The organism is Leucobacter sp. cx-328 (genome assembly GCF_014530035.1).
Taxonomy (GTDB): Bacteria; Actinomycetota; Actinomycetes; order Actinomycetales; family Microbacteriaceae; genus Leucobacter.
The window spans coordinates 1-101,970 of record NZ_JACVMX010000007.1 but is presented as its reverse complement, the minus strand read 5'-3'; the positions used below and the strand labels follow the sequence as shown (position 1 = coordinate 101,970).

Sequence of the window (101,970 nt, the reverse complement as noted above, 5' to 3'; positions counted from 1 at the left end):
CGGCCCCGCGCCTGTCGGGGCTGGCCCGGGGGGGGCGCCTGGCCTTGGGGGCCCCCCCCCCCCGCCCCTGTGCGTCTGCGCTGGTCGTTAGATGCGAGCGCCCGCGATGCGTGCGCCCTCGCCCAGAGCCTCGAGCTTTGCCCAAGCGATCTGCGGGTGGACGCGGCCGCCAAGGCCACAGTCGGTTGCCGCGATGACGCGCTCGGGGCCGACGACCTTCGCGAAACGCTCGATGCGCTGTGCGACGAGCTCAGGGTGCTCGATGAGGTTGGTCGAGTGGCCGATCACGCCGGGAACCAGGATGAGGTCCTCGGGGATGATGTTCTTGTTCTCTTCCCAGACCGCCCACTCATGTTCGTGACGTGCGTTGGCGGCCTCGAACGAGATCTGGCCGACGTTCGCGCCCAGGATGGTCTTGAGGATGTGCTTGAGCTCGATATCGGTCGAGTGCGGGCCGTGCCACGAACCCCAGCAGAGGTGCAGACGGACGAGCTCCTTGGGGAGACCCTTGATTGCTTCGTTGATCGCATCGATGCGGATCTGAGTGAACGCAAGGTAGTCCTCGATAGAGGGCTCGGGGTTGATCTGGTCCCAGTTCTCAGCGAGCGAGGGATCATCAATCTGAACGATCAGACCCGCATCGGTGATTGCCTTGAACTCTTCGCGCTGGACCTCGACCCATGCGTCGATGTGCTCCTGCTCGGTCTTGTAGTACTCGTTCTCGATACGAGCACCACAGCCGGGAGCGAGCGAGGTGATGAAGCCCTGCTCACCGGGCTGCAGAGCAGCCTTGAGGTTGCGCACATCACTGGCCACAGCATCCTGGCCGATGAAGGTCAGCGGGCCGGTGGTCGCGGGGAACTCAGTCGCGTTCTTGCCGGTGCCGATGCCTGACTCGGGGTCCTGGTACGCATCAGCGAAGATGGTCCAGTCGCGGCGGTCAGGGAACGAGGTCAGCTTGACGTCGCCGGGAGCCGAACGCTGCACGGGAGCGGTGAAGATATTGCCACCGGTGAGCGAGAGGCCAGAGGTGCGCTGGAACGAGTATGCCCACCATGCACCGTAATCCACCGAGTTCGACATCGCCTTGCCGAATTCGCCATCGCCCGGCTGGGTGATGCCGAGGTCACGCTGACGCTCAACAACGTCGCGCACTGCCTCAGTCACGAGCTCTTCGAACTCGGGAGTGGACTTGAGCGTGAAGCCGTCGTCCTCGAAGGTGCGGGCCTTGTTGGCGTCAATGAGCGCCTGCGTGCGGGGCAGGCTACCAGCGGTGGTGGTCTCGATCTTCGTCATGTCTCGAACCTATCGACGCGCAGTGCGCTGCCCAACTCTGGTGTCGTTGCGTGACGACTTGTTGCAGTTGGTTACGGATGGCTTGCACGGTGTTGGTCTGACTCAACCTCGCGAAAAGGGCAGTTTCTCCCGAGAATGGGCCCTTCATACGCAAGAAACCCCTCGTTTCGACAGAAAGTGTCGATCTCGAGGGGTTTGCTGCTGCCAGGCGCTGGCTGACGCAGGGTTCTGGCTGCTACCAGATTCTGGCTGACGCCAGGACCGGGTCAAAAACTAGTCGAGCATGTCGCTGTGGTCGATCGTTGCCTCGACGGCATCTGCGATGACCTGCTGCTGCTCAGAGTTCACGACGTCCGGTGAACGGAGACCAAGCTCTTCAGCCGCACGAATGGTGTCGGGGCCGACGCACGCAAGGATCGTTGTTGCTGGGCGCTCAGGGAACTGCTTCTCCACCTCAAGCGCAATCTTGGGCGAGGCCACCAGAATCGCGTTGATGTGACCCGAGGCAATGTCCTCACGAATCTGGATACCCGCGGGCACCCCGACGGTGCGGAATGCGAGCACCTGTGAGACATCATGGCCGCGGCCGATGAGGCCTTCGGTCAGTACGGGACGAGCAACGTCCGAACGGAGGGTGAGTACCTTGAGGACTTTGTCCTCGTCGATCTCTTTCCACTCCTTGAGCAGCTGGTGAGTCGTGTTATTGAACTCATCAGGCGTGAAATCTACGGGGTAACCTGCGTCGCGGAACGCAACTGCGGTCGCCTCCCCCACGAGTGCCACCTTGGTGTGCTCGTGGATCACAGCACCGTGGTGCTTAAGTACGTCTGCAACAGTCGCGCTCGTTGCGGTCATCCAGTCAAAGTCGCCAGCTTCAAGTCGCTGGAGATTCTGGACGAGTGTCTCTTCCTCACTGGTGTGCGCAAAGTCCACAAGTGGTGAAATCACCGTCTGTGCTCCACGCTCGCGAAGTGCCTGCGAGACGAGTTCGCCCCACGTACCTCCACGGGGAACGAGCACACGAAGGCCGCTCAGCGGCTTCGTCTCATTCGACATAATCCCCACTTCAACACATCAACGGACTGAACCACTGTATATGAACCAGTCGCCCACAAACGACGGATCAACAATACTTCCCCGACCACGCTACCCGCGAATTCGTCTAAAAACGAATCGAGCACTTTGTGGCGGATCGACTAGCGCATCAGCGCTTACGTGTCAGCCCTGCTGCAACTGCCCAAACAACGGCACCAACTGCGACTGCTGCGCCGGCCACGATCGCCATTGCTTCGACGGGCTTTTCTTCGCGCAATCGGGAGAAACGCACCTTGGTGCGATCCACCGCATCATCGATGCGCTGCGCGTAGTTCAAACGATCCGTGAGGAGCGAGAGCGTGTCGTACAGCTCTGCTCGTGCGGTCTGCGCCTCAGCGACTCCCGCTACGCGTTCCTGCTGGTTCATCGCCAATTCCCCTGTTCGCCAACCTGCGGCACACGGTGCGCCGCGGCCTGCGGCTTTGCACTTGCGTTGATCTGTACTTCGCTGAGCGCCTCAAGATCGCCGTTCAAGCGACCGAGGGTTTCGTCTGGCACCGGGTTTCCTCGGCGGATCAGTGCCACACCACCGGCAATCGCACCGGCTGCAAGCAGCAGAAGCGCGCCGGCAACGGTGAGCGCTGCGAGCCACCACGGCCACACAAGCGCGAGCGCAGCGATGGCGGCAATCACGAGCGCTTCCAGCATGAAGAACAAGAAGAACAATGCGATAACAATCGCACCAGCGCCAATGCCAGCCTTCTTCGCCTTGGCGATGACCTCAACCTTGGCGTTATTAATTTCCGCCTTCGCGAGCCGAACGATCTGGTACGGCAGGCGAGCAATCAGTTCAACGGTGCCGGGGCTACCGTCTTTGCGGGGGCTCATTACATTGCCTCCTGCTCAGCGGCAGGCTTGTCAGTGGTCGCCGAGGCGGCGTCTGCGTCAGCAGCCTGGGACTGCGCCTTTGCAGGCGCCTTCGCGTCGGCGGGTGCCGCGGTCTTCGCATCCGTGCCGTTCACCACGGCGGTAAACGCGCGCTTGCCGGCATCGATGAGTGTGACCTTTACGCGGTCGATCTGCGCGCCGACGGCGCCGTTGACTGCGTCAACACCGCTCTGCACAGGCGCGGATTCCCACACCTGCGTCGCTCCGCGCTTGATCTGCGCATACCGTTCACGCCCAGCTCGCGTACCCAGTACGTAGCCGACGGCCGCTCCCAATACGAAAGCAACTTTGCCCTTCATGTATGCGCCTCCCGATCGCGGGTGAATGTGTGCATCCGCAAGCCTACATCGGACTCACTGGTTCACCACTGGTGTCTTTTGTGAAGTTGAGCGATTACTTACTTGCTGATGCCGGCGAGACGGCGACGCATGACCTGCGCCTGTGCCCTGGCGTCGCCCACAGCGGCAGCTAGATCGCCGCCGTGCAGCGCGGGGCCACAAGCGAGAACCGTGAGTTCCGTCTCTGCCAGTTCAGCGCGTGCGGCTTCAGCAGCGTCACGCAGCGTGTGGCTGGTGAAGGGTGCCGCTTCGATCCGCGCAAAAATCTCTGCTGAGGCCTCGAGCGCAACGCTCTGCAACGCCTCACTCATACGGGTCGCCGCTGCCTCACGTGTGAGCGCCTCGGGGCCGGCCGCGAAGGCCGCACCCGCGATTTCTGCGAGCCACGTGCCATCGCCGAGCTTTCGGGTGCGGATCGACCAAGTCGCTCCTGCGCCATCCTGTGCGAGTTCGAGCGAGTCGATGTCGCGACCGGGGGCAACGATTGCGACCTCGGCAAATGCGCGCTGCTGAGTGTCGTCGGCCACGACTGCACTCAGAGCCTCTGCGAGTTCACCCGCAGCAGCGAGCGCGTGCTCGGCGTCAACGATGACCGCATCAGCACGATACTCGTGACCTGATGCGTCGCGTCCGACCCATGCGTCGCCGACTCGACGCAGTGAGACAAGGGCTTCGGGAAGCAGCTCGGCACCGTACGGTTCGAGGCGCTCGAGGAGCGCAGCGCGTAGTTCGTCCCAGCCGGCGACGGCGCTCACAAGTGTGTCGCGCTGCTCAGCTTCGGGCGCGGTCGCAAGAACGGCACCGGTGAGTGAGCCGACGCGGGTGAGTGCCTCGTTGAGTCCGGGAGCTACGGTTGCCACTTCGACATCGGTTGAGGGGCGCCCAAAACGCTCCTGGATAAAGGGTTCGACGAGCAGCTCACGGGTCACGACTCCAACTCGCGTATCAACGAGGTGGCTCAGCTGCGACTCCTTACCGATGGTGAGGACGGGCTTCACCCGGTCAAGGTAGGCGCGAGCTGAGGCGCGGCCGCCGATGAGCGCGGTGGTCTTCGTCGCGAGCGGCACCGCCGGGATGCCGACGACCGATGGCCAAGGCTGTTCGCCCCATGCACCCGTGCGGCCGCGGAGTGCGATTGCCGCGGGCGCCGTGCGGATCGGGCGCGTGCGCGCCTCAGCCGGGCCACCCTCGCCAATGGGTGCTGAAACATGCTCGAGGAATTCAGTGAATTCACCCTGTGCATCGCGGATGCCCGCCTGGCGGGCACCGTGCGCGTTGGGCTGCTCGCCTTCTGCTTCGGGCGCGATCCGCATGCGAATACCGACCTGCGCGCATTCAAGCGCTGCTGCGAGCACCGTGGTACTCGTGCCGGTCACGATAACTTCACGCATTGGGGGTGTCCTTCAGAGTTTCAGGGTTGGTGTCTTGGGGCGCTGCATTCGTAGGCGCAGGGGCAGCTCCGGGTGAGAGCGGTGCATCGGCAGGCGCAGGCTCGTATGCCGACGCGGCGACCGGCACCTCGCGTACGACGAGGTCAATGCGCTCGCGACCGTAGCCGTGCTTGTTGAAGCTCCGGACGACCAACCACGCAAAGAGACCGAGACCGGCGATCTCGCCGATGACAGCGCCAAGGCTGCCACCCTCGGCGACCTGTGCGGTCTCGCCTGTGGTTCCGCTGGTCATAAAGCCGAAGGCGACGAGGTTGTTTACAACATGGATCGCGATGGCTGCTTCGAGGCCGCCGGTTCGCCAGGCAAGCCATGCCGCAACCAGGCCCATGAGGCCAACCGCGAGCATGCCCCAGATGTCGTAGATGTGTGCCATTGCGAACAGCACCGAGGGCACAAGCACCGCAAGCCACGGGGACTTTACCCAGGAGCCAAACACCTGCATGCCAACACCGCGGAACACCACTTCTTCAGCTGTCGCCTGAATGGGCACCAGGAGCAGGATGAAGATGCCCGAAAGCAGCGCAGCGTTGAGGCTGAAGTTAGGGAGCAGGTCTTCGCCGGTTGCAACGAAGGAGCCTGGGTCAAGCGCATACGATGCCGCGATGCCGACGATGTTCATCGTCGCAACGCCAGCAATCGCGAAGAGCGTGGTGCGGCCGAGCAGGCCCCAGCGGATCCGCCCAGCAACCGACCAAACGCGGCCAGTCGGGCGAATGCCCATGCACAGCATTGCAAGGATGACAGCGGGCAGCATCGAAGAGATCGCAAGCAGGCTGTACAACACGCTCAGCGGGCGTTGGGTGTCGAGTACGACCTCACCACTCGCGGACTGCATGAGGAAGTCGGGGTCGAACGACATAAGCAGCGGCATGAGCGCGAAGCTGATGGCCACGCTGAAGGCAAGGTAGAAGACGCCGGCGAGCAGCACGAGCACGAGTGGCTTCCACCACTGGAACTTTGCGGCACCGCGATACAGGCGGTGGTACTCAAGTGGCTCAGTCTCGACGAGACGTGGCACCGCCACCTGTGCGGGCTTCGCCCAGGCCCAGGCCTGCGGCACGGTCGAACCGGGCACTCCGGGTGCCGGCTGACCGGGCGCGGGCTGTGCGGCCGGGTCAGGGTCGTTCTGAGGGGCTGAGGAGGTCATACTGGCCTTTCAATGCGCTCAGTGACCGCGGCAGGGATCTGAGCTGCGAGTGGTGCGGAGCCCCGGGCCGAAGCCCGAAACGGGCGGGGCGGAGAACAACCTGAGTTGTGCCCCGCCCCGTTTCAACGTTATGCGCCGCGGAGACGCTCTGCGAGGAAGCCGTAGAGTTCAGCGCGCGGCACGCGCGTCTGCTCCATGGTGTCGCGTTCGCGGATCGTCACTGCGTCGTCATCGAGCGAGTCGAAGTCGACAGTGACACAGAACGGGGTACCGATCTCGTCCTGGCGGCGGTAGCGGCGGCCGATTGCGCCTGCATCGTCGAAGTCGATGTTCCAGTCCTGGCGCAGGTCTGCAGCGATCTCGCGCGCGAGCGGCGAGAGCTTTTCGTTGCGGCTGAGGGGAAGAACAGCAACCTTGATGGGCGCGAGGCGCGGGTCAAGGCCAAGCACGGTGCGCTTGTCGGTGCCGCCCTTCGCGTTCGGCACCTCCTCTTCGCGGTATGCGTCAACGAGGAACGCCATGAGCGAGCGGGTGAGGCCAGCCGCGGGCTCGATCACGTACGGGGTGTAGCGCTCGTCCTTGTTCTGGTCGAAGAAGCTGAGCTCCTTGCCCGAGTGCTTCGAGTGGGTCGAGAGGTCAAAGTCGGTGCGGTTCGCGATGCCTTCGAGCTCGCCCCACTCGCTGCCCTGGAAGCCGAAGCGGTACTCGATGTCAGCGGTGCGCTTCGAGTAGTGCGACAGCTTTTCCTTGGGGTGATCGTAGAAGCGCAGGTTGTCTGCGTCGATGCCGAGATCGACGTACCAGTTCCAACGCTCGTTCATCCAGTATTCCTGCCACTCTTCGTCAGTGCCGGGCTCGACGAAGAATTCCATCTCCATCTGCTCGAACTCACGGGTGCGGAAGATGAAGTTACCTGGTGTGATCTCGTTGCGGAAGCTCTTACCGATCTGGCCGATGCCGAAGGGCGGCTTCATGCGTGCTGCCTGCAGCACGTTTGCGAAGTTCACGAAGATGCCCTGAGCGGTCTCGGGGCGGAGGTAATGCATTCCAGCCTCGTCATCGACGGGGCCGAGGTAGGTCTTGAGCAGACCCGAGAATGCGCGGGGCTCGGTCCACTGACCGCGGGTGCCACAGTTTGCACAGACGATGTCTGCCATGCCGTTTTCGGGTGCGCGACCCTTCTTCTCTTCGAATGCCTCGAGGAGGTGGTCTTCGCGCTGACGCTTGTGGCAGCTCAGGCACTCAACGAGGGGGTCACTGAAGACCTCAACGTGGCCCGATGCTTCCCAGACCTGCTTGGGAAGAATGATGCTCGAATCAATGCCGACGACGTCGTCGCGCTTCTGCACCATCGACTTCCACCACTGGCGCTTGATGTTTTCCTTCAGCGCGGTGCCGAGGGGGCCGTAGTCCCATGCAGAGCGCGAACCACCGTAGATTTCACCTGCCTGGAAGACAAAACCGCGGTGGCGGGCAAGTGCGATGACTTTGTCGAGACGGGACTGTTCAGCCATGTGAATATCACTCCAAGGGGCAAGCGGGGATCTTGGTCCAGCGTGCTTATGCACGCACATCCTCAAGCCTACTCTCTTGCCTCTGCGAGCGGGCCGGGCTATGGAATTTGGGGCGGTTGTGTCTCGTTATGGCACGAGAATGACCTTGCCCGTCGTGCCGCGACCTGCGAGTGCGCGGTGCGCTTCAGCCGCATCGGCCAGGGCAAACCGTTCCCCGATGCGTACGCGTAGCGTTCCAGCCGAGACGGCGTCGAAGAGTTCGCGGTAGCGCCAGGCGCGCTCTTCAGGGGTCAGCATGAAGTGCCCAAGTGTGGGCCGGCTGACGCGAAGCGAACCGCCAGCGTTCAACCGTTGTAAGTCGAACGGCGGCACCTGACCGCTCGCGCCACCGAACAACACAAGGTCGCCGCGCACACGTAGCGATGCGAGGGAACCGTCGAACGTGTCTCGGCCAACGCCGTCGTACGCAACGGCGACGCCAGCACCGTTGGTGATCTCGCGCACGCGCTCAGCAAAGCCTTCGTAAGGCAGCGCATGCTCTGCGCCAGCTTCACGGCACAGGGCCCGCTTCTCATCTGTCGACGCGGTCGCGATGACCCGCACACCGTGGGCAACGAGGAGCTGGGTGAGTAACTGACCGACTCCGCCGGCTCCAGCATGCAGGAGCACCCACTCCCCCGGCTGGGGGGTCGCGACTGAGAATGCGAGATAGTGCGCGGTGCAGCCTTGCAACGGCAGCGCGCCAGCAACATCGAGCTCGACGCCCGCTGGCACAATAACTGCCTGAGCCCCTGCGACAACAAACTGCTCAGCATAGGTGCCACGTGCGGCAGCCGTCGCAATGCGATCGCCTGGCGCAAAGTCAGTGACGCCATCACCTACGGCGAGCACCGTGCCAGCAGCCTCTGCGCCGGGAATGTACGGCAGCTCCATCGCGTAGACACCACCGCGCTGGTAGATCTCGATGAAGTTGACGCCAACCGCTGCCGTCTCCACAAGCAGCTCGCCTGGACCCGGGACGGGAGCTGGCGCTGCCTGCGCAACGAGCACCTCGGGACCACCGGTCTGTTCAACAACAATTGCCTGCATCATCGCACCCCTTGATTCGTCGAATATTTACACCGTGACGAGATTCTCGTACGGCTCATCCGCGCGCAGGTGCTCGACCTGGCGCAGCACAAGCGCGCGCATGCGCGGCAGCATGGAGCTCGCTCCGCCGCCAACGTGCGGCACCACAATGGTGCCGGGCGTACGCCACAGCGGATGACCGGCAGGCAACGGCTCAGGGTCGGTCACATCGAGCGCCGCACGAATGCGACCGGTCGATAGCTCGGCAACGAGCGCGTCGGTGTCGATGACCGCCCCACGTGCGACGTTCACCACAAGAGCGCCATCGGGCAATGCGGCGAGCGCACCAGCGTCGAGGAGGTGCCTGGTCTGTTCGGTGAGCGGCGTGATGAGCACGACTACGTCGGCCAGCGCGAGCTGCGCGTGGAGCTCATCGAAGCCGTGGACGTGTACATCACCCCCAGCGAGGTTTTGCTCGGTGCGAGCGGTGCGCGCAAGACGCGCAATCTCGACTTCAAAGCCGGCGAGACGAGATTCGATCGCCTTGCCGATGCCGCCGTACCCCACGATGAGCACGCGACGGTCAGCGAGGCTCGGCATGGGCGCGTATTCCCAGCGCTCTTCGTCGGCGGCACTAATGAAGTCGGGCAGACCACGTTGAGAAGCGAGCATGAGCGCAACCGCGAGCTCAGCAGTCGAGGTGTCATGCACCCCTGACGCATTCGCAACGAGCTGGCCCGGCGTCAGGTACTGGCCGACGCCTTCGTACCCATTCATTTGGAGTTGCACAAGCCCAACCTCGCACCCAGCGAGGCGCTCGAGTCGACGGTTCGAGCCGCGGTACGGCGGCACGACGATGTCGATCTGGTCGCGCGGCGCGGGGCCGTCGCAGTCCCATGCGATCAGGTCGATGCCGGGCGTGCCCGCAAGGGCCTCGTGCAGCTCCCCGCTCGGCACGGAGACTGCGATGTTGCGCTCGTTCGTGTTCATGAAGTTATTCTCCTTGCACCCACCGACATTCGAAGTTTGACCGCGGAAATCCGCGGAAGATCCGCCTAGGCGCCAGGCCCAAGCACGAGGTTTACCGGCGTCTCGCCAGCTTGCAATGCAGTGATCTGACGGCGGATCAGCGCCGCCATCCGCGGCAGCAGCGCGTCTGAATCGGCGCCAGCGTGCGGGGTGATGAGCACGTTCGGGGCGCTCCACAGCGGGTGATCCGCGGGCAACGGCTCGGGGTCGGTGACGTCGAGGGCTGCCCGGATCCGCGCCCCTGACAGCTCGGCCACAAGCGCGTCAGTGTCGACCACGCCCCCACGCGCGATGTTCACGAGGAGGGCCCCGTCTGGCAGTGCGGCGAGCGCGGTTGCGTCGATCAGGTGCTGGGTTTGTGCGGTGAGGGGGACGGCAAGGACCACGACGTCGCTCACGGCGAGCTGCGCGTGCAGGTCGGCGAAGCCGAGCACCTCGACCTCTTCTCCTGCGAGGTTGCGCTCGGTGCGCGCGGATCGTGCCATGCGCGAGATCTCTGCCTCGAAGCCGGCCAGTCGCGCCTCGATGGCCTTGCCGACGCCGCCGTAGCCGACGATCAGCACGCGCTTGTCGCACAGGCTCGGGAAGAATTCGGTTTCCCATGCGTGGCGATCCGCGGCCCGAATGTACCGGGGAAGTCCGCGCTGCGCTGCGAGCGTGAGGGCGACCGCGAGTTCTGCAGTGGGTCCGTCGTGAACGCCAGATGCGTTCGCTAGCGGGATGCCCTCGGGAAGATACTGCGGGACATCGTCGTAGCCAATCCACTGCCACTGCACGAGCCGAGGATTCACCTCAGCCAACCGCGCGAGCCCCTCGTGATAGCCAAAGTTGCTCGCCACGACGAGATCGATGTGGGCTTCGGGCGCGGGCCCGGTGAGATCCCAATCTACGAACCGAACGTTGCGCGGATCACCGATGGCCTCACGCAGCCCCGGGTCCTGCGGCAGTGCAACAACAAGAGGTTCTGTCATGCCACCGAGTGTAGCGACGGGTGCACAATGTCTGCGGTCCCGTCTACCATCGAATTACCCGGCGCACCGACCGCCAGCCAGCGAAAGACAATGAGGCCGCAATGACCGCAAGCACGAACCACGTGAGTTTCCAGTCCGTGAACTACGTCGACGAGCTCGGTATCGAGATCGCGGCATACTCCTGGCTACCAGACAGCACCGTCAACGACGGCGAGCTGGTTGGTGCCGTGCAAATCGCGCACGGCATTGGCGAGCACGCGCTTCGCTACGACCACTTCGCGCGCCGCCTCGCCCTCGCAGGGTTCGCGGTCTACGCCGACGACCACCGCGGTCACGGAGAAACCGGTCGCAAGCAGCACGATGGCGATCTCTCGCTCCTCGGCAAGCTCGGCCCCGGTGGCCTGCGCGCGACCGAGGCGGCGATCGTGCAGTTCACCGGCATGATTCGCGAACGGCACACAGGCCTGCCCGTCGTGATGTTCGGTCACTCGTGGGGCTCACTGATGACGCAGCGCATCTTGAACGAGCATCCGCGACTGTGGGACGCGGTCGTGCTGAGCGGTTCTGCGCTACGCAGTCTCCGATACATGGAGTCGGGCGACCTCAACGCACGCTGGGCTGGCGAGGGGGCGAACGGCTTCGAGTGGCTCAGCCGCAACCCCGAGACCGCAGCGAAGTTCATCGCTGACGAGCTCTGCTTCTCAGCCGACATCATCAAACTGTTTGGCGTTGCTGACGGCCTACGCCTCTTCGGTAAGCCCGGCCACGGCCTCGCTCCCGACGTTCCACTGCTCCTCGTTGCCGGCGATGACGACCCGCTCAGCCGCGGTGACGGGCTCCGCCGCCTTGCAGACCTGTACCGCCAGCGCGGGGTACGCGACGTGACGCTGCGAGAGTACCCGGGTGCCCGACACGAGATCCTCAATGAAACCAACGCTGACGAGGTCGAGACCGAGGTCATTACCTGGATTCTCGAGCGCGTCGCCGAGTAGAAGGCGTACCCTGAAGTCATGAATGTACACGGCGAATACAAGGTCCCTGGCGGCAAGCTAGTCGTCGTCGATTTCACGATCGTCGACGAGAAGATCGCAGACTTCAGCCTGTCTGGCGACTTCTTCCTGGAGCCCGATGACGCGCTCCTCGATATCAACGCAGCAGTCAACGGGCTCAGCCCGAACAGCACGATCGAGGCGTTCGGTGACGCGATTCGCGCAGCGCTCCCCTCTGAGGTGCACCTGCTCGGTTTCACCCCCGACTCGGTCGGTGTCGCGATCCGCCGCGCCATCACCGGCGCAGCGCACTGGCGCGACTACGACTGGCAGATCATTCACGAGCGCGCGGTCGCGCCCGTGCTCAACGCAGCCCTCGACGAGGTACTCACCACCGCTGTCGGCGAGGGGCTCCGCGGCCCCACGCTCCGCATTTGGGAGTGGGACCGCCCCGCAGTCTTCATTGGCAGCTTCCAGTCGGTGCAGAACGAGGTCGACGAAGAACAGTTGAACGCCCGCGGCGCGCAGCTCGTTCGCCGCATCTCCGGCGGCGGCGCGATGTACATGGAGCCAGAGGCGTGCATCACGTATGCCCTGTACGTTCCCGGCGAGCTCGTGCGCGGCATGAGCTTCGCAGACTCGTACGCGTTCCTCGACGAGTGGGTACTCGAAGCGCTCCACTCGCTCGGCATCGACGCAGTGTACAAGCCGCTCAACGACATCACGAGCCCGCAGGGCAAGATCGGCGGCGCAGCGCAGAAGCGCATCGCTTCCGGCGCGGTCCTGCACCACGTGACGATGGCCTACGACATGGACCCGGTCGCGATGACCGAGGTGCTGCGCATCGGCCGCGAGAAGCTCTCCGACAAGGGCACCGCGAGCGCGCAGAAGCGAGTCGATCCGCTGCGCAGCCAGACCGGTCTCTCACGCGAAGAGATTGTCGAGCGGCTGGTGGAGGTCTTCATTCGTCGTCACGGTGGCACGCAGAGCGAGGTCACCGAGGGCGAGTGGGACGCGGCAGAACAGCTCGTCGAGAAGAAGTTCTTGACCGAAGACTGGATCCGCCGGGTGCCCTAAGCCCGGCGACGTCGCCCGTCATCACCGCGTCCGCCCAGCCACTCGACCGTAACCTGGAACTGTGCCTCAGAACACTTCTCGAACACGCAAGCTGCTCACCCGCGGGATCCCCGTCATCGTCGTACTCGCCGCCGGCGCCTACGTCGCCACGTGCGCCCTCGCGCCGCTCGACACCCCCACGCTCAAGGTCTCAATGGACCTTGAGCAGGAGACCACCGTCGATTCGCAAACGGCGCAAGACCTCGTAAACAGCTACAGCGCACCGACCGCGGTGAGCTGGTCTGATGGCACCACCTGGGTCAACGATGACACCGTTCGCCCACTCGCGAGCGTGTCCAAGCTCGTCACCGTGCTCGTGAGCCTCGAAAAGCAGCCGCTCGCGAGCGGCGAAGACGGCCCCATCCACGTGTGGTCTGAGGCAGACGTAGCGCAGCAAGACTTCTACCGTCTCGACGACGGCATCCTCTACGAAACCCCGATCGGCACCGAGGTCACCACCCGCCAGATGCTCGAGCTCTCGCTCATCATGTCGGCCAACGACTACGCCTACGCCTACGCAATGTCAGTGTTTGGCAGCCAGGATGCATTCCTCGCGGCAGTGAATGAGTGGAAGACAAAGCACGGCCTCGATTCACTCACCTTCGTCGAGCCGACCGGCATGGACGCGCGCAATGCGGCCGCGCCAACCGACATCATGAAGATCGGCTGGCTGGCAGCGCAGAACCCGACCATCACCGAGATCACGAGCATGCCGACCGCGACCATGCCGTGGAGCGACAAGACCGTCGAATCGACGAACTGGCTGCTCGGCGACGTCGCAGGCACGTTCGGCCTGAAGACCGGCTTCATCGAGGAGGTCGGCTACAACTTCGTCGTCGGCCAGCACGTCAACGTGAACGGCCGACCGCTCACGCAGCTCACCGTTATGCTCGCCCGGGACAGCGAAGAAGAGCGCGCCGACCAGGCAACCGACCTCGCCGCAACGCTGCAGGCGCTCCCCCAGCATGTCGATCTCCTCACCGAGGGCACGAGTGTGGCCACGATGACCGGCGTCACCGGCGAATCGGCCTCCGTGAAGGTCGGCGGATCAGCGCAAGCAACCCTCGTGCCAGGCGAAGCCGCGACCGTCAGCGTCGACTGGCAGCAGCCGAAGGACGGCACCAAGGGAACCGTCGGCACCGCGACCGTCACGAGCCCCGAGGGCACCGTTGAAGTACCGCTCGAACTCACGAAGACGATTCCCGGCCCCGACCTGCTGTGGCGTCTCAGCCACCCCGGCGAGGTGATTGGCGCGTTCTTCGGAGGCCGTTGACGCGACCGTTGTACCGGGAGGAAGATGGGAGACACAGGGTCAACTGTGCAGTCCATCTCGGTGAAGAGGTCATCATGAAGAAACTCCTGAACGCAGCCTTTATCTACATGCTGCTCGGCGTGCTGTCTGGCGTGTTTTACCGCGAATTCACGAAGCTCAACGACTTCCCCGAGGGGCAGTTCACACAGCTCGGCGTCGTGCACACGCACCTGCTCACGCTCGGCTTCATTGTGTTGCTCATCGTGCTCGTCATCGAGAAGGTGTTCACCATTTCGAAGAGCCCGAAGCTGTTCGCCTGGTTCTTCTGGCTGTACAACATCGGCCTCATCATCACTGCTGGCGTACTGGTCTGGCACGGATCCCTCACGGTGCTCGGCAAGGAGGGCAACGCGATGATCTCGGGCATTGCCGGCCTGGGCCACACGATCCTCGCCGCTGGCATGATCGTGTTCTTCATCGCCCTCCGCCGCGCGGTGCTGGCACAGCCCGCAACGGCGTCCAAGCACGTCGAAGCGTAGCCTGCCGTGTCTGCTGCAGCTGAGTCAGCGCAGGGATCCGCGCCCACTGCCGAAGCGGTGACGGCCCCTACGCGACGCGACTGGCTCGCCCTCGCCGTCCTGTCGATTGGGCTCGGGCTCATCGTGCTCGACGGCACGATCGTTGGTGTCGCGCTGCCCGCGATCATCGGCGACCTGGGCCTCAACATCACCGATGCGCAGTGGGTGAACAGCCTCTACGCCGTGTTGCTCGCTGCGCTGCTGCTGTCGACCGGCAATCTCGCGGATCGCTGGGGCCGCAAGCGGCTCTTCCTCGTCGGCCTGGTCGTGTTCGTCGGTGGCAGCCTCCTCGCCGCGCTCGCGTCATCAGCGGGCTTGCTCATCGGCGCCCGTGCCGTGCAAGCCGTCGGTGCCGCGTGCATCATGCCCTCGACGCTCTCGACGGTGAACGCGACGTTCCGCGGGAGGTATCGCGCGGCAGCATTCGGCGTCTGGGGTGCGGTCATCTCCGGCGCAGCAGCGGTTGGCCCGCTCGCGGGCGGTGCGCTCACACAGTGGACCTCGTGGCACTGGATCTTCCTGGTCAATCTTCCCCTCGGCGCACTCGTCTTCATCGCCGCGCTCTTCACGGTGCCAGAAACCCGTGGCGTGCAACATCGCCCCGGCATCGACGTCGATGGCGCCCTCCTCAGCGCAATTGGGTTTGGCGCGCTCGTCTTTGCCGTGATCGAGGGACCGAACCTCGGCTGGTGGGCCCCGAAGGCAGACCTCGCACTCTTCGGCTGGACCTGGTCGAAGAACGCCGCGATCTCGGCCGTCCCCGTGGCCTTCGCAATCGCGGCGGTCGCACTCGTGCTGTTCGTGATCTGGGAACGGCACCGCGAGAAGGTGCAGCGCGCTGCGCTCCTTGACCTCGGACTCTTCTCCTACTCAACGTTCTCGTGGGGCAACCTTACGGCGGCCATGGTTGCCGTCGGTGAATTCGCGATCATCTTTGTGTTGCCGCTGTACCTCATCAATGCCCTCGGCCTCGATGTCATGGGTGCCGGCCTTATTCTCGCCGCGATGGCAGTTGGCGCATTCCTGTCGGGCGCATCAGCACGCCATCTTGCTGCGAAGTTTGGCTCCCCCGGGACCGTGCTCATCGGCCTCGGGCTCGAAGTGCTCGGCGCGGTCGCGCTCGCGCTCATCATCGGGCCCGCGACCTCGGGCTGGCTCATTGCGATTCCGCTCACGGTCTACGGCCTGGGCCTCGGACTCGCCTCCGCCCAGCTCGCGGGCACCGTGCTGAAGGACATTCCGGTGGATGTTTCGGGGCAAGGATCCGCGACCCAAAGCACCGTCCGCCAGGTCGGTTCTGCCCTCGGTACCGCGTTCGCCGGAGCGGCCCTGTCGGTCTCGCTCGCCCTCACGCTGCCAGCCGCTCTCAGCACGGTAGGCCTCACTGGCACGGGCGCGGATCAGATCGCCGAAGCCACCAGGCAGTCGGCCGGCACGACCATTGCGCAGCTCCGCGGGCAGGGCGTGCACAGCCCGCTCGGGGACCAGACGGCGACCGCCGTCGACGCCCTCACGACCGGCTTCGCGGATGCGACCCGGTGGGCCATTCTCATCGCAGCCGTGTTCCTCGCGCTCGGATTCGTCGGGGCGGCCAAGCTGCGGCGGGCGTCGGAGTAGAGCGGGCCGGCGGGCGGCTCTGGCCTTGGCTGGCCCCTGGCTCTGGCTGGCCCCTCGCCCTGGCGGCCCCGGCCCCCAGCCCGGCGAGATGAGGTGTTTCTCTCGAGATGGGGACTTTCTTACGCATGAAGCGGGCCATCTCGAGAGAACGGGGTCATCTCGACGGCTTGACAGCAGCGCGAGCATCCGTGCTAACCTCATCGAACGTTCAAGAGTCGTGACCGTAGGTACCTGGCCGGTTACGCGACAACCCGAATCCATCGATTCCCGGGTGTCCCAGGGGAAGAACGGGCTTCGCGAAACATCGCGTTGCAAGTTTCGATGGGGCATCGCCCCGGAGAGGGGCATTTTTCATGTCCATTTCACGTCAGTCACTTGATTCCACGGGCACCACCTGGTGGGAGGCACTCGGCCTGCGCTTCGCCGGATCGGCCCTCACCACCGAACACGCGTTCGTCGCGACTCACGCCGCAGAGCGGGTACTGCGCGACCATCCCCCGGTCGAGTTTTCTGGGGGCGGATCAGCCAGCCCCATCACCGCTGCACAGCTCGCAGAGCTGATTACCCTGGCTGTCACACAGGCCGCGCATGAGCGGGAGGCGGCCCGCGCGGCCGACGCGGATGCCCGGCGAGTGCGGGGTCAGGCAGCGGTTGAGGAGGCTCTTGCGGCGCCGGGATCCGCCGCCCTGATTGAAACTGGCGACTGGGCCGGCTTCACGCAGGGTGAGGCAATCGCGTGGTCGTGGAGTCTGCTGCAGTACGAGCCGCGCGGCATTACGCACCCGGGTTCGCAGCTGCGCGCCGAGGAGATTCAGCGGTTGCACACTGGCATTCCCGTGCAGGCGTTCGGCTACGCGAAACGTGCCCGCGAGCTCGCTGACCGGGGGCTCACCGTGCGCGAATACCGCGCACATCGCGACGCCCTCGGCGCGAAAATTTATCCGCGCGACGCTCGGCTGTAGCCGCAGAGCGAGAGAGGATAGAGGCATGCATCCCACTCGCCGTCACGCACTCGTCGCCACGTCACTCGGCAACGTGACGATCGTCGCGACCGGCGATGCCCTCAGCGGCCTCTACTTCGACGAGCACACCCGGCGCCCGGACGCAGCAACGTTCGGGCCCCGGGTCGACCTCGCGGACGATCCGACCATCGCGACCGCGACTACGCAGCTGCGAGAGTACCTTGCGGGTGATCGCAAAGAGTTTGTGTTGTCGTTCACGCCAGAGGGCGACGACTTTCAGCGCTCGGTGTGGGAGCTGGTTGCTGGCATTCCGTTCGGCGAGACGCTCACCTACGGCGCGATCGCTGCGACGCTTGGCAACCCCGGCCTCGCGCAGCGGGTCGGGCAGGCGGTTGGGGCGAACCCGCTGTGCGTGTTCATTCCGTGTCACCGGGTGGTCGGGTCGACCGGCAAACTGACGGGCTATGCGGGCGGCATCGAGCGCAAGCACGCGCTGCTCACGCTCGAGGAGCCCGCGCCGGAGGTCGACGGGCGGCTGTTTTAGCGGGCCCGGGCCCGGGGCCCGTCTCTCGCAGACTGCCCTGTGGAGGAGTTTTGCCCGCGCCTTCAGGCGCGCCTGAAATTTATCGGGGCGCCCATGGCTTCGGCCATGGGCGGGCGTCATTCCTCGTCAATGAGCCCCCGAATGAGGGGTGCTGGCCGGTCGGCGAGGCACATTGGGAGTGTCAGCCGGGCGCATCCCGCCTCGGCCCCGCGAAACGGACACTTTCTGCCGAGACGCTGCCTTTCATACGCAAGAAGCGGCCAATCTCGACAGAAACACCCTGTTTCGCGGGGTTGGCGCGGAACCAAGCCCGAAACCAGGACCAGGACCAGGGCCCGGCCAGCCCGGCCGGCCCGCCCGCCCGCGCTACCCCGCGACCAGCGCTTCGCGCAGCGCGCGATCGACCTCGCCCAGATCCGCGGCGATCAGCAGCTCAAGTGCGCGAGCGGTCGACGCCGAACGCGCTCGGGCGTAGTCTCCACGATCACTCGCGGAGCGGGCAGTCCAGATGCTGAGGTTCACGGCAAGGCGGCCAATCGATGAGGCAAACAGCACGTCAACCTCGGTCTCCGTGAAGGGATCGGCAGCACCGGCTCCCGAGCCGGCCGCCGCGCCAGCACCCTCAGAGGCACCAGCACCCCCACCCTCAGCGCCCTCGCCCAACGCCCAGACGCTCCCCCAACCGGAAGCAACATCGATAAACGCGACAACCGGGTCTGCCGCGCGGCGGCACGCATAGCCAGCGGTGATTGCGAGGTCTGCGATCCGCGGACCAAACACCATGTCGCCGAAGTCGAGCACGCCACTGACGACGCCGCGATCCGCGTCAATCAACAGGTTGGAGTCATGCATGTCGTGGTGCACGACCGCGCGCGGAAGCTCGTCGATCACGGGGGCCACGCGAATCGCATAGAGCTCCCGTGCACGTGTGAGCAACGCTGAAATGTGTGGGTCAGTCACCGAAGCCATTGAGGTATCGAGCGAATCAAGCGTGCGCACAAGCTCCCACGGATGCGAGACGGCAGCGGGCGGCTGGGGCCACTCCGCAAGCGCGAGCGCCGCACGGGCACCGGTCGCGCCAACGACCCGCAACAGCTCAGGAGTCAGCGGAATCGCCTCAAGCGGTACACCGCTCAGCCACTCACCAACGTGGGCGATGACCGGTCCGGCCGGGCTGTCGGCAACCGCGGTGCTCTCCCCTGCGAGCGACGGGATCGTGCGGCCGGCGGGGATGCCGAGATCCTGGAGGTGGTCCATCGCAGAGATCCGCCACTGCGCGAGCGCGTGGTCATCTTCCGTGAAGTGGATCGCTTTGAAGGCGACGTCGCGGCCGTCCGCGAGTGCGACCCGATACACGGCCGAGAGCTCGCTTGGGAGCGGTTGCATGCCGAGCGATCCGACGCCGTAGTGGCTCACCAAGATAGCGTCGACCTCAGCGGGGGTCAGCGCGAGCGAGTTGGGGGCGATTGTGTCGACGGCCATGCGGAGTCCTTACTTCGTTGTGGAGACGAAAGGATCGTACCGCGAAATTGGTCATCAATCCAAGAGGCGCGTACTCTCGAGTAATCCGAGCAGGTATCGCTCGTTGAAATCAATGTGTTCGAGAATCGCACGCTGCGCCTCGATCACGTCACGCGCCATGAGCGCGGCGTGAATCGTGCGGTGATCGGCAATGATTTGCTCGGGAGTGAGCCCATCGATGCGTTCTCCGCGGCGGATCACCGCAAGCACCATCTCCATCTCCGGGCTCATCTGCGCGTAAAACCCGTCGAGCCGCGCGCTTCCCACGAGGCCAACCACGGCGCCGTGGAACGAGAGGTCAGCGTTCACGATCTCGCGCGAATCCTCGCCATGCACCGCATCATGCAAACGCTCGTAGGCGGCCTGCAGCCGGGCACGATCCTCGTCAGATGCAAGCGGCGCATTGCGCGCACCCTGCAACTCAAAGGTGCGACGCACGCGATACATGTCGATCACATCGTCGGCACCAAGTGCGCGCACGGTCGCCCCGCGGTTCCGCTCATGCACCACGAGCCCCTGGGATGCGAGGAGCAGGAGCGCTTCGCGCACGGTTCGACGCGAGACGCCTTTGGCGTCCGCAAGCGAGACCTCGCGCAGCGGACTCCCCGGCACGAGACTCCCCTCGTAGATCGCCTCACGAATCTCCCATGCGAGCCGCTCGGCAGCCGACTGGCCGGCGCCGCTGTGGTCATCTTGCATTGATCCACTCCCTGGTTCGCGCGCCGATATTCACCGGCATTGCTCACCACCCTAACCTTGCGAAGCCGAATTTCGTATGACAAACTCGAAATATTGGTCATCAATCTACGAGGGAGTACGGCCAAATGAATGAGTCTCCAGTGCACGCAGGCGTCCACATGGCTAACGGTTTCGATCCTGCGAGTGGAGTTGCACTCGACCCGGCAGCCGCCGCGCTGCTCGAGCGCCGCGATCGCGTGCTTGGCCCGTCATATCGGCTCTTCTACCGCGAACCCGTCGCGATCGACAGCGCCAAGGGCGTCTGGCTGCGCGGAACCGACGGCCGTACCTACCTCGACGCCTACAACAACGTCCCCGCGATCGGACACAGTCACCCGGCCGTCACCGCGGCCGTCACCGCCCAGCTATCGAAGCTCAATACCCACACCCGCTACCTCACCGAGCCAATCATTGCGTACTCCGAGCGTCTGCTCGCGAAGTTCCCAGCAGAGCTCGACCGGGTCACCTTCGCGTGCACCGGCAGTGAGGCGATCGACCTCGCCGTCCGCACCGCGCGCGCGGCCACGGGCAAGCAGGGCATCATCATCACCGAGCACGCGTACCACGGCACGACCGTTGCCGCGGCCGGCCTCTCCCCCTCGCTCGGCCCGAACAATCCACTCGGCGAACACGTGGTCACGATCCCGTCGATCGACACGGCGCGCACCCCGGCCGCGGAGGTCGGGCCGCGGTTGCTGGCGTCGGTGGAGTCGGCGATCCGCGCACTGGATGAGGGCGGATCGGGCGTTGCCGCGATCATCCTCGATTCGATCTTCTCGAGCGACGGGGTGCAGACGGATCCCTCTGGCTTCCTCGCGCCGGTTGTCGAGGCTGTGCACAACGCTGGCGGACTCTACATCGCCGACGAAGTGCAGCCGGGCTTCGGCCGCACGGGCGAGTGGTGGGGCTTCCAGCGGCACGGCATCACCCCCGACCTCGTCGTGCTCGGCAAGCCGATGGGCAACGGCATCCCGATTTCGGCGGTCGTTGGCACCTCGTCCGCGCAGGAAAAGTTCGGCTCACTCGTGCGGTACTTCAACACGTTCGGCGGCAACCCTGTGAGCATCGCTGCCGCGACAGCCGTGCTCGACGTCATCGAACAGGACGATCTCGTGACCCACGCGGCGACCGTCGGTGCACAGTTGCTCACAGGGCTGCGCGAGATTGGCGCATCGTACGAGCAGGTGATCGACGTGCGCGGGGCTGGCCTCTTCCTCGCGTTGGAGTTCGGCTCCGCTGATTCCGCGCGCACCCCAGACGCGGATCTCGCAGCTCGCGTCGTCAACGGCATGCGAGAGGAAGGCATCCTCATTAGCGCTTCCGGACCCGCAGCGAACGCGCTCAAGATCCGCCCGCCGCTCCCGTTCACTGCCGCGAACGCGGATCAGCTGCTCGAGACGCTCGAGCGCGTGATTGGGCGGGCGGTGTAGCTCACAAGTTTGGGAGCGCGGTTACTGCGTTTGCGCGCAATACCTGGTGCAATTGAAACATGAAGCTTCAGCAGAATCGCACCCGCCCCGTCCTCGCTGCAGGCAGCCTGCTCGCTGCTGCCCTGCTCATGACGGGCTGCGCAAGCAACAGTGGATCCGGAGCAGCCGGCCCCGGAACCAGCGCTGAGGTCTCGTCGGAGTCCCAGACCCTCGAGTTCACCGGCCAGAACCTCACCATCGACGCCGGAACCTCCGACATCATCCTCACCTCCGGCGGTGCAGCCGGTGCCATCGCGGTCGAAACCAAGGTTGCGGGCGAAAGCAACGGATCCGCACCCAAGGTCAGCACGTCACTCGACGGCGACGTGCTGAGCCTCGCGGTCGATTGCACCGGATTCTCGCTCGGCTGCAAGGGCAGCTTCACTGTGACCGTCCCCGAAGACGTCGCGGTCGTCGCACAGAACAAGAACAGCGACATCACGGTGATCAATTTCGCGGCCGACCTGACGGTGAGCGCAGTCAACGGCGAAGCGACCCTCTCACAAGTGCGCGGATCGACCCTCACCCTGACCGGCAAAGACATGGAAGTTGAGGCCACCGGCCTCGCCACTCAGACCGTGACCGCCGACACCCGCAACGGTGACATCGACCTCACCTTCACCGAGGCGCCCGCGAACGTGACCGTGACCGGCCACGACGGCGACGTGCGCATCGCGCTTCCGGGCGGCGACTACCGCGTGAACACCACCACGAAGAAGGGCGACGCCGAGGTCACCGTCCCGCAGGCCGATTCGAGCCCGCACGTCATCTCGGTGACTACTCGTAACGGTGATGTTGAGGTTGTGCCTGCGCCTTAGGCCTTCAGCGCATATGCGAAAGCGGCGAGTGCCTGCGTGTGCAGGTGCTCGCCGCTTTGTGCATTCGCTGGTCTACTTCGTCAGCGCCGCCGCTTCAGCCGCGTCGAGTTCGAGCCGCGAAGCAGTCTGCCCGCCTTCCAACGGCCCGGCGGAAAGCGCTGCCGCAAGAAGGTCAATTTGCTCCTCATTCGCGTCCGCCGGGAACATCCACGAGAGGTCTTTCTCCTCGGTCGTGATGCTGAGCGTCGGACGAGAGGTTTTCTCACCCAGTCCACGCGGACGAACATATCGAACGTCATTCAGAGAGAAGCTCCCCTCAAGTTCTCCTTCGCGAAGGAACGTCCGAGGAGATGCTTTGAGCACACGGTCACTCGTTACAGCAACAAGGGTGCTCGATGCCACCTTGTCGAGCACTGCCGCAGCCTTGCCCGGCAACAGCGCATCCCAGGAAGCGTCGACTCGCTTCTCAAGCACTCCCGGGATGAGAGACTTTCCAGTCGATTCGTACGGGAACGCGATGCACTGCAGCGTCTCGTCATCTTCAATGAACCAGCGCAGCACCTTGAGGTACGGCTCAAGCGCCAGTTCCTCGGGGCCACAAACTGTTTCAGGGGCCTCAAGGTTTTGAGGGGCTGGAAGTAACATGTTTGCGAGCGGCTCGATAGCTTCAAGCAGCTGAGCACATGTCAACTGCGTAGCTTTGGAGTCCTTGCGCTTCTTGAACAGTGGCATTCTAAGCCGGCCCGGGAGCTCCGCAATTACCCGCAGCTCGCGAACGAGTGACTTTACCAGCAGGGTCACTTCATCCCGCGAAGCCTGGATCTCGACAGGCACGTCTCTCGTAAGAAGCTCAAACAGCTGCGTTTCGTTCTTGTCTTCTGCACCTTTAATCCGCGCGCGCATTGCCTTCACAGACTGATACTCGGCATAGGCCTTCAAAGAGGTAAGTAACGCGTAAGCGTCAAAGACCATAGCTTCAGCGTTGGTCTCAAGGTACTGTCGGCGCTCACGCACCGCGAGCGCTCCGAGCTCTTCGACGTGCCCTTTCACGTTGCGCTGGTAAAGGTTCATCTGCTTTCGCAGATCCTTATCGCTCGATTCGATCGATCCCCAGAGAGTATCCGGAACCGCTTCAAGCTCACGCACGCTGGCGGTATTTTTTGCAATCATCCCGGTTACAGCTTCAAGCTCGGCCCATTGCTCATTCCGGATCGCTTTCATGGCCTGCCTAGTGACGGCAATGTTGGTTTTAACGAGACCGGAAATCTCACCAAGCTGCATTTGCATCGCGAGCATCGCGACTGCCGGGCCGATTGCTGCGACAGCTGCAGCGGTAGACAAACCCGCCGGCACGAATCGTGCCTGAGCAATAATCTGACCGTCTTTGAAGATTGCGCCGATCTTTGCGCCGTCCTTCACCGCCATTTGAGCGCCATTATTCAGGAGCGCCATTGTCTCGCTGCTTGCCCGGAACAGCCCTTGTGCCGCTACCGAGGATTCTGCAACATTTCCAACAACAGTTCCAATGTTTCCAATAGAACCCAGTGCGGTGTTCAACTCAGTTCTGTCAAACGAAGGAATCAGGGCCATGTCGAGAAGCTCCATACCGTCTGGCACTTCGCCGAACACAACGGCAATTCCAGGGCTGACCTCAACTAGCGTCGTCGAAACCGTCTCCAGGAGAGAAGCATCGTCGCTCACGACAATCTCGCTGTTGCTCTGCGTTGCGGATTCGTCCTCATTAACGCCATGCGGATCCACAGGAATCTCCTCCATGCTTGGTTAGCCCCTTCCCGGTGGCTGACTCGCTATAGCCCCGTTCTCAGCACAAGTATGACAGGCACGTGCGACTTTCTTAGGCCAACCGAAACCCCCCTCGTCCCTTCGCCTCGCGCGACTCAGCGTCTCAAGGTGAGACCCAACGAAGTTGCGCCGGATCCCACTCGCCCTTCGCACCACCGCGAGCTATCGGATCGATGAAGCTAGCGACACCAGACAGCACTTCCGCAAACTGTTCAGGCAAGTCAGCCTCGCGTCCGATGCGGCGACGCCAGGCCTTCCATTTCGGTTGAGCGCGACGGGGCATGCCTTCCAACGTTGGCAGCAAAGCACTCACCTTCGTTCCGCGATGCTCTGCCACCACGATGACAGCTGCCCGAATCTGCTCAGCAGAAAATGCGTGGCTTCGCATGAGCAAATACACATCCGCGAAGTCTCGCCACCTCGTATTACCCGCGCCTCGGTGCATTGCGGTGACAACCTTTTCCGCGATAACCATTACCAGCGGATAACCCTTAAGTCTCACCGCAGGCAAGCCCAGATCGATGAGCCGAGGGAGGTCGATGTCCCGCGGCGCGGGCCAAATCGGATCCCCAAAGCTCACATCAATGCCGATTGTCAGGCGCGATTTCCCCACAAAGCCAACCATTTTCACGCGCACGCCAGAGTAGTCTTCTGCGTCCCCGTCACGAATCGTGACCGCGGCGAGAGAAGCCGAGTCGAAACGTACACCGTCCTCCACCGTCAGATCTGCAATAGCTCTCACCCGCTCAAGGACTGCGCGCTCATCATTCGACACCCCGCTCGCCCTGACGTCTATGTCTTTAGTAGGACGACGGGCAGCGAAGGCGGCCAACAAAACTCCGCCCTTCAGCACGAAGTCATCCCGATACTCAGACAAAGCAAGACGTGCCAGAAACGCTTCAAGCACATAGAGCGTCTGCAGTTCCTGCACGTCGGCGTTCTGAGCACGCGCCAGTGCTCGAATAGCTAATGTGGCCCGGTCAGAATCGTTTTCTGTCTGTGGATCAGAAGTCACAACAGGATCTCCAAAGCGGCTAGGAGCGCCGGCTTCGCGAGTGGAAAATCACCTGCCATCGTGAGCAGCTCCCAGGGGCTGCTTTCTGATCGAGCGAGCCATCTCTTGAGTGCCTGAATCGCCAGGTCATCGCCCCACACGTGACGGAGCCGGAACAGGTCAATGAGGGTTCGTTCCGGCGAGTATATTCCGATGCTTCGAGCGCCCGGCAGTTCATGCTGAGACTGACCGATACTGAAGGTTTTGCCGTCGAAAACATGCCATTCGATCGGTGCAGTTTCCGTCGCTACCGGCTTTGCCCCGCGTGGAATCGCAAGGTGAGTACGGCCAGGAATTTCATCAGTGAGGTCATAAATCGAAGCAGCGCTGAGTAGGCACAGCGTCGCTTCGGGCCGCCTCGCTGCGGCCGCGATCCAGGCCGCAGTCGTGTCATCCGCGAACCCCGCCTGCATGAACTGGCCGGGAGCAATGCGCTCGTACTCACCCGTTGCAAGCCGGCGCTCGAGCTGGCGTCGTGAAAGACCTAACCGTTCAAGGTCCCTCGAAGCAATGAGTTCCGGCAGCAAGACGGTTCCTAACTGAGTGAAAAAATTTAGCTACAGCTCAACGGTACCTGTAGCTATTTTTTTACACAACGGGCCTGCCAGCCAAATGGAAAGCCAGGCACTACCCCCGCGCCCACTCCGCATCATCGCCAAGTGAGATCTCGCTCGCCATGTCATCGAGGAACCGCGTCACAACCTGACGCTCCTCCGAAGTCAGCCGCGCCGCAGCGAAAAAGCGTCGCGCGTGCTGGCGTCCGACCGACTGCATCGCGGCCTCACGCGTCTCTGGCGTAATAGAAATCGTCAGAGCCCGGCGGTCTGACGGGTGCGGAGCCCGCGTAATATGCCCCGCCCGCTCGAGCCGATCGAGCAGCTTCGTCGTCGACGCGGTCGAAATGTTCAGGTGCGCCGCAATACTGCTGGGCGTCGCAAGCTCACCCTGGTTGCCAGCAACAATGAGGTAGTGCAGCGCCTGCATGTCGGTGCGGCCGAGCTGCATGTACTTCATCGAGGCCTCAGAGACCTGCTGTTCAGCGTCGCGCAGACGCCCGAGCGCCCCCATGAGCTCACTGATTTCAGCGATTTCAGCGGGCTGGAGCGCCGAGCGATCAATGAGTTCAGAGCGCGGATCACTCTTGTCCAAGTGATACAGGCTCGCCGGAGCCGCTTCACGGGGCTTCTCGGCTGCGGTCATACTCCTCATTCTACTTCGGACAGGTCGCTAACTTTGCATATTGCTAGCTTGGCTAATAATATGCTTAGGTTAATACAGGTTGGTGTTTCACACTAGAGACACTGCAGGCACACCAGATGCGGGCAACCCACCAGCGGCCAACGCACGAGCGGCGCCAGACCATCCACCCGATCTCTGAATGGAAGCTCTCATGACTCGCACACCAAAATGGCTACGCGTGTTCTTGCCGGCGGTGTTGATCATCGTCTGGTTCGCCGCGGCTGGCGTCGGCGGACCCTACTTCGGCAAAGTCAGTGAAGTCTCGTCCAATGACCAGACCACCTTCCTGCCAGAGTCGGCTGACGCGACCCAGGTGCAGAAGCTGCTCGGTGAGTTCACCGACTCCGACGCGATTCCCGCAATCGCCGTCGTCGTGGGCGATCAGCAACTGACCACTGCCCAGGTCGAGCAGATCAGTGCTGCCGTGGCGGATCTCACCTCACTCCCCGGAATCGGTGACGAAGTATCACCCGCGCTGCCGTCCGAAGACGGCCTGGCCATCCAGGCGTTCGTCCCGATCCAGTCAGACGCCGAGCTCAGTGACACGGTCGCTGCGGCGAGCGCAGAGCTGCAGGCGAACGTCCCGGACGGCACCACCGTCTACATCACCGGCCCCGCTGGCCTGAGCGCGGATCTCTCCGCCGCCTTCGCCGGCATCGACGGCCTCCTCCTCGGCGTCGCACTCGGTGCGGTGTTCATCATCCTCATCCTGGTCTACCGCTCATTCCTCCTCCCGATCGCCGTCCTCTCTACGAGCCTCTTCGCACTCTGCGCAGCGTTGCTCACCGTCTGGTGGCTCGCGAAGTGGGAAATTCTCATGCTCAGCGGCCAGACCCAGGGCATCCTGTTCATCCTCGTGATCGGCGCTGCCACTGACTACTCGCTGTTGCTCGTCGCCCGCTATCGCGAGGAGCTGCGCATCAATGAAGACAAGTGGACCGCGACGCTCAAGGCCGTCAAGGGATCGGTCGAGCCGATCCTCGCATCCGGCGGAACCGTCATCGCAGGCCTCCTCACCCTGCTCCTCAGCGACCTGAAGTCGAACAGCGGCCTCGGCCCCGTCGCCGCGATCGGCATCGCCTTCGCGATGCTCTCGGCGCTCACGCTGCTCCCCGCGCTGCTCTTCTCGTTCGGCCGCGCGGTGTTCTGGCCGCGTCGCCCGCGCTTCGAACCCGAGGTGGTTGCCGCCGAGAACGGCATGCCCGCGAAAAGCGTCTGGACTAAGGTCGCCCGCTTCGTGCAGAAGCGCCCGCGCACGATCTGGATCGCCACGACCGTCGTCCTCCTCATCGGCTGCCTCGGAATCACGCAGCTCAAGGCAGATGGCGTCCCCGCTTCTGACCTCGTGATTGGCACCTCGGAGGCTCGCGACGGCCAGGTCGCACTCGGCAAGCATTTCCCCGGCGGTTCAGGCAGCCCCGTCCAGGTCCTCACCGACGAGTCCGAACTCGACACCGTGGCTGACGTGCTGCTCAGCAACGACGGGATCGCGGGCGTGAGCGTGACCTCGGCTGATTCGCCGACCGGATCCGCCCCCATTACTGCCGATGGCATCTCCGCGTACGGACCTCCCGGTACGCCCGCGCCCGCCCCGACCGTGGTCGACGGCCAGGTGCTCGTGCAGGGCACGCTCACCGCGGCGGCCGACTCTGACGAGGCAGCCGACACCGTGCGCGAGCTGCGCGCCGAGTTCGCCGACGTCTCCCCCGACACCCTCGTCGGCGGCGTCACCGCAACCGCTATCGACACGAACGACGCATCGATTCACGACCGCACGCTGATCATCCCGATCATCTTGCTCGTGATCCTGCTGATCCTCATGCTGTTGCTGCGTTCGATCCTCGCGCCCGTGCTCCTCATCATCACGACCGTCATCTCGTTCGGTACCGCGATGGGTGTTTCGGCGCTTGTGTTCAATGGCATCTTCGATTTCCCTGGCGCGGATCCGGCCGTACCGCTCTTCGGCTTCGTCTTCCTCGTTGCCCTCGGAATCGACTACAACATCTTCCTCATGACCCGCGTGCGCGAGGAATCGATCAAGCACGGCACCCGTGAAGGCGTGCTGCGCGGACTCACGATCACCGGCGGAGTCATCACCTCAGCCGGCATCGTGCTCGCGGCAACGTTCGCGGCGCTCTCGGTGATCCCGATTCTCTTCCTGCTGCAGCTCGCATTCATCGTCGCCTTCGGCGTCCTGCTCGACACCTTCGTGGTGCGCACCCTGCTCGTGCCCGCGCTCACGTACGACATCGGGAACAAGGTCTGGTGGCCTTCGAAACTGGGGCGCGGATCGGAGAAGCCCGGCGGGGCTGAGGTCGAGGGTCCTGCTCCTGTGTCCGTGGAGCGGTAGGCCGCTCGTCGTCTAAACCTAGAGGGGGTCTTGCTCGCAATTTACGTTGCGGGTGAGGCCCCCTTTCTGCTTCCACTGCAGAGAAATGACTGCGATACTTCACAGACGGTTGAGAGGAGCACTCGCATGAAGCAGAACCCAATTGATCCACGCAATGCCTCCGCAGAGGATCAGAACCCGAACTATCGCGTTCACTTCACAGAGCCTGACGCTGGCGTCGATGAATGGCGCCTTACCGAGGTCGAAAACGTCTTGGAAGTGATTGCTTGGGCTGATGCCCGGAAACTGCCCTATCAACTCTTCGTTGAGTGGCCGCATGTACGCGGAGAGGTCCACATTTCTTTACTTCTCGAAAGGTAGGCGCAGCAACCGAATAGGCCGGGGCATCGTTGACCACATATTGACTCGTGGTCTTTACGTGACTGGGCCTTGCCACAGCCGGGAATCCAGGCCCGGGGCGTCAAGAAGGCGTTGCGCAAGTTCTTGCTGGCAGCCCACGACGGTGAACGCCAAGTCGGGGGCTGACGCCACGAACCATTCTCTACTGTCAGGCCAGATATACGACGGCTCCAGCAATAGGTCGAGGCTCTCCCGAAGCACCAGGACGCCGGCCTTTGCGAGCAATGTCGCCCCAAGAAGGTACTTGAGCCTGCCGGAGACGCGATCAAGGCCTGCGTCGATCAGCCCTGCTTCTTCCTCCTCTTCCATGAACCCACCGTAGAAAGCAACGTTGCAGGTGGATTCCTCGGGCGCTGAACTCCCAATAATCTGGTCCAGCACAGCGGCCTGTTCATCGTCGAGATCATCGTCATGTGGGTTAGGGGCGAGATACGGAATATCGCCGCCGGGCACTTCGACCGTGCCGGGGTGCAAGATAGCAACCGCATACGGGAATTCCTGAGGGAGGAACCCCTCGTCTCTAGCAATCCAAGCAGCAAAGAACTCTCGTTCAGAAGCCTGAGACGAGAAGAACGATTCTCGAATTGAGTTGAATGCTACTGCCATGGATTAACCGATCGTCTTGGCTGTTGCTTGTTACCTACAAACGCCTCTCTTGTCGCGTTTGAACATCTTACGTTCACTGTATTTGGTGTTCGTATGGCTCACTGGTATGTAGCCTGGGGGCAAAGTGATCACGAAGCTCCCAGTCGCCTGATACATGCGTCGGGCGGAGATGCATGCAAGGTCGCCTCCCACTCGCACCGATTTCCTACCTTTTCTGTAGCTTGGAAGCCCCCAACGGCCGCCCTCCTTCATCTGCGATTTGAGTGAGATAGAAGTTAGGTGCGCATCGGTTCCCTTGCACTCTACGGTCAGATGAGCGTTGATTCTCCGCTTATTCGAGCTATACCCGGGATGAAGAGAATCATAATCTGCAGTACAGGTAATCGGGGTCGTCCTCCAACCTGTACGGGTAGCCCGGCCTTGCACAGGCACCGCCGTGAGAACGTTCTCCCGCTCAGTCCCCGGTTCAGGCGGGGGTGCTGTTGCTGGGGTTGGCAATGAACCGAGAAACCCTGTAGCGATCGTAAGAATTGCGGCCATTGCAGATCGAATCTTCATAGTTGAGGTCACTCTCATGAATTAGTAGAAGCGAGCCAGCTCCACCATGCGGAGCCGGTGCAAATTTGGGGTCATTTAAAACCCTCGTTTACAAATTCATGTAGAACAAGAAATCCAGAAAAATGACGAGATTTCAACGCCAAATCAATGCCTGAGGAGTAGCCGCGGCAGCATTCACAGCGCCCTTGCTGGCCCTCCTGCCGCCCCGGAAACGCGCAGCTACAGGCCCCGCCATTACTCCAAAAACGCAGCTTCGCAACATAGGTGCCACCGACGGCACCTTAAATATCAACGATTCAGGATGAACCCGCTGCACGAAGCCCAACCATCCCCCGAGAAAATCGTTTAGGATGGTTACATCTCCTGTCAGAATATGACAAATGAAGTTAAGGTGTCCGAATATGGCAAGCTTTGAAACGTCTCTCCTTGCAGCCTCCGAAGTCGTCGCTCCGGAGCTCACAGATCTCTTTGCCACAGCCCAGTCCCACGTGCTCCCCGCGCTTAAAGACTTCAAAGATCACGAGACCCGACGCGTCATAGCACCACTCATGCTGCGCGCTAAGCTCAGTGAAGCCCTCAAGGGGCGACAGACTCTCGATACCGAAGGTTGGCACGTCCATCGGGCCCCGCTCCAAATGATGAGCATCACCCTCACCCACCCTGAACTCAACGCCAGATTCCGTCTCATGAAGGAACGCGACTCCTACCCTGGCGGGATTCCCACAGCAAAACCCGGCACACAGCGCTCAGGAAGCTGGAACCCGGGGCTCTTTGAAACCGTTTCCAAAAACGAACTGCTCTGGCTGTATGACATCACCAACATCCAAGACAAGGAGCGCTGGGAGATTCCTCTCCGCTTCGTGCGCACCATCGGCATCCCTACTTACGGTAACGCTGTCCCATACGATCTTTCCATCCCACTCGTAGCACAAGCTGGCTTCTATGCAGACAGAACGTTCAGCACTGCAGACGACACTGACTTCTTCGCAAACCTTCGGCGCGAGGAAAACGAATCAAACAGCTAGGCACCCGTGAAGTACCGAAACGAACGCGTCGCAGACCTGCGGCACCTCCTCCGAATGACCCAAGGCGAGCTCGCAGCTTCAGTGGAGATGAACGCGTCATATCTGTCCAAGATTGAGAACGACCAGCGCGTTCTGACTAAAGATATCGTCACGAAGCTCGCATTAAGACACCGTATTCCAACGAGCTTTTTCTTAACCGCAGATCCGATCGATAATTTTGCCGCCCCAACCTTTCGCAAGAAGGCCAGCTCCACGGTCAAAGAAAGCCGATATGTCGAGGTGCTCCAAAAACTAGCAATGCGGCTCTTCCATATCGCTTCGCTTGACACCGACTACACAAAGTGGACCTCCCCTGTCGCTGACAACGTCACAGACCCTGAAGAAGCTGCAAAACAAGCTCGCGAGTTCTTTGGATTAGGTCCGACTGACGCAGTAAGAAACGTAACCCGACTCCTCGAACGGAACGGCGCCGGTGTCATTACCAACCTGTCACCCGCCACTATCGAGGAGGTAAGCCTCAACCACCATGGCATCACCCGTCCCTCCGCTCAAGATGATCGCCCCCTCGTTGCTCTCTTCGACAGCGGACGAGGTGACGTAAACCGGCTGACCACGGCTCATGAACTCGGACACCTGATCTTTGACGCTCAAGGCGAGCGCATTGAAACCCGGGCGCAGGAGGCCCGCGCCTTCAGATTTGGTGGAGCGTTTCTCTTACCCCAAGAAGTCGCACGCGAGTGGATCAGTCACGATCTCCCCCTCAGCGGATATCTCGCCATCAAAGCCCAGTATGGAATTAGTGTGTCGGCGGCCATCAGACGAGGCAAGGACCTTGGCCTTATCGATCACGACAGGTACCGCAGTCTCATGATTCAGCATTCCACCCGCGGGTGGAGACACAACGAGCCAGGAAACGTGGAACCCGAGACTGCTCTCCTAGTTCCCCAAGCCCTCCGTCACGCTTGGCCCACAAATACTGTCCCTTCAGCTGCCACTGCTACAGGAATCCCTGCCCGCCTCATTTCCGAGTGGAGTGGCCTTCCGGAGTCCTCCACCCCCAGCCCACAGCGAGACGAGAACCCCGGGGTTATCAGCCTCGCTGACGCACGAGCCAAGCGGGCCGCCTAAGAGATATAACCGCGCAGGACCGCAACCGTGCGAGCCGGACAGTCTGCTACCACCCGACACGTGATAGAAGTTCTACTCCGCACAATCGACCGGCTAGCTCCTCGGGTATTCCAAGTCCGCAAGACAAATCTCAGCTCGCGCGGCGCTTGTCGGATCCAACACCTATACGCCCGAAACCCTTCCGCTCTCTTGATGGAATTGTTCCGTCTACTCCGTCAGTATCGAACATTAGGACTCCGGAGCCCTCAGGTTCAATCCGACCCAGAAGTCGACCACTCGCACCCTCAAGGAGAACTAACCAAACAGTCGACAAGACTGCTTTGTGGCCTGCAACGCCACAGCAGATACCGACCAAGAGTCTCAGTGCAACATCAAGACTTCTCCCACTGAACCCCGACACCCCACCACTTCGTCCTTTGCAAACTCAACCGGCACTGTTCCCTGGGTGTGGGCAAAATGTGGGCAAAAACAAGAGAAGCCCCGGGTGAACAACTCAATCAAGAGAAGTTCACGCCGGGGCTATTTCTTTGCCGAATGCGCGTGACCAGGAGTTTTAGAAGTCCCAATACTCGTCATGGGCCGCGGAATCATGCGGATCTTCGGGGGTTGCAGCGGGTTCGTGCCCTCTGCGTGCCACTCTGAAATGAGGGTGCTTCGCGTGCTGCTGCGAGGCCGTGGCACATCTTCAAGGGTACTCCTGTGCTTTTCAGGACGCCTTGAAATCTGGGTCTCCCCTCTCGCGATCGCGCGGCGCCTCAGCGAGAACTGATTCGTTCATTCGTGGCCAACCACGGGGCTCATTAGCGCTCGTGATGAGCTGCGGAGCAAACCTATCGCTTTGGCGGAAGATCTTTGATATCGCCATGAGCTGTCCATATCCGGCTCAGCACCATCATCACGTTGAGGATCAAGTAGGATCCGAACCCTGCGATTAGCCCAACCATGGCTGATGGAAGTGGCTCATCCGGTGCCTGAGCTGCGGTCGCGACGGCAACGATGACCAAGAACACCAAAGAGCTGACGACGGTCCAGGAGGCATTAGCCATCAGCTCGTCAACAGTTTGGGCGAGACGCTCCTCGGGCCTGATCTTTTCGTCTCGACGAACCTTAACGCTGAACTCAAACACGTTCACGAGGAGCGCGACTAGGAGACCCGCGAAGACAGATGCTCCCGTTAGAAGTCCAGAGACGTTGAAGACAGGAGGCGCGAAGAATCCTGCAAGGACACCCAACGCGACGGGAAGTAACGCAAAGGTAATTAGGTCCTTCACCTGCGTCTTGCGGCTATACCTCCTGAACGTTCCCAGTTGCGCACGGGCAAGCTCGAGAAGGTTGATCTTTGAACTCATGTGCTACCCATCGATACGGAGCCGACGAAGCTGCCCATCAATAATCTGCCTTGCAACATCAAAGTAAAGTGCATCGTCCGGTCGGGATTTTGCTTTTGGGTCGATTTCCCACGTGAATCGCGGCCAATCGTCGCCAATCCGGATGGTCCGACGACGCCCTTCCTTCTCGACGACAACCTTTGTTTCATCGATATCTTCATCCGCCACGGGCACACTAAGCACCTCGCTCGCGGGCAGACCGTCGCTCCGGAGGCGCTGCAACCAACTTTGCGGGAGCACGTCCCCTCTTCGACCTGGCAGGATGTCATAGCGTTCCTTCGTGGGTCGCCCGGCACGGTTAGCCTCGGACGTACGCCGCGCGGTGAAGGTTAGTTCACGAAGACTTGCCCCGTCGAGAAACTCGTTCCATGCGTCAGAGTCTTCGACATAGTTCACTTCGAGACGATAGCCGCTGTTCGCTTTGGCGAACCAGCTTTTGAACTCCGGGATCAAGAGACCCGCACAGCTACTTCTCCCCACCATTTCGTGTGCCATGAACGCGAACGTGCCGTTAATTGGCGAACGCAGAAGAAGGCGAAGAGGGTCACCCGGGACTTCATTCAAGTCAATGTCTGAGATGTGTGCTCCGTTATCGACGTTTCGAACTCTTCGATGAGAACCGAAGTGCCCGTAATCAATCTCACAAACGATCTCCCTGGAGGTTACGATGTCGACCCGACTCTCTACAGCCAAGAATCGTTCCTGACGGGAGACGCCACCTTCTTGAGCGATCTTCTTCAAGTACCCGCTCCAATCGTCAAGAACGTCCTTCTCCTGGGGTCCAAAATTGGAAGGATGCACTTCCTCATCGGTCAGGGTATGGATTACCTTCAGTTCCAAAAGGCCGATTGTGTATTTTGGCATTCCTTCTTCTTTCGGACAATCTCTCAAACGAGAGCACGGTCGAGGCTTACCTAGAGCGTACGTGTGACCACCGACATCCGCAGAGAACCCTGCCTTGATCAGTGTTTCTCCAGCGTTCAAATCTCCAACCAGCATGTCTAATGACCGCCACGACGGCTACATTGTGCGGCCCTTCGCGCTGTGTCGTGGTGCGCTACGCTGCTCTAAGTCGCCGCTAACTTGCCTGTTGGTTCGGAGAACTTGGCCGAGCGCGGCTTGCGCCCGCGCACGGTCAACCCGCTGCGCTGCGCCGCCCGACAGAGTCCCGAGCGAACTTCGCGCCTTGACCCCATAGCGATCACGGTAGGCAGCAACCACGCGCGCTGCACGACGCCAGGCGATGGCGTGCCGCGCATCCACAGGCTCGGCACCGAGAGCCGCAACCCACGGCGCCGAATCAGCGACCGCGGTATTGAGAACTGCGTCTGCTCGTGCTTCGATCAACCCACGCCGCTCCGCGAGAGCCCGCTGCATGTCCTCACTCATGGCGCCCGTCGCCGCGGGGATGAGCCCGGCAACCAGCTTGGGCTTCGACTGCCTACGACCCGACCCGGCAGACCTCGTAGTGACCGCAGCAATTCGATGGCGGAGCACGGCGGCAATGTCGTCGGCGTCGCCGAAGTCGCGAGCGCGGACGAGTCGAGGGAGCAGCGCCTCCACGTCGTGATGGTTTGCCTCGGCTCGACGAAGTTCGGCGGTGAGCGGACCGAACGCATCCGAATCGATGACTTCGTCGGCTTGCTCAGGGCTGAGACCTGACACCCGCACGAGCGATGCCCACCGGTCGCGCTGTGCGGCGGCGGCGATCGTTTCGTACTCGGCAGCGAGCTGCGCGATGGTTCCCCAGGCTTCTTGCTCGGCGGTGATCGTTTCGTGTACGGAGAGTTCGGCGCCCACGCGCTGGAGCACTCCGTAGAGCACGCTGCGGCTGGTGGCTTCACCGTTGTCACCCGGATGCGGTCCCACGTGAAACGCGTCGGGTTTGTCGACTGAGACATAAGCAACGTTGGCGGTACGGCCCCTTGTCATGGCCACGTAGAACGTCTCACGAGTCATCGCCGAATCGACGAGCACGTGCGCTGTATCGGTGGTGAGACCTTGCGCCCGGAAGGAAGTGACGGCATAGCCAAGTTCGACATGCTCGGCGACGTAGGCCGCTGGTAAGAGGACAGCGGATCCCCGGGAGCGTCCTTCTCGTCGAACGAGCATTGAGCCGTCGCTTCGAACATCGGCGACCTTCCAACGGTCACCGTTGCGCACCCAACTCTGCCCGGCCCACAATCGTCGGTCGTTACGTCGAGTGATCACGATGTCGCCGGACGCTGCGTGGGTGCCATCGTGCAACTCTGACTCTCGCGCACCTCGCACTCTGCCGTCGAGGATCAGGTCGGTTCGCGCACGATTATTGAGCGCGATGACGGATTCGTTCGAGTCAGCGACGAGCACCGTCGCACGCCCCGCGATCATGTCGGCGTGCCATGCTGCATAGGCGGCGTCGATCATGGCATCGGTGTCACCTTCAACTATGCGGTCGTGGTCGGCGTAGGTGTCGATGATTTCGGTGTGGCCGTGGCGGAGTTCGAGGGAGGCGCGTTTCTCCCACTCGTGGGTGAAGCGATGAACGTCAACGAGTTCGGCGACGTCATCGCGGTCGTGTGCGAGCAGCCCGAACGCTCCGCCCGCGTCGACCGACTGAAGCTGTGCGTAGTCGCCGACGAGGAGCACCTTCGCGCCCGCCTCAGCGGCAAGGTGGGTGATCCGGTCGAGCGAGAGCGTTCCGGCAAGCGAGGCCTCATCAACGATGACGAGCTGCCCAGCCTGGAACGTCTCCCCCGTTTGGAGATGGGTTTGCCACCACTTCGCGGTATTTTCCGTCGCGATCCCGAGATCATCGGAGAGCACCTGGGCTGCGCTTGAAGATGGCGCGAGCCCGACGACAGATCCCTGCCCGTGCTCTTTCTCCCACGCTTGGCGAAGCGCGCTCATCGCGGTTGTCTTTCCGGCTCCCGCCGGGCCGACCAGCAGGTCGATGGACCTCCCTGAGACGGCGATTGCCATCAGCGCGGATGCTTGGTCCATGGCAAGCATCCGGCGCTCGCTGTCAGGCTTCCGCACGATGCGTTCGACCGTCGCCAGCGAGACGGTCGGGCCCGCCGTTCTGCGCGCGAGTTGCAGCAGGCGGCCTTCGGCTTCGAGCAGCTCACCCGACGAGAACACGGTGGAGTTCTTCGGTCGGAACACCGAAGACTCGTCACTCCGACGAAAGACGGCGGGGCTCGATGCCAGTTCGGGCGGTGTGAGCCTGAGCGAAACGGCCTCGGCAGCATCCACGACCAGCCCGACGATGGCCTCGCGTTCTCGCGTGCTCGCGAATCGATATCCCATCGTCTGGCGCGCGGCCTCAGCGGTGAGGTTCCAGCGCCGCCACGTTGACCGCTTCTCTCCAACCGCGGCGACAACACTCTGCCCGATCCGATGGACGACATCGAGCGGCACGTCATCGGCCCGCAACAACAGCGGATCTTCGTTCGCGGTGACTCGTAGCGCCCAGCTCGTGGCATCCGCCCCAAGTATCGTTTCAGCTCGTTCTCGCCACTGAGCGGTGAGTTGGGCAAGCGAATGGATCTGCTTCTCCGGCCTGGTGGCGAGCGTTGCTTGTGCACGCAGCTTGATGATTGTCGTGCTTGATGGCTGTCTGCCGTGCTTCGCCACGTATGCAGCGATGAGACGGTCCTTCTCCTCGTCGATGTGCCGTGAGCGCGATGAGAACTCGGCGACGAGTTCTGGCGGGACTTGCGCGATCGCCCACGCCGGGTTGCGGTCACGTCCCCTGTCGCGTGCTTCCCACTCGACGCCGAAGAGCCGGGTCAGGTGATCCGCGAACACGGCTTCGTGCAGCTCAGAGAGCGCAACCGTGGCGGCGTGCATCGGGCGACTATCCAGGCTCCGCCATTTGTTGTCGAGCACGGTCTGCACTTTGTTGCTGATGACGACGTGCGTGTGGAGGTGAGGGTCGCCCGCGCGTGAGTCGTAGTGGTCGTACGCTGTCGCGATCAGCCCGCGCACCTCGACCTGCGCAACTGCACCGTCCCCGGGGGTTGCACCGGCGCGCGTGGCTGCAACTTCGCGCTCCATGAATGCAACCACCTCTGCAACCGCAGCGTGATGTGCACCGATAATGAGTGATTGCGTTCCCGCGTCGGCGACGGCCCACAACACCGATGCGGACTTCGGGATCGAGAAGGTGTAGTCATACCCCGCGACCGCTCGACGTGTGCCGCGTTCCGATTCCTCGACCTCGATCGCTGCGACTGCTCGACCGCGAGCACGCGCGCTCAGACCAGGATCAAGCGCGGCCACACGATCGGCGACGCGCTCGGCCTTCGCCTTGTACTGCGGGTAGGCGCGGCCCAACGGTGCACCGGTCACGGGATCTCGGCCCATGCCGATCAACAACTGAAGCTGCGCCTCGGCTACTTCGTCGCCTTCTTCAAGCTGACCGCTTCCGAGCGCCGAGATTCCGCTACCCATCCACCGTCCCGGTGGAGCTCCGTCAGCATCGTAGTAGCGCGTCAGCGGAGTCGAAAGGCTGCGGTCTCCGTCCCCCGCGGCGACGGTGCGCAGCAGGTACTTGTAGCCGTCGCCAGCCGACATCAAGCGCATCGAAACCGTCATCGCCGCTCACCTTCCCTCCATCAAGGAGGAGGTGGACATGCAACTTCAAGGGTCAATCGCGAGGGTTGCGACCTCGATCTGCCAGACGCGTGGCAGCTATTAGAGGTCGGCGTGTCGGTCGTGCCGCTCAGGACGCGAACGAACTACTCAGTCGGCTCAGCCATCGGGCTCTGTCTGTCCGGTGGGCAACTGCGCCTCCTCCGGCTCGGCGGAGTTGGACGTGTCCTGCAGCCAGTGCTCGGGGATCAGCTTTTCTCCGTCATGCCAGTCATGTCGGACGTGATCACGGAACCAATCGTCGCTATATCGGGCATGATCAATCACGATCACCTGCATCTTGCCCGCATGAGCCAAACTGAAATCAGCGATCGTCTTGAGCATCGCGCGAACCCGTTCGCCTTCTCGGTCCTGCTTTCCGCTTCCAGAAGCATCAAGGTCACCTTGAAAATGCGCCTGGCTGGGCTGATCGAGCATCAGGAAACGAGGTACCGGGCGGTGCTGGCCGACGAAGTAGCGATGCAGCGCCAGGTGGGTGGCGATGTGGTAACCGACCCAGTTCGCCCCGCTACCAAACCCGGTAAGTTCGACTGGGCCGAACTCTTCGTCCACAACGACAGTCAACGCGTTGATGTCCAGGCGGACGGGCCGATCAGCGCTCTCGGCTTCGAACTGACGGCTGTACTCGCCAAGATAGCTTCCGATGACGTTGAGCCGCGACAGTGTTTGCTCGCGGACATCATCGCTACTGAGTTCGAGCTCCAGTTGTTCGACCCGCAGCTCCGCGTCACGCTGTGTGGCTCGCAGACGACTAAGTTCGTCCTCGTCTGAAGCCTCAGAGTTGCGAAGAATTGCATCGATCCTGCCGCGCACAAACGCTTGCTGAGCACTGACATCGGTAGGGTCAGCCTGACCTTCTGCGCGTGCCGCCGTATCCAATGCACGGGTCGCCCCGGCAAGAGCTTCGCGCAACTCGACGACACGTGCAGTCACTGCCGTGACCGCCTCCGCCCTCCGTGGCCGCACTTGCTGAACGGAAGCAAGCGAAGTTCGGAGATCGTTGAGCCGTGAAGTCAGCTGAGCGACAGAAGCATCGGGATCAGGGAGTGGCTGCGCGCATACGGGGCAAGCATCGAGGTCACCGTCATGCTCAGGAATAAGTCCAACGCTTTCGAGCCTGCCAACCTGCGCTTGGAGCGAGCCACTGTATTCGGCCTCTCCACCTTGTTGGTCAAGCACGATACTTCGCATAGCGATGGCCTGATGAAGTTCCGAACGAAGTCGTGCTGCGTCTTCCTCGAGTCGCCGGTGCTCGTCCTGAACCCGAACATCAGTTCGCAAATCAGTTGGAGCATCTTGGTCCGCTGCGTAGAGAATCGACATCGCCGCGGCCCGGAAATCGCCCGACTCAACCAAGCTTTCGCTCGGAGTAAGGCCTACTGCCGCTGCTTCGCGTAGAAGGTCCCGAAAAACGGTCTCACGCTCTGCGGATTCGCTCTCAGCCCGAGCAAGCGCCGCGTCCGCACGACGCAACACGCGTTTTGCCTCTCTCAGCGCTTCGCGCTGCTGCGCCTGGTCACCATCAACGGCACCAAGGAAGAACGGGAATGTATCGCGTAGAGAGATCTTGATCCCGTCTTCGGCCTGCCGGTGGAAGAGTGTGGACTTCGTTCCAATCTCCTCTTGCTCTTGGAGGCAGAAGAGCGCAGCAGTCCCGAGTCCAACGCTGCGAGCAGCTGACCCGTACTCGCGGGGTTCCAGTTGAACGTTGTCTAGACCGATGCGCGCCCCGATCTGCACTCGTAGTGCGTCGGAGTCGACGTTCTCGACGAGTTCCTCGTAGAGCGGCATCTCCAAATCTGAAGTACCAAACTGAATCATGGCACGAGAATTGCTCTTCTTTCGTGAGGATTTACGACCCACGACAACGCGGGTTCGGTCCTCAAACTCCCACATGACGGCATACCAGGAGATCGCGCTGAACATCGCTGTCCGAGGCACGGTTGCCTCATCGCGCCCGAGGCAGTAGTCGACAATCGTTAGAAGTGCACTCTTTCCGGTGCTGGACTGGCCTGTGATGATGTTCAGCTCGCCGGGTCGAAAGTCGACATCGCGATACTCGCCACCGTGGCTATAGATCCGAATTTTCAGTAGTTGCATTATGGTCTAACTCCAAGTTGGGTAAAGACGCTCTCCAGAGAACCTGCCCTTGCGAACCAGGTACCCGAGATTGCCGACGACACCGCGATAGAGCGCAGTTCTGTGCCACTAGCGAGCTTTGCGTGAGACGAGATCTGAGCGCTTAGGTTGCCGTTGGAATCGAGCGTGAGTAATCCGCTCCGTAAACCAACGCGAAGGCCCTCGCGAACATATGGAACGAAGGAGCGAGCCCTGTTTGGATACCCAGACAACACTTCGGTGTTTTCGGTGACCCAGCGAGCAAAATGAGTCGCCGTGGTTTTGGGGAAACGCTCACGGGTTGGCCCATGCATGGTCAACGGGGCCACGAGGAAAGCCAACGGGAAAGGCAACGCGCCGCCGCTTTCGGACTCGTATCGTGAGGCGCACCAAGCAACGCAGACAGCACCAATCGCTGGGTTCAAGACGTCGGATGCGGGCTGTGGGCGCCGACTCCAAGCAGGAAGCTCGACCGTCATGCGATTACCTCGGCTAATACTTTCCCGAGAATCGCCTTGAAGTCAGGATGCCAGCCAAGCTTTCCTTGATTTGCGATGCTGTATCTCGTACCACGCGAATGGAATGGTGCATCGAACTCAGGTCGAATAGTCACCTGCATTGAGTCGCCGAGCGCGCGGAATAGGGCTCGCCCACGAATTGCCCGCTCGTTCGGATCGGTCACTCCTCCAGACTCCAAGTCTTCGAGCATCTCATCGAACTTGCGGGACCACTCGTCTTTGAGTGCCCACTCGTAACGCTGGAGTTCATCGTCGAATAGGTCGCCGTTTTGCACCCACTTGGTCGTGTGTGCGTACGCGCGCAAGTAATCGACAACCGCGCTTCGGAGCGTGCTCTGGCTTATCTTGATCAGCTTGAGCTGTTCGACAAACCGCTCATCGTGACCCGCGGAAATCTCTTCATCGTTGAAGTCCAGCGTCACGTCAACGACGAGTGCGTCAGAACGAAGTTCGTCGCGAAGCCATTGCATACGTTCATATAGCTCGCTGGCGATCACGACACCTGCTGAGCCACTCCGGTTTTGTAGCAGCAGGGCCACGCATCGACTGTCCCACCATCCCCAAAGCCGATTTCGGTACTCGACGATATGACGTGCCGGAACAAACGGGGCAAGCTCAGCATCAATCAACTGATCGAGATTGGACACATTCACACTGCCGCCTACTACGTACATCCGGGAGAGCAGCGATGAGCGTATCGAAGAGCTGGCTTCGTTCCAAGCGGCACGTCCAGCCTCAGTTGCTTTCGATCCACTTTCCGCAACAGTGTTGAGGAGTTCCAGTGCGCGAGCGACATTGCGTTGATTCGGGTCGGCTCCAAGCAAGGACACTCCACTGCCTGACTGCACTGGTGACGTCGTCACCAGTGAGAGCATGGGACCGTTAGCATTTGCCAGAGACGGAGTCTGGAGCCAAACGCGAATCGTCTTCCAAAGGTCAGGGCTCCGGTCCGTCAGTGATCCTTGCCCCTCGTGGTGTTTGAGCTGGATTGCGCTCAGGGGGTTCAGGTTCTCATCGGTCAACGCGACATCATCAAACACTTCGAGCGTGATACAAATGCTCTGATCGTCCGCCCGCCGAGATGCCAATAGCAGCTCGTACATCGACCAGCGGACCTGATACACGAAGCCGAGCGCGGACGCGGATGCGTCAAATTGAGTCATCCATGCTCCTTTGCCGATTCCTTTGGGTCAGTTCTCGAAGGTGGAGTCTTTGAACTTCAGCGTCGAAGCATTCTCGGAGATGATTCGACGCTCGGACTCGTCGAAGCCTGAGGACTTGCGAGCCTGGATGTCGATCGTGATCTCCAGCTCCGCGCCAGTTCCCGCGAGTCGGTCGATGACCTCGCGGGTCACGTTTCCGATGTCGCGCGAGTAGCGGTCGGCGCTCACCGTCACTGAACCGAAGTAGCGAACCAGCAGGGCTTCGAGCGCAGATTCGGTGCCCGAACTGCCGCTACCGTCTCGGCCATGATCAGTGAAGGTGAAGTCGACCGGTCCGATGCCGCCGACGCCATCTGCACTCTGAGACGCTGACGATGACTGCGACGAGGAGTCCCTATCGGTCGAGGTCTGCGCAGCGGCAACTTCGCGCTGACGCTGCTGCTCCCGATCGGCCGTGATCTGGGCTTCAGCCTTCGAGGACTCCACCAGCAAGGTCGCGTCCGTCACCTGGATCGAGGCGCCAGACTTAGGCGGCAGAACGAGATCCAAGTAGCGACCGGTCGACTCATCCTTGCCACGGGCAATCGCGAATCGCTCGCTGTCGACCAGTACCGTGTCGACCGCATTGGCGATCGCACGATCGAGCACGTCACGGTTCACCAGACGCAGCATGTACGGGTAACGCGTGAAGTAGCCCCACACCTCGCCGACAGTGACCTCGCCCTTGTCGCGCCACAGCTCACCGAGCTGGTCCTGCAACGTCTCGCCGAGGATCGCCGCGCCGAGTTCGGTGATCATGAGGTCGTCCCGGCTGAGCTTCGCGCTCACCTTCTGGGCGAGCGAGTTACCGGACTTGTCGGGCACCTTGTCCACACCGAGACTGAACGCCTTGGTCGCGTCGAACTGCTCGGGGTACATGGCCCAGCCGTAAGTGTCGCGGATGCGGTCAGTCACGGTCTGGTTGAACCGCGCCACCTGGTCGTCGGTCTGCTTGCGCTGCTGTGCCGAGAGATTCAGGGTGTCGCTCGTCGCTTGGACTCGCTTCCACCCCAGGTAGGTCCGCGTAGCGCCTTCGAGCAGCTCCAGTTCATTCTTGTCGGCAACGAGGAACACGAGCGTGTTGCGGTGAATTCGCTGACTCGCACCCTTCTGCTCAATCGCAGCCCGCACCCACTGGTGCGCTGCCGCATCGTCACCGCTGTTCTTCAGCCGCGAGTGGCGCGGGTGGACGATGACGAGACGGGTGTTTTCCAAGTCGGGGATGTCCGCGCTCGACTCGGGTGCGACATGCACACGATCGAACTGACCACGGGTGCGCTGTTCTACGTCAAGCCGCTTCACGATCTCGTTCCAGACAGTCTCGACGTCCTCACGAAGCCGTTCCGCGTAGTCGCTGGCCGTCTTCGTCACGGAAGGCTGCGTGTCGAACCAGTAGTGACCCTGCTCCTCATAGAAGTAGGTCGACTTCTGACCGAGCAGATCAATCGCGCTTCCGAAGTTGCCGAGCGTGTCGCCGGGCGTGCCTGTACCAAGCCACACGTACTGCTTGTCGAGACCCTTCCGGCTCGACTTGCTGCGAGGCGCCGCGCCCATGAAAATCGTGCGCGCAATGCGTTGAGTAACGTGACGCTCTTGCAGTGTCGGTCGACTCTTGTCGATCGCCGCTGCCGTCGACGCCGCTCCGTCGATGTCAGAGTCGATGATCGGCTTCCACTGATCTTCGAGGTACTGGGTCAAGTCGGTATTGACCGTGCTCGCATCGAGCGGCACGTACCCGGGCATTATCAGCGGTGCCGCATCCTCGGACACCCACAACTCGTGCACGATCGACGACACCAGCTTGAGCACGCCACGCGTGCGCTGGAACCGCTCCAACGTCGACCAGTCCTCATACAGCCGATCGAGCAGCTCAGGATGCAGCGGGTACGACGACTTGATCCGGTCCTCATACTCAAGCCCCGGAACAGTGGCATCGCGCGGGAAGAGGTCGAGGTTGTTGCGGTACATCGTGACGAAGCTGCGCGCAGTCGTCGCGACTGCGGTCAGACCCGCCGCATCGGGCGCCTGGAAGAGGCGACGGCGCACGATCTCGAAGGACTCGTCCTTACTCGACGGTCGCCACTGATCGGCAACGCGCCGGATCACGTTCTGCAGACGCTCCAGCGCGAGCTGACCATTCGCACCACCAATCTCGATGTCAGCCGAGCCGGTATCGGATGCCGGGATCGAAACCACCAGCATGATGCCCGGCACCGACTTCACAATCTCGGTCAGCGACTGCGCGAACGTGAACTGTGTCTCGAAGGAACCAGCGGGCAGTTCCTTGTCGGTGACCAGCTGACGAGCATAGGCCACCCATTCGTCGATCAGGATCAGCGCGGGTCCGTAGGTCTGGAAGAGAGTTCGGAGCGCGTCGCCGGGGTTTGTCCCCGCCGCATCGTCGGCGGCGATCTGATCGAAGGCCTCACGGCCGCCGAGCTGCCACGCCAACTCACCCCAGAGGGTTCGGACTTCCGTACCGTCGTCCTTGACAATCGGCGATCCGGCCTTCAAGTAGGTGCCGACGAGTGCGACGCGCTTGACCAGCAGCGTCTCAAGATTTTCGCTCCCGGTCGATGCGATGAGCTTCTGCAACTCATCGGGGAAACGGTGGGCGGGCGTGCCGCTGAAGAGGTGGTACAGCGCGAGCATCGAGTGCGTCTTGCCGCCACCGAAGTTCGTCTGCAGGTTCACGACCGGGCTGGCATCGGTCGAGCCGTTCATCCTGCGCAGTGCGCGCGAAAGTAAGTCGCGCAGACCCTCGGTCAGGTAGGTGCGGGTAAAGAACTCGATCGGGTCGCTGTACTCGGTGCCGACGGCCTGGCCAGTATGGACGAAGTGGAGATCGGCAGCGAACTCGGATGCCGTGAACTCGCCGCGCGCGACATCGTCATGGGGACGAATCACCTCGCGCCAGGGGCGCAACCCCTGGCCTTGGTCAGACGCGGTGACCGACGCAACGCGCTTGACCTGCTTACGAGTCTGGTCTTCGTACACGGTGCGCTGCAAGTCCTGCCGGAGCCCGTGAACGTCCTTGGCGGAATCGACAGCCCCGACGGCCTGGAGCAGACGTTCCATCGTGTCGAGTGCCCGGGCAGTGTCGTCAGAGCTCACCGGCTTGCCGTGCATGACGTCGTTGCGGAAGTCTTTCAGCTCCGACCCGTAGCCCTGCTGAGCGCGCGAAAGAACCTCTTTGAAGTCGTAACCCTTCTCGGTGATGGCGCGCAGCTGCACTTGGACGTCGGTCTTGTCCATCTGCTGCGCCGGGCGACTGCGCTTGGTTGCGTCTTCTAGGGACCACTCCGTGTTCCAGTCGGCGGTGCCGAAGGATGCCGTCATGACTTCGTCGACCGTGTCGTAAAGGCCTTCGGCGAGCAGACCGAATGCTTTGAAGAGTCGCTCCTGGTTGTTCATTGCCATCGATCAGTCCTCCGCGTCGTCGAAGTCAAAAGTCAGCTGCGCGTCCCGCTGTGGCGCAGTGGCCTCGAACTTGCGGGCTTGCTCGTTCAATTCGCCCCAGGCGCTGACAAGCCCGTTGAAGAGACCCGCATCCTTCGAGTCCTTCTTCTTCTCCGCCTCGTGGAAGAGGAGAAACCCAAGCTCCTTGACCGCATCCAGGTTCACACGCGACTGTACTGCCGGGATCAACACGGCGACCTTGTCGACGCCGTCCTTTGCCATGACAGCGGCGAGTCGAACGGTGGCTTCCCAAACGCTGACACGATCGTCTGAGGCGACGTCCCAGATGCCCCCCAACGCCGACGGTGCAAGCAGGCGGGCCTTGCCACCCTTGGCCTCAAAGATGCCGCCGCGCTCCAGCGCTCCGATCGAAGTGTCGGACGAGCGTGCGAGCTGATCGGCAATGCCGGAGTTCTCTTGCGCCCAGCCGTACTGGCGGTACCACTTGATCGCGAAGCGCGTATCTCCGTCGAAGTCTGACTCCTGATCACCGATGACCTCATCGAGTGTCGCGTTGACGAGCACCAGTGCGTCCTTGACACTCATGTCGGAACCGTCGGCCTCGCGAACACGTGAGTATCGAGAGAAGACAGCGATGCCGGGGCCGATGGCGGCTTGGGCCAGGTCAACGGGGGCTACCGTGCCTTGCATCAGGGTATGCAAAGCGGCAGGCAGTTCTGACTTCAAGGTTGCGACAAAGGCGCGTCGGGTTGTTGTCGGGGCATCGACCGGTCGTGGACGGCAAGCAAGCACAATCGAAGAGGCGAGCGCGTTGGTCCCAACGCTGATCATGCGCCCTCCGCGCTCACTACGCATGGGCCACGTTGCCGTGATCTCCCAGCCTGTGTCAATAAGTCCGTCCAGGAGCGTATGCCAGCCGGTCGACGTCGTACCGGTGTCGCGAGTGTCCTGTTGCTTGTATGCGTAGTACAAGGTAAGTGGCACCGCGTGATTTGCGGACTCGCGAATCCTTCTGAATACATCGTTGAAGCCGTCGACAAAGAATTTCGCAGCTCCGGCCTTACCATTGTGGCGATATGGGTTAGCCACTAGTTCCTCAGATTTCGGCGTTAGCACGGTGCCGAGTGTCTTGGATTGAACCGAGCCAAGTGAACGCCTTAGCCACACATAGAAGTAGTCCGACAGGTCGGAATATCCGATGTTGTCATAGTAAGGAGGGTCCGTCGAGACGACCATTCCCGAATAGTCGCGTACTGCGGCGTTCAGTTGCCGAGCTTGACCAACTTGGAGATTGCTCGGCAAGCCGTCAATTCCTGATGCGACCCAATCGACATGAGTGAAGAAGTGGCCAACGGAATTCGAGAACGGATTGATCTCGACATAGTCCCATACCATCGGGATTGCCTGACGCGCGAATGTGTCACGAACACCCTCAATCTGAGGGATCCAACTGCAGATTGACGATGACCAGTCCGCAAGCTTGCTAATTGCAAAAGACAAGTACGTAGCGATAGCGTCCGCGTAAGCTTCGGCACCCGCCCCTCCATCTTCGAGCCGTGCACCCCGGGACATTCCAGCGTCAAGTGCGTCTTGAAGAGTCTTCGCTCGAACCGCTGAGATTAGATCACTCAGCACCGTCAGCGTTCGAAGTTGTCGGTTAGTAAACAGGTCCGAGAACTTCGTCAGCCCGTAGGCAGGTGGCGAAAACCAACGTGGATTGTTCGGAATCTCCGCTTCGATCCCAGGATCAACTCTTTCGACGTTTGCCGCTTCAACGTGCGCAGGAGTCGGCGAAACATATACTCGTCCGCGTTTCCCTTCTGCGACGACCGCGATGAGATGCGCTCCAATTTCTCCTCGCTTACCTGCCTCGCGAATGTAGTCATAGGTGAATGGGGTCCCATCGATGACTGACCAGGCACCCTTCCCGTGTTTGATGGTGCCATCGGCATCACTTTTCGGCCCATTCGCGTCATGACGAACTTCGTATTGAACTTGGCCGTCAACGACTTCAGCGTGAACCCACGCTTCCTTACCCTTTTTTTTGCAGAGCCACCATGAACGAACCAGAGGCACCTCGATTGGGTTTGCGGGATTTGGGCTCTTGACAGTGCGTGCCCATACCCATGCAATTACTGTGTGTTCGGTGCCGCCGTCAGCCTTCACCTTGGGATATAGATGGCCGATTCGCTTCTTGGCCTCATCGCGCATCCACTCTCCGTAGCGACGGACATCTTCCCCAAGCCCCTCGGCGCGTACCCATCCCGTGCGGGTCTTAGCCGCGCCGGGAAAGATTGGGGAGTTACCGGAGAAGGTCGGCGCGATTTCGATAAGAGCCTTGTTGATTAGTACCGCTAGAGGATTCAGATCGGACGCATGCGCTTCGAGGCCAAGTCGCTGCGCCTCAACAGGAATAGCGCCGCCACCTGCGAACGGGTCTACAATCGCAGGGAGCTGACCATTGTTCGACTTGCGGATCTCGTTCCGCGCCTGCTCCATGAGGCGTTCGTCATTGCTGTTCTCCCAGACGACGAGCTTTTCCATCAGTTCATGCAGTCGTGCGCGCTCAGCGTCCTGCGCTTCAGCTGTCGGGAACTCCTCCGGGCGCGAAGCTGGGTCATCGACAAGCTGGGCGAATAGAACCGCACGCGCTGCTACGAGCGGCCGACGCGCCCAGTAAAGGTGCATCGTCGCAGGGTGGCCTTTTCTTGGCACGGACTTTTCGTGCTGCGACGCTGCGTTGATCGCCTCCAGCGGCAGTGATGTTTCGATGAGCTTCTTCTTATGCGGGGCGGTCATGTCTCGTCTTTCAGGCGTTGTGCTGGCGTCTTTGGTGGGCTGGGTCACCGCGGCTCTCCTCCGCGGTCCCAGTAGTCGCGCCACCCTTCGTTGAGTGAGCGCGTAGTGTTCGAAGGCTCCATGTGGGTGAACGCGTCGGTCACGTAGCGAACCTGATCGCACTCGGGCCCCTGCGTTGAGACGCTGACGAGTGAGAGCCGGTGTCTCTCGCCCTGCGTCTGGGCGAAGTTCACCTCGTTCGTGGTGATGGTGAACGTGTCCGATCCTTCGATGCGGCCCTTTACCTCAATGTAGAAGACGCGCCCCTCAGCATCCGTCGAGCGGATGTCGAAGCCCGGGTTGTTCCGCGCCATCTCTTCCGGCGAGCGACCCAGTGCACGCTCCGCGGCCAAGGTCAGCTCGACGGCCCGTCGCTCCACTTCTTCCACGTTTCGAGCGAACGTCCGCGGCTCGGCTCCCGAGGGGGCGACGTTGCAGCTTGGCACGACAAGAGCCATACCGCGAATGATCGCTGGCGCGGCGGCGACCTCCGCAGCAGAGTCGAGTTCCTTCATACGACGATCCAGGCGATCTTCGAGCTGCCGAGAGCGGGCGAGAGCAGTCTCCGCACGAACGCGACCAGTGGTTCCATTGCGTTCGAGCGCATCGAGTCGGTTGTGTTCGCGGTCCCAGTGGTTGATTTCTGCGAGCAGTCGCTCCCGGACCTGAGCGCGAGTGCGGACGGCCTCGATGTCCAGCCGCGCTTTGACTTCGTCGATGCGAGGTTGGAGGCCGTAGCGGAACGCCTGGGCGCGGATCAGCTTCTCATGGTTCTTCTTCGCCCAGTCGCTCGCAACAATTGCATCGATCTGGCTCCCCTCGTCCTGGCGCGGGCGGTCGTAGTCGAGGTACGGTGGCGTTTGGGAGACGGTCACGGTGCCGTCGCTGGTGAATTGCGGGTAGTCGAAGTGATGCGAGATGGTAGCGGGATCCGCTGCGGCGGTTTGAATCTTCTGCTCCACCGTGTACATCAGCGCAGGCTCGGCCATCTGCTTGTCACGTCGGTCGACGAGAATGGTGCCGCGCTTGAGCGCTTCCCCAAGATCCTCAATCGTGACGTCGATCACCGCTTGCAGCAGTGCGTGTCCGGGGGCGATCAATGCGGCCTCGATCTGACCGTCGGCGTGCTTCTTGTCGAGTTCGAAGGTGATCCGCTCGTACTGGTCAGCGACCGGTGCCCACCGGTTCGCGCGGCGCGCGGCATCCACAACCCGTCTCGGAACACGCGCGATCTCGTACCTGCCGCGCTCGCGGCGGCGCACGCGTCCACCGAGCCGCTCGAAAGCGGGCAAGAAGAACGCTGCGATGTAACCGGGCTGGAGTCGACGCTCGCGAGCCTTCTCCATCCGCGCTCGAACCTCTTCCAGATTCAGCGCGCTGAACATCTCCGGGTGAAGGGCACGCTCTTCGAGCATGTCGTCGAGCCCGTGGGCGACACCATCATCGATGATCTGGTCGAGCTTCGCCTTCGTTTCGGGCTGGTCGCCGTAGCGAATTGCCTCGATCAAGAGATCGCGCAGTGAACGCTCCTGGAACGCGTCGGCGTCGCCGAGCACGTTGAACAGGTTGCCGTTGTAGGCGATGGACATTTGGCCGATCTTCGCAAGCAGCCGGATGAACACGTCGCCTTCACGGGTGTCCTTCGCGACCATGTTCCACAGGTGGCAGACCTCGCGCTGGCCGATGCGGTGGATACGGCCGAATCGCTGTTCGATGCGGTTCGGGTTCCAGGGCAAATCGTAGTTCACCATGAGGTGTGCGCGCTGTAGATTGAGACCTTCGCCAGCAGCATCCGTGGCGAGCATGACGACCGTGTCAGGGTCGTGTGTGAACTGCTCGCGTGCGGTTTTGCGGTCTTCGCGCCGCGTTCCACCGTGGATCGTGATGACGGAGTTCGCGCGACCAAGAAGCGCCGAGATCTTCGTCTGGAGATAGTCGAGCGTGTCTCGGTGTTCGGTGAAGATGATGATCTTCCGAGCCTCACCAGAGGCGGCATTCGTGAGGAGCTGCTCGTCGAGGATCGTGCGAAGCTCCACCCACTTCTTGTCGACATCCTGCAGACGCACACGAAGCGCCGAACGGATCAAGCCTTCGAGAGTCTGGATCTCGGCACGAAGCTCAGGAATCGTCTGCGCAGCGGTCGCGAGGTCGACCACTGTGTCGATTTGCTCCTCGAACCGTGCGCGCTCGTCTTCGGTGGTCTCTTCGTCCAAGTCCTCGAAGTCATCGATCGAAAGACTCGGGAGTGCCGCTTCGGAGAAGTCTAGTTCCATGCGCCCGGAGGTCCGCTGGTCGATGTGTGCTGAGATGTTCGTGCTGTTGCGCGCGGTGTCGGTGGCGCGCTGCATTTCGCGCAGCTTGTCATCCAGCCGTTGCTGGCGTCGCTGCAGTGAGCGCAGAATCGCTTCGGGGCTGGACGCGAGTCGTCGTTGGAGCATGGTGAGTGCGAAGCCCACGTTGTTGCCGCGCTTTTTGTCTCCGTCGGCTGCGATCCGTTCCGCACGCCCCATTTCAGTGCGGACGTAGGTCGTGACGTCCTCGTAGAGATCGCGCTCGGCAGGACTCAGCTCGTACTCGACCGTGTACGCGCGGCGCTCGGGGAAGAGCGGCTTGCCTTCGAAGGTGAGGAGGTCCTCCTTCACCATGCGGCGCATCAGCCCGTTGGTGTCGGTGCGGTGAACACCCTGACGGAACTGGCCTTCGAAGCGGTCTCGGTCAAGCAACGACATGAACAACTGGAAGTCGTCTTCCTTGCCCGCGTGCGGCGTCGCAGTCATGAGCAGGAAGTTGTGTGCGGTCTCTGACAGGAGTCGCCCGAGCCTGAAGCGCTTCGTCTCGGTGACCTCGCCCGCCCAGTAGTGAGCGGACATCCGGTGTGCCTCGTCGACGATTGCGACATCCCACGTAACGTCAGAGAGCTGTTCCAGCAGGTCTTCGCTTCGAGACAGCTGATCCATTCGAACGATGAGGTAGTTGTGCAGTTCAAAGACGTTTCGGCCTTCGGCATCGTCCACCATCTGCCTGTTGAACACCTCGAAGCGCAGGTCGAACTTCTGCGAGAGTTCTTCGCGCCACTGCTCGACAAGCCCACCTGGCGCGATGACGATCGCACGATCGCAGTCTGACCGGAGGATGAGTTCCTTGAGGTAGAGACCGGCCATGATCGTCTTACCTGCACCGGGGTCGTCCGCGAGCAGGAATCGCAGCGGGATGCGTGGCAGCAGTTCCTCATACACTGCCCGGATTTGATGCGGCAGTGGGTCGACGTCCGAGCTGTTGACCGCAGCCATGGGGTCGTAGAGGGCCGCGTACTTGATGCGGAGTGCCTCGGCCGCGAGACGGAACTCATCCGGGTCTGCGTCGAAAGGTGGCGCTGAATCGGTGTCACTCGCGAGTTCGAATCGCTCCGCATCGGCGTCGGTGATGGTGCGCGCGCCGCTCTTGCCCGCGTCGTCACGGTAGAAGACTTCGTAGACCCCTGCGTCGATCGAGTCAATGGCGATGAGGGCCACGGCCTCGCCTGCCACGAGCCCACGAAGGCGCTGGCCCGGTCGCAGCGTTGCGAGCAGGGACGGTGTGTCGTTCACGGGCTTCTCCTTCCTGTTTTGGGCAGTGGATCAGGGTACAAGGGACCGCCGACATTGATGCCCGTAGCGGCGTGCCGGGCGGGTAGTCAGGACGGGTTGGACTCCTCTGGTGCGGCTGCACCGCCTCGGCGGACCCAGTCGTCGACCTCGCTCGCTTGGAACTTCCAAAGGCGACCAATCTTGTGGGCGGGCATGTGCTTCTCGGCGATCCAGGCGTAGACGGTGTCCTTAGTGACACCAAGATGGGAGGCGATGTCGTCGGCAGAAAGCCACGGCTCGGTCAAGTTGGTCCTCCCTCTCAGCCCGAATAGGCAGTCACTCCGATGCTATCTAAGTACTACCGAGCTGAGTAGGGTTTTCCCGGGTGTAATCCAGTGTGCGATGCCAAGACAGTGTTTCAACTGGCAAGACCGTCGGAGAGCCAAGTTGAGACGGTCGCTCTCCAACGCGCTGCGTCAGAGTTCCATGACAACGTGTGACCTGCATCGAAGCACTCCAATTGCACGAGGTCTGGACGCTTCTTCGCGAGCGCCAACGAAGTCTTTATGGGAACTGAATCATCACTGGCCCCGTGCAGAATCAGCGTCGGCACGGAAAGTTCTTCGGCGTGTGTCACCCAATCGAACTCTTGGAGTGAGACACGGGCAGGGAGCCCCATCAGGCGGGCGAGCGGACCGATTGCGAGCCACGGAACGGCAAGCAGCCCGGCACTGCGCGGGAGTCCGGCGCGCTGACAGTTGGCTTTGATGACCTCAGGCCAGTTGAGCACCGGCGAATCCAGCACGAGCCCTGCAATCAGCGGCGCGTAGTCTGACCGCTGCGCAAGTCGAACCGCGATCGCGGCGCCCATGGACCAGCCGAATAGGATGATCCGTTCGGCCCCCCTCCGAACCGCGTAGCTGATGGCAGCCTCGACATCTTCGGTTTCGGTTATGCCGAGCGCGGATCGGACGGACCCCACAGCGGGCCCTTCACCATCGTTACGGTAACTCGTCACGAGCGAATTGAGCCCAAGTTCCGTCGCGACCTGCACACCGCGGAGCGTGCCCGCTCGGGGGCTGCCCAGACCATGGATGTGAATCGCCCAAGTCGACATGTTGCTCTTGATCCGCCAGGCGTGCGCGTGGCCGACGGCGGTACTGATGACGATGTCGCTGGCATCGAGCCCGGCATCGGCGGGCGTCGCGAAGTAGATGCCGCTCCACGAGACTCGATCGCCTTCTCGCGGCGTGAGCCCTGGTGACACTCCCACGACGACGCGGGCGACTTGGTTCTGGCCGCGATCCTCAACCTCGCTGCCGAGTTGCGCCCATCCGCCGTGCTCAAACCAGAGATTGTAGGTGCCGGGCGCTTCGGTATCGCAAGTGCGGTCGAGCAGAAGAAGTTGGCGATCACCATTGACCTCAACCCCGCGCAAGGTCAGGTTGAAACGGCGTGGCCCGACTGGTGCCGTCAGCTTCCGCGCGATCGTCCATCCCAGGGCTGCACCAGCAGCACCGAACATAGCACCGCCGATCGCGAGCTGCCGCTTCATGCGTGCTCCCTGCTGCTGTCGCCGCGATCCGCGCGCCAACCGGTGCGCGCTACGCACGTGTCGAGCCCAAGGAGCTGCCCCTCGGCCCGTTCCAGGAGAGCTTCTTCGGCAGAAGTCACTTCGAATGTCACGCGCGGATCGATCATGGCGTCACGAATCTCAACCACTTCGCGGTGCAATCGACCTTCGGGGTTGTCGAGGCTGGCGCCGAGAGCGTGGGTTCCGCTGAGCCCGGGTCGAACGCTCGTGGCTCGCTGCCAGAGCGGCTCCAGCTCCTCCACAATCTGCGCTATCTGTGCGCGTCGAGAGCGATCACGCAACGATCTGACAACTGGTTGGCCCGCGAACCCGGCGCACAAGAACACGAAAGTGAGCAGCGAGAGTGGCCCGTATGCATCGCCGAACGTGCGCATCAGTTCCAGGTGACCCGCGACGTGTGCGACATCCATTACGAGGACCACGACGGCCAAACCCACGCCGCACGCCGAGCCAAGGAGCAGGAGGAATGCGGGGATGCGCTGGATCCCGGTGCCGACGCGAAGTTGACGTGCCGCCAACGCGAGCATGGCCGCCAGGACGATGCCGCAGTAGGTGAAGCCGATCATTGAGTATGCGGCCGTTACCGGTTGGTCGCCGAGGTCAAGCATGAATCTCGCGGTCGACTCGCCTCGGTCAATGAAGAAGAACAACACCGTCGTCGCGACCAGGGCGAGGATCAGCGCGGGGCGCCCGACGGCGGCTCGCACCAGTCGGGGACGATACTCACCAGCCTTCATCGCTGCGCGCCCCAGGAAGAAGAGCCCAATCATCAAGAGCGCGTCGGAAAGCAGAGTCGTAATGTTTGTTCCACCGAAGACCGGATCAACGGACAGGTAGATCGCATCGACGTTAAGCGTCATTGCGATCGCGATCGTCAGGGATGCGTAGGAAATACTGCGATCAGGGCGCCCGCGTCGCAGGATCAGCAGGCTCGCTACGAGAACCCACATGAGGACCGCAACGAGCGTCTGGATCATCCGAAGACCTCGAAGTAGCGAGACTCCGCGAAAGCGGACCCTCGGATCCCTGCCGCGAGCCGGTCCGCCAGAGACTCCGCAGCAATCTCGGTGTCGGAATCAAGATCCTGCCGCCTGAGCAGGCGGGCACGAGTGTGCGGAGGGATGTCAGGCAGGAGCACGTCCGCCTCTGTGCACTCGTCGCCGTCGCAGTGACCCAAGATCATGTGTGACAGCTCATGTAGAACAAACTGCTGGCGATGTAGGGCGGAGTCCGTGCGCGCATGGATGATGATGTCGTCTTCGTCGGTCGTGAGCCAGACCGCGCAGAGTCCGTCATGATCGCCGATCTCGGCAAGCTCGACGATACGCAGGCGGCGTCCCCTACGTTGCTGCACCACACCGTAGAGATCGTCGAAGGTGAAGGCACTGCCGAGGGCAAGATCCGAGACGGCCGTGGAGACGACCTGTTCGATATTCACGTTGCGCTCACCTCCTTCGAGGGCACTTCGCGGCATCGACTCGGCTACGTGAGCGACGCCGTTATTGCTTATCTGTGTGTGTCATTTCCTCGTCCAGGAACTTGCTTATGGCTTGGAGCGCCTTCGGTGAAATGTCTCCAAGAGTGCGTGCCGCATACGACTTCACCTTCGCCGCACGCATCGAGCGCACGAGATCGAGCTGTGCGCTCACCTTCTCGGGAACTACAGCGTCGTTCGCGCCGATCAAGAAGTCGGTGTCGACGTCGAAGAACGATGCAAGCCCGGCAAAGACGGCGGGGTCTTGAACGTACCGGTGCCCATTGACCATGTACGTCCAGCGCGACCGTGACAGGTTGGTGCCGCGATCCCGGAGAAACGCCGCAATCTGCGAGTAGGTCGGCTCGGAGCCGGTCTCGGCGATTGCAACATCGAGCAACAGCCGCAGGCGCTTCGCAAGATCCGCGGCCGCAGCGGTGCTCTCATCGTCGGTCATGCGCGCTGACCTCCTTCGCTCGCGGTGAGAAGCATCCTCGGCAGGGTAATCCCGGCACGTTACGCATGCTCAATATAGCCGTTGAGCATGAACAAATCAAGGGTTGCGCATGTTCAACGGTCGATGTTAGAAACGAAGCCCCGCATGTTTTGAGCATGCTCAACGCCCGGGAGTCTCTGGACCCTTCGATCACTCTTAGGGAGGTGAACCATGCCCAGATTCTGGCTGCCCACGCATTGTCGACCGCACTCGCGCCGAAACGAGTCGCTACGTCGTGCGGTTGGAACCCGCAGGGGCATCCGCAGAGTTCGTGGAGTCGCTCGCCCACCTCACCGGTGTATCGCCACGCACTCCTGCGACGTGGCGCGCCGGAGAGGAGGGCACCCGATGGTGTCGACAGAGGAACGCCGTGCCACCCGCGAAGCGAAGCTCGACGAGCTGCACGAGAAACTTACCGAAGCGGTGGAAAAGCTAGTTTCCGGCGAAGACTGGGCAGCTGCGCTCCGGTTCGCAGCCAGGTTCCGCAGCCGCTCGTTCAACAACACACTGCTCATCTGGATGCAGCACACCACCGCTTTCGAAGCGGGACTCGTGTCCGAGCCGATGCCGTCATATGTGGCCGGGTACAAGCAATGGCAGCAGTTGGGCCGTCAGGTCGAGAGGGGGCAGCCTGGATATCAGATTCTCGCTCCGGTGACCGGTCGGTTCGCGTCGCCGACGCCTGCGGATCCAGCATCGTGGCGGCGGCTCAACCGATTCGAGAAGCCTCGACCGAGCGAGGAAGTCCGCTCGAAGATGATCGGCGTTCGCCCCGCCTACGTGTGGGACGCGGCGCAGACCTCCGGCGATACCCTGCCGACTCCACCTGCGCCGACGTTACTGAAGGGGGAAGCGCCGGAGGGCCTTTGGGCGGGGTTGGCCGAGCGAATTGAGGCGGCAGGTTTTCAGCTCCTCAACGTGGAGCGCGAGGGCCTGATCCACGGGGCGAACGGTGTCACGGACTACATGGAGAAGACGGTCAAGGTCCGCGAGAACATGGATCCGGCGGCGCGCGTGAAGACGCTTGCGCACGAACTCGCCCATGTGCTGATGCACGGTCCTGATCAAGATGCCGCGCGGCAACACCGGGGAGTCGGCGAGGTGGAGGCCGAGTCCGTCGCGCTCATGATTGGCGCTGCACACGGGATGGACACCGGCGACTACACCATCCCCTATGTCACTTCGTGGGCTGCAAACGTCGACGGCCAGGAACCCGCGGAGATCGTGCGTGCGACCGGAGAACGAGTGCGCGCCACCGCCATGAAAATCCTCGACCAGCTGGACACGCAGATGATCGGCGACGGCACGCCCCCTGGGCTCGATCGCACCGCCGGGCGCACGAACTCCGCCCCCGCCGGGCGCGCGAACGTCGCACCAACGAGCGCGGCCAGCCCAGGGCACGTTGCAGCGCCCGAATCGCGAGGTCTGTGATGAGCGCGGCAGACTCGTTCGTTCAGGTCCTCGACCGAACGGGCCACGAGAAAGCACTCGGTCGAAGCGCACTCGCGTTGGTAGCGAGAGGCATCCCGGTCTTCCCATGTGCCGCTGGCGGGAAGCGCCCCGCTGTCGCGGGAGGATTTCACGCAGCGAGCGCCGAAGCCGACCTGGTGTGGCGTTGGTGGACTGCGATGCCCAACGGGAACATTGGGATGCCGACGGGCGCAGCCTCGGGCCTCGTTGTCGTCGATGTCGACGTGCACGGCGCTGTCGACGGATACTCGGCGCTGGAGCGTGCGCGACGCGAAGGGCTGGTGGATGGCTGGGTCGCAGCGGTGGAAACGCCCTCGGGTGGCCTGCACCTGTACTTCCCTGCGAGCGGCGATACGGACCAGAGGTCTTGGCAGTCGGCGCGAGCGGGAATCGACTTCCGCGGCGACGGCGGCTACATCATTGTGCCGCCCTCGGCACGAGCCATCGAGGGTGAAACGCGCCGCTACACGACTTTGCAACTCGCTCACAGAACGGGTCATCCGCTCGACGCACAGCGCCTTCGAGATTTCTTGGATCCTCCGCGGCGAGCCGCGGGCCCGGGCGATGCAGTCTCTGAGATGGCGCCCGCTGATCTCACGCGATTGGCATGTTGGGTATCCCGTCTCCAAGAAGGCGAGCGGAATCACGGCGTCTTCTGGGCAGCCTGCAAAATGGCGGAGAAAGATATCCCCACAGGCGCGGCGCTCGACGCTCTGACGGCCGCGGGTGCGTCTGCTGGGCTCAGCGAGCGCGAAGTGACGACGACCGTCCGCTCCGCCTATCGAGCCGTGCAGGGCCGGTCATCTCAACGATTACCCGCGAGCGAACCGATGACCCGACCCCACCGACCGCGACCGGTCCCAGATTCTCGGGCCTTGGCATGAGGAGCATTCGGGCGCGCCGATCGGCGATCATCACGGCCGTCGCGGGCACGGTCTTCATCGCTGCTGGCGCGTTCTGGCTGTCGTTTACCTCCCTGGCGGATCTCGCTGCCCGCTCGGGCATCGGTGCCGGGCAGGCATGGGCATGGCCGCTCATCGTCGACGGCGTCATCGTTGTCTCGACCGTTGCTGTCGTTGCCCTCGCCGGGTCACGCTCCGCCTGGTATCCATGGACTCTGCTTGCGGGAGCCGCAGCCGTCTCGGTGACCGCAAACTCAATCCATGCGGTGGTCGCCGCAGATGCCGACGTTCCAAGCGTGCTTGCCGCGGCTGTCGCTGCCGTTCCGCCGGTGGTGCTGTTGGCAATCACACACTTGACGGTGCTGCTCATGCGTACGCCCGAGGCCACCGAGGAGCACGCCGATGACGCGCCCCTCTCGCCCCAGGAACAAGCGGCCGTCTTGCATGAAGAAGGGTGGTCAAACAAGCGCATAGCTAGCGAGCTGAACGTGCATCCTTCGACCGTCGGGCGCTGGTTCGCGAGCGCACCTACCGCACATGAACGGGCGCGTTCTGCACCCGACGAAACTGAGGACACAACATGAACGAGAAAACGGCCGACGTCAGTAACCACCCCATCGATGCGCAAACCATCGACGTCACGACGAGGCACGAAGCGGTCGAGTTGACGAGGCTCCGCAATCAGCGCAGAGGCTCGATGGGTGATCCTGCGACATACAGAGGGCGCGGTGTCGAATGGGTACGCCCGACCGACCTGATGGCTCGCAGCAGCGCACGAGTGGCCGGTGCGGGGATCAACTTCCAGTCCGAGCTGCATCGGCGCACGCGCGCAGCGGCACAGGAGAGCACCCGGCGCCTCGCCGAGCGTGCACGTCATCTCCCTCCCCTGTCAGCGTTTGGGCGCGGCGCCACGCGACCGGATGCGGGCCGCAGCCCGATCGGCACCGCCTGATCGTGAAGAGCGGACATCGTCATGGGCACCTCATCAGCATCCAACCTCCCCAATGGGGAGCGGGTGCGCACCTGCGTAGCAGGAGGTGCTCTTGTCATGACCACTCAATATTCGCCCTCGCACCCTCGCGAGGACTTCACCACGAGCGAAGGATTGCGCGCCCTGCTGCACCGGTTACACCAGTCGGGTGCCCATGCATGGAAGCACGACCGCGTAGCCGCTGAACTCGCCGCGTTTGCTGCCGAGAAGTATGGGGCGCTCGCTCGCAAACACGGGCTCGACCCGTGGGAGGCTGCATCGGCCGCCTTCGACGTAATGCGAACTCGTTCCGCGCGCGAGGCTGACGACCCCTGGGCCGTCGTCACTCGCGGCGTCCAGATCACCTGCATCGCTGAAGAACGTGGGCAGGGGCTGCTGTGCGCCACGCACCAAGCTCGACGCCCGCACGTCTCCGCATTCCATGACCCAGAACGATTCGCCGACCGCGAGAATCCACTGGCCGATTACCATCCCGCGTTCCATGTGGTCGACAACTACCTCGAAACTGAGGTTGACGACGTCGACAAGAATGACGAGGTAGGCACCGCCAGACAGGCGATCGAGGTCTCAATCGCGTTGTTCGCGACGTTGGGCTGGCCGGAAAGCACGACCCGCGCCGCGATCGAGCACGTGTGTGGCGCGATCGCTCGGGCAGGGTCTCGGCAGAGCGCCTACGAAGTGCTGCGGCGCGACAAGCATGCTCGCGCGCTCCTCGATCTTCCCGGCGATGCATGGTCGGCCCTGCTGCACGCACTGCTCGGACACCCCAACCCCGCGTATCGTGCGGCGAGCACCGGCCGCGGCATCCTCCTTCGCATCCTTGTCGGCGAAACTCTTCCCGATCTGCTGCTCGATGACGGTCTCGTGTCGATCATCGTGACGTGCGCACCCAGTCATGGGAGCGGACGATGAGCACCCACGACGGGCACATCGAGCTGGAACGAGCTGTCGACTCAATCCACGTTGGCCATCGTCACCGCAAGGATCTCGGGGAACTCGCTCTCCTCGCCGCGTCGATCGAACGGGATGGATTGCTGCAACCAATCACTGTGACGCCGGAGGGCAATCTCGTGTGCGGGGCCCGTCGGCTGGCCGCGATCAAGCAACTGGGATGGATGCACGTCAAAGTCTGGGTGCGCTCAGGGATCTCGGGAGAACTCGCGCACCTCCTTGCTGAGCAGGATGACAACGCGCTGCACAAGTCGCTCACCCAGCTGGAGAATGCAGCGTTGTACCGGGAGATCAAGACATTGATGGCTGAGGATGCCGCCCGTCGCCAAGAAGCATCACGATTCAGCACCGAGAATCAGCCGGGAAATGACGGTGCCGCAAAATTTGCGGCACCGTCAGACTCTGTCGGAGACGCGCGCGAGCAGGCCGCCGCCATGATCCCGGAGGGCGCCTCTCACACGACGCTGGAGAAGATCAACTACCTGCAGCAGATGGCGGACGACGAAAGTCAGCCCGACTCCGTGCGAGAAGGCATCGCGGCCGAGCTGGAACTCATCGGCTCAGGCGCTCCCGTACACCCGAGCTTCCAGCGTGCTCGGCAGCTCGTGACCGCAGCCCAATCCGATGGTGACGTTGTGGATGTGGCGAAACTGGCTGAGAAAGCACTTGCGCGTATCAAAACCGCTCCAAAGCCCAAACGGCGACCTTCGCCAAGCGCGCTGACCTCGCGCGTCGACGGTGACGAGCCGTGGCCGATTCGCGCATTCGTCGTCACGTGGACGGAACTCGACGGCTGGTGGCGGCACTTCGACGTCGATCAACTGGCTCGTCAACTGAGTGACGCCGAGATCGAGATGTTCCTGCACGTTGTTGAAGCCACCGTTCAGGTCGCTGAGCAACTCCGTGCCGCGCGGGACGTTGATCGGGCGGACGCCGAGTCGGCGACTCAGGCAGGGAACCTTCGCGCCCTCTGAGCTGTGACTGCTGCGGCGCACCTGTTCCGCATGAAGCTTCCTACCGCTCCCCGCGCACGCCGCACTCTGATCGCCCTCATCGCGACGCTGTCGCTGGCGATCCTTGTCGCTGGCATCGGCATCTACGGACTCGTCATCGGATCCGAGCAACCCACCGAGTCAACTGATCCTCCATTGTCGAGTGCTGCTCCGAGCGCAGAACCTTCTCGTGAGCCGACCTCACCACCTCGGATCCCGTCGATCCCACAGACCACCGACGCCGAGGCGTTCGCGCGCAGCGTCGCCGCCGCACTGTTCACCTGGGACACCGGCAGTGGGTTCCTGCCTCTCGACTACACCGCAGTCATCCTCGACGTCGCCGACCCGACCGGCTTCGAACAGTCGGGACTCGCCGCCGACATCGCCACCTACCTGCCCACGCAGAGCGCGTGGGCGCAGCTGCGACCGTACGCGACGACGCAGCGTTTGGAGATCACCTCAGTGTTCGTGCCGGATGCCTGGGCTGACGCGGTCGCGCAGGCTCGCCCAGGGCAGCTGCCCGACGGCGCCGCCGCTTACACGATCGAGGGCATCCGCCATCGATCCGGCGTGTGGAATGGCGACCCGGTCAGCGCGGAGCAACCGGTCGCGTTCACGATCTTCATGGCGTGCCCGGCCGACGACCCTTGCTATGTCCTACGGCTCTCGCAATTGAACACTCCGCTGCGTTAGGACGACTGGCTCATGATGAAGAAGCTCGCGATCGCAGTGGTCGCCTTGATGTTGCTCGCACCGACCCTCGGGCTCGTCACCGTCGGACTGGTGGCGAATCCTGCTGTCATCTCATGTCTTGCCTCGTCGGGACTCACCGTCGGTAACGTGCCGGACTCTCTCGTGGTCACGACCGCAAATGGCGAGACGTTCTCCCTGGACAAGCAGCAGCTCACGCACGCTGCGACGATCATCACCGTCGGATCGAGCATCGACGGTGTCACGAGGGATGCCATCCAGATTGCACTGATGGCGGCGCTGACTGAGTCGACGCTTCGACAGCTTGCGAACACCGGCGCCTACCCCGAGTCCGGCAGCTATCCGAACGATGGGAATGGCTCCGATCACGACTCACTCGGCCTGTTCCAGATGCGACCGCAATCGGGCTGGGGCTCGGTCGCGGAGCTGATGGATCCCGAGTATCAAGCCAAAGCATTTTTCGGCGGCCCGACCGGCCCCAACTACCCCTCGCCCCGTGGTCTTCTGGACATCCCCGGCTGGCAGAGCATGGGCAAGGGCGAAGTCGCGCAAGCCGTCGAAGTGTCTGCGTACCCCGACCGGTACAACAACTACGAGCCCGTCGCCGAGACGATCCTCACGACACTCACGCGTGGCACATCGGCAGCGACGACGACGCCAACGGCCCCTTCGTCGCCTGTCGTCGACGTGGCGGAGGCCTCGCGCGTCGTGTTCCCCTTGCCGGAGGGGACCTGGGTACACACCAGTGATTTCGGCCCGCGTACCGATCCCCTCACCGGCGAGAGTGCCTTCCACAGCGGCACGGACTTCGCAGCGCCGGATGGGACACCGATCCTCGCCGCGGCCGACGGGGTCGTAACGGTTGCCGAGTTCTCTGGAGGCTACGGCGGCCTCATCGTGATCGAGCACCGCCTCGGCGGCGTGACGGTCGCGACCGCCTATGCGCACATGTGGCAGCACGGCATCCACGTCACCGTCGGCGAGCGCGTCATCGCGGGACAACACATCGGCGATGTGGGGTCATCCGGGCGCTCAACGGGCCCTCATTTGCACTTCGAGGTTCGACCAGGTGGAACGAACGGCGAAGCAGTGGATGCCGCGAAGTGGCTCAATGATCACAACGCCGCAGATCTTCCCGAAGCTACGGCAGGAGCCGGATGTTCCGCTCTCGGAGGCGGCCTCTGATGAACGTGTTTCCTGACTTCGGCAGCCTCAGCGGCATCGGTGATCTCAGAGCCGTGATCGGCGCGATGCTCACCATCATCCTGATCGTCGCAGTACTCATGATCATCATCAGCGCGATCACCTGGGCGATCGCCACGTCGACGGGCAACCCGGGAGTCGCCGCGAAGGCGCGCGCCGGGGCCTTTGTCGCGCTCGGAGCAGCGATCCTCGCCGGTGGCGGCGTCACGTGGGTGAACTGGCTCATCAACATCGGCGGACAGCTGTAGTACTGCTGTTGGCCTCAGGCCCTGGCGGGAACTCTCGCCAGGGCCCGTTTTATTGCGTGTGACGGAGTGCGCACCTGGCTCTCGACCCTGTTTCGTCACCGCCGCGGGCGGTGCTCACGCCAAGGAGCCACCGTGTTCGAACTCATCACGACCCTCACCGCAGTTCTGCCGATGAACATCGACGTGACGCCCAACGACTCGGGGTTACCCGGGATCGGACAGTTGCGCGTCATCGTCGGCGCCGTCATGACGATCGGGCTGATCCTGTCCGTGCTCGCCCTGATCGTGTCGGCGATCGTGTGGGGATTCGGGGCGAACTCGTCCAATCCCCACCTCGCCTCCCGCGGCAAGCTCGGCGTACTCGTCTCTTGTGGCGCCGCCATCATCTGCGGTGCCTCCGTGACGCTGATCAACTTCTTCTGGAACGTCGGGCAGCAGGTGTGAGCTTCTTGAATCCCCCAACTTCGAGAGCAATGCCATGAGTGTCTGTGATATCCCCGTCATCGCCAATGTGTGCGACGCGGTCGGTGAAGGCGCCGCAACGCTGGTGTCTGCCCCATTCGACTGGCTGGCCGCGACGATGGGGCAAGCCGCCGGATGGCTCATCGAAGCCATGTGGACCGTCTTCGACAGCACCACCCTCGTCGACGTCCAGTCGCAGGGCTACCTCGACGTCTACAACCTGCTCTTCGGTATCGGTGTCTTCATTGTGCTGCTCTTTTTCTGCTTCCAACTCATCCTGGGCCTGATCCGGCGCGAACCTGCTGCGCTCTCACGCGCGGCGCTCGGGGCAGCAAAGGCCGTGCTTGGTTCGTTCGTCGTCATCACGCTGACGGCAACGGCGCTGGAGATCGTCGACCAGCTCTCCATCGGCATCGTCCAAGCCGCGGGAGAAACAACCGAAACGATGGGCGATAAGATCGCGCTCCTCACGGCAGGCCTCACCACGATCAATATCGCTGCGCCCGGCGTCGGAGCGATCATCACGATCTTCCTCGCTGGGCTCATGATCTGCGCGGTCGCGATTGTCTGGTTCTCACTCCTCATTCGCAAAGCTCTGCTGCTCGTGGCAATTGTGCTTGCGCCGATCGCCTTCGCGGGCGCTGCATGGGATGTCACTCGCGGATGGATCGGCAAATGGGTGGCGTTCGTCGTCGCCCTGATCGTGTCCAAGCTCGTGCTGGTCGTCGTGTTCCTCGTCGCCATCACTCAGGTCTCGACACCGATCGAAGCTGACCTCGCCTCCGTGACCGAACCGATCTCGGGCATTGTGCTGCTGTTCATCGCCGCGTTCGCGCCCTACATGGTTTACCGATTCATTTCGTTCTTGGGTTTCGATCTCTACCAGGCGATGGGAAGCGAGCAGGAAGCGAAGAACGCCGTCAACCGGCCCGTTCCTGTTCCGTCGAAGCCGCAAGGCGACGGCGTGAAGAAGGTCCTTGATGGCGGTTCCGGCGGTAGTTCCGGCGCAACTCCCGCATCGAGCGGTGCGGGAGGCGCAACGGCCCCAGCGGGAGCGAGTACCAGCAGGGCAGCCGCCGGTGCCAAGGCGGGAACCGGCGCGAGCGGAAGTGCTGGAGCCAGCGCTGGAGCCGGAGCGGGCGCTGGTGCTGGAGCTGCCGCGGCGGCCGGGCCTGCAGCAGCCGTGATCATCGGAGCCGAAGTTGTCAAGGGCGCAGCGACCGCCGGGCCGAAGCTCGGGCAGGCGATCGGCGGCACCGCCGAAACAGCGATGACCGGCGCAGGTGAAATCGGGGCTGCCCCGTCTGCGACGCCGACTGCAACAGCGGCTCCCTCTGTGCCGCAACCGCCAGCACCACGATCAGACCCCGCACCTCCCAGCACCCCGCGGCCCCGGCCAAACGGCAAGGAGTGACCGATCATGCCGAAGAATCACGACGTTCCACGCGCCGGTGACCTCGTCCCGGTGAAGTTTTCGCGACTGACCCGCCGAGGGGTCCTGCTCGGGCTGTCGCTGTCGCAACTTGTCGCTCTCGGCCTCGGGGTCGGCACGCTCGTGTGGGCGTTCTACGCTGGCGGCGGGATTCTCATCGCGTTCTCCGCACCCGTGTGGCTTGCCGCGGCGGCCGTGGTGTGGATCCGGATCGCGGGGCGCGCGGTCGTCGAGTGGATCCCCGTAGTTATCTGGTGGATGTGGAAGACCACTGGCGGGCAACTTCTCTACCGTCGACGAGTTGTGAAACCTCGGCCCGCGGGGACTCTCGCGCTTCCCGGCGACATGGCGCGGCTCCGCGAGTACGACGACCCCGCCACCGGCGCAGGAATGGTGCATGATCCGACCGCTGAAACGCTCACGGCGATCGTTGCCGTCTCGCATCCCGCATTCGTGCTCCTCGACCCCGGCGAACAGGAACGCCGAGTCAGCTCGTGGAGCCGGGTGCTCGCAACCGTCTGCCGCTCAGGACGCATCTCGATGCTCCAGGTGCTGGAACGCACGCTGCCCGACTCTGGGACAGGGCTTGCCGAATGGTGGGCATCACACGGCAACGCCGACGCCTCCTGGGCCTCGACCACGTATGCCGAGCTGATCGACCGCGCCGGGCCCGCCGGAGAACGTCACGCGACCACGCTGTCTCTCTCCCTCGACATGCGTGCGGCATCCCGCCAGATCCGCACAGCCGGTGGTGGCATTCGTGGCGCGGCAGCTGTGCTGCGTCAAGAAATGTCGACGCTGATTGCCGCGTTGCGGTCAGCCGATCTCTCGCCGTCATCCTGGTTGACGTGTGGCGAGATCGCGGTCATTCTCCGATCGGCGTACGACCCGGCCGTCGCGGCGACGCTTGAACGCCACGGTGAACTTGGTCAGTCGCTCGCCACTGCAGGACCCGTGGCCGTTAACGAGTCCTGGTCGAGGCTGCGCACCGACTCGGCCTTCCACGCAGTGCTGTGGATCTCGGAATGGCCAAGGTCGATGGTGTACCCCGGGTTTCTCGCGCCGCTGCTGCTCTCAACCGGGATCCAGCGATCGTTCTCGCTTCTGTGCACCCCAATGCGCTCCGATCAGGCGGCGCGCGACATCCGTAAGAAGAAGACCGAGTACATCTCGGACGCTGCCCAGCGTCAGCGGATCGGCCAGATCGAGGATGCATCGCAGACGGCAGAGTTTCACGACGTGCTCCAGCAAGAGGCCGACCTCACTGCCGGGCACGGAGTACTCCGCTACACGGGTCTCGTCTCTGTCTCAGCACGTACCGCAGACGACCTCGACGCCGAAGTCGCCGCCATCGAGCAAGCCGCCATCCAAGCCTCCTGCGAGATGCGACTCCTCGTCGGCCAGCAGGCACAGGCATTCACCGCCGCCGCGCTGCCTCTGTGCCGGGTGGTGTGAGCAGGACCTCGAAGTCGCAGCTCATGGATGCGGTTCGATAGTTGATCGTCATGACCGCCAGTCGGAAGGATTACTCCTGGCCGCACGTTTCGGGCAACCTCGGCGTCATGTAGCCGCGGTCATATGGTATTCGCCTGAGTACTGGATCAGCACCTGATATCTTAGGGTGCATGTCTGGCGCTTCTGCCGCGGCCGCCGCCGCTGTTACGAGGACGCTCCGCTAGCGGCGGGGCGATCTACCCTCTGACGTTTCCGTCGCTTCGTAGTTAGTCCGGAGCGGTGTTTTTTGCTGCCCGGAGTTCATCTTTCGAACAACGGAGCATTCGTGTCCTTTCGCATTTCCTGGCACCGGGATAGATCATCGGTGCGTGCATGGCTTGTCCTTGTCTGTCTATCCATCCTGCAGTTCTTCATTGCCGTCGACGTCACCGTCGTGAACGTCGCACTGCCTTCCATCGGCGCCGAGTTCGGCGCATCAGAGAGTCAACTGACCTGGGTTGTGGTCGCCTACACGATCACGGGAGGTGGCCTACTCATGCTGGGTGGGCGCCTCGGCGACGTGTTCGGCAGGAGACGCGTGCTCCTGACCGGCACCGCGATCTTCGGCGCGGCATCCTTGCTGGCTGGGATCGCATGGTCATTCCCGATTCTCGTCGCCGCTCGATTGCTGCAGGGGGCCGGTGAAGCGCTTGCGCTCCCCGCAGCGATGGCGGCCATCGTCATGCTCTTCCCCGAAGGGCGCGGACGGTCACGGGCACTGAGTGTCTGGGCAGCAGTCGCCAGCTGTGGCCTCGTGCTCGGATTCGTGCTCTCCGGGGTCATCACCGAGTTCTATGGCTGGCGATGGATCTTCCTTGTGGCGATTCCGTTCGTTTTGCTCGTGCTCGTCACAGCGGGCATCCTCCTCCCCGCTGGAAACGCGGCGAAGTCCGCTCCGCTCGACCTTCCTGGCGCCATCTTGCTCACCGCGACGCCGCTGCTGTTCGTGTTCGGAATTATCGAAGCAGGCTCGGGTGCGCATACCGCGACCTGGGTCGCCGCGCTTGCTGGCTCGTTTGTCTGCGCCGCATTATTCGTCGTGGTTGAGCGACGTGCAGCGAATCCTTTGGTGCCGATGACGTTTTTCCGCAACCAGACGCGAGTCCTCGCGAACGGAGCCACCGCGCTTTTGAGTGCCGCATTGTCAACGTCGTTCCTGCTCTTCACCTTCTACCTGCAAGAACGTCTGGGGCTCAGCCCGCTGGCGACAGGATTCACGCTCATCCCCTTGGCCGTCTCGCTCGTGATCGCGGCGACGTTCGTGCCCAGGTTGCTCGACCGTTGGGGCGCGCGTGCGTGCATCCTCGCTGGCCTCGTGTTCACGGCACTGGCGATGGGCACCATCGCGATCGTCGTGCACATGCATGGACCAGCACCAGCGATGATTCCCGCGATGATTCTTATTGCCGCAGGCATGGGCTTCGGTCTGGTTGGTCTCCAGTACGCGGCGGTGAGCGGTGTCACCGACCAAGATGCCGGGATCGCTTCTGGTGTCCAGCGAGCCTCCGATCAATTAGGCGGATCAACCGGCATCGCCCTCTACTTGGGCATCGGTTTTGCGCCCGCGTTCACCGGGGATGCGCCGTACCTGGTCAGCAGTGCCCTCGCCGTGATCGGGCTTATCGCCGCAGGAGCGCTCGCTTCACGCATCGTGCTTCCGAGCACGCGGGAGCACCGGGCAATTTCCCAATAGGCACTCGACCCTTCCATCTCCGGCTGGCGTCTGGTCGGCCTGCTTTGGGTCCGCACTCAAAGCAGGACGACCCACGCAGTTATCCCGAGGGCCCGATGCCGTCACACTTCAGTGGTAATCGGCTTGCGAGATCGCTCTGACCTTACGGTCGCTGCCGGTTTCAAGTGATCGTGACCGGTACCTGGGATGCGCACCTGATGGTCATCAATGCCGCCATCGAAAGTCAAAAGGATTCCCAATGCCAACGTTCTACGATCCCGGCGCCGATGCCGGTGAAGCATCCGAGGCGCTGCGCGGGCTCGCGCATGCATCGCGCAACTTCGAGAACCCCCAGGATCTCTACGGCGTGCTCGGCGACCTGCTGTCGGGAGTCCGGTCGCTGAAGCAAGTGCTCGATCAGCTCGCTACTGCCCACATCAGCAATCGTGCCCGCGCGTTCGACGATCACGGCGACCATGCCGTTGGATCAACGGACGCGCTCGCTGCCGCCGATGAGCTGCATCAGGCGGCGACATTCATCGACCAAGCCGAGGACCGACTGAACGCCGCAGCATCTGCCGCGAGTCGTGTCTCCTGGCACGACGCGCCCGCGACAGAAAACGGCCCGGCAACACGGTGGATCAACGTCGTCTTCATACAAGGTGAAGAAGCCGACGAAGTGCTCGACATGATCGACGCCGACGGCCCTGCCGCCGGACTCGACCACCTCAAGAACTGGGATTACGGAGACGAGACCACGAGTGCGGCGATGGAGAACGGGTATGTCTACGACGTGCCGCCCAGCGGACCGTTGGAGCACGAGCGGCGCGACGGTGACTACCACCTCACCTACAGTCACAGCTTCGACCACGTCGCCCTGTATCGACTCCACACCATCGACGCCGAAGACGGACTTCCGAACGAGTCTCGCGGCCTCGATGCGCACCCAGTGGCGCCGCGCCAACAGCGGGCATCCTGGTTCGAACCAGTAAACATCACGGCACTCAAAAAGCAGCGAGGGCTGGGGCTATGAACCGGGATGACGCAGAGCGGCTCCATACGGCGGTGCTCGTTGCTCCAGCATCCGAGAAGCGTCGAGTGCGCAAGCAACGTCAACGGGCGGCCGCGAAGCTACAGGCCAAGCAGCAGCACTCCGAACGCGAAGAAACCCGCGCGAAGTATCTCGCCGAGCTGGCTGAGCGCCGGGGCACATCGTATCTTCCCACCGCTGGGGAACCTGGCCCGGCTCAGCTGCGTTCACCAGGCAGGTTCCGTCTGCCCCGGCATCAGGACACCTCAGCCACTCTCGCAGGTGCGTACCCATTCCTCGCAGAGGGAGGGCTCGGTTCCGATGGCGTCTTCGTCGGTCAGGATCTGTACTCCGGTGGTTCCTTCGTCTACGACCCGTGGGTGCTGTACGCCCGTGGCATCATCACCGCTCCGAACCTCGTGCTCGCGGGCATCGTCGGCTCCGGGAAGTCCAGCTTGGCAAAGAGCCTCTACACACGGTCCCTCCCATTCGGGCGCCGCGTCTACGTGCCAGGTGATCCAAAGGGCGAACACACGGCCGTCGCCGAAGCCGTCGGCGGGCGTGCAATCGTGCTCGGGCACGGGCTTGCCGCACGGCTCAACCCTCTCGACGAGGGTTACCGCCCCTCTGGCATGAGCGACGAGAGCTGGGCGTCCACCGTCGCGTCTCGGCGCCGCGACCTGATCGGCGCACTCGCTGAGACGGTTCTTACGCGACCCCTCACCCCGCTGGAGCACACGGCGATCGATACCGCGCTTACCGAGGTCGTGCGCAGTAACGATGTACCGATCCTTCCAATGGTTGTTGAGCACATCCTCGCCCCCGCTCAGCACGCAGACCCCGACGGGAGGCTCGCGGAAGACGGGAGGCTTGTCGGGCATGCACTCCGAAGGCTTGTTGCGGGAGATCTCGCCGGGCTATTCGACGGCCCGTCAACCGTGACCTTCGATCCGACGCTACCGATGATCTCGCTCGACCTTTCACGGGTGACCGAGAACTCCACGCTGATCTCGGTGCTCATGACCTGCTCCTCTGCGTGGATGGAGTCTGCACTGCTCGATCCCAACGGCGGCCAACGCTGGTGCATCTACGACGAGGCCTGGCGGCTCATGTCCCACCCCGCACTGCTGCGACGGATGGACGCTCACTGGCGACTCGCACGTCACTACGGGATCGCGAACATGCTGATCTTCCACAAGCTCACTGACCTGGAGAACGTCGGTGACCAGGGGTCCGCCATGCGTGCCCTCGCCAACAGTCTGTTGGCCAATGCCGAGACGAGAATCATCTACCGGCAGGAATCCGACCAGCTCGGCGTCACCGCCGGAGCGCTTGGACTCACCGGTACGGAGCAGAAGCTGCTGCCGGGCCTCGGCGTGGGACAGGGGCTCTGGCGCATCAAGGATCGCTCGTTCGTCTGCCAGCACCAATTACACCCCGACGAGCTGGCACTCTTCGACACGACAGGTCGGATGGTGGGCTGAGTGCGCGCGGAGGCTCTGACGCACCTTCGCGGTATGAGCAAACGCAACACCAGAGATTCGTCGCCAGAGTCCTCCGTCAACCTTCCGATCGCCAGCATCCACGTCGATGAACGCGGTGCGATGCGCGTCTCCCTCGATGGCAGAGAGTTCCCGCCTACGGGTCCGGCGTCCGAGTGGGATAGGGCTCGTTTCGGCGAACTGCTCGACGCACTTTCCGCGCACCGCACGCGAACAGTTCGTGTCGAGGTGCGGGAGTACGACGGCTCCGTGTTCACCGACATTGTCCACGCCACGCGGCGCGAGCGCATGGCAGCAGAGCCTCCGGTACCCGATGCCACGCGGCGAGCGCGCCATCGGCCAACACATGAGCTGATCGAGGTTCGTGGTGCCGGTTTCATTCCCGGCGAAGACGTGACGGTCGCGCTCTCGGTCTCCAGCGCGGAAGGTGCCGCTGACGGCACAGCTCGTGCAGCTATCGATCTCAGTCAGGTTGCGGATGAGAACGCAGAGTTCCTGCTGATCGGGCGCGTATCTGGCGTCATCGTCGCTGAGCGGTTGCCAGCATGACCAGCGCCCAGTCTCATAGCCGCGGTCTTGGGGATGAGCTGACCAACGCCCTCATGATTGGCCTCTTCGCACTTTTCGGTATCGCTGCCGTGCTCCGCGGGGCCGGTTCGATCGCAGCCTTTCTGACTGGTGCTGAACGACCGGAGGTCGGTTTCACCGGTGGCGTCAACGTGATCTTTGCCCCTGCTGATCCCGCCGCTGCTCTCGGGGCACCCGGCCTCAATACAGCTGTCTACTGGGTCATAGCATCCCTTCTTCTCGGTTTGCTCACCACCGCGATTGTGTGGGTCTGGGCTCGGATACGACGCCATTCTCGGGCTGTCACTTCCGACCCCCGCAAGCTTCAAGGGACCGCGAGCGGGCACGACGTCGCATCCAGCGCCTCCTCGAAGGCACTTCTTCGTCGTGCTGCGACGCTGCGTCCTTCGCTTGAGCACCCGAAGCCGGAGGATGTGGGCTTCTTGCTTGGTCGCTCGCACGGCAAGCAGATCTGGGCGAGCGTCGAAGATTCGATCCTGTTGATCGGTCCGCCGCGCTCAGGTAAGGGGCTGCATATCGTGATCCCGGCGATCCTTGACGCGCCAGGCGCAGTCGTCACAACGTCCACTCGGCCCGACAACCTTACGGTGACGCTCAAGGCACGAGAGCGACTTGGCCCTGTCGCGGTCTTCGACCCACAGCACCTGGCCGAAGGCGTTCCCGCCGGTCTGCGATGGTCTCCCATCCGAGGCTGCGAAGATCCGCTCACCGCGATGATTCGGGCGACTGGTCTCGCAGCGGCCACCGAACTCTCGTCCGGTGGCGTCGAAGGCGGCGGCTTCTGGGAGGGCAAGACCCGAGTCGCGCTGCAAGCGCTCCTCCACGCTGCGGCGCTCGATAACAGAACTCCGGCGGAACTCTTCCGCTGGACACTCGACCCTGCGGTGGCAGCCGAGGCCGTTGCGATCCTCACCGGCTCACCTCTCGCCGCGACGGGATGGGCAGAATCATTGGAAGCGATGCTCGATGCTGATCCGCGCACTCGCGACAGCATCTGGCAGGGCGTCTCGCTCGCTCTGGCCTCGCTCGCCGACCCCAGGGTGTTGGACGCGGTAAGCCCGACCGAGGGTGAGCACTTCGATCCGGAGCAGTTCATTCGCAGCCGCGGCACGCTGTACCTGCTCGCGACCGGAGCTGGCGCCGGAAACAGCGCTGCGCTGGTTGCCGCCTTCGTCGAAGACCTCGTTGAGACTGCTCGCCGCATGGCGGCACGATCGCCCGGTGCACGACTCGATCCCCCGCTCCTGCTCGCGCTCGATGAGATTGGGAACCTCGCGCCACTCCCCTCACTGCCGACACTCATGGCCGAAGGCGGCGGCACCGGCATCACGACGATGCCTGTGCTCCAATCGCTCGCCCAAGCACGCGACAAGTGGTCAGAGAATCAGGCGGCTGCGATCTGGGACGCAAGCATCGCGAAGATCATCCTCGGCGGTGCATCAAACTCTCGCGATCTCCAGGACCTCTCCACCCTCATCGGTGAGCGTGACGAGTTCACTGACTCCGTCACGCTTGGCGACTACGGTTCACGCTCCAATCAGCGCTCTGTCCGCAGATTGTCTATCTTGCCGCCGGATCGGATTCGGACGCTCCCCTTCGGTATCGGCGTGATCCTGCTCCGATCGACGGTACCCATCATCACCGATCTGCATCCATGGCCGAAACGTGCTGACGGAGAGAAGCTCCTTCTCGATCGCTCGGCGATAGAAGCTCTGCTGGAGCACCCCAAGCTTTAACAAGCACGGGTGACGACCGTGCACCTACCTGTCGCAACGGCCGAACAAACGCGGCCGCCTGACCAGACAGGAAGAGCATCATGTCGATCCACACACAAGAGTCCGTCTCGGGATTCGTCACCTCAGAACCGCAGCTGACAGTCTCGGCCAACGGGAACCCCCGCCTCTACTTCCGTTTCGGGCAGGAGCACTTCCGCCGCGAGGAGGACGGCACCTTCACACAACTGGAGTCGAGCTTTCACCACCTCGTCATGTTCGGGCGTTCCGCCGAACGCGCTTCAGAGCGATTCTCCAAAGGCGACAACTTCATTGCCGAGGGATACCAGCGGCCCGTGAGTTACGAGCGCGAAGGTCAAAGCGTTGAGAGCGAGGAGTTCGTCGCGAAGCGCATCGGCCACGATGCCGCACGCACCCGCTACGAAGTCGACCGCTCACCCCGTAAGACAGCTTCGCGGAGCAGCGCCGACAAAGAACAGCGCCGCGCATTCGCACCTCGATCCTCTGGGACCGTAAACGGTGCCCCATCTCTCGGGCACTGAGCCGGATCGGAGCAGCACATGAACGAGCAAAGCGTCACCGGCGAGGGTAACGAGAACATCCAGGCTGAGCAGTTTGAGCCGGATCTCGTCGCAGAGCCGCCGCATCCGATCAACTGGAATCTCCTCACGTCGCAAGACCTTGAGGAAGAACTCCTCGAACTCAATCGCTGGGTGAACTGGCTCCGCACCGAGTACGGCCTGCCCGCCGCAGTGATTCCACCGGTATGGCATCGTCACCCCGAGCTGCTCTGGGAGCTTTCCGCCCTCCACCTGCATTGGCTATGCGCCTACGACCCCAACCAAGACGGCTCAGCACCGTTCGGATGGCACCGCGACTTCGCAGAGGCTCGTCAGCGTCTGCGCGACTGGGTGACGGCCAGCGGCACGCGGCTTGACCGAGATCGACCGACGCGGCAAACCGTCTGGCCAGGCGAGGAACGCACCGTCCACATCGTGGAGGAGGCCATCATGGATCGGGATGCTGACTTCGTACAGTTCGTGCTCGAACAGGTTGAGGCGCGCAGGGCCGCAGAGGATGCGTTCTACGCAAGCATCGGCGCGAGAACGGATGAGACGCCCAATTGAGGTCGTCTGATCGACGAGCCCCCGGTTGAGATGGATGCGTACTTCATTCGCAGAGTGCCGCCAGCAGGATGGATTGATCCTCGTCGACGCTTGCGGTGGTCCGCTCGACACCCGACTTGCTTCCTTCAGCCAGCGTCCAACGGGTGCTCCTCTTCGGTCTGCCGCATGCGTCCTGCCAGGAGCGCGATCACCGCGAGAATCGGTGGAACGGCCCCAGCGATCACGAAAATTGCGGGGATCGGCACCAGCAACGAGAGCGGTCCGGCAACGGCGATCGACACGGGCATGAACGCGATCGAGACGAAGAAGTCGAGGCTGGCGACCCGCCCGATCATGTCCAGCGGCACCAACCGTTGCAGCAACGTGCCCCATACGACCACGCCCGCGCCTGTGAGCGCACCGACGAGGAAGAGCGCTGCGAGCATCAAGAGGAGGTTGTCGACAACGCCGATGACCACCAAGGGAAGGGTGCCAACACCCCAGCAGAGAATCATGAATGTCAGGTAGCGGCGTGGGAGCTTCAGGGATGAGACGATCAGCGAGCCGACGGCGCCCCCGATCCCATACGCGGCCAGGAGGAACCCGAAGGTGGCTTCAGCTTCCACGAATCGGTCGCGAGTAAGGAACGGCAGAAGCACCTCGATCGGTCCTTGGATGATGAGCGCGAGCCCCGAACCGAAGATGAGCGTCCACAGGAGCCAGCGCGTGCGAACGACATATCCCACGCCCGCTCGGAGATCGCGCCAGACACTCACTCGTTCTTCGAGCGGCGTGACCGAGGGGTGCTCGTCGCGTCGGCTGAGGAACAGGGTGATGACGAAAGCGATCATGTATGAGGCTGCGACGATGACGACGCCGATGGCCGGGAAGAAGATGCCGACGATGACGCCGCCAAGCGCTGGTCCGAGCCCTTGCCCCATCGTCGGCCTGAGCGCACCTTCGAGCCCGTTCGCGGCCAGCAGCTGATCGGGTGGGAGTACCTGCGGCAGGTACGCACTATACGCCGGGTAGAAGAAGGCGCTGCCTGCCCCCATTGCGAAGGACGCGACACCGACATGCCAGAGTTCGACGTTGCCGGTGAGCGAGAGGACTGCGACGGCCGATATGACGGCCGCAATCACTCCCTGAACGGTAATGATAATGCGGCGCTTGGACAACCGGTCTGCGACGACACCACCAACGATCGAGAACGCGAAGAGGCCCAGGCTCATCCCGGTCGCGACAGCTGAGAGCGCAAGCGGACTATCATCGAGCGCAAGCACTTGGAACACCATGACGATGGTCCACATGCCAGTCCCGAAGACCTCGATGCCGACCGCGGCAAACAACAGTCGGTAGTCCCGTGAAGTCAGGGGGCGAAGTGCGCGCACTCGGCGGAGACTCTTGCTTTTCATACCCGCACCTCACCTTCTGCCATCGCTCTGAGTTGCAGCTGCGGCCAGGCGGCAACGTCGCGAAGAAGCTGACGGTCGTGAGTCGACACGACCACCGCCGCCTGGGTTGCTCCGAGCGCCTCGGTGAGTTCATCGACGAGCGCGATCGAGAGGTGATTAGTGGGTTCGTCGAGCAACAACACGTGCGGGTGGGCCGCGAGAACTAAAGCCAGGTCGAGGCGACGCTGTTGCCCCATAGACAGTTCACCGACGCGTTTACCTGCCTCGCGCGAGCGGAGCAGGCCAAGGCCGGACAGGCCGACCGCCTCCGACGCACGTACCGTTCCTGCAGAGACCAGCCCGTCGACGTGATTCGCGTAGACGTCGCTCGCTCGGAGATCTCGCGGTAGAGCCGTCTCTTGCCGAAGGAAGCCTACCCGTGTACTGCGGGACGCGCGAACGGTTCCAGTGTCCGCTGAGAGTTCACCCGCCGTTACGCTCAAGAGTGTTGATTTGCCTGCCCCGTTCGGCCCGGTCACCGCGAGTCTGGAGCGGTGCGACAGCGTGAACGACACCGGCTCTGCCAGTCGTCCGTCGACACTGACTTGCTCAACACTCAGGAGTGCCGCGCCGGTTCGCGTGGGCAGCTCAGGGAACCGGAAATGCTGCGGCGGTTCCGGCACGGTCACCGCATGCGCTTCGAGTGCTTCCTGCCGTCGGTGTACGCTCTGCACCAGCCCGCCCGCGCGAGTCGCGCGACCGTGTTTGTTCGTACCCTTCTCGGGTCGCCACCCCGACACGAGTCGGTTCTGTGCAGCACTCAAGCTGTCCTGCAGCCGCGCGTGCTCGGATTGCTGGCGCTCGTACTCCTGCTCCCAACGCTCCCGTTCGGCGGCGCGCCCTTCTCGGTACCCGTCATACCCGTGGCCGTACACGCGCGGGCGCTTATCAGGTGTGGGATCGAGGTCGACGATCGTCTCGGCGACGTCGGCCAAGAGCGCTCGATCATGACTGACGATGACGATACCGCCACTGCGCGCTTTGAGCTGTGTGGTCAAGAATTCGAGCCCACTGCGGTCGAGATGGTTCGTGGGCTCGTCGAGCAGGAGAAAGTCGTCATCGGCACCCAGGAGGCACGCTAATCGCACCCGGTACCGTTGACCCACAGAAAGATCAGTGAGCAATCTGTCCGTGTCAGTCTCAGCTTCGAGCGCTTCAAGCGCGACCTGCACGCGACGCTCGGCATCCCATGCATCCAGCGCCTCGGCATGCCCTAGCGACGTTTCGTACCGCTCAGCGGCGTCAGTACTGCCTTCTGCGAGCGCGGCGGCAGCATCGTCGAGGGCTGCCAAGGCAGCGAGCGATTCGGCAATTGCCTCCGCGACGGCCTGCCCGACGGTTCGGCGGTCGGAGGCTTCCATCTCCTGTTCAGCGAGACCGAGCGTGCCGATGCGTTGGACTTCGCCACCGTCCGGCGGCAGGGTGCCCGCAAGTACGTGCAGGAGTGTGGATTTCCCACGACCGTTCTCTCCAACGATCGCTACGCGAGACGAAGCAGTGATGACGAGATCGACATGGTTGAGAACTGATGTGGCGCCTCGCATGACGGAAACGTCGGAGGCGGTAAGTTGCGCGCGATGGCGCGCCGGAATATGACGTGTGGGGGTAAGCATTCGAATCCTTCGGAACGACGCACCACGAAAAACCGTGAGGCAACGAGTACGTCAATGACGGCGACCTCAAAAGGGTCAGAACGAGCGACCGCCGCTGGCTCGGATATTCTCAACGAGCGCGGTAGGCCTGCTCCGTCATTACAGGAAGTACAAATGCATGCACCGAGTCTACCTCATAGAACATAGGCTCACCGAAAGAAGCCCAGTCGCTCATCATGTGGCGAAACGCTCCCTGCTGTGCGAACTTACCTGTTCTATGAACCCCTGACAAGCGATCGACTTCCTATCGGAAGCGACTTAGACTCGGTCGCAGCCTCTCGCCCTTCAATCCTCTCCCGATACCGAGCACGGATCAGAAGTGCCACGCTGATCGGGCCGATCGCGATGAATTTCAACGCGTTCCAGACGCACAGTAGGACGACGAGGTTGAACCATCCTGGCGCGCCGTCGCCGATCGCAGATGAGCACCAATGCGCCAGCACGATGTACGGCGCGGCCAAGAGCATCGCGGGCATGCCCCATTTCAGGCCACGGCGCCGCCGGATCCGGCCCAACACAATGTTCGTGGGTGCGTATCGCTGCAGGACTGCGTAGATGAAGCTGCTGACCGTCAAAATCAAACGGATCATGATGGGGCCTCTCGTCACACGTCGATCTCCGTCGAGGAAGCAGCATGTGAATCGAGCGCCCGAGAGGGCCGCCCCGAAGGGCCCGCAGAGTTGAGAACCTGCTTCGTGTCCCAGGGTACGCCTGCTCCGCATGAGGCAACAAGGGGCAGCATTCGCGCACCTTCTCAGTGAGATCTCACCTCGAAGGAGGCCATCATGCCAACGCTCTCGAACCTCGCTAAAGATGAGCGAACTGCCCGCCAAGTGCTGTCATTGATCGGCACTCCGAACGACGCCGCAACGGGCGCACTCCTCGAACGAGTCGGTGGGGTCGAGCTGATCGCTCTGATCGAGCGCGACACCGCGATTCCCGGCATGGATCGAGTCGAGGCAGCAGTCTGGCGAGATCGATTGCAATCACGAGCGAATCCCGATCAGGTGGCCTCGCGGTTGCTCGCTGAGAACGACTATCGGGTGCTTGTACCCGAGGACTCAGAGTGGCCCGCCGCCCTCAACGATCTCCGCGAGCGAGCCCCGTACGCGCTCTGGGCTGCGGGACACACAGAACTCCTCACCGCACCTCCTTCCCATCTGATCACGATCACTGGCGCCCGGGCGGCGACCGCTTACGGCGTGCGCGTTGCCGAGGACATCTCCAGCGAGCTGGCCCGGAACGGCAAGACCCTAGTCGCCGGCGCTGCTTACGGTGTCGAAGGCTCCGTGCACAGGTCCGCGCTCATCGAGAGCGGCAACACGATCGCGGTGCTTGCCTCGGGCATCGACCGCCCGTACCCCGCAGGTCATGCAGACCTCATTGGGAGCGTTTCACGCCAAGGCTTGGTGCTCTCTGAGCTGCCGCCAGGGGTCAGCCCAACCCGGCAGCGCTTCCTAGATCGGTCGCGCATCCTCGCCGCGCTCTCTGGTGCCACCGTCGTCGTTGAAGCGGGGTTTCGGTCTGGAACGCTGCACACTGCTCGGGAAGCCGAACTACTGGGTCGCATTGTTGGCGCTGTGCCTGGGCCCGTTACCTCCGCCGCCAGCGCCGGTACGAATCATCTGCTTCAGGACGGGAGCGCGCGCGTTGTCACCAACGCATCGGACGTCACGCGGATGCTTGACAGTGCGAACGCCCCCAGGCGGAGTGTCATCCACCTGGGGGCGTCGCGTGCCGTCCTGCCGAGCAACCGCGTGCTGTAACCGCTATCTCATCGTTGGGATCTCCACGACGAGACTCTTTCGCAGTTCCTCCATGTCAACCCGGATGAGGCGCCCGACTCGGTATCCGCGAACCGTACCGTCGGAGATTCGACGCCGGATCGTCTTGACTGAGACACCCAGGCTTTCGGCCGCGACGGAAAGAGAGACCAGTGCGGGTTCGTGCTCTTCCCTGCGAGTTCGAGAGTTCATGGCAGTGCCTTCCTGTGAATGGATTGGTGTTACCTCACAGGTGTCCGCGGCTGTCCGCTTACGACTCCTCCCCTGTGTTCTTCTTCCGGTCAAGGCTCGGGTCGAGGGTCGCTGCGACGCGTGCGCTCATCCGGTCCGCCAGCTCTCGATCGCGATTCATCGTGGCGTGCTGATATCGCAGCACGATGTGAATATCGGCGTGCCCTCCCCGGCGCATCAGCTCAGCGAGCGTCGCGCCTTCCTGAGCGAAGATCGTCAGCCCCGTGTGACGCAGGTCGTGGAAGCGGAAGCGGTGCGGCAGCCCGTCAACGCTGTCGCGTACGTCGGCCCAGATGTAGCCCCAGCGGGTGTTCGAGAGCGGCATGCTGCCGCCAATGCTTGCCGGGATAAGCGGGGCCTTGTCTTCGGTTGCGACGTGGTCTTTGAGGTGCTGCTTCAGTCGATCGGTCATGAGCTTCGGGATGCTCAGCGACCGCTTGCCTGCTTCGCTCTTCAGGTCGGTGTAGTCGCCGGTATTGGCGTTCAACTGACGCCGCACGTGCAGCGTCGCGCCGCCGTCGTCATGCCACTCGACATCACGCCGTTGCAATCCCAGGCACTCGCCACGGCGCAACTGACACCAGGCCGCGAGCTGCACCATGATCGCCCACAGATCCGGAACCGCTTGATACAAGGCCTCCACCTGTTTCGGTGTGATGATGTCCTCGCTCTCATCATGGTCGGCATCATGACGAACCGATTCCTGGCGGGGAATCGAGACGCTCGGTGCTGCTGGAATGATGCCGTCGCGAGCCGCTTGGCGCAGGATCATCATGAGCACGATCAGCACCGGCCGTGTGATCCCATTGAACTTCGACTTCGGATTCAGTGGAGCCGGAATCTGGTCGAGCCGATCCGTCATCACGCGGATTCGGTTGACGTCGATGTCCCTCAACGGGGTGTCGCCGAACTCTGGGACGAGATAGCCCGAGACCTTGCCCTGATACGAGCGGACGGTGCCGACGGCACGTATCTTGCCGCTTCGGTTGGGCTCGGTCTTGATCATCTGCAGCCATCGCTTGGAGTACTCCTCGAAGCCCATGGATCGCGACTGCTCAGCGGCAGTCTCGGCGCGGCGTCGCTCCGCAATGACTTCTGGCGGCTCCCACAAGCCGAGCGAGATCTTCGAGTGCATCGACGCAAGCCACTTTCGCGCATCAGTCTTCGTGACGAACGTAAGCGCCTTATCGTCCTCGGTTCGCGCTGGGTACATCTCCCCATCTGGCGCGGGATAGCGGGCCTGCCAACGACCCGACGGGAGCTTACGCAACCGACCCCAGGCCTCGCGTTTCACCGTGCTCATGATGGCCTCCCGTGGACTCGAACAGCCGCTCGTGGACTGTCGTGCCCCTCCGTGCCCCTCACGTTGCGCAGGCCCAGAGATCCGCAGCATTCCGCGGAAGTTGAGCCCTTGCGTTCACGTCGAGGGGCACGATGGGGCACGGCGTTGGGTGTCGGCCGAACCCCGATTCGGTTCGGATCGCACTTCCTTGCCCACGTCAAAGGTGCACGCGTGCCCCCTGCGTGCCCCACTGAATGGATATTCCTGGTCATTTCTGTTCTCCTCTGTCGTTTGACAGAGGGCACGAATAAGGCCCGAACCCGCGAGATTTCGCGGATCCGGGCCTCTGACCAGGCTTTTCAGCCGGGGCTTCTGAAGAAAACTTCTAGAAGTCCCAGTCCTCATCCTCGGTAGCAACAGCCTTGCCGATGACGTACGACGAGCCCGAGCCCGAGAAGAAGTCGTGGTTCTCGTCTGCGTTGGGCGACAGCGACGACAGGATGGCCGGGTTAACGTCGGTCATCTCCTTCGGGAACATCGGCTCGTAGCCGAGGTTCATAAGCGCCTTGTTCGCGTTGTAGTGGAGGAACTTCTTGACGTCTTCGGTCAGGCCGACACCGTCGTAGAGGTCCTGCGTGTAGAGCACCTCGTTCTCGTAGAGATCGTAGAGGAGCGAGAAGGTGTAGTTCTTCAGCTCTTCCTGGCGCTCAGGGGTCTCGTTCGCGAGCGACACCTGGTACTTGTAACCGATGTAGTAGCCGTGAACAGCCTCGTCGCGGATGATGAGGCGAATAAGGTCTGCAGTGTTGGTGAGCTTTGCGCGGCTCGACCAGTAGATCGGGAGGTAGAAGCCCGAGTAGAAGAGGAACGACTCGAGAAGCGTCGAAGCGACCTTGCGCTTCAGGGGGTCATCACCCTCGTAGTAGTCGACAATGATCTGAGCCTTCTTCTGCAGGTAAGGGTTCTCCTCAGACCAGCGGAAGACGTCGTCAATCTCCTGCGTCGAGCACAGCGTCGAAAAGATCGACGAGTAGCTCTTCGCGTGCACCGACTCCATGAACGCGATGTTCGTGTAGACAGCCTCCTCGTGAGGAGTAACCGCGTCGGGAATCAGCGAGATCGCACCAACAGTGCCCTGCACGGTGTCAAGCAGCGTCAGGCCGGCGAAGACGCGCTCGGTGAGGCGCTTCTCTTCGTCGGTGAAGGTCGCCCACGCCTGAACGTCGTTCGACAACGGCACCTTCTCGGGTAGCCAGAAGTTGTTGACCAGACGGTTCCAGACCTCGAGGTCCTTTTCGTCCTCAATGCGGTTCCAGTTGATCGCCTGGACTGCATGACCCAGCTTGAAGTTCATCGGCTCCCTCTGCTTCTCTGACGCACGACGCACCCCAGAAAAACGCGCTTTCCAGAGAAAGCACGGAGGGTGACGTCGCAAAAACATCGGGCACGCGCGCGCGAGGCGCGGATGCGTGCACTGTCTACTGATCTTACTCGGCAGAGCACCGTGACGCCATACGCCGCGCACACCATTCAAGTTCAATATGTTGTGCTTCTTGCCGCCACCAACCACTACATGATGTGGATCGCCGCACAACACTCCGCGGCTGGGGCTGGGGCGGATCCGCGCACAAAAATGCCGGGACCCGCTGCGTGAACAGCGAATCCCGGCACATTACCGAGCAACGGCGCGAGTTAGAACTCGGCGAGGCTCGTGAGGTTGTTCTTCTCGTCCGCGTCGGCCTGAGTGCGAAGGTAGTTCGGGAAGGAGCGCACGACACGCAACCAAGCCCGGTCTGGTCCGTCACCGACGTAGGCACGGGTGCCAGCGTCGACCCACTCCACCAGGGTCTCCTTGTCGGCTTCGCTCACGACACCCGTCTCAGGGTTTCGCAGCTGGTACCGAGTGATCGTCTGTTCGGTCTTCCGGGCTCCGCCGTATCGCACCGCAGTGATCTCAAACATCATTTCGAGAGTGTTCCTCTTGTCTTCCTAGAACTCTGATGACACCGGGAACTGGTGAGGGCCGAACGTTGCACCGTTCGGCCCTCAAGTTATTTACAGCATGCAGCTGACGCACTCAGTCATATCAGTGCCCTCGAGGGCGAGCTGACGCAGACGGATGTAGTAGATGGTCTTGATGCCCTTACGCCATGCGTAGATCTGCGCCTTGTTGATGTCGCGCGTGGTCGCGGTGTCCTTGAAGAACAGCGTGAGCGACAGGCCCTGGTCGACGTGCTGCGTTGCCGCCGCGTAGGTGTCGATGATCTTCTCGGGGCCGATCTCGTAGGCGTCCTCGTAGTAAGCAAGGTTTTCGTTCGTCATGAACGGAGCCGGGTAGTAGACGCGACCCAGCTTGCCTTCCTTACGGATCTCAACCTTCGACGCGATCGGGTGGATCGACGAGGTCGAGTTGTTGATGTACGAGATCGAGCCGGTCGGCGGGACGGCCTGGAGGTTCTGGTTGTAGATGCCGTGCTCCATGACGCTTGCCTTGAGCGCGAGCCAGTCTTCCTGGGTCGGGATCGAAATGCCTGCGTTAGCGAACAGCTCGACGACGCGGTCAGTCTCGGGAACCCAAGCCTGTTCGGTGTACTTGTCGAAGAACTCACCCGATGCGTACTTCGAGTCCTCGAAGCCACCGAAGACCTGCTGACGCTCAATCGCGATCTTGTTCGACGCGGTGATCGCGTGGAACAGCACGGTGTAGAAGTAGATGTTCGTGAAGTCGATACCCTCGGGCGAACCGTAGTGCACGTGCTCACGTGCGAGGTAGCCGTGCAGGTTCATCTGGCCGAGGCCGATGGCGTGCGACTTCGCGTTGCCGTCTTCGATCGAGCGAACCGACGAGATCGAGCTCATGTCACTCACTGCGGTGAGTGAGCGGATCGCGAGATCAACGGTCGAGCCGAGATCGCCGCCGTCCATCGCCGTAGCGATGTTCATCGAACCGAGGTTGCACGAGATGTCCTTGCCAATCTCGTTGTAGCTCAGGTCTTCGTTGTAGGTCGTCGGGGTGTTGACCTGCAGAATCTCCGAGCAGAGGTTCGACATGTTGATGCGGCCCTTGATGGGGTTCTCGCGGTTCACGGTGTCTTCGAAGACGATGTACGGGTAGCCCGACTCGAACTGCAGCTCAGCAACGGTCTGGAAGAAGACGCGTGCGCTGATCTTGGTCTTCGAGATACGGCCATCGTTGACCATCTCGTAGTACTTCTCAGTCACTGAGATGTCGCCGAAGGGCACACCGTAGACCTTCTCGACATCGTACGGCGAGAAGAGGTACATGTCTTCGTTGCGCTTTGCGAGTTCGAAGGTGATGTCGGGAACGACAACGCCGAGCGACAGCGTCTTGATACGAATCTTCTCGTCAGCGTTCTCACGCTTGGTGTCGAGGAACTTCATGATGTCGGGGTGGTGTGCCGAGAGGTACACCGCGCCAGCACCCTGACGCGCGCCGAGCTGGTTTGCGTAGCTGAAGCTATCTTCGAGGAGCTTCATGACGGGGATGATGCCCGACGACTGGTTCTCGATCTTCTTGATCGGAGCGCCAGCCTCACGAATGTTCGAGAGCGAGAGCGCAACGCCACCGCCGCGCTTCGAGAGCTGCAGCGACGAGTTGATGCCGCGCGAGATCGACTCCATGTTGTCTTCAACGCGGAGGAGGAAGCACGAGACGAGCTCGCCGCGCTGCGCCTTGCCGAGGTTGAGGAAGGTCGGGGTCGCGGGCTGGAAGCGGCCAGCGATCATCTCACGCATGTAGCCGCGAGCGAGCTCTTCGTCACCCTGCGCGAGGCCGAGCGAGACCATAACAACGCGGTCCTCGAAGCGCTCGAGGTAACGCTTGCCGTCGAAGGTCTTGAGCGCGTACGCGGTGAAGAACTTGTACGCACCGAGGAATGCCGGGAAACGGAACTTCAGGGCGAAGGCCTCGTTGGTGAGCTTCTCGACGAAGTTGGGCGAGTACTGATCGAGAAGCGCCTTCTCGTAGTAATCGTTGTCGACGAGGTAGCGCATGCGCTCTTCGAAGTTGTGGAAGAACACCATGTTCTGGTTGACGTGCTGCAGGAAGTACTGACGCGCAGCTTCACGGTCTTTATCGAACTGAATCTTGCCGTCTGCGTCATACAGGTTCAGCATCGCGTTCAGCGAGTGGTAATCCATCTCGCTGATCTTGGACGACTCGTGATTGGTCGCGACGTCGGTTGCCACTTTCCACATCCATCTGCGCGGGAGCGCTGTCAAAATTCTTGCGGTAATTCAAAACTTCAGGGCGGCGCAGCGTGCGCCGATACTTTTCTGGGGTTCCCCGAGCGCCATTGCGCGGGGAACCCCAGAGTCAGTATGTGAACTCGCGGTGCCCTCTGCCGTAGAACGCCCCGTGAGACACGGGCTTAGGCTAGGCGGCTTGCCAACTCAGCGATCTTGTCGGGGCGGAAGCCCGACCAGTGGCCTTCGTCAGTGACGACGACGGGAGCCTGCAGATAGCCGAGCTCCTTGACGGTCTGCAGCGCAGTTTCGTCTTCAGAAAGATCGAGCACGTCGTACTCAATGCCCTTGCTGTCGAGCGCCCGGTAGGTCGCGGTGCACTGCACGCACGAGGGCTTGGTGTAGACCGTGATAGCCATGAACTTCCCTTCTCGCAAAAACTTCGGTGACCTCGGTGAGGCACAACATCTAGTGAACCACATGACCGCCAACCACAACATGATGTAGTTACAAGGATGTAGTTATCCACCGATTTTCCACCGGTGGAACTTTCAAACTGGGGAGAACGTTCGGCATAGTTTCGCCCCTAATTCGGAGTTATCCACAGGCAGATCGCCTCACCGCACATTTCCCCACACACCCCCTTCCGGCGTGTCGCCTCTAGTGGCAAAAATGGCTCTTGACACTAGAGCGCAATCGGCCATAGGAGCTCCTCACCATCGGCTTGGAACCACCTCAGCACGAGCATTGCGTCACCTGCAGAAGCGATGTCAGGATCACCCACCCCGCGCACGGTCACGCGCAGCCGTTCACCGGGCTCGAGGGAACACGGCAACGAGAGCCCGAGCATGCCGCCACCAGCGAGCGCGAAGCGCACGAGGCGCAGGCGCTCGTCGCTCCGGTTTTCGATCTCGATCGCGTGCGCACTGCGGCAGACGATGCGCACGGGCACGGGTCTCGCAATGCCAACGCGGCTTCGCTCACGGAGACGAGCGCGAGCGCGGACGCGCTGGTGCGCGGGCACACGCGAGGCTGCGCGTGAGCACTGGTGTGCGGTGAGGTGGCGCGTGGCGAGGCGGATCGGGTTCATGACAGTAGCGTAGGTGGGACCACTGACATTTCAGGGTGGGGCTGATCCGCGCCCCCACATGTGGGAATTACACGTGATGGTACGGGCGATTGCCCGCGATCTCCTGCGCGCGGTAGAGCTGCTCGGCGAGAATCAAGCGCACGAGCTGGTGCGGGAAGACGAGCGCAGAGAGGCTCCAGACGAAGTCGGCGCGCTGGCGCACGGAGTCGTCGACGCCATAGGCTCCGCCGATGACGATCACGATCGAGCGACCGGCGTCGAACGCGCCCTGCAGCGTGCGCGCGAGCTTCGGCGAATCGACGTTCTTGCCGCGCTCATCGAGGAGCACGAGGAAAGCGTCGCGGTCGACCTTGGCGAGGATGCGCTCAGACTCCTCAGCGCGGGCGTGCTCGCCCTCGCGCGACGAGTGCGGCAGCAGCTGCCACGAGACGTCGAAGGGCTTACGCAGCCGCTTCTCGTAGCGCGCAATGCCGTCGCTGACCCAACTCTCGTGCTTTTTGCCAACGGCCAGGACCTTTACGCTCACACGACAAGATTACCGCTGCTGTTCATAGAGCTCGGCGTAGTGGCCACCGCGGGCGAGCAGCTCATCGTGGGTACCAGACTCGACGATGCGGCCGGCAGACACCACGTAGATGCGGTCGGCGCCAACGATCGTCGAGAGGCGGTGCGCGATCGCAATCGTCGTGCGGCCTGTGCGGGCAGAGTCGAGCGCGCGCTGCACGACGCGCTCGTTGACGGTGTCGAGTGCGCTCGTAGCCTCGTCGAGCACGAGCACGCGCGGGTCTTTGAGGAGCACGCGGGCAATCGCGATGCGCTGTTTCTCGCCGCCTGAGAGCCGGTAGCCGCGCTCGCCAACAATCGTCTCGTAACCGTCGGCGAATCCGGTGATGGTGTCGTGGATGTTCGCCATGCGTGCCACGCGCTCAAGCTCGGCATCGCTCGCGTCTGGCTTCGCGTACCGCAGGTTGTCTGCGATGGAGGCATGGAAGAGATAGGGCTCCTGCGTCACGACACCAACCCGGTCGACGAGTGCCTCGTGCCGCAGCTCACGCACGTCGTCACCCGCGTACTTCACTGCCCCATCGGTCGCGTCGTACAGTCGCGGAATGAGCGACCCAATCGTCGTCTTCCCTGAACCAGACGGGCCGACGAACGCCACGAACTCGCCAGCCCCGACACGGAACGACACGTCGTCAAGCGTTGGCCGCTCCCCTGGCGCAGCATCGTCGTATCGGAAGGTGACGTTCGTGAACTCCACGCAGCCAGCGCGCCCGGCCGCGTCAGAAGGCTCGCGCGCTTCGTCGGTGTCGCGGATCGCGGGATCCAAGTCGAGGTACTCGAAGATGCGCGCGAACAGCGCCTTCGAGGTCTGCAGGTCGAGTGCCACCCGCATGAGGTTGGTGAGGGGGAAGAGCAGTCGCGCCTGCACCGTCGTGAACGCGACGATCGTACCGGCGGTAATGTCGATGGCCCCGTCGCCGCCGCGTGCGAGGATCAGCCCCGCGAAGAGATACACAATCGCCGGCACCGCAGACATAAAGATGTTCACGAGCGCGAAGAACACCTGGCCACTCATCGTCTGCTTCACCTGCAGCGCGATCTGGTTGCTGTTCTCTGCCGCGTAGCGCTCGCTCTCCATGCCCTCGCGGGCATAGGTCTTCGCGAGCAGCACGCCAGACACCGACAGCGTCTCCTGCGTGATCGCGGTCATCTCAGACAGCGACTCCTGCGTGCGACCGGCGATGCGCGCACGCACCTGACCAACGCGACGCTGCGCGATGACGAGCACGGGCATGATGATGACCGCAATGAGCGTGAGCTGCCAGCTGAGCAGCAGCATCGCGACAAAGGCAGCGATGACGGTCACGGTATTGCCGATGACGCTCGAGACGGTGTTCGACAGCACGCCAGCGACACCGCCGACGTCGTTCTGAATGCGCGACTGAATCACGCCCGTCTTCGTCCGGGTGAAGAACGCGAGCTCCATCGACTGCAGGTGCGTGAACAGCCGCTCACGCAGGTCACCCATGACTCGGTTGCCCACGCGCGCGGTCATGTACGTCTGCAGCACTCCGATGCCGGCCGACACGATGAAGAGCGTGACCATGATGATGAGCAGGCGCGTGAGCTCTGGCATGTTCGGCCCACCGCCGTCGAGCGGGAAAAGCCCGACATCGAAGACCTGCTGTGTGAGCAACGGTGGCAAGACGCCAAGACCTGCGGCCAAGATGACGAGCACAACGATGATGATGAGCGGGCCACGGTAGGGGCGGAAGAGCTCTGCGATCCGCGCACCGAGGCGATCGATCTTCGGCGCCTCACGGTTGCGCTCACGCTGTGCCGCGGCATCAGCTGACGCCACGCGGCCCCCACCTCGGGCGCCGCGTGCTGCTGGACCACCGTGCATACTCATATGTTTGGAGCGTACTCCGCACCACCGACGTTCGGGAGTGGAATTCGCGGCAAGCGTGCACGGGCCTGCCGACGGCGGCGGCGAGCGCGCATGTCGCCGCGTGACGCTGAGGGTTCCGTTCAGGGGCGCGGATCACAATACTTATACAGAAGTAGCAGCGAGAGGACTCCCCATGTCAGCACAGGATCAGCACGCATTCGCCACCGAGCACGCCGCGTGGCACGACAAGGTTGAGGCCGGTCGTGCGAGCGCGCACGGCCCGCTGAGCATGAACGCGCTGCACTGGCTGACGGCTGAGCCGACCGCCCTCGCTGGCCTGCCAGGCATCTGGAGCGCTCCGACCGCTGACACGGTCGTGATCGAGTTCACCGCGGCTGACAACGTTGCTCACAATGGCGAACCCGTAATTGGTGAGATTCAGTTCGGACCCTTCGAGGAGCAGGGCGCAGAGTTGCTCACATGGGGCGACGTAAATATTTTGGTGGCTGAGCGCAGTGGGCGGATCTCGGTACGTCCGCAGGATCCGGCATCAGCGATCCGCGCCGCGTATGAGGGAACTGCGACGTTTGCCGCCGATCCTGCCTGGCGAGTGACCGCACGCTTTGAGCCGCTCCCCCGCGAGCGCGTCGAGGTGAATTGCGCGGTTCCCGGCGCGAAGCAGTACTTCAATTCCCCAGGTCAGGCGGTCTTCGAGGTCGACGGCGAGCGCCAGGCGCTCACGCTATTCGGTACGCCAGGTGATCTGCGCATCCACTTCACCGACGCGACCCGTGGCGACGAGACTTTTGAGTTCGTGCGGTTCCTCGCGGTTGAGGAGCAGGCGGATGGCTCGCTCGTGCTCGACTTCAACCGCGCGACGAACCCGCCGTTTGCGTACAACCCGAACACGACCTGCCCCTTCACGCCGCCGGAGAATGATCTCTCAATTTCGGTGCGCGCGGGCGAACGCCTGCCCTCTGTCGCATAGCCGTTTGATAGCGCCAGAGTAAGCCACAGAATAGACATCACTTCAGGCAATAAGTAACCGTACGAAATCTAATGGGGCATTTGGCCGCATCTCTGGGTAGGCTCATCCGCACAGACTCAGTGATTGGAGAGCCCCATGCGTTCCCTCCCCTCGATTTCGCGCGACCGACACCGCGGTCGTGGCCGCGCCCTTCGCGGAGCAGCGGTTGCTGGCACGATTGTTGCCGCCCTCGCGCTCACCGCATGCGGCAGCACCGGAGGCAGCGACGATGCTGCACCGGCTGACAGCGGCAAGACGCTCGACAGTGTGACCGTAGGCTTCCCTGGTTCACTGTCGAACCTGTCGATCACGCAGGAAGCCGGCATCCTCAACTACAACCTCAACGCGACCGTGCAGGAGGGTCTCGTCGGCATCTCGACCTCGGGCGAGATCGTGCCAGCGCTCGCATCAGAGTGGACGACTCCCGATGACACCACCTACGTGTTCACGCTGCGTCCCGATGCAAAGTTTGCGAACGGCGACCCCGTCACCCCGGCTGACGTGGTCTTCAGCCTGAACAATGCGGCGGATCCCGCAGCGTCACCCGGCACCAACTACTACCTGGCTGCCCTCGCTTCGGCAGAGGTGACCGGCGACAACGAGGTCACCATCAAGACGAAGGCGCCCGAGGCGGCCTTCCTCGCGAACCTCTCGAGCGCTGGCGCGCTCGTCGTCACGCAGGAGAAGTTCGCGCAGGAGCACGGCAACAAGCTCGGCACGAGCACCTCGCTGCTGCTCGGCACAGGCCCGTACCAGGTCACCGAGTTCTCCCCCGATTCGCACGCCCTCCTCACCCCCAACGAAAACTGGGCTGGTGAGCCGGTGAAGGCGAAGGAGATCCGCGTCGACTTCATCTCTGACGAGAACACTCGCCTGCTCGCAGCACAGAAGGGCGATCTCGACATCGCACTCAACGTGCCCCTCACCCAGGTGGCGCAGTGGGAGAAGATCGACGGCGGCCGCGTAGAGGCGCTCAACGACTTCTCGTACGTCGGCCTGCAGTTCGACCAGAGCGTTGCGCCGTTCGATGACCCGAACGTACGCGCGGCAATCGCTAGCGCGGCAGACCGTGACGCGATCGTCGAGAAGCTGCTGCGCGGCTACGGTGAACCAGCGAACACCATCATGTCGCCCGAGACACTCAGCCAGGTGTACTCGCCTGAGGAAGCACGCGAGATCCTGGGCAAGGTCAAGGCGAACAGCTTCGACCTCAAGAAGGCAGCAGAGTACCTCAAGAAGTCGTCGGTTCCCGAGGGCTTCACGACCGAACTCACCTACCCGAACACGGGCCAGCAGCTCGGCACCGCGGCCCAGTCGCTCGCTGAGAACCTCAAGACCATCGGCATCACCGTGAAGGTGCGTGAGGTACCCATCGAAGAGTGGCTCGCAACCGTCGGTGACGGCGAGCACGGCCTCGGCTTCATGTGGTACCTGCCGACGACCGGCAACCCCGCTGAGATCAACAGCTACCTGCTCGGCGTTGACAACTCGAACAGCTTCGAAAGCGATGAGGCGGTAAAGCTCATCGCCGAGGCATCGGCTGAGACCGATCCGAAGAAGCAGATCGACCTGCTCGTGCAGCTCGAAGAGCTCAATGCCGCAGAGACCGCGACCTCACCACTGTGGTGGGGCCAGAGCCTCACCTACTTCTCGGGTAACGTCGGCCTGAGCGACTTCTCGCCGTACTCCTTCATCGGACCGTGGGGCGCAGAGCTCTACGCGGCTGAATGAACCGGCTCGCACGCACGATCGCGATCCGCCTTCTCGGCGTGATCGTGATCCTGCTGCTGATCTCGTTCCTGACGTATTCGCTCGTCTACCTTGCGCCGGGCGACATCGTCAAAAACCTGCTCGGCAACCGGCCATCTTCGCCTGAGGCCGTTGCCGCGATCCGCGCCCAGTATCACCTCGATGAGCCGTTCCTCGTGCGGTACTTCGATTGGCTCTGGGCCGCCCTGCAGGGCGACTTCGGTGAGTCGATCCGCATGCAGCAGCCGGTGACGACCGTCATCGGTGAGCGACTCGGCAGCACGGTCGCGCTCGTCCTCCTGTCGTTCTTGGTCGCGGTCGTCACCGCGATCCCGCTCGGCATCATCGCAGCTGCCCGCGAGGGCAAGGCAACCGACCGCCTGACCAGCGCACTCGCGCTGCTCGGGCTGTCGGCGCCGTCATTCGCGCTCGCGATTCTGCTGCTGTACCTGTTCTCGATGCTCATCCCGCTGTTCCCCGCGTACGGCGGCGGCAAGGGTGCACTCGATGTGCTGTGGCATCTCACCCTGCCCGCGATCGTGCTCGCATCCGGCATCGGCGCAATCCTCATGCGGATGACCCGCGCCGCGGTGCTCCGCGAGCTCGGCAGCGATTCGGTCACGTTCGCGCGGTCGCGCGGCCTGTCCGAGCGCGAGGTACGCACAATCGCGCTCCGCTCGGCTGCGATCCCCATCATCACGGGCGCGGGCCTGATCCTCACGTTCATCGTCGGTGGCACGATCATCGTCGAGACGGTGTTCTCGCTGCCCGGCATCGGCTCACTGCTGCAGGAGTCGGTCCTCTTCAAGGATCTGCCTGTCGTGCAGGCAGTCACGCTACTCATCGCGGCGACGATCGCGATCATCACCATCATCGTGGATCTCAGCTACCTGCTGCTTGATCCGCGCGTACGTGGACGGGAGCTCAGCGCATGATCCGCCCCACTACCTCGCTCTCACCGACGCAGCTACCGAAGACCGGCCGTGGTCTCGGCCGCAGGCGCGGCAACACCGTCGTGATTGTCTCGCTCGTGTTCCTCGCGCTCGTCGCGGTGCTCGCGATCATCTCGCCCTTCTTGCAAGACGCGGCGACGAAGCAGAGCATCCTCGATTCGCTCCTGCCCATGGGCTTCGACGGCCACCCGCTCGGCACTGACGAGCTCGGCCGCGACATCCTCATGCTCACGCTCGCTGGCACCGGCTCGGCCGTCGCCGGCCCGCTCGTGATCGCGGCGGGCTCCATGATCCTCGCGATCATCTTCGGCACGCTCGCCGGTTACCTCGGTGGCTTCACCGACACCGTTATTGGGCGGATCGTCGACATCCTCCTGTCACTTCCCGTCATGCTCGTCGCCATCGTTGTCGCGGGCATCTTCGGCGCGGGGTACTGGGTCACCGTCGGCATGCTCATCGTGCTCTTCGCGCCCTCAGACATCCGCATCGTGCGCGCGGGCGTCATCGAGCAGGCGCCCCGACCCTATGTCGAGGCTGGCCAGATGCTCGCGCTCTCCCCCGCGCGCGTTATGTACGTCCACATCGTTCCCAACGTGTGGCCGCTCATCGTGACGAACTTCATGCTCAACCTCGGCATCGCGCTCGTGACGCTGTCATCGCTGTCGTTCCTCGGCATCGGCGTCGCGCCGGGCACCCCCGACTGGGGTCGCCAGATCGCTGACGGCCGCAGCATCATGCTCGACAACCCCGCAATGCTCCTGGTGCCCGCCCTCCTCATCATCGCGGTGACGATGGCGATCAACCTGCTCGGCGATCACCTCGGCGAGCGCCTCCGCGCGAAGGGAATCCAATGACCCCCGCAGTTTCAGCGCAGGGCAGCCAGGCAGCTGGCGCCCAGGCAGCCCGCGGCGTATCCGTCCGCGGCCTCGCGGTCGACGGCCCCGCCGGCCCAATCGTGCAGCCGCTCGACCTCAACATCACCCCTGGCACCACGCTCGCGATCATCGGCGAATCGGGTTCTGGCAAGACCATGACCGCACGCGCGATCACCGGCCTGCTGCCCCGCGGCACCTCGGCCGAGGGTGACATGCGGATCGACGACGCCCCCTTCAACCTCGCCAGCACGTCAGAATCCGACTGGGCAGAGGTACGCGGGCGCCGCGCGGTGCTGCTGTTGCAAGACCCGTTCACGAGCCTGAGTCCGGTCATTCGCTGCGGTGAGCAAATTGCTGCGACGATCCGCGCCCGTGCTCGCCACGAAGGATCACCGCTGAGCAAGACCGATCTCGCGACCGAGGTCACCAGGCGTCTCGCCGAGGTGCACCTGCCGGCCGAGATCGCGAAGCGATACCCGAGCGAACTTTCGGGCGGCATGCGGCAGCGCGTCGCGATCGCGGCGGCGCTTGCGGCAGAGCCGCGCCTGCTCATCGCAGACGAGCCGACGACCGCGCTCGACGCGAGCAACCAGGGCGAGGTGCTTGACCTGCTGCGTGAGCTACAGCGCAAGCACGACATGTGCGTGCTGCTCATCAGCCACGACCTCGGCATCGTGTCGGGTCGCGCAGAAGAGCTCATCGTCATGCGTGGCGGCGAGGTCGTCGAGCGCGGGCGAACTGATTCGGTACTGGCCGATCCGCGGCACACGTACACCCGAGCGCTGCTCGCGGCGAACCCCTCGGTCACCGACGCGGGCGATGCGCGCGGATCCATCAGCCCCACCGCACCCGCCGTCCTCAGCGCGCGCGGCATCACGAAGCGCTTCGGCGCGCGTACGGTCTTGTCAGACGCGGCGGTCGACGTTGCCGCCGGTGAGATCGTTGCGCTCGTGGGCGAGTCAGGCTCTGGCAAGTCAACGTTCGCGCGGTGCATCGCTGGTCTCGACGTGCCCGACGCTGGCACGGTCACGCTCGGCGGCGAGCAGCTACCCGCCGGTCGCCGCGGCCGCAAGCCCGGTCAGATGCAGATTGTCTTTCAAGATCCGTACTCGACCCTCAACCCGGCCTTCACCATCGGGCGCTCCCTCACCGAGGCGCTTGCCGCTGTCGGTCGCCCCGCGTCTGATCTCGAGGAGCTCATGCGGCTCGTTGAACTCGATCCGTCGTTCGCGTCGCGCAGGCCGTCGCAGCTGTCTGGCGGTCAGCGCCAGCGCGTGGCAATCGCGCGTGCGCTCGCACCGAACCCTGAGCTACTTATCTGTGATGAGAGCGTCTCTGCGCTCGATGTCTCGGTGCAGGCACAGATCCTAGAGTTGCTCACACGCCTGCGCGATTCGTTTGGCCTGGCAATTCTGTTCATTACTCACGACCTCGGGGTCGTTGCCCGGGTGGCTGCACGTACAGTGGTGCTCCAAGCGGGGCACATTGTGGAATCTGGAACCACCGAACAGGTACTCCGGGCTCCGACGCACCCATACACACAGATGCTTGTTGCTGCGGCCGAGCGCGAAAGCGTTGCCTCAGCCGCCAACACCGATTCACAGGAGAACTAGGGAATGTCTGCAGCAGACCTCACCACCGCCATCGTTGACGGTGCACACGCCCCGGCAGGCCTCGCAGAAGACCGCCTCGCGTTGTGGACGATCGAGCGCGACCACTGGTCGCCCCGCACGATCACCGTGACCGACGCGGCTGGTACCGTGCTCGCGACCGCTCTCACCGCTGGCCGCCCCCACACCGCCTACCGCAAGGTTGTTGACTTTGTCGTGGCTGAGGGCGCTGGCGACAGCGCCGAGGCAGCGGCCATTGCCGCGCTCGAGGCCGCCCGCGACGACCGCCTCGCGAACGACGACGGCTCGCAGCCCGCACCGATCGTGATCCGCTTCGAGGAGCATCCCGCGCAGGCGGCGCTCACCGCGGTGGTCCGATCCGCCCTCGCGACCGTTGGCTTTGCGCAGGACGCAGACTCGCTCCCCTCGGTTCCCAGCACCCGCCCCGAAGACGCAGCGTTCACGCGCAGCTGGTCGCTGTGGCTCAGCGCTGCGCCGACCCGTGCCGTGCCGTACTACGGCCAGACCACCGATGTCACCTGCGGCGCGGTCACCTCACTCATGATGTTTGAGGAGAATGACCTCGGCCAGTTCAGCACCGATGGCACTGAGAACCACACGGTCGAGCTCGACTTCTGGCGCCGCGCGACGAACATGCCAGCGTGCGAACCGATTGGCCTCGCGGTCACGACCGCTGAGGAGCTGCTTGCGCGTACCGGAGACGCCGGTCGTAAGCCTCGCGTCATCCTCAGCGCAGAAGGGCCCGTACTGCTCGAGTGGTACGACGACTTCTACGAGCGCAAGCTGCGTGTACAGCTGCAGGAGGAGTCGTTGCGCACGGCAGAGTCGCTCGGCCTTGAGGTCGAGCGCCGATGGGCGTCGACGGAGGAGATCCGCGACCTGGTGGCCGCGGGCAACGACGTGTTTCTGCTGATCGCGCTCGAACCGCTCATCAAAGACCCCGCCGCGCACTGGGTGCTCGCGCACGATGTCGTCGGCGACAGCATCATCATCTCCGACCCCTGGGTCGAGCAGGAGCACGGCGAGAGCTGGGTTGACACGAGCGCGCTGCCCATCCCCCTCGCTGGCATCGACCTCATCACCCGCTGGGGTGAGCCGGAGTACCGCGGCATCATCGTCGTCCCGCGCTAACCGGTCCAGAAACAACAACGGCCGCGAACTCAGGTTTCCCTTGAGTTCGCGGCCGTTGTTGTCAACGCGTGAACGCCTTAGCGGGCAGCGCCTGAGAGCGAACCCTCAATCGGAGTTGCCGGGTCGTATGCGAGGCAGTAGATCTCGCGGTCGTTGAGGCCGTTCCAGCTCGCCTCAGTCGGCGTGATCGGCCACCACTCGAGTGCGGTCTCGTCGTATGAGATCCCGATGAACTTCTCGAACTCGGCGATGCAGGTCTCGACCGCAGCAGTCTGGACGGCCTCTTCACCGGGCCACGCGTCGCCGTCAAGATCGAAGGCGTAGTACACCTCGTTATCGTACGTCTCTGCACAGGGCACGACGGGAATCTCGCTCGCGTCACCGTCAGGGACATCGATGGTGCAGTCACCAACGCGGAGCGAGAACACACTGTCCTGTCCGGCTTCAGTCACCTCACGTGTTTCTGAGTCACGTGCTGCGGGCGTACCAGAGCACCCGGCGAGCGCGCCGGTCAGTGCGAGAGCACCGATGAGAACAGAAGCAGAGGAGATACCGCGCAGGCGCATAAACATTCCTTTCAAGGAGCAACAAGTCAGTTACCTGAGAACAAGTAATCAATAACCAGTGCCCAGGCACGAAAGGTCTATGCATTTCCCCGGTTGCTTCCAACCTCAGCCCAACCCGAGAAACACTTCCTGTGTGCACTCAACAGTGTTCTTCGTTTCGGACAGTGCGAACCCTCGGAAAACCGCAGAGTTACGCCTCACACGTTGCCAAGTACACAATGCCAGAGGCGCACATATGAGCGGCGGATCCGCGCCACGAACGCACCTCACCCACGCGGCGAGGTGCGTCGCGAGGTGCGTCGCGAGCGATCCGACTAACGCCCTTCGATGAGCATCTCGGCAAAGCCAGCGGCCTTAAGCTGCAGGTCTTCAATGCGTCGCACGCGAGCAGCGTGCACGTCGTATCCGTCATACGCGGGCGGCGGATCATTGCGCACATTCTTCGAGCACTCGAAATCCCGGCATACGAGGACCCCGACGGTTGCGCCACGGCGACCTGCTGCTCCGGTTCGCTTCGCGCTCCAGAACACCACCTCGTTTGGCAGCCGAACATCACGGCACCAGTTACACATCGCGCGCGACCGCGGCGACGCCTCAGCCTGCTGCAGCGTCACGCAAACGGGGTCGCCGTCAAGCCTCGGAAGCACCACGTACGCACGCCGCGCAAACTTCGGGTCTCGCCAACCAAGGAAGTCGAGCCGGTCCCAGCTTTCCACTGGCAGCTCGAGAACGGAGTCGGGAATCGTCATCTCTTTCGCCTCGCGCTTTGACGCGTTAATGAAGGAGGAACGAATGAACGTTTCAGTCAGTTGTTGCATGGAAAATCCTTGCGAGAGAGTCTGTCTCCGGGTCTCAATCACGACGTCAGCCGCGACCCGGAGTCTGGGTACACCAAAGCCACCATCTCGGCCCGGGAGCACCTCCCACTGACTTCGGCGGCGGATCAGTCCAGCTAGTCACCGTCGGCGAGTGCCTCGCCGACGACCTCCTGACGCTGCGCGTACAGCTCTCGATAGTTCACGCCGCTACTGTACCCGGGAGGGCTGAGCGCGCGCACAGGCGGAGTCAACGCCGCGAAACAGGCCCGTTCATACATAAAGACCCCTTTCATGCGCATGAAAGGGGTCTTTATGTTGGGAACTACAGTTTTCGCGGGTTTAGCGCGAAACCAGCGCCGCCTCGAGGTCAATCTCGACGTGCTCGACGTCGCGGCCACCGCGCGCACGGCGCACAGCCTCAGCAACAACGAGCACGATAAGGTTCGGCGCGAGGGCGATGAGACCGGAATCCCAGCTGCCGATGGGGATCTCAGCGAAGGTGATGATCGCCACAGTGAGCGAACCCGCGACGATGCTCAGGCCGATCGGCCATGCACCGACCCGTACGCGGTCAGCGAGCGCGATGCAGATCGCGGGGGCGAACTGCATGGTGCAACCGTAGGTGAGCAGCAGCAGTGCACCGATGTCCGAGCGAACGAGGCCGAACGCGAGAGCAAGACCGATCGCCACGATGATGACGATGTAGTTCAAGGCCATCTGATGCTTGGGCTTCACGGTACCGACCACGTTGCGGGTCACCAGTGTCGAGATGCCCATGACGATGCCCGACGCGGGGACCATTGCAGCAGACGCACCCGCAATCGCGACCACACCAACCAGCCAGTCAGGCAGAATCTGCCCCGACATGGTGAGCAGCACGGCGTTGCCGGTCGTATCTTCGGGAAGCACGAGCACGGCAGCAAGGCCAACGGTGATCGGCAAGAACAGCACGAGCTGGTAAATCGGGAGCCACTTTGCGTTGCTGCGCAGTACCTCGCCGCTCTTCGCAGCGAGAACCGGCGGCCACAGATGCGGGAGGGTGTTGAAGCTCGAGCCGATGACGGTAACGAGCGTAGCGGTGATGAAGAAGACGGGGTCATAGCCATCAACGTTCATGGTGAGCAGGACGGGCGCCTCGCGCGCGATATCGCCGAAGATTTCCGGGATGCCGTTGAACGAGATGATGAGGCCAGCAGCGATGACCGCCATTGCGAGGACCATCATGATGTCTTTGAAGATCGCGACGCGAGCGATGCCCTTCAGGCCAGACCAAGCGACGAAGATCGCCACGAGGATACTCGCGATCACCATGCTGAGCCCGCGTGCGCTCTCGCTGCCGGTTGCGAGCTCAACGATCATGCCGAGGCCGGTGATCTGGAGCTGCAGGTACGGGATGAGCGCGAGTGCACCGATGAGCGCGACGACGCGGCCAAGCCAGCGGCTGTTGAAGCGATCCTCGAAGAAGTCACCCATGGTGAGGTAGCCACGGCGCTGACCAAACTCGCGGATGCGCGGGGCCACAAAGTACAGACCGAGCCATGAGATCGTGAGGTACGCGACCGCGAAGGTTGCGCTCACGCCGCCGCCGAATGCGATGCCGGCGAGGCCCAAGAAGCTGAAGGTCGTGAGTGATTCGCCTGCTTGCAAGAACCACGAGGTCCACTTCGGGTTGTTGCGCTCGCCAACGGTCCAGTTGCTCATGTTCGACTGGCGCTTGCGGCTCGCAAGGCCAAGGGCACCGATGAGGATGATGCCGGCGACAATCATGATTGAAACGGTCATCGTGCGTTCTCCTCTGCCTGAGCTGCTTCAGCCGCTTCAGCTTCTTCTGCTTCGATCCGCGCCATGCGAATGAGCTCGATCTGGCGGGTCTCGAAGCGCTCAGCCTCGCGCTGATCCGCCTCCCTGCCGCCAGCACGGAGGTACATGACGTCAACGATCTGTAGTGCCACGACCGACAGAATCACCATGAGCGCGGCCCATACGAGGACAGCGGGAAGTCCGAACCAGAGGGTCGGTTCCTGCGCGAACGGCAGGAACGGGATCACGAAGAATCCGAGGGCGGGAACGCACACGATGGCGAGCCTTCCCGGCGTGAACAGGCGGGGTTTCATGTTGTTGCTCCTTTGCAATGCGGTGACACGTGTTAGACGAGAGGGGGAAGGACGTTCGCGAAGCGTGTCACCGATTCGTAGACGCGAGCCAGGCTGAGCAGGCGGCGATCGCTGCCCGAAGCCGAAATCATCTGGAGGCCGATGGGCAAGCCGCCGGCGGTGAAGCCAGCCGGGACCGACAGTGCAGGAACGCCGAGCATCGTAATCTCGGTCGCCGCGCGCATCCAGTCGAGGTAGTGCGCCTGCGCCTCACCAGCGACTTCGTGCGGGTAGTCCCACTCCACCGGGAACGGCGCCACTGTGACCGCGGGAGCCAGCAGCACGTCGTATTCACCGAAGAAGCGAGCGCCCTCACGCATGAGCGTGGTCTGCTGCTCCTGCGCGCGCATGATCTGGCGGCCAGTCAGCGGGCGACCGAGCTCGATGTTCCAGCGAATACGGTCGTTAAAGTCCTCGGGGAAGACGTCAAGCTCATCGCCCCACTCCGCCTCGAACTCAGCAGCGCGCAGGGTCACGAACGACTCCGCTGCACCAGTGAGGTTCGGCGATGCTTCGACAATCGTGGCTCCGAGGTCGGCGAAGACCCGCACTGCGCGTTCCAACACCGCGATGACCTCGGCCTCAACCGGGATCGATCCGCCAAGCGTCGGCGCCCATGCGACCCGCACGCCGCGGAGGGGCGCGTCGGGAGAGCTGTAAATCGGGCCTGGGACGTTCGCCGCGAATGCTGCGCTCGACACTGGGGTGCGCGGATCCGCCTGCCCAATCACATCAAGCAACAGCGCGACATCATCAACCGTGCGGCCCATAGGACCCGCGGTGGTGAGCGGTGTGAGGACGTTTGCGGCCTCAGCCAGCGGGACCAGCCCCGGACTCGGACGCAGGCCAACGATGTTGCAGAACGAAGCTGGGTTGCGGAGCGATCCGCCCATGTCACTGCCGTCAGCAAGCGCGACCTGACGACCAGCGAGCGCGGCAGCGGCGCCACCGCTACTGCCACCTGCCGAGCGATCAAGTGCGTACGGATTGCAGGTCGCGCCAAACACGCGATTCACCGAGTGCGATCCTGCCGCATACTCAGGGACGTTCGTCTTCCCGATCACAACCGCACCCGCTTCGCGCATGCGGCGGACGTGCAGGGAATCGCGCAACGGGACGTGATCTGCGTGGCGGATCGACCCATAGGTCGTGCGCAGGCCAGCCGTATCGTGGGTGTCCTTGATACCGACAGGAAGGCCAAACAATGCGGCACCTGGGGTCGGCCCCTGGGCGTCGAGTTCATCTGCGCGGCGCAGTGCGCCCGCTGCATCAACGGTCACCATCGCGTTGATCGCGCTGCCGCGATCGATCTGGGCGAGGTGTGCTTCAACGACCTCGCGAACACTTACATTGCGCGAGGCAAGCTGCTCGCGCAGGGCGGTCGCGCTGAGCTGAGTTACGTCGCTCATGGCATACCTCCATCATCATTGACTTACCGTAACGGTCACTAAGTCAATCATGAGTTTCGGAATTAGCCAAATTCGCGGTAACTGCTTTTACTTTTTGGACACCGTCTGAGTAAGAATTCGACCACTTCGCTTCGCAACAAGGGTGGTGAGTGATGGGTGGATCGCCCGCACATACTTGGTCCACTCGCCGCCGAGCAGTTCCCGCACGTGCGGCAAATCCCGCGCATTGAAGTGCGCAATGAGCGCCTGCGAGCCGAGCAGCTGGGCAACGTAGCGGCTCTCAGGGACGGTAGCGAGCATCTCACCCAAGAGGTCGATGTGCTCCGGGGCGCAGCTGATGCGCACACAGGTCTCGACATCGTATCCGAGGCTCAACGGGTCGACGATCACGCGAGTGGCGAGAGCTCCCCGCTCTTGCAGGTCAGCGAGTCGCTTCCGCGCCGTGGGTTCAGTCACACCAGCCAGTTGTGCAAGCTCAGCGACGCCCGTGCGACCGTCCAGCTCCAGCGCAGCGATGATCGCGCTGTCAGGCCCATCGAGCGCCTCCACAGCGCCTGTGGACTCCTCGACATGATGCACCTGGAGCACCTCATCGAGCCGCTGTGCTTCCGTGCCCGTCAAAATAGGAGGACGCCAATCAGCGTTCGTCTTAAAGTAATGAAGCACCGGTGTCGCCGACACTTCGAGCACGCCCTCGTAGCTCGGGATAACCTCGAGCGTCATCGTGCTGAGATCGAACGCCTGTTCGTGCACCTCGATGAGTAAACTCGACGGGTTGGCCAGAACTATGGCATACACCACGCCAGGATGTTGCGAGAGTTCTGCAGCGAGCTCAGCAGTGCGGGAGGGTCGACACGTGATTTCGATGACGCACGTGGGACCCAGGTTGTGGAGGCCAATGACTTCGACGGCGCCAGACTCAAGCAGCTCTTTGCCGCGCCGCGAGACGGTGCGCAGGGGTTCGTCGAGCACTCGCGCAATGGTGCTCCACGAAGCACGTCCGTCGGCCTGCAGCGCCGCGACGATGCGGCGGTCAAGGTCTGGGAGAGCTACTGTCACGCTCGGACTCCTTCGGTCAATACCTCTTGAATCGTATCGGGGTTTGGCCGGTGTCGCCGGTACAGACCGCCAACCCGAACCGGTTTTGGGTACAAAAAAAGGGGGCCCGCCCCTCTAGCCCCTCCCCCAAAAAGGAAAGAAACCAAAGGAAGCGAACCCCCCTACAAAATAGCGAAAGGGAAAAACCCCAGCAATCATTGCTGAAA

General features: G+C 62.7%; 89 protein-coding genes, 1 pseudogene and 1 riboswitch. Of the genes and pseudogenes, 39 read left to right on the top strand and 51 right to left on the bottom strand.

The features are described 5' to 3' along the window. Positions 1–87 precede the first annotated feature (87 nt). The 11 genes from ICL81_RS09750 to ICL81_RS09700 all read right to left on the bottom strand — a co-directional run bounded on the left by ICL81_RS09750 (position 88) and on the right by ICL81_RS09700 (position 10,797). The gene (locus tag ICL81_RS09750) at positions 88–1,296 is read right to left on the bottom strand and encodes a cobalamin-independent methionine synthase II family protein (RefSeq protein ID WP_188034708.1); all 1,209 of its coding nucleotides are present in this window, start codon (positions 1,294–1,296) and stop codon (positions 88–90) included. Between the two features lie 273 nt (positions 1,297–1,569). Beyond that, positions 1,570–2,352, bottom strand: coding sequence for a uroporphyrinogen-III synthase (locus tag ICL81_RS09745; protein ID WP_188034707.1), 783 nt, complete (start codon positions 2,350–2,352; stop codon positions 1,570–1,572). A gap of 148 nt (positions 2,353–2,500) precedes the next feature. Further along, positions 2,501–2,758, bottom strand: coding sequence for a DUF3618 domain-containing protein (locus ICL81_RS09740; protein WP_188034706.1), 258 nt, complete (start codon positions 2,756–2,758; stop codon positions 2,501–2,503). Then, positions 2,755–3,219 (bottom strand): phage holin family protein, encoded by a 465-nt coding sequence (locus ICL81_RS09735; protein WP_188034705.1) that lies wholly within the window; start codon positions 3,217–3,219, stop codon positions 2,755–2,757. Before ICL81_RS09735 ends, ICL81_RS09740 begins: the two co-directional genes overlap by 4 nt. Further along, complete coding sequence (locus ICL81_RS12040) at positions 3,219–3,578, bottom strand: YtxH domain-containing protein (protein WP_251382053.1); 360 nt, start codon at positions 3,576–3,578, stop codon at positions 3,219–3,221. The genes ICL81_RS09735 and ICL81_RS12040 overlap by 1 nt, the downstream gene beginning before the upstream one ends. A 98-nt stretch (positions 3,579–3,676) precedes the next feature. Beyond that, entirely contained in the window at positions 3,677–5,008 is a 1,332-nt protein-coding gene (locus tag ICL81_RS09725; protein WP_188034704.1) for a hypothetical protein, read from the bottom strand. Continuing rightward, positions 5,001–6,215 (bottom strand): CPBP family intramembrane glutamic endopeptidase, encoded by a 1,215-nt coding sequence (locus ICL81_RS09720; RefSeq protein WP_188034703.1) that lies wholly within the window; start codon positions 6,213–6,215, stop codon positions 5,001–5,003. The genes ICL81_RS09725 and ICL81_RS09720 overlap by 8 nt, the downstream gene beginning before the upstream one ends. Before the next feature lie 128 nt (positions 6,216–6,343). After that, positions 6,344–7,729, bottom strand: coding sequence for a glycine--tRNA ligase (locus ICL81_RS09715; RefSeq protein ID WP_188024650.1), 1,386 nt, complete (start codon positions 7,727–7,729; stop codon positions 6,344–6,346). Between the two features lie 126 nt (positions 7,730–7,855). Then, positions 7,856–8,821 carry a quinone oxidoreductase gene (locus ICL81_RS09710; protein WP_188034702.1) on the bottom strand — a complete coding sequence of 322 codons (966 nt, stop codon included), beginning with the start codon at positions 8,819–8,821 and terminating at the stop codon, positions 7,856–7,858. Positions 8,822–8,845: 24 nt separating this feature from the next. After that, positions 8,846–9,787: a 2-hydroxyacid dehydrogenase gene (locus tag ICL81_RS09705; RefSeq protein ID WP_188034701.1), complete on the bottom strand. Its 942-nt coding sequence runs from the start codon at positions 9,785–9,787 to the stop codon at positions 8,846–8,848. Positions 9,788–9,852: 65 nt separating this feature from the next. Continuing rightward, entirely contained in the window at positions 9,853–10,797 is a 945-nt protein-coding gene (locus ICL81_RS09700) for a 2-hydroxyacid dehydrogenase (RefSeq protein ID WP_188034700.1), read from the bottom strand. 101 nt (positions 10,798–10,898) lie between these two features. Here ICL81_RS09700 and ICL81_RS09695 point away from each other — a divergent pair, with 101 nt between their 5' ends. The 7 genes from ICL81_RS09695 (at position 10,899) to ICL81_RS09665 (ending at position 17,855) form a co-directional block, all read left to right on the top strand. After that, positions 10,899–11,789: an alpha/beta fold hydrolase gene (locus ICL81_RS09695; protein ID WP_188034699.1), complete on the top strand. Its 891-nt coding sequence runs from the start codon at positions 10,899–10,901 to the stop codon at positions 11,787–11,789. Between the two features lie 18 nt (positions 11,790–11,807). Further along, positions 11,808–12,863, top strand: coding sequence for a biotin/lipoate A/B protein ligase family protein (locus ICL81_RS09690; protein ID WP_188034698.1), 1,056 nt, complete (start codon positions 11,808–11,810; stop codon positions 12,861–12,863). Between the two features lie 61 nt (positions 12,864–12,924). Further along, on the top strand, positions 12,925–14,175 hold the full coding sequence (locus ICL81_RS09685; protein ID WP_188034697.1) for a D-alanyl-D-alanine carboxypeptidase: 1,251 nt from the start codon (positions 12,925–12,927) through the stop codon (positions 14,173–14,175). Between the two features lie 74 nt (positions 14,176–14,249). Beyond that, entirely contained in the window at positions 14,250–14,693 is a 444-nt protein-coding gene (locus tag ICL81_RS09680) for a DUF2871 domain-containing protein (protein WP_188034696.1), read from the top strand. 6 nt (positions 14,694–14,699) lie between these two features. Then, the gene (locus ICL81_RS09675) at positions 14,700–16,349 is read left to right on the top strand and encodes a DHA2 family efflux MFS transporter permease subunit (RefSeq protein ID WP_188034695.1); all 1,650 of its coding nucleotides are present in this window, start codon (positions 14,700–14,702) and stop codon (positions 16,347–16,349) included. A 206-nt stretch (positions 16,350–16,555) separates the two neighbouring features. Next, positions 16,556–16,673, top strand: a riboswitch (SAM riboswitch). Between the two features lie 29 nt (positions 16,674–16,702). Further along, complete coding sequence (locus tag ICL81_RS09670; protein WP_188034694.1) at positions 16,703–17,311, top strand: hypothetical protein; 609 nt, start codon at positions 16,703–16,705, stop codon at positions 17,309–17,311. A 25-nt stretch (positions 17,312–17,336) separates the two neighbouring features. After that, on the top strand, positions 17,337–17,855 hold the full coding sequence (locus tag ICL81_RS09665) for a methylated-DNA--[protein]-cysteine S-methyltransferase (RefSeq protein WP_188034693.1): 519 nt from the start codon (positions 17,337–17,339) through the stop codon (positions 17,853–17,855). 366 nt (positions 17,856–18,221) lie between these two features. Here ICL81_RS09665 and ICL81_RS09660 read toward each other — a convergent pair whose 3' ends face one another. After that, a complete protein-coding gene (locus ICL81_RS09660; RefSeq protein ID WP_188034692.1) occupies positions 18,222–19,337 on the bottom strand; it encodes a phosphotransferase in 1,116 nt (371 codons plus the stop codon). A gap of 54 nt (positions 19,338–19,391) precedes the next feature. Next, positions 19,392–20,075 carry a GntR family transcriptional regulator gene (locus ICL81_RS09655; protein WP_188034691.1) on the bottom strand — a complete coding sequence of 228 codons (684 nt, stop codon included), beginning with the start codon at positions 20,073–20,075 and terminating at the stop codon, positions 19,392–19,394. Between the two features lie 125 nt (positions 20,076–20,200). On the opposite strand from ICL81_RS09655, the gene ICL81_RS09650 reads away from it, so the two are divergent. Both ICL81_RS09650 and ICL81_RS09645 read left to right on the top strand, forming a co-directional pair. Further along, positions 20,201–21,544, top strand: a complete 1,344-nt coding sequence (locus ICL81_RS09650) for an aspartate aminotransferase family protein (protein ID WP_251382051.1) — start codon at positions 20,201–20,203, stop codon at positions 21,542–21,544. Between the two features lie 59 nt (positions 21,545–21,603). Continuing rightward, entirely contained in the window at positions 21,604–22,401 is a 798-nt protein-coding gene (locus ICL81_RS09645) for a DUF4097 family beta strand repeat-containing protein (protein WP_188034690.1), read from the top strand. Positions 22,402–22,473: 72 nt separating this feature from the next. Here ICL81_RS09645 and ICL81_RS09640 read toward each other — a convergent pair whose 3' ends face one another. The 4 genes from ICL81_RS09640 to ICL81_RS09625 form a co-directional block, all read right to left on the bottom strand. Next, complete coding sequence (locus tag ICL81_RS09640) at positions 22,474–24,177, bottom strand: hypothetical protein (protein WP_188034689.1); 1,704 nt, start codon at positions 24,175–24,177, stop codon at positions 22,474–22,476. A gap of 130 nt (positions 24,178–24,307) precedes the next feature. Then, on the bottom strand, positions 24,308–25,219 hold the full coding sequence (locus ICL81_RS09635; RefSeq protein ID WP_188034688.1) for a nucleotidyl transferase AbiEii/AbiGii toxin family protein: 912 nt from the start codon (positions 25,217–25,219) through the stop codon (positions 24,308–24,310). Further along, the gene (locus ICL81_RS09630) at positions 25,216–25,785 is read right to left on the bottom strand and encodes a type IV toxin-antitoxin system AbiEi family antitoxin domain-containing protein (protein WP_188034687.1); all 570 of its coding nucleotides are present in this window, start codon (positions 25,783–25,785) and stop codon (positions 25,216–25,218) included. The genes ICL81_RS09635 and ICL81_RS09630 overlap by 4 nt, the downstream gene beginning before the upstream one ends. 100 nt (positions 25,786–25,885) lie before the next feature. After that, positions 25,886–26,458: a MarR family winged helix-turn-helix transcriptional regulator gene (locus ICL81_RS09625; protein WP_188034686.1), complete on the bottom strand. Its 573-nt coding sequence runs from the start codon at positions 26,456–26,458 to the stop codon at positions 25,886–25,888. Positions 26,459–26,648: 190 nt separating this feature from the next. Here ICL81_RS09625 and ICL81_RS09620 point away from each other — a divergent pair, with 190 nt between their 5' ends. Both ICL81_RS09620 and ICL81_RS09615 read left to right on the top strand, forming a co-directional pair. Beyond that, entirely contained in the window at positions 26,649–28,847 is a 2,199-nt protein-coding gene (locus tag ICL81_RS09620; protein WP_188034685.1) for an efflux RND transporter permease subunit, read from the top strand. 126 nt (positions 28,848–28,973) lie between these two features. Further along, the gene (locus tag ICL81_RS09615; protein WP_188034684.1) at positions 28,974–29,207 is read left to right on the top strand and encodes a hypothetical protein; all 234 of its coding nucleotides are present in this window, start codon (positions 28,974–28,976) and stop codon (positions 29,205–29,207) included. A gap of 54 nt (positions 29,208–29,261) precedes the next feature. Here ICL81_RS09615 and ICL81_RS09610 read toward each other — a convergent pair whose 3' ends face one another. Beyond that, positions 29,262–29,852 carry a hypothetical protein gene (locus tag ICL81_RS09610; protein ID WP_188034683.1) on the bottom strand — a complete coding sequence of 197 codons (591 nt, stop codon included), beginning with the start codon at positions 29,850–29,852 and terminating at the stop codon, positions 29,262–29,264. Between the two features lie 959 nt (positions 29,853–30,811). Between ICL81_RS09610 and ICL81_RS09605 the strand changes: the two genes are divergently transcribed. Continuing rightward, positions 30,812–31,435 carry a hypothetical protein gene (locus ICL81_RS09605; RefSeq protein WP_188034682.1) on the top strand — a complete coding sequence of 208 codons (624 nt, stop codon included), beginning with the start codon at positions 30,812–30,814 and terminating at the stop codon, positions 31,433–31,435. Between the two features lie 6 nt (positions 31,436–31,441). Next, positions 31,442–32,563, top strand: a complete 1,122-nt coding sequence (locus tag ICL81_RS09600) for an XRE family transcriptional regulator (RefSeq protein WP_353055487.1) — start codon at positions 31,442–31,444, stop codon at positions 32,561–32,563. An 830-nt stretch (positions 32,564–33,393) separates the two neighbouring features. Here ICL81_RS09600 and ICL81_RS09595 read toward each other — a convergent pair. The 14 genes from ICL81_RS09595 to ICL81_RS09535 form a co-directional block, all read right to left on the bottom strand. Further along, the gene (locus ICL81_RS09595; RefSeq protein WP_188034680.1) at positions 33,394–33,912 is read right to left on the bottom strand and encodes a hypothetical protein; all 519 of its coding nucleotides are present in this window, start codon (positions 33,910–33,912) and stop codon (positions 33,394–33,396) included. Between the two features lie 3 nt (positions 33,913–33,915). Next, positions 33,916–34,815: a hypothetical protein gene (locus ICL81_RS09590; RefSeq protein WP_188034679.1), complete on the bottom strand. Its 900-nt coding sequence runs from the start codon at positions 34,813–34,815 to the stop codon at positions 33,916–33,918. 156 nt (positions 34,816–34,971) lie between these two features. Further along, the gene (gene mobF / locus ICL81_RS09585) at positions 34,972–38,529 is read right to left on the bottom strand and encodes a MobF family relaxase (protein WP_188034678.1); all 3,558 of its coding nucleotides are present in this window, start codon (positions 38,527–38,529) and stop codon (positions 34,972–34,974) included. Between the two features lie 156 nt (positions 38,530–38,685). Further along, positions 38,686–40,686 (bottom strand): DUF3732 domain-containing protein, encoded by a 2,001-nt coding sequence (locus ICL81_RS09580; protein WP_188034677.1) that lies wholly within the window; start codon positions 40,684–40,686, stop codon positions 38,686–38,688. Next, entirely contained in the window at positions 40,686–41,183 is a 498-nt protein-coding gene (locus ICL81_RS12205; protein WP_223160664.1) for a three component ABC system middle component, read from the bottom strand. The genes ICL81_RS09580 and ICL81_RS12205 overlap by 1 nt, the downstream gene beginning before the upstream one ends. Continuing rightward, positions 41,180–42,385 (bottom strand): ABC-three component system protein, encoded by a 1,206-nt coding sequence (locus ICL81_RS09575; protein ID WP_188034676.1) that lies wholly within the window; start codon positions 42,383–42,385, stop codon positions 41,180–41,182. The genes ICL81_RS12205 and ICL81_RS09575 overlap by 4 nt, the downstream gene beginning before the upstream one ends. Before the next feature lie 27 nt (positions 42,386–42,412). Next, the gene (locus tag ICL81_RS09570) at positions 42,413–45,844 is read right to left on the bottom strand and encodes a DUF499 domain-containing protein (RefSeq protein ID WP_188034675.1); all 3,432 of its coding nucleotides are present in this window, start codon (positions 45,842–45,844) and stop codon (positions 42,413–42,415) included. A 3-nt stretch (positions 45,845–45,847) separates the two neighbouring features. Next, the gene (locus ICL81_RS09565) at positions 45,848–48,643 is read right to left on the bottom strand and encodes a DUF1156 domain-containing protein (RefSeq protein ID WP_188034674.1); all 2,796 of its coding nucleotides are present in this window, start codon (positions 48,641–48,643) and stop codon (positions 45,848–45,850) included. 44 nt (positions 48,644–48,687) lie between these two features. Further along, on the bottom strand, positions 48,688–52,269 hold the full coding sequence (locus ICL81_RS09560; protein ID WP_188034673.1) for a helicase-related protein: 3,582 nt from the start codon (positions 52,267–52,269) through the stop codon (positions 48,688–48,690). An 86-nt stretch (positions 52,270–52,355) separates the two neighbouring features. Further along, positions 52,356–52,553, bottom strand: a complete 198-nt coding sequence (locus ICL81_RS09555; protein ID WP_188034672.1) for a helix-turn-helix domain-containing protein — start codon at positions 52,551–52,553, stop codon at positions 52,356–52,358. 113 nt (positions 52,554–52,666) lie between these two features. Then, positions 52,667–53,803 carry an alpha/beta hydrolase gene (locus ICL81_RS09550; RefSeq protein WP_188034671.1) on the bottom strand — a complete coding sequence of 379 codons (1,137 nt, stop codon included), beginning with the start codon at positions 53,801–53,803 and terminating at the stop codon, positions 52,667–52,669. Continuing rightward, positions 53,800–54,819: a DUF6545 domain-containing protein gene (locus ICL81_RS09545; protein WP_188034670.1), complete on the bottom strand. Its 1,020-nt coding sequence runs from the start codon at positions 54,817–54,819 to the stop codon at positions 53,800–53,802. Before ICL81_RS09545 ends, ICL81_RS09550 begins: the two co-directional genes overlap by 4 nt. After that, positions 54,816–55,280 (bottom strand): hypothetical protein, encoded by a 465-nt coding sequence (locus ICL81_RS09540; protein ID WP_188034669.1) that lies wholly within the window; start codon positions 55,278–55,280, stop codon positions 54,816–54,818. Before ICL81_RS09540 ends, ICL81_RS09545 begins: the two co-directional genes overlap by 4 nt. 61 nt (positions 55,281–55,341) lie before the next feature. Beyond that, the gene (locus tag ICL81_RS09535) at positions 55,342–55,773 is read right to left on the bottom strand and encodes a hypothetical protein (protein WP_188034668.1); all 432 of its coding nucleotides are present in this window, start codon (positions 55,771–55,773) and stop codon (positions 55,342–55,344) included. Positions 55,774–56,160: 387 nt separating this feature from the next. Between ICL81_RS09535 and ICL81_RS09530 the strand changes: the two genes are divergently transcribed. From ICL81_RS09530 to ICL81_RS09440, 19 genes and pseudogenes are all read left to right on the top strand, one after another. Further along, on the top strand, positions 56,161–57,243 hold the full coding sequence (locus ICL81_RS09530; protein ID WP_188034667.1) for an ArdC-like ssDNA-binding domain-containing protein: 1,083 nt from the start codon (positions 56,161–56,163) through the stop codon (positions 57,241–57,243). Further along, the gene (locus ICL81_RS09525) at positions 57,243–58,166 is read left to right on the top strand and encodes a bifunctional DNA primase/polymerase (protein ID WP_188034666.1); all 924 of its coding nucleotides are present in this window, start codon (positions 57,243–57,245) and stop codon (positions 58,164–58,166) included. Before ICL81_RS09530 ends, ICL81_RS09525 begins: the two co-directional genes overlap by 1 nt. Next, entirely contained in the window at positions 58,163–58,768 is a 606-nt protein-coding gene (locus tag ICL81_RS09520) for a DUF2637 domain-containing protein (RefSeq protein ID WP_188034665.1), read from the top strand. Before ICL81_RS09525 ends, ICL81_RS09520 begins: the two co-directional genes overlap by 4 nt. Then, positions 58,765–59,136 (top strand): hypothetical protein, encoded by a 372-nt coding sequence (locus tag ICL81_RS09515; protein ID WP_188034664.1) that lies wholly within the window; start codon positions 58,765–58,767, stop codon positions 59,134–59,136. The genes ICL81_RS09520 and ICL81_RS09515 overlap by 4 nt, the downstream gene beginning before the upstream one ends. A gap of 96 nt (positions 59,137–59,232) precedes the next feature. Next, a complete protein-coding gene (locus ICL81_RS09510) occupies positions 59,233–60,087 on the top strand; it encodes a hypothetical protein (protein ID WP_188034663.1) in 855 nt (284 codons plus the stop codon). Further along, the gene (locus tag ICL81_RS09505; protein WP_188034662.1) at positions 60,084–61,100 is read left to right on the top strand and encodes a ParB N-terminal domain-containing protein; all 1,017 of its coding nucleotides are present in this window, start codon (positions 60,084–60,086) and stop codon (positions 61,098–61,100) included. Before ICL81_RS09510 ends, ICL81_RS09505 begins: the two co-directional genes overlap by 4 nt. Before the next feature lie 30 nt (positions 61,101–61,130). Then, positions 61,131–61,811, top strand: a complete 681-nt coding sequence (locus ICL81_RS09500) for a hypothetical protein (protein WP_188034661.1) — start codon at positions 61,131–61,133, stop codon at positions 61,809–61,811. Between the two features lie 12 nt (positions 61,812–61,823). After that, positions 61,824–62,990, top strand: a pseudogene (locus ICL81_RS09495) (M23 family metallopeptidase); the annotation flags it as partial. A 23-nt stretch (positions 62,991–63,013) separates the two neighbouring features. Next, positions 63,014–63,280 (top strand): DUF6112 family protein, encoded by a 267-nt coding sequence (locus ICL81_RS09490; RefSeq protein ID WP_188034659.1) that lies wholly within the window; start codon positions 63,014–63,016, stop codon positions 63,278–63,280. Positions 63,281–63,451: 171 nt separating this feature from the next. Continuing rightward, positions 63,452–63,724, top strand: a complete 273-nt coding sequence (locus tag ICL81_RS09485) for a DUF6112 family protein (protein ID WP_223160667.1) — start codon at positions 63,452–63,454, stop codon at positions 63,722–63,724. A gap of 34 nt (positions 63,725–63,758) precedes the next feature. Next, a complete protein-coding gene (locus ICL81_RS09480) occupies positions 63,759–65,156 on the top strand; it encodes a conjugal transfer protein TrbL (RefSeq protein ID WP_188034658.1) in 1,398 nt (465 codons plus the stop codon). Between the two features lie 6 nt (positions 65,157–65,162). Beyond that, positions 65,163–66,629 carry an SCO6880 family protein gene (locus tag ICL81_RS09475; RefSeq protein ID WP_188034657.1) on the top strand — a complete coding sequence of 489 codons (1,467 nt, stop codon included), beginning with the start codon at positions 65,163–65,165 and terminating at the stop codon, positions 66,627–66,629. Positions 66,630–66,993: 364 nt separating this feature from the next. Further along, on the top strand, positions 66,994–68,361 hold the full coding sequence (locus ICL81_RS09470) for an MFS transporter (RefSeq protein ID WP_188034656.1): 1,368 nt from the start codon (positions 66,994–66,996) through the stop codon (positions 68,359–68,361). A 238-nt stretch (positions 68,362–68,599) separates the two neighbouring features. Next, positions 68,600–69,373: a hypothetical protein gene (locus ICL81_RS09465; RefSeq protein WP_188034655.1), complete on the top strand. Its 774-nt coding sequence runs from the start codon at positions 68,600–68,602 to the stop codon at positions 69,371–69,373. Next, a complete protein-coding gene (locus tag ICL81_RS09460) occupies positions 69,370–70,854 on the top strand; it encodes an ATP-binding protein (RefSeq protein WP_188034654.1) in 1,485 nt (494 codons plus the stop codon). The genes ICL81_RS09465 and ICL81_RS09460 overlap by 4 nt, the downstream gene beginning before the upstream one ends. Before the next feature lie 33 nt (positions 70,855–70,887). Beyond that, positions 70,888–71,421 carry a hypothetical protein gene (locus ICL81_RS09455; protein ID WP_188034653.1) on the top strand — a complete coding sequence of 178 codons (534 nt, stop codon included), beginning with the start codon at positions 70,888–70,890 and terminating at the stop codon, positions 71,419–71,421. Continuing rightward, positions 71,418–73,196 (top strand): type IV secretory system conjugative DNA transfer family protein, encoded by a 1,779-nt coding sequence (locus ICL81_RS09450; RefSeq protein WP_188034652.1) that lies wholly within the window; start codon positions 71,418–71,420, stop codon positions 73,194–73,196. Before ICL81_RS09455 ends, ICL81_RS09450 begins: the two co-directional genes overlap by 4 nt. Before the next feature lie 80 nt (positions 73,197–73,276). Beyond that, the gene (locus tag ICL81_RS09445; protein ID WP_188034651.1) at positions 73,277–73,735 is read left to right on the top strand and encodes a single-stranded DNA-binding protein; all 459 of its coding nucleotides are present in this window, start codon (positions 73,277–73,279) and stop codon (positions 73,733–73,735) included. A gap of 18 nt (positions 73,736–73,753) precedes the next feature. Further along, entirely contained in the window at positions 73,754–74,320 is a 567-nt protein-coding gene (locus tag ICL81_RS09440) for a hypothetical protein (protein WP_188034650.1), read from the top strand. A gap of 125 nt (positions 74,321–74,445) precedes the next feature. Here the strand turns inward: ICL81_RS09440 and ICL81_RS09435 are convergent, their stop codons facing one another. From ICL81_RS09435 to ICL81_RS09425, 3 genes are all read right to left on the bottom strand, one after another. Further along, complete coding sequence (locus ICL81_RS09435) at positions 74,446–75,714, bottom strand: MFS transporter (protein ID WP_188034649.1); 1,269 nt, start codon at positions 75,712–75,714, stop codon at positions 74,446–74,448. Beyond that, a complete protein-coding gene (locus ICL81_RS09430) occupies positions 75,711–77,366 on the bottom strand; it encodes an ABC-F family ATP-binding cassette domain-containing protein (protein WP_188034648.1) in 1,656 nt (551 codons plus the stop codon). The genes ICL81_RS09435 and ICL81_RS09430 overlap by 4 nt, the downstream gene beginning before the upstream one ends. Before the next feature lie 254 nt (positions 77,367–77,620). Continuing rightward, positions 77,621–77,995 carry a sulfate permease gene (locus ICL81_RS09425; protein ID WP_188034647.1) on the bottom strand — a complete coding sequence of 125 codons (375 nt, stop codon included), beginning with the start codon at positions 77,993–77,995 and terminating at the stop codon, positions 77,621–77,623. Positions 77,996–78,190: 195 nt separating this feature from the next. Between ICL81_RS09425 and ICL81_RS09420 the strand changes: the two genes are divergently transcribed. Then, positions 78,191–79,171, top strand: coding sequence for a DNA-processing protein DprA (locus ICL81_RS09420; RefSeq protein WP_188034646.1), 981 nt, complete (start codon positions 78,191–78,193; stop codon positions 79,169–79,171). A gap of 3 nt (positions 79,172–79,174) precedes the next feature. On the opposite strand, the gene ICL81_RS09415 is transcribed toward ICL81_RS09420, so the two are convergent. The 9 genes from ICL81_RS09415 to ICL81_RS09375 all read right to left on the bottom strand — a co-directional run bounded on the left by ICL81_RS09415 (position 79,175) and on the right by ICL81_RS09375 (position 88,408). Beyond that, on the bottom strand, positions 79,175–79,381 hold the full coding sequence (locus ICL81_RS09415; protein ID WP_188034645.1) for a helix-turn-helix domain-containing protein: 207 nt from the start codon (positions 79,379–79,381) through the stop codon (positions 79,175–79,177). Between the two features lie 58 nt (positions 79,382–79,439). Next, on the bottom strand, positions 79,440–80,723 hold the full coding sequence (locus ICL81_RS09410) for a site-specific integrase (RefSeq protein ID WP_188034644.1): 1,284 nt from the start codon (positions 80,721–80,723) through the stop codon (positions 79,440–79,442). A 364-nt stretch (positions 80,724–81,087) separates the two neighbouring features. Beyond that, positions 81,088–82,143 carry a class 1b ribonucleoside-diphosphate reductase subunit beta gene (gene nrdF / locus ICL81_RS09405; protein WP_370566876.1) on the bottom strand — a complete coding sequence of 352 codons (1,056 nt, stop codon included), beginning with the start codon at positions 82,141–82,143 and terminating at the stop codon, positions 81,088–81,090. A gap of 251 nt (positions 82,144–82,394) precedes the next feature. Beyond that, the gene (locus tag ICL81_RS09400) at positions 82,395–82,667 is read right to left on the bottom strand and encodes a DUF3892 domain-containing protein (protein WP_188034643.1); all 273 of its coding nucleotides are present in this window, start codon (positions 82,665–82,667) and stop codon (positions 82,395–82,397) included. A 90-nt stretch (positions 82,668–82,757) separates the two neighbouring features. Beyond that, positions 82,758–84,863 carry a class 1b ribonucleoside-diphosphate reductase subunit alpha gene (gene nrdE / locus ICL81_RS09395; RefSeq protein ID WP_215394784.1) on the bottom strand — a complete coding sequence of 702 codons (2,106 nt, stop codon included), beginning with the start codon at positions 84,861–84,863 and terminating at the stop codon, positions 82,758–82,760. A 230-nt stretch (positions 84,864–85,093) separates the two neighbouring features. Continuing rightward, positions 85,094–85,327, bottom strand: a complete 234-nt coding sequence (nrdH, locus tag ICL81_RS09390) for a glutaredoxin-like protein NrdH (RefSeq protein ID WP_188024678.1) — start codon at positions 85,325–85,327, stop codon at positions 85,094–85,096. 266 nt (positions 85,328–85,593) lie between these two features. Then, entirely contained in the window at positions 85,594–85,998 is a 405-nt protein-coding gene (locus ICL81_RS09385) for a hypothetical protein (protein ID WP_188034641.1), read from the bottom strand. Positions 85,999–86,065: 67 nt separating this feature from the next. Continuing rightward, complete coding sequence (gene rlmH, locus ICL81_RS09380; protein ID WP_188034640.1) at positions 86,066–86,524, bottom strand: 23S rRNA (pseudouridine(1915)-N(3))-methyltransferase RlmH; 459 nt, start codon at positions 86,522–86,524, stop codon at positions 86,066–86,068. A gap of 9 nt (positions 86,525–86,533) precedes the next feature. Next, entirely contained in the window at positions 86,534–88,408 is a 1,875-nt protein-coding gene (locus ICL81_RS09375) for an ABC transporter ATP-binding protein (protein WP_188034709.1), read from the bottom strand. 178 nt (positions 88,409–88,586) lie between these two features. Between ICL81_RS09375 and ICL81_RS09370 the strand changes: the two genes are divergently transcribed. The 6 genes from ICL81_RS09370 (at position 88,587) to ICL81_RS09345 (ending at position 95,759) form a co-directional block, all read left to right on the top strand. Continuing rightward, on the top strand, positions 88,587–89,381 hold the full coding sequence (locus ICL81_RS09370) for a DUF1684 domain-containing protein (protein WP_188034639.1): 795 nt from the start codon (positions 88,587–88,589) through the stop codon (positions 89,379–89,381). Positions 89,382–89,516: 135 nt separating this feature from the next. After that, positions 89,517–91,151: an ABC transporter substrate-binding protein gene (locus tag ICL81_RS09365; RefSeq protein ID WP_188034638.1), complete on the top strand. Its 1,635-nt coding sequence runs from the start codon at positions 89,517–89,519 to the stop codon at positions 91,149–91,151. Continuing rightward, complete coding sequence (locus ICL81_RS09360; RefSeq protein ID WP_188034637.1) at positions 91,148–92,104, top strand: ABC transporter permease; 957 nt, start codon at positions 91,148–91,150, stop codon at positions 92,102–92,104. The genes ICL81_RS09365 and ICL81_RS09360 overlap by 4 nt, the downstream gene beginning before the upstream one ends. Then, positions 92,101–92,976 (top strand): ABC transporter permease, encoded by an 876-nt coding sequence (locus tag ICL81_RS09355; protein ID WP_188034636.1) that lies wholly within the window; start codon positions 92,101–92,103, stop codon positions 92,974–92,976. Before ICL81_RS09360 ends, ICL81_RS09355 begins: the two co-directional genes overlap by 4 nt. Beyond that, a complete protein-coding gene (locus ICL81_RS09350; RefSeq protein WP_188034635.1) occupies positions 92,973–94,610 on the top strand; it encodes an ABC transporter ATP-binding protein in 1,638 nt (545 codons plus the stop codon). Before ICL81_RS09355 ends, ICL81_RS09350 begins: the two co-directional genes overlap by 4 nt. Positions 94,611–94,613: 3 nt before the next feature. Then, positions 94,614–95,759: a peptidase C39 family protein gene (locus ICL81_RS09345; protein ID WP_188034634.1), complete on the top strand. Its 1,146-nt coding sequence runs from the start codon at positions 94,614–94,616 to the stop codon at positions 95,757–95,759. Positions 95,760–95,836: 77 nt separating this feature from the next. Here the strand turns inward: ICL81_RS09345 and ICL81_RS09340 are convergent, their stop codons facing one another. The 7 genes from ICL81_RS09340 to ICL81_RS09315 all read right to left on the bottom strand — a co-directional run bounded on the left by ICL81_RS09340 (position 95,837) and on the right by ICL81_RS09315 (position 101,764). Beyond that, positions 95,837–96,325 carry a septum formation family protein gene (locus ICL81_RS09340; protein ID WP_188034633.1) on the bottom strand — a complete coding sequence of 163 codons (489 nt, stop codon included), beginning with the start codon at positions 96,323–96,325 and terminating at the stop codon, positions 95,837–95,839. A gap of 314 nt (positions 96,326–96,639) precedes the next feature. Further along, complete coding sequence (locus ICL81_RS09335) at positions 96,640–97,143, bottom strand: FBP domain-containing protein (protein WP_188034632.1); 504 nt, start codon at positions 97,141–97,143, stop codon at positions 96,640–96,642. A 134-nt stretch (positions 97,144–97,277) separates the two neighbouring features. Beyond that, positions 97,278–97,442 (bottom strand): hypothetical protein, encoded by a 165-nt coding sequence (locus tag ICL81_RS11850; RefSeq protein ID WP_215394783.1) that lies wholly within the window; start codon positions 97,440–97,442, stop codon positions 97,278–97,280. Between the two features lie 40 nt (positions 97,443–97,482). Then, positions 97,483–98,925, bottom strand: coding sequence for a sodium:solute symporter (locus ICL81_RS09330; protein WP_188034631.1), 1,443 nt, complete (start codon positions 98,923–98,925; stop codon positions 97,483–97,485). After that, on the bottom strand, positions 98,922–99,257 hold the full coding sequence (locus ICL81_RS09325; protein WP_188034630.1) for a hypothetical protein: 336 nt from the start codon (positions 99,255–99,257) through the stop codon (positions 98,922–98,924). Before ICL81_RS09325 ends, ICL81_RS09330 begins: the two co-directional genes overlap by 4 nt. A gap of 32 nt (positions 99,258–99,289) precedes the next feature. Then, complete coding sequence (locus tag ICL81_RS09320) at positions 99,290–100,705, bottom strand: amidase (protein WP_188034629.1); 1,416 nt, start codon at positions 100,703–100,705, stop codon at positions 99,290–99,292. An 87-nt stretch (positions 100,706–100,792) separates the two neighbouring features. Then, complete coding sequence (locus tag ICL81_RS09315) at positions 100,793–101,764, bottom strand: Lrp/AsnC family transcriptional regulator (RefSeq protein ID WP_188034628.1); 972 nt, start codon at positions 101,762–101,764, stop codon at positions 100,793–100,795. Positions 101,765–101,970: the final 206 nt, after the last annotated feature.

Coding starts and splice junctions, on each gene's coding strand:
- ICL81_RS09750 (WP_188034708.1), bottom strand. CDS start 1,296: ATGACGAAGATCGAGACCACCACCGCTGGTAGCCTGCCCCGCACGCAG.
- ICL81_RS09745 (WP_188034707.1), bottom strand. CDS start 2,352: ATGTCGAATGAGACGAAGCCGCTGAGCGGCCTTCGTGTGCTCGTTCCC.
- ICL81_RS09740 (WP_188034706.1), bottom strand. CDS start 2,758: ATGAACCAGCAGGAACGCGTAGCGGGAGTCGCTGAGGCGCAGACCGCA.
- ICL81_RS09735 (WP_188034705.1), bottom strand. CDS start 3,219: ATGAGCCCCCGCAAAGACGGTAGCCCCGGCACCGTTGAACTGATTGCT.
- ICL81_RS12040 (WP_251382053.1), bottom strand. CDS start 3,578: ATGAAGGGCAAAGTTGCTTTCGTATTGGGAGCGGCCGTCGGCTACGTA.
- ICL81_RS09725 (WP_188034704.1), bottom strand. CDS start 5,008: ATGCGTGAAGTTATCGTGACCGGCACGAGTACCACGGTGCTCGCAGCA.
- ICL81_RS09720 (WP_188034703.1), bottom strand. CDS start 6,215: ATGACCTCCTCAGCCCCTCAGAACGACCCTGACCCGGCCGCACAGCCC.
- ICL81_RS09715 (WP_188024650.1), bottom strand. CDS start 7,729: ATGGCTGAACAGTCCCGTCTCGACAAAGTCATCGCACTTGCCCGCCAC.
- ICL81_RS09710 (WP_188034702.1), bottom strand. CDS start 8,821: ATGATGCAGGCAATTGTTGTTGAACAGACCGGTGGTCCCGAGGTGCTC.
- ICL81_RS09705 (WP_188034701.1), bottom strand. CDS start 9,787: ATGAACACGAACGAGCGCAACATCGCAGTCTCCGTGCCGAGCGGGGAG.
- ICL81_RS09700 (WP_188034700.1), bottom strand. CDS start 10,797: ATGACAGAACCTCTTGTTGTTGCACTGCCGCAGGACCCGGGGCTGCGT.
- ICL81_RS09695 (WP_188034699.1), top strand. CDS start 10,899: ATGACCGCAAGCACGAACCACGTGAGTTTCCAGTCCGTGAACTACGTC.
- ICL81_RS09690 (WP_188034698.1), top strand. CDS start 11,808: ATGAATGTACACGGCGAATACAAGGTCCCTGGCGGCAAGCTAGTCGTC.
- ICL81_RS09680 (WP_188034696.1), top strand. CDS start 14,250: ATGAAGAAACTCCTGAACGCAGCCTTTATCTACATGCTGCTCGGCGTG.
- ICL81_RS09670 (WP_188034694.1), top strand. CDS start 16,703: ATGTCCATTTCACGTCAGTCACTTGATTCCACGGGCACCACCTGGTGG.
- ICL81_RS09665 (WP_188034693.1), top strand. CDS start 17,337: ATGCATCCCACTCGCCGTCACGCACTCGTCGCCACGTCACTCGGCAAC.
- ICL81_RS09660 (WP_188034692.1), bottom strand. CDS start 19,337: ATGGCCGTCGACACAATCGCCCCCAACTCGCTCGCGCTGACCCCCGCT.
- ICL81_RS09655 (WP_188034691.1), bottom strand. CDS start 20,075: ATGCAAGATGACCACAGCGGCGCCGGCCAGTCGGCTGCCGAGCGGCTC.
- ICL81_RS09650 (WP_251382051.1), top strand. CDS start 20,201: ATGAATGAGTCTCCAGTGCACGCAGGCGTCCACATGGCTAACGGTTTC.
- ICL81_RS09645 (WP_188034690.1), top strand. CDS start 21,604: ATGAAGCTTCAGCAGAATCGCACCCGCCCCGTCCTCGCTGCAGGCAGC.
- ICL81_RS09640 (WP_188034689.1), bottom strand. CDS start 24,177: ATGGAGGAGATTCCTGTGGATCCGCATGGCGTTAATGAGGACGAATCC.
- ICL81_RS09625 (WP_188034686.1), bottom strand. CDS start 26,458: ATGACCGCAGCCGAGAAGCCCCGTGAAGCGGCTCCGGCGAGCCTGTAT.
- ICL81_RS09620 (WP_188034685.1), top strand. CDS start 26,649: ATGACTCGCACACCAAAATGGCTACGCGTGTTCTTGCCGGCGGTGTTG.
- ICL81_RS09615 (WP_188034684.1), top strand. CDS start 28,974: ATGAAGCAGAACCCAATTGATCCACGCAATGCCTCCGCAGAGGATCAG.
- ICL81_RS09610 (WP_188034683.1), bottom strand. CDS start 29,852: ATGGCAGTAGCATTCAACTCAATTCGAGAATCGTTCTTCTCGTCTCAG.
- ICL81_RS09605 (WP_188034682.1), top strand. CDS start 30,812: ATGGCAAGCTTTGAAACGTCTCTCCTTGCAGCCTCCGAAGTCGTCGCT.
- ICL81_RS09595 (WP_188034680.1), bottom strand. CDS start 33,912: ATGAGTTCAAAGATCAACCTTCTCGAGCTTGCCCGTGCGCAACTGGGA.
- ICL81_RS09590 (WP_188034679.1), bottom strand. CDS start 34,815: ATGCCAAAATACACAATCGGCCTTTTGGAACTGAAGGTAATCCATACC.
- mobF (WP_188034678.1), bottom strand. CDS start 38,529: ATGACGGTTTCGATGCGCTTGATGTCGGCTGGCGACGGCTACAAGTAC.
- ICL81_RS09580 (WP_188034677.1), bottom strand. CDS start 40,686: ATGCAACTACTGAAAATTCGGATCTATAGCCACGGTGGCGAGTATCGC.
- ICL81_RS12205 (WP_223160664.1), bottom strand. CDS start 41,183: ATGACGGTCGAGCTTCCTGCTTGGAGTCGGCGCCCACAGCCCGCATCC.
- ICL81_RS09575 (WP_188034676.1), bottom strand. CDS start 42,385: ATGACTCAATTTGACGCATCCGCGTCCGCGCTCGGCTTCGTGTATCAG.
- ICL81_RS09570 (WP_188034675.1), bottom strand. CDS start 45,844: ATGGCAATGAACAACCAGGAGCGACTCTTCAAAGCATTCGGTCTGCTC.
- ICL81_RS09565 (WP_188034674.1), bottom strand. CDS start 48,643: ATGACCGCCCCGCATAAGAAGAAGCTCATCGAAACATCACTGCCGCTG.
- ICL81_RS09550 (WP_188034671.1), bottom strand. CDS start 53,803: ATGAAGCGGCAGCTCGCGATCGGCGGTGCTATGTTCGGTGCTGCTGGT.
- ICL81_RS09545 (WP_188034670.1), bottom strand. CDS start 54,819: ATGATCCAGACGCTCGTTGCGGTCCTCATGTGGGTTCTCGTAGCGAGC.
- ICL81_RS09535 (WP_188034668.1), bottom strand. CDS start 55,773: ATGACCGACGATGAGAGCACCGCTGCGGCCGCGGATCTTGCGAAGCGC.
- ICL81_RS09530 (WP_188034667.1), top strand. CDS start 56,161: ATGGTGTCGACAGAGGAACGCCGTGCCACCCGCGAAGCGAAGCTCGAC.
- ICL81_RS09525 (WP_188034666.1), top strand. CDS start 57,243: ATGAGCGCGGCAGACTCGTTCGTTCAGGTCCTCGACCGAACGGGCCAC.
- ICL81_RS09520 (WP_188034665.1), top strand. CDS start 58,163: ATGAGGAGCATTCGGGCGCGCCGATCGGCGATCATCACGGCCGTCGCG.
- ICL81_RS09515 (WP_188034664.1), top strand. CDS start 58,765: ATGAACGAGAAAACGGCCGACGTCAGTAACCACCCCATCGATGCGCAA.
- ICL81_RS09510 (WP_188034663.1), top strand. CDS start 59,233: ATGACCACTCAATATTCGCCCTCGCACCCTCGCGAGGACTTCACCACG.
- ICL81_RS09505 (WP_188034662.1), top strand. CDS start 60,084: ATGAGCACCCACGACGGGCACATCGAGCTGGAACGAGCTGTCGACTCA.
- ICL81_RS09500 (WP_188034661.1), top strand. CDS start 61,131: ATGAAGCTTCCTACCGCTCCCCGCGCACGCCGCACTCTGATCGCCCTC.
- ICL81_RS09490 (WP_188034659.1), top strand. CDS start 63,014: ATGAACGTGTTTCCTGACTTCGGCAGCCTCAGCGGCATCGGTGATCTC.
- ICL81_RS09485 (WP_223160667.1), top strand. CDS start 63,452: ATGAACATCGACGTGACGCCCAACGACTCGGGGTTACCCGGGATCGGA.
- ICL81_RS09480 (WP_188034658.1), top strand. CDS start 63,759: ATGAGTGTCTGTGATATCCCCGTCATCGCCAATGTGTGCGACGCGGTC.
- ICL81_RS09475 (WP_188034657.1), top strand. CDS start 65,163: ATGCCGAAGAATCACGACGTTCCACGCGCCGGTGACCTCGTCCCGGTG.
- ICL81_RS09465 (WP_188034655.1), top strand. CDS start 68,600: ATGCCAACGTTCTACGATCCCGGCGCCGATGCCGGTGAAGCATCCGAG.
- ICL81_RS09460 (WP_188034654.1), top strand. CDS start 69,370: ATGAACCGGGATGACGCAGAGCGGCTCCATACGGCGGTGCTCGTTGCT.
- ICL81_RS09455 (WP_188034653.1), top strand. CDS start 70,888: ATGAGCAAACGCAACACCAGAGATTCGTCGCCAGAGTCCTCCGTCAAC.
- ICL81_RS09450 (WP_188034652.1), top strand. CDS start 71,418: ATGACCAGCGCCCAGTCTCATAGCCGCGGTCTTGGGGATGAGCTGACC.
- ICL81_RS09445 (WP_188034651.1), top strand. CDS start 73,277: ATGTCGATCCACACACAAGAGTCCGTCTCGGGATTCGTCACCTCAGAA.
- ICL81_RS09440 (WP_188034650.1), top strand. CDS start 73,754: ATGAACGAGCAAAGCGTCACCGGCGAGGGTAACGAGAACATCCAGGCT.
- ICL81_RS09435 (WP_188034649.1), bottom strand. CDS start 75,714: ATGAAAAGCAAGAGTCTCCGCCGAGTGCGCGCACTTCGCCCCCTGACT.
- ICL81_RS09430 (WP_188034648.1), bottom strand. CDS start 77,366: ATGCTTACCCCCACACGTCATATTCCGGCGCGCCATCGCGCGCAACTT.
- ICL81_RS09425 (WP_188034647.1), bottom strand. CDS start 77,995: ATGATCCGTTTGATTTTGACGGTCAGCAGCTTCATCTACGCAGTCCTG.
- ICL81_RS09420 (WP_188034646.1), top strand. CDS start 78,191: ATGCCAACGCTCTCGAACCTCGCTAAAGATGAGCGAACTGCCCGCCAA.
- ICL81_RS09415 (WP_188034645.1), bottom strand. CDS start 79,381: ATGAACTCTCGAACTCGCAGGGAAGAGCACGAACCCGCACTGGTCTCT.
- ICL81_RS09410 (WP_188034644.1), bottom strand. CDS start 80,723: ATGAGCACGGTGAAACGCGAGGCCTGGGGTCGGTTGCGTAAGCTCCCG.
- nrdF (WP_370566876.1), bottom strand. CDS start 82,143: ATGTTTTTGCGACGTCACCCTCCGTGCTTTCTCTGGAAAGCGCGTTTT.
- ICL81_RS09400 (WP_188034643.1), bottom strand. CDS start 82,667: ATGATGTTTGAGATCACTGCGGTGCGATACGGCGGAGCCCGGAAGACC.
- nrdE (WP_215394784.1), bottom strand. CDS start 84,863: ATGGATTACCACTCGCTGAACGCGATGCTGAACCTGTATGACGCAGAC.
- nrdH (WP_188024678.1), bottom strand. CDS start 85,327: ATGGCTATCACGGTCTACACCAAGCCCTCGTGCGTGCAGTGCACCGCG.
- ICL81_RS09385 (WP_188034641.1), bottom strand. CDS start 85,998: ATGAACCCGATCCGCCTCGCCACGCGCCACCTCACCGCACACCAGTGC.
- ICL81_RS09375 (WP_188034709.1), bottom strand. CDS start 88,408: ATGCACGGTGGTCCAGCAGCACGCGGCGCCCGAGGTGGGGGCCGCGTG.
- ICL81_RS09370 (WP_188034639.1), top strand. CDS start 88,587: ATGTCAGCACAGGATCAGCACGCATTCGCCACCGAGCACGCCGCGTGG.
- ICL81_RS09365 (WP_188034638.1), top strand. CDS start 89,517: ATGCGTTCCCTCCCCTCGATTTCGCGCGACCGACACCGCGGTCGTGGC.
- ICL81_RS09360 (WP_188034637.1), top strand. CDS start 91,148: ATGAACCGGCTCGCACGCACGATCGCGATCCGCCTTCTCGGCGTGATC.
- ICL81_RS09355 (WP_188034636.1), top strand. CDS start 92,101: ATGATCCGCCCCACTACCTCGCTCTCACCGACGCAGCTACCGAAGACC.
- ICL81_RS09350 (WP_188034635.1), top strand. CDS start 92,973: ATGACCCCCGCAGTTTCAGCGCAGGGCAGCCAGGCAGCTGGCGCCCAG.
- ICL81_RS09345 (WP_188034634.1), top strand. CDS start 94,614: ATGTCTGCAGCAGACCTCACCACCGCCATCGTTGACGGTGCACACGCC.
- ICL81_RS09340 (WP_188034633.1), bottom strand. CDS start 96,325: ATGCGCCTGCGCGGTATCTCCTCTGCTTCTGTTCTCATCGGTGCTCTC.
- ICL81_RS09335 (WP_188034632.1), bottom strand. CDS start 97,143: ATGCAACAACTGACTGAAACGTTCATTCGTTCCTCCTTCATTAACGCG.
- ICL81_RS11850 (WP_215394783.1), bottom strand. CDS start 97,442: ATGCGCATGAAAGGGGTCTTTATGTATGAACGGGCCTGTTTCGCGGCG.
- ICL81_RS09330 (WP_188034631.1), bottom strand. CDS start 98,925: ATGACCGTTTCAATCATGATTGTCGCCGGCATCATCCTCATCGGTGCC.
- ICL81_RS09325 (WP_188034630.1), bottom strand. CDS start 99,257: ATGAAACCCCGCCTGTTCACGCCGGGAAGGCTCGCCATCGTGTGCGTT.
- ICL81_RS09320 (WP_188034629.1), bottom strand. CDS start 100,705: ATGAGCGACGTAACTCAGCTCAGCGCGACCGCCCTGCGCGAGCAGCTT.